The organism is Sorangium aterium, assembly GCF_028368935.1.
In the GTDB taxonomy this organism is placed as follows: Bacteria; Myxococcota_A; Polyangia; order Polyangiales; family Polyangiaceae; genus Sorangium; species Sorangium atrum.
In genome coordinates this window covers 173,015-288,357 of sequence record NZ_JAQNDK010000002.1, presented here as the reverse complement: position 1 = coordinate 288,357, position 115,343 = coordinate 173,015, and the positions used below count along the sequence as shown (strand labels likewise).

The 115,343-nt window shown below is 71.4% G+C and carries 83 protein-coding genes and 1 pseudogene (1 of these 84 cut by a window edge); 48 read left to right on the top strand and 36 right to left on the bottom strand.

Annotated features, from left to right (window positions below; translation table 11 throughout):
* From POL72_RS15975 to POL72_RS15965, 3 genes are all read left to right on the top strand, one after another.
* Nucleotides 1–3,944, top strand: partial view of a hypothetical protein gene (locus POL72_RS15975; protein ID WP_272096200.1) — the 3' portion only. Its footprint begins 1,480 nt before the window's first position; 3,944 of the gene's 5,424 nt are visible here — the last part of the coding sequence; the start codon falls outside the window, past its left edge; the stop codon is at nucleotides 3,942–3,944.
* A gap of 180 nt (nucleotides 3,945–4,124) precedes the next feature.
* Nucleotides 4,125–4,700, top strand: coding sequence for a DUF488 domain-containing protein (locus POL72_RS15970; protein WP_272096199.1), 576 nt, complete (start codon nucleotides 4,125–4,127; stop codon nucleotides 4,698–4,700).
* A 254-nt stretch (nucleotides 4,701–4,954) separates the two neighbouring features.
* Nucleotides 4,955–6,169, top strand: a complete 1,215-nt coding sequence (locus POL72_RS15965) for a hypothetical protein (RefSeq protein ID WP_272096198.1) — start codon at nucleotides 4,955–4,957, stop codon at nucleotides 6,167–6,169.
* Between the two features lie 218 nt (nucleotides 6,170–6,387).
* Here the strand turns inward: POL72_RS15965 and POL72_RS15960 are convergent, their stop codons facing one another.
* A complete protein-coding gene (locus POL72_RS15960; protein ID WP_272096197.1) occupies nucleotides 6,388–7,317 on the bottom strand; it encodes a ketopantoate reductase family protein in 930 nt (309 codons plus the stop codon).
* A 131-nt stretch (nucleotides 7,318–7,448) separates the two neighbouring features.
* Between POL72_RS15960 and POL72_RS15955 the strand changes: the two genes are divergently transcribed.
* From POL72_RS15955 to POL72_RS15935, 5 genes are all read left to right on the top strand, one after another.
* Complete coding sequence (locus POL72_RS15955) at nucleotides 7,449–10,166, top strand: ATP-binding protein (protein ID WP_272096196.1); 2,718 nt, start codon at nucleotides 7,449–7,451, stop codon at nucleotides 10,164–10,166.
* A gap of 353 nt (nucleotides 10,167–10,519) precedes the next feature.
* Nucleotides 10,520–13,060, top strand: coding sequence for a nitrite reductase large subunit NirB (gene nirB / locus POL72_RS15950; RefSeq protein WP_272096195.1), 2,541 nt, complete (start codon nucleotides 10,520–10,522; stop codon nucleotides 13,058–13,060).
* A gap of 37 nt (nucleotides 13,061–13,097) precedes the next feature.
* Nucleotides 13,098–13,496 (top strand): nitrite reductase small subunit NirD, encoded by a 399-nt coding sequence (gene nirD, locus POL72_RS15945; RefSeq protein WP_272096194.1) that lies wholly within the window; start codon nucleotides 13,098–13,100, stop codon nucleotides 13,494–13,496.
* 119 nt (nucleotides 13,497–13,615) lie between these two features.
* Complete coding sequence (locus tag POL72_RS15940) at nucleotides 13,616–15,346, top strand: DmsC/YnfH family molybdoenzyme membrane anchor subunit (protein WP_272096193.1); 1,731 nt, start codon at nucleotides 13,616–13,618, stop codon at nucleotides 15,344–15,346.
* Nucleotides 15,346–17,592: a molybdopterin oxidoreductase family protein gene (locus POL72_RS15935; RefSeq protein WP_272096192.1), complete on the top strand. Its 2,247-nt coding sequence runs from the start codon at nucleotides 15,346–15,348 to the stop codon at nucleotides 17,590–17,592. Before POL72_RS15940 ends, POL72_RS15935 begins: the two co-directional genes overlap by 1 nt.
* A 220-nt stretch (nucleotides 17,593–17,812) precedes the next feature.
* Here POL72_RS15935 and POL72_RS15930 read toward each other — a convergent pair whose 3' ends face one another.
* The 5 genes from POL72_RS15930 to POL72_RS15910 all read right to left on the bottom strand — a co-directional run bounded on the left by POL72_RS15930 (nucleotide 17,813) and on the right by POL72_RS15910 (nucleotide 28,091).
* Nucleotides 17,813–21,841 (bottom strand): non-ribosomal peptide synthetase, encoded by a 4,029-nt coding sequence (locus POL72_RS15930; protein WP_272096191.1) that lies wholly within the window; start codon nucleotides 21,839–21,841, stop codon nucleotides 17,813–17,815.
* 44 nt (nucleotides 21,842–21,885) lie between these two features.
* The gene (locus POL72_RS15925; protein ID WP_272096190.1) at nucleotides 21,886–23,061 is read right to left on the bottom strand and encodes a PAS domain S-box protein; all 1,176 of its coding nucleotides are present in this window, start codon (nucleotides 23,059–23,061) and stop codon (nucleotides 21,886–21,888) included.
* Between the two features lie 694 nt (nucleotides 23,062–23,755).
* On the bottom strand, nucleotides 23,756–23,905 hold the full coding sequence (locus POL72_RS15920; RefSeq protein ID WP_272096189.1) for a hypothetical protein: 150 nt from the start codon (nucleotides 23,903–23,905) through the stop codon (nucleotides 23,756–23,758).
* A gap of 1,442 nt (nucleotides 23,906–25,347) precedes the next feature.
* Nucleotides 25,348–26,994 carry a hypothetical protein gene (locus POL72_RS15915; protein ID WP_272096188.1) on the bottom strand — a complete coding sequence of 549 codons (1,647 nt, stop codon included), beginning with the start codon at nucleotides 26,992–26,994 and terminating at the stop codon, nucleotides 25,348–25,350.
* A gap of 20 nt (nucleotides 26,995–27,014) precedes the next feature.
* Nucleotides 27,015–28,091, bottom strand: a complete 1,077-nt coding sequence (locus POL72_RS15910) for a hypothetical protein (protein WP_272096187.1) — start codon at nucleotides 28,089–28,091, stop codon at nucleotides 27,015–27,017.
* Nucleotides 28,092–28,317: 226 nt separating this feature from the next.
* Between POL72_RS15910 and POL72_RS15905 the strand changes: the two genes are divergently transcribed.
* From POL72_RS15905 to POL72_RS15890, 4 genes are all read left to right on the top strand, one after another.
* Nucleotides 28,318–29,409, top strand: coding sequence for an RNA polymerase sigma factor (locus POL72_RS15905; protein ID WP_307730603.1), 1,092 nt, complete (start codon nucleotides 28,318–28,320; stop codon nucleotides 29,407–29,409).
* A gap of 108 nt (nucleotides 29,410–29,517) precedes the next feature.
* Nucleotides 29,518–30,087: an RNA polymerase sigma factor gene (locus POL72_RS15900; RefSeq protein ID WP_272096186.1), complete on the top strand. Its 570-nt coding sequence runs from the start codon at nucleotides 29,518–29,520 to the stop codon at nucleotides 30,085–30,087.
* A 155-nt stretch (nucleotides 30,088–30,242) separates the two neighbouring features.
* Nucleotides 30,243–30,557: a hypothetical protein gene (locus POL72_RS15895; RefSeq protein WP_272096185.1), complete on the top strand. Its 315-nt coding sequence runs from the start codon at nucleotides 30,243–30,245 to the stop codon at nucleotides 30,555–30,557.
* A gap of 181 nt (nucleotides 30,558–30,738) precedes the next feature.
* Nucleotides 30,739–32,055, top strand: a complete 1,317-nt coding sequence (locus tag POL72_RS15890) for a putative sensor domain DACNV-containing protein (protein WP_272096184.1) — start codon at nucleotides 30,739–30,741, stop codon at nucleotides 32,053–32,055.
* A 380-nt stretch (nucleotides 32,056–32,435) separates the two neighbouring features.
* On the opposite strand, the gene POL72_RS15885 is transcribed toward POL72_RS15890, so the two are convergent.
* Nucleotides 32,436–32,807 (bottom strand): hypothetical protein, encoded by a 372-nt coding sequence (locus POL72_RS15885; protein ID WP_272096182.1) that lies wholly within the window; start codon nucleotides 32,805–32,807, stop codon nucleotides 32,436–32,438.
* Between the two features lie 984 nt (nucleotides 32,808–33,791).
* The gene (locus POL72_RS15880; protein ID WP_272096181.1) at nucleotides 33,792–33,965 is read right to left on the bottom strand and encodes a hypothetical protein; all 174 of its coding nucleotides are present in this window, start codon (nucleotides 33,963–33,965) and stop codon (nucleotides 33,792–33,794) included.
* 100 nt (nucleotides 33,966–34,065) lie between these two features.
* On the opposite strand from POL72_RS15880, the gene POL72_RS15875 reads away from it, so the two are divergent.
* Complete coding sequence (locus POL72_RS15875) at nucleotides 34,066–34,395, top strand: hypothetical protein (RefSeq protein ID WP_272096180.1); 330 nt, start codon at nucleotides 34,066–34,068, stop codon at nucleotides 34,393–34,395.
* Here POL72_RS15875 and POL72_RS15870 read toward each other — a convergent pair.
* The gene (locus POL72_RS15870) at nucleotides 34,379–35,560 is read right to left on the bottom strand and encodes a hydroxymethylglutaryl-CoA lyase-like TIM-barrel protein (protein ID WP_272096179.1); all 1,182 of its coding nucleotides are present in this window, start codon (nucleotides 35,558–35,560) and stop codon (nucleotides 34,379–34,381) included. The genes POL72_RS15875 and POL72_RS15870 overlap by 17 nt on opposite strands.
* A 301-nt stretch (nucleotides 35,561–35,861) precedes the next feature.
* Here POL72_RS15870 and POL72_RS15865 point away from each other — a divergent pair, with 301 nt between their 5' ends.
* Together POL72_RS15865 and POL72_RS15860 are read left to right on the top strand one after the other, a co-directional pair.
* Complete coding sequence (locus POL72_RS15865) at nucleotides 35,862–36,668, top strand: RCC1 domain-containing protein (RefSeq protein WP_272096178.1); 807 nt, start codon at nucleotides 35,862–35,864, stop codon at nucleotides 36,666–36,668.
* Complete coding sequence (locus POL72_RS15860) at nucleotides 36,619–37,038, top strand: RCC1 domain-containing protein (RefSeq protein WP_272096177.1); 420 nt, start codon at nucleotides 36,619–36,621, stop codon at nucleotides 37,036–37,038. Before POL72_RS15865 ends, POL72_RS15860 begins: the two co-directional genes overlap by 50 nt.
* A 32-nt stretch (nucleotides 37,039–37,070) precedes the next feature.
* Here POL72_RS15860 and POL72_RS51720 read toward each other — a convergent pair.
* A pseudogene (locus tag POL72_RS51720) lies at nucleotides 37,071–37,517 on the bottom strand (DUF2169 domain-containing protein); the annotation flags it as partial.
* A 77-nt stretch (nucleotides 37,518–37,594) separates the two neighbouring features.
* On the opposite strand from POL72_RS51720, the gene POL72_RS15855 reads away from it, so the two are divergent.
* Together POL72_RS15855 and POL72_RS15850 are read left to right on the top strand one after the other, a co-directional pair.
* Complete coding sequence (locus tag POL72_RS15855; protein ID WP_272096176.1) at nucleotides 37,595–38,323, top strand: metallophosphoesterase family protein; 729 nt, start codon at nucleotides 37,595–37,597, stop codon at nucleotides 38,321–38,323.
* A 197-nt stretch (nucleotides 38,324–38,520) separates the two neighbouring features.
* Nucleotides 38,521–38,982, top strand: a complete 462-nt coding sequence (locus tag POL72_RS15850; protein WP_272096175.1) for a hypothetical protein — start codon at nucleotides 38,521–38,523, stop codon at nucleotides 38,980–38,982.
* Nucleotides 38,983–39,365: 383 nt separating this feature from the next.
* Here the strand turns inward: POL72_RS15850 and POL72_RS15845 are convergent, their stop codons facing one another.
* Complete coding sequence (locus POL72_RS15845) at nucleotides 39,366–40,007, bottom strand: class I SAM-dependent methyltransferase (RefSeq protein ID WP_272096174.1); 642 nt, start codon at nucleotides 40,005–40,007, stop codon at nucleotides 39,366–39,368.
* Nucleotides 40,008–40,214: 207 nt separating this feature from the next.
* A complete protein-coding gene (locus POL72_RS15840) occupies nucleotides 40,215–42,362 on the bottom strand; it encodes a transketolase (protein WP_272096172.1) in 2,148 nt (715 codons plus the stop codon).
* A gap of 392 nt (nucleotides 42,363–42,754) precedes the next feature.
* Here POL72_RS15840 and POL72_RS15835 point away from each other — a divergent pair, with 392 nt between their 5' ends.
* The 4 genes from POL72_RS15835 to POL72_RS15820 all read left to right on the top strand — a co-directional run bounded on the left by POL72_RS15835 (nucleotide 42,755) and on the right by POL72_RS15820 (nucleotide 46,207).
* Nucleotides 42,755–43,885, top strand: coding sequence for a beta-ketoacyl-ACP synthase III (locus POL72_RS15835; protein ID WP_272096170.1), 1,131 nt, complete (start codon nucleotides 42,755–42,757; stop codon nucleotides 43,883–43,885).
* 28 nt (nucleotides 43,886–43,913) lie between these two features.
* Nucleotides 43,914–44,612, top strand: a complete 699-nt coding sequence (locus POL72_RS15830) for an iron-containing redox enzyme family protein (RefSeq protein ID WP_272096169.1) — start codon at nucleotides 43,914–43,916, stop codon at nucleotides 44,610–44,612.
* A gap of 1 nt (nucleotide 44,613) precedes the next feature.
* Nucleotides 44,614–45,531 (top strand): DUF6999 family protein, encoded by a 918-nt coding sequence (locus tag POL72_RS15825; protein ID WP_272096167.1) that lies wholly within the window; start codon nucleotides 44,614–44,616, stop codon nucleotides 45,529–45,531.
* Between the two features lie 247 nt (nucleotides 45,532–45,778).
* Nucleotides 45,779–46,207 (top strand): CBS domain-containing protein, encoded by a 429-nt coding sequence (locus tag POL72_RS15820; RefSeq protein WP_272096166.1) that lies wholly within the window; start codon nucleotides 45,779–45,781, stop codon nucleotides 46,205–46,207.
* 41 nt (nucleotides 46,208–46,248) lie between these two features.
* Here the strand turns inward: POL72_RS15820 and POL72_RS15815 are convergent, their stop codons facing one another.
* The 5 genes from POL72_RS15815 to POL72_RS15795 all read right to left on the bottom strand — a co-directional run bounded on the left by POL72_RS15815 (nucleotide 46,249) and on the right by POL72_RS15795 (nucleotide 54,641).
* Nucleotides 46,249–47,652, bottom strand: a complete 1,404-nt coding sequence (locus POL72_RS15815; protein ID WP_272096165.1) for a serine/threonine-protein kinase — start codon at nucleotides 47,650–47,652, stop codon at nucleotides 46,249–46,251.
* 301 nt (nucleotides 47,653–47,953) lie between these two features.
* Complete coding sequence (locus tag POL72_RS15810; RefSeq protein ID WP_272096164.1) at nucleotides 47,954–49,846, bottom strand: hypothetical protein; 1,893 nt, start codon at nucleotides 49,844–49,846, stop codon at nucleotides 47,954–47,956.
* Nucleotides 49,847–49,978: 132 nt separating this feature from the next.
* Complete coding sequence (locus POL72_RS15805; RefSeq protein ID WP_272096163.1) at nucleotides 49,979–51,034, bottom strand: alpha/beta hydrolase; 1,056 nt, start codon at nucleotides 51,032–51,034, stop codon at nucleotides 49,979–49,981.
* Nucleotides 51,031–52,695, bottom strand: coding sequence for a M16 family metallopeptidase (locus POL72_RS15800; RefSeq protein ID WP_272096162.1), 1,665 nt, complete (start codon nucleotides 52,693–52,695; stop codon nucleotides 51,031–51,033). The genes POL72_RS15805 and POL72_RS15800 overlap by 4 nt, the downstream gene beginning before the upstream one ends.
* A 35-nt stretch (nucleotides 52,696–52,730) precedes the next feature.
* A complete protein-coding gene (locus POL72_RS15795; protein ID WP_272096161.1) occupies nucleotides 52,731–54,641 on the bottom strand; it encodes a M16 family metallopeptidase in 1,911 nt (636 codons plus the stop codon).
* A gap of 178 nt (nucleotides 54,642–54,819) precedes the next feature.
* On the opposite strand from POL72_RS15795, the gene POL72_RS15790 reads away from it, so the two are divergent.
* The 3 genes from POL72_RS15790 (at nucleotide 54,820) to POL72_RS15780 (ending at nucleotide 56,869) form a co-directional block, all read left to right on the top strand.
* Nucleotides 54,820–55,041 carry a DUF350 domain-containing protein gene (locus tag POL72_RS15790; protein ID WP_272096160.1) on the top strand — a complete coding sequence of 74 codons (222 nt, stop codon included), beginning with the start codon at nucleotides 54,820–54,822 and terminating at the stop codon, nucleotides 55,039–55,041.
* A 16-nt stretch (nucleotides 55,042–55,057) separates the two neighbouring features.
* Nucleotides 55,058–56,230: a hypothetical protein gene (locus POL72_RS15785; RefSeq protein WP_272096159.1), complete on the top strand. Its 1,173-nt coding sequence runs from the start codon at nucleotides 55,058–55,060 to the stop codon at nucleotides 56,228–56,230.
* 228 nt (nucleotides 56,231–56,458) lie between these two features.
* On the top strand, nucleotides 56,459–56,869 hold the full coding sequence (locus tag POL72_RS15780; protein ID WP_272096158.1) for a response regulator: 411 nt from the start codon (nucleotides 56,459–56,461) through the stop codon (nucleotides 56,867–56,869).
* Here POL72_RS15780 and POL72_RS15775 read toward each other — a convergent pair.
* The gene (locus tag POL72_RS15775; RefSeq protein ID WP_272096156.1) at nucleotides 56,866–57,105 is read right to left on the bottom strand and encodes a hypothetical protein; all 240 of its coding nucleotides are present in this window, start codon (nucleotides 57,103–57,105) and stop codon (nucleotides 56,866–56,868) included. The two genes, POL72_RS15780 and POL72_RS15775, sit on opposite strands and share 4 nt — an antisense overlap.
* A gap of 337 nt (nucleotides 57,106–57,442) precedes the next feature.
* Between POL72_RS15775 and POL72_RS15770 the strand changes: the two genes are divergently transcribed.
* Entirely contained in the window at nucleotides 57,443–57,886 is a 444-nt protein-coding gene (locus POL72_RS15770) for a hypothetical protein (protein ID WP_272096155.1), read from the top strand.
* Nucleotides 57,887–57,959: 73 nt separating this feature from the next.
* Here POL72_RS15770 and POL72_RS15765 read toward each other — a convergent pair whose 3' ends face one another.
* Entirely contained in the window at nucleotides 57,960–59,213 is a 1,254-nt protein-coding gene (locus POL72_RS15765) for a DmpA family aminopeptidase (RefSeq protein ID WP_272096154.1), read from the bottom strand.
* Nucleotides 59,214–59,502: 289 nt separating this feature from the next.
* Entirely contained in the window at nucleotides 59,503–60,117 is a 615-nt protein-coding gene (locus tag POL72_RS15760; RefSeq protein ID WP_272096153.1) for an NAD(P)H-dependent oxidoreductase, read from the bottom strand.
* A 68-nt stretch (nucleotides 60,118–60,185) separates the two neighbouring features.
* Here POL72_RS15760 and POL72_RS15755 point away from each other — a divergent pair, with 68 nt between their 5' ends.
* Together POL72_RS15755 and POL72_RS15750 are read left to right on the top strand one after the other, a co-directional pair.
* Entirely contained in the window at nucleotides 60,186–61,121 is a 936-nt protein-coding gene (locus POL72_RS15755) for a LysR family transcriptional regulator (protein WP_272096152.1), read from the top strand.
* Nucleotides 61,122–61,432: 311 nt separating this feature from the next.
* Nucleotides 61,433–62,605: a cobalamin-independent methionine synthase II family protein gene (locus POL72_RS15750; RefSeq protein WP_272096151.1), complete on the top strand. Its 1,173-nt coding sequence runs from the start codon at nucleotides 61,433–61,435 to the stop codon at nucleotides 62,603–62,605.
* Nucleotides 62,606–62,654: 49 nt separating this feature from the next.
* Here the strand turns inward: POL72_RS15750 and POL72_RS15745 are convergent, their stop codons facing one another.
* Nucleotides 62,655–62,795, bottom strand: coding sequence for a hypothetical protein (locus tag POL72_RS15745; protein ID WP_272096150.1), 141 nt, complete (start codon nucleotides 62,793–62,795; stop codon nucleotides 62,655–62,657).
* A 640-nt stretch (nucleotides 62,796–63,435) separates the two neighbouring features.
* Between POL72_RS15745 and POL72_RS15740 the strand changes: the two genes are divergently transcribed.
* The 3 genes from POL72_RS15740 (at nucleotide 63,436) to POL72_RS15730 (ending at nucleotide 68,817) form a co-directional block, all read left to right on the top strand.
* Nucleotides 63,436–65,907, top strand: coding sequence for an FG-GAP-like repeat-containing protein (locus POL72_RS15740; protein ID WP_272096149.1), 2,472 nt, complete (start codon nucleotides 63,436–63,438; stop codon nucleotides 65,905–65,907).
* A gap of 408 nt (nucleotides 65,908–66,315) precedes the next feature.
* Nucleotides 66,316–67,269, top strand: a complete 954-nt coding sequence (locus POL72_RS15735) for a class I SAM-dependent methyltransferase (RefSeq protein WP_272096148.1) — start codon at nucleotides 66,316–66,318, stop codon at nucleotides 67,267–67,269.
* Nucleotides 67,270–67,473: 204 nt separating this feature from the next.
* Nucleotides 67,474–68,817, top strand: a complete 1,344-nt coding sequence (locus POL72_RS15730) for a serpin family protein (RefSeq protein ID WP_272096147.1) — start codon at nucleotides 67,474–67,476, stop codon at nucleotides 68,815–68,817.
* A gap of 42 nt (nucleotides 68,818–68,859) precedes the next feature.
* Here the strand turns inward: POL72_RS15730 and POL72_RS15725 are convergent, their stop codons facing one another.
* Nucleotides 68,860–69,609, bottom strand: coding sequence for an SDR family oxidoreductase (locus tag POL72_RS15725; RefSeq protein ID WP_272096145.1), 750 nt, complete (start codon nucleotides 69,607–69,609; stop codon nucleotides 68,860–68,862).
* A gap of 106 nt (nucleotides 69,610–69,715) precedes the next feature.
* Between POL72_RS15725 and POL72_RS15720 the strand changes: the two genes are divergently transcribed.
* Nucleotides 69,716–70,492, top strand: a complete 777-nt coding sequence (locus POL72_RS15720; protein WP_272096144.1) for a helix-turn-helix domain-containing protein — start codon at nucleotides 69,716–69,718, stop codon at nucleotides 70,490–70,492.
* Between the two features lie 149 nt (nucleotides 70,493–70,641).
* Here POL72_RS15720 and POL72_RS15715 read toward each other — a convergent pair whose 3' ends face one another.
* Together POL72_RS15715 and POL72_RS15710 are read right to left on the bottom strand one after the other, a co-directional pair.
* Nucleotides 70,642–71,574, bottom strand: a complete 933-nt coding sequence (locus tag POL72_RS15715; RefSeq protein WP_272096143.1) for an NmrA family NAD(P)-binding protein — start codon at nucleotides 71,572–71,574, stop codon at nucleotides 70,642–70,644.
* 349 nt (nucleotides 71,575–71,923) lie between these two features.
* Nucleotides 71,924–72,799 carry an alpha/beta fold hydrolase gene (locus tag POL72_RS15710; protein WP_272096142.1) on the bottom strand — a complete coding sequence of 292 codons (876 nt, stop codon included), beginning with the start codon at nucleotides 72,797–72,799 and terminating at the stop codon, nucleotides 71,924–71,926.
* 875 nt (nucleotides 72,800–73,674) lie between these two features.
* On the opposite strand from POL72_RS15710, the gene POL72_RS15705 reads away from it, so the two are divergent.
* From POL72_RS15705 to POL72_RS15690, 4 genes are all read left to right on the top strand, one after another.
* The gene (locus tag POL72_RS15705; RefSeq protein ID WP_272096141.1) at nucleotides 73,675–74,013 is read left to right on the top strand and encodes a helix-turn-helix domain-containing protein; all 339 of its coding nucleotides are present in this window, start codon (nucleotides 73,675–73,677) and stop codon (nucleotides 74,011–74,013) included.
* On the top strand, nucleotides 74,010–74,573 hold the full coding sequence (locus POL72_RS15700; protein WP_272096140.1) for an RNA polymerase sigma factor: 564 nt from the start codon (nucleotides 74,010–74,012) through the stop codon (nucleotides 74,571–74,573). The genes POL72_RS15705 and POL72_RS15700 overlap by 4 nt, the downstream gene beginning before the upstream one ends.
* 384 nt (nucleotides 74,574–74,957) lie before the next feature.
* Nucleotides 74,958–75,761 carry a hypothetical protein gene (locus POL72_RS15695; RefSeq protein WP_272096139.1) on the top strand — a complete coding sequence of 268 codons (804 nt, stop codon included), beginning with the start codon at nucleotides 74,958–74,960 and terminating at the stop codon, nucleotides 75,759–75,761.
* Nucleotides 75,758–76,195, top strand: a complete 438-nt coding sequence (locus tag POL72_RS15690; RefSeq protein WP_272096137.1) for a type II toxin-antitoxin system death-on-curing family toxin — start codon at nucleotides 75,758–75,760, stop codon at nucleotides 76,193–76,195. Before POL72_RS15695 ends, POL72_RS15690 begins: the two co-directional genes overlap by 4 nt.
* Before the next feature lie 72 nt (nucleotides 76,196–76,267).
* On the opposite strand, the gene POL72_RS15685 is transcribed toward POL72_RS15690, so the two are convergent.
* A complete protein-coding gene (locus POL72_RS15685; RefSeq protein WP_272096135.1) occupies nucleotides 76,268–77,398 on the bottom strand; it encodes an IS1 family transposase in 1,131 nt (376 codons plus the stop codon).
* A gap of 230 nt (nucleotides 77,399–77,628) precedes the next feature.
* Entirely contained in the window at nucleotides 77,629–78,027 is a 399-nt protein-coding gene (locus POL72_RS15680) for a hypothetical protein (protein ID WP_272096133.1), read from the bottom strand.
* A gap of 643 nt (nucleotides 78,028–78,670) precedes the next feature.
* On the opposite strand from POL72_RS15680, the gene POL72_RS15675 reads away from it, so the two are divergent.
* The 3 genes from POL72_RS15675 to POL72_RS15665 all read left to right on the top strand — a co-directional run bounded on the left by POL72_RS15675 (nucleotide 78,671) and on the right by POL72_RS15665 (nucleotide 84,666).
* Nucleotides 78,671–80,092, top strand: coding sequence for a carbohydrate-binding protein (locus POL72_RS15675; protein WP_272096131.1), 1,422 nt, complete (start codon nucleotides 78,671–78,673; stop codon nucleotides 80,090–80,092).
* A gap of 202 nt (nucleotides 80,093–80,294) precedes the next feature.
* Nucleotides 80,295–81,767, top strand: coding sequence for a hypothetical protein (locus POL72_RS15670; protein ID WP_272096130.1), 1,473 nt, complete (start codon nucleotides 80,295–80,297; stop codon nucleotides 81,765–81,767).
* Between the two features lie 82 nt (nucleotides 81,768–81,849).
* Nucleotides 81,850–84,666 (top strand): AAA family ATPase, encoded by a 2,817-nt coding sequence (locus POL72_RS15665; RefSeq protein ID WP_272096129.1) that lies wholly within the window; start codon nucleotides 81,850–81,852, stop codon nucleotides 84,664–84,666.
* 9 nt (nucleotides 84,667–84,675) lie between these two features.
* Here the strand turns inward: POL72_RS15665 and POL72_RS15660 are convergent, their stop codons facing one another.
* The 3 genes from POL72_RS15660 to POL72_RS15650 all read right to left on the bottom strand — a co-directional run bounded on the left by POL72_RS15660 (nucleotide 84,676) and on the right by POL72_RS15650 (nucleotide 88,696).
* Nucleotides 84,676–85,059 carry a nuclear transport factor 2 family protein gene (locus POL72_RS15660; RefSeq protein ID WP_272096128.1) on the bottom strand — a complete coding sequence of 128 codons (384 nt, stop codon included), beginning with the start codon at nucleotides 85,057–85,059 and terminating at the stop codon, nucleotides 84,676–84,678.
* Between the two features lie 41 nt (nucleotides 85,060–85,100).
* Complete coding sequence (locus POL72_RS15655) at nucleotides 85,101–85,805, bottom strand: hypothetical protein (protein ID WP_272096127.1); 705 nt, start codon at nucleotides 85,803–85,805, stop codon at nucleotides 85,101–85,103.
* A gap of 80 nt (nucleotides 85,806–85,885) precedes the next feature.
* Entirely contained in the window at nucleotides 85,886–88,696 is a 2,811-nt protein-coding gene (locus POL72_RS15650) for a DUF4388 domain-containing protein (protein WP_272096126.1), read from the bottom strand.
* Between the two features lie 320 nt (nucleotides 88,697–89,016).
* On the opposite strand from POL72_RS15650, the gene POL72_RS15645 reads away from it, so the two are divergent.
* The 7 genes from POL72_RS15645 to POL72_RS15615 all read left to right on the top strand — a co-directional run bounded on the left by POL72_RS15645 (nucleotide 89,017) and on the right by POL72_RS15615 (nucleotide 96,503).
* Nucleotides 89,017–89,214, top strand: a complete 198-nt coding sequence (locus tag POL72_RS15645; protein ID WP_272096125.1) for a hypothetical protein — start codon at nucleotides 89,017–89,019, stop codon at nucleotides 89,212–89,214.
* Between the two features lie 66 nt (nucleotides 89,215–89,280).
* Entirely contained in the window at nucleotides 89,281–89,970 is a 690-nt protein-coding gene (locus POL72_RS15640; RefSeq protein ID WP_272096124.1) for a sterol desaturase family protein, read from the top strand.
* Nucleotides 89,971–90,128: 158 nt separating this feature from the next.
* On the top strand, nucleotides 90,129–91,256 hold the full coding sequence (locus tag POL72_RS15635) for a hypothetical protein (RefSeq protein WP_272096122.1): 1,128 nt from the start codon (nucleotides 90,129–90,131) through the stop codon (nucleotides 91,254–91,256).
* Between the two features lie 255 nt (nucleotides 91,257–91,511).
* On the top strand, nucleotides 91,512–93,200 hold the full coding sequence (locus POL72_RS15630; RefSeq protein WP_272096121.1) for an ATP-binding protein: 1,689 nt from the start codon (nucleotides 91,512–91,514) through the stop codon (nucleotides 93,198–93,200).
* Nucleotides 93,197–94,366, top strand: a complete 1,170-nt coding sequence (locus tag POL72_RS15625) for a response regulator (RefSeq protein WP_272096120.1) — start codon at nucleotides 93,197–93,199, stop codon at nucleotides 94,364–94,366. Before POL72_RS15630 ends, POL72_RS15625 begins: the two co-directional genes overlap by 4 nt.
* 187 nt (nucleotides 94,367–94,553) lie before the next feature.
* Nucleotides 94,554–95,585 (top strand): hypothetical protein, encoded by a 1,032-nt coding sequence (locus POL72_RS15620; RefSeq protein ID WP_272096119.1) that lies wholly within the window; start codon nucleotides 94,554–94,556, stop codon nucleotides 95,583–95,585.
* A 261-nt stretch (nucleotides 95,586–95,846) separates the two neighbouring features.
* Entirely contained in the window at nucleotides 95,847–96,503 is a 657-nt protein-coding gene (locus POL72_RS15615; RefSeq protein ID WP_272096118.1) for a superoxide dismutase family protein, read from the top strand.
* A 119-nt stretch (nucleotides 96,504–96,622) separates the two neighbouring features.
* Here the strand turns inward: POL72_RS15615 and POL72_RS15610 are convergent, their stop codons facing one another.
* The 6 genes from POL72_RS15610 to POL72_RS15585 form a co-directional block, all read right to left on the bottom strand.
* Nucleotides 96,623–98,365: a serine/threonine protein kinase gene (locus POL72_RS15610; protein ID WP_272096117.1), complete on the bottom strand. Its 1,743-nt coding sequence runs from the start codon at nucleotides 98,363–98,365 to the stop codon at nucleotides 96,623–96,625.
* 239 nt (nucleotides 98,366–98,604) lie between these two features.
* Nucleotides 98,605–101,946: a protein kinase domain-containing protein gene (locus tag POL72_RS15605; protein ID WP_272096116.1), complete on the bottom strand. Its 3,342-nt coding sequence runs from the start codon at nucleotides 101,944–101,946 to the stop codon at nucleotides 98,605–98,607.
* A 67-nt stretch (nucleotides 101,947–102,013) separates the two neighbouring features.
* Nucleotides 102,014–105,691, bottom strand: coding sequence for an FIST N-terminal domain-containing protein (locus POL72_RS15600; RefSeq protein ID WP_272096114.1), 3,678 nt, complete (start codon nucleotides 105,689–105,691; stop codon nucleotides 102,014–102,016).
* A 118-nt stretch (nucleotides 105,692–105,809) separates the two neighbouring features.
* Nucleotides 105,810–107,072: a PP2C family protein-serine/threonine phosphatase gene (locus POL72_RS15595; RefSeq protein WP_272096113.1), complete on the bottom strand. Its 1,263-nt coding sequence runs from the start codon at nucleotides 107,070–107,072 to the stop codon at nucleotides 105,810–105,812.
* 57 nt (nucleotides 107,073–107,129) lie between these two features.
* Complete coding sequence (locus POL72_RS15590; RefSeq protein WP_272096112.1) at nucleotides 107,130–108,152, bottom strand: hypothetical protein; 1,023 nt, start codon at nucleotides 108,150–108,152, stop codon at nucleotides 107,130–107,132.
* 242 nt (nucleotides 108,153–108,394) lie between these two features.
* Entirely contained in the window at nucleotides 108,395–109,258 is an 864-nt protein-coding gene (locus tag POL72_RS15585) for a hypothetical protein (protein ID WP_272096111.1), read from the bottom strand.
* A 506-nt stretch (nucleotides 109,259–109,764) separates the two neighbouring features.
* On the opposite strand from POL72_RS15585, the gene POL72_RS15580 reads away from it, so the two are divergent.
* A complete protein-coding gene (locus POL72_RS15580) occupies nucleotides 109,765–111,489 on the top strand; it encodes an ABC transporter substrate-binding protein (RefSeq protein WP_272096110.1) in 1,725 nt (574 codons plus the stop codon).
* A gap of 71 nt (nucleotides 111,490–111,560) precedes the next feature.
* Here POL72_RS15580 and POL72_RS15575 read toward each other — a convergent pair whose 3' ends face one another.
* Complete coding sequence (locus POL72_RS15575; RefSeq protein WP_272096109.1) at nucleotides 111,561–112,655, bottom strand: PEGA domain-containing protein; 1,095 nt, start codon at nucleotides 112,653–112,655, stop codon at nucleotides 111,561–111,563.
* 321 nt (nucleotides 112,656–112,976) lie between these two features.
* Here POL72_RS15575 and POL72_RS15570 point away from each other — a divergent pair, with 321 nt between their 5' ends.
* Both POL72_RS15570 and POL72_RS15565 read left to right on the top strand, forming a co-directional pair.
* Nucleotides 112,977–113,876, top strand: coding sequence for a hypothetical protein (locus POL72_RS15570; protein ID WP_272096108.1), 900 nt, complete (start codon nucleotides 112,977–112,979; stop codon nucleotides 113,874–113,876).
* 451 nt (nucleotides 113,877–114,327) lie between these two features.
* On the top strand, nucleotides 114,328–115,224 hold the full coding sequence (locus POL72_RS15565) for a hypothetical protein (protein WP_272096107.1): 897 nt from the start codon (nucleotides 114,328–114,330) through the stop codon (nucleotides 115,222–115,224).
* Nucleotides 115,225–115,343 lie beyond the last annotated feature (119 nt).

Below are 115,343 nucleotides of genomic sequence, written 5' to 3'. Positions count from 1 at the left end.
CGACCGGCGATCCCGTCGTGCCGCCCTCCCCGGAGCACGCGTTCCGCGACGCCTTCCAGGTGGACGAAGGGCCGCTCGCCGGCCTCCGCGGCGAGCTCGCGGTCTTCGCCGACGCTCGCGAGCCCCCCCGCGGCGCCGAGGTCCGGGTGTTCGTGGAGGGGCGGCACCTCGAGACCGTGGAGCTCGATCCCGCCGCCGCCCCCTTGCCCGTCGAGATCGCGCTCGCGTGGAAGGGGCGCGTGCGGCCGCGGTTCGCGTACGACGGGGTCGAGCGCGACGCGCGCTTCTGGCGCGCCGTCCGCCATGCGCTGAAGGTCGCGCTCGCCGCGGCCGACCGCGAGGCGAGGCGGCTCTTCGGCCCGAGGGACGCTCGGCGAGGCCCGCGCTCGACGACGCCCGCGCCTGCGCCCGAGAGCGAGCTCGCGCGCGTGAGGCCCGCGCTGCGCGCCGCGATCGGCGCGGTGTTCTGCGCGCCGCCGCGCCTCGGCGCCGCGGACGGCAGCCCCGGGCGCGGAGGCGGCGCGGCGCCGGCCCCGGACGACGGCCTCGCGCCCGCGAGCTTCGAAGGCCTCCTGGACGCGCGGATCTGGCCCACGCTCGCGGCCGGGTGGTTCGTGAGCCTGAAGGGACTCTCCGCGCTCTCCCGGCCGACGCGCAGCCTCTGCACGGCGCCGCCCGAGGCGCGGGGGCGCGCGGCCGACCGGAGGACGGTGCTCGCCGCCTCGCAGCGCGAGCTCGACTGGCTCGCCGCCGCGCTCCCGGAGCGCGAGCTCGTCCCCTACGCGCCGGGGCTCTTCACCGAGGACGAGCTCGCGGCGCGGGGGCCGGCGCGGCGGCGCGCGCTCGCGGCGTCGCTGGAGCGGCTCGCGGCGCTCCCCGCCGGCGCGCCGGTCCTCGAGGTCAGCGGCCCCGGCTTCCTCGCGCTCGCCACGCCGAGCGACGCGATGGTGGAGGCGTGGCACCACGCGTCGCGGCCCCTCGCCACCCTGGAGGCCGCGCCGCTGCTCGGCCCCGCCGCCATCGCGATCGACGACGACACGGCGGCGCCGAACAGCGGCTGGGACGGCCTCCTGTCGCCGCGCAACGACGTCGTCGTCCACGCGGTCGAGCGCGCGCTCTGCGAGGCGCTCGTGGCCGCGCTGGAGGGCGACGCCGCGGCGCGCGCGCGGCTCGGCCTGCGGGGCGATCCGCTCCGCGAGCGCGGCAGGCCGGACGCCCGCGTGAGCGCCTACCTGCTCGACAGCGCGCAGGCGCTCGAGGCGCGCGCGCGGGCGCTCGGAAGCGCGCCCCTCAGGGCCGCCCAGAGCGACCTCGCCGCCCGCATCCGGCGCCTGCCGCTGCTCGTGATGCTCGACGCGCGCGGCCAGGAGGTCGCGTGCTCGCTCGAGGCCCTCGACGAGACCCACCCAGCGCCCGCGCCGATCCCGGTGCTCGACGCGGCGCCCGGCTTCGAGACGCTCTCCTGGCACCCCCTCGTCGCCCGCGACCCGCGAGAGCGCGCGGCCCTGATGCGGTGGGCCGGCGGGCGCGCCCTCCTGGCGCAGAGCGGGGTGCCGGCGCGGCGGCAGCGCGCCGCCGCCGCGCAGGAGCGCCGCGCCCTCGCCGGCGGGGCGCAGCAGGAGCATGGCCCGCGCGGCGCCGCGGGCCCGCCGCGCGCGCCGCTCGCGCTGACGGGCGCGCCCTCGCACCCGCTGCTGCGGGTGAGCGCCGCCGCGCTCGGCATGCAGGGGCTCGAAGGCGAGATCGAGATCGTCGAGGGGCCGGTATCGGACGCCCGCTTCGTCGGCCCCGACGGCGCGGAGCGGCGCGTGGAGGTGGAGCTGCCGATCCCGCTCCGCCTCCTCGTGCGCGCCGGCGCCGCGGACCCATCGAGGGACGCCTCGCGCGCGATCCTGACGCGCCTCGCGAAGGCCGCGGGCCGCCACCTGATCTCGCTTGCGCCGCGCTTCGACGAGCTGCCGCCGTTCGCGCGGAGCCACGCGCGCCGCGCGGTCCTGAAGACGCTGGCCCAGGGCAAGCGCGTCGTCGCGGAGGCGGCGCGCGCGCAGCTCTTCCACGACATCGAGGGGAACCTCTTCTCGCTCGACGACCTCCGGCGCGACCCGCGCGCCGAGTGGCTGTGCACCTCGACGCCGCCGCCCTACCCGACGCAGCGCTACGAGCGGCCGGTCCTCGCGCTGAGCAGGCCCGAGCGGCTGCAGCTCGCGACCGCCGTGCTCATCAGGGACATCACCGACGCTGTCACGCGCGATCGCGCGGCCGAGGAGCGCGTCACGGCGCCGCCGCTCGCCGCCGTCGGCCTCGACGCGGCCGCGCGCGCCGCGTGCTTCGCGATCCTGCCCTTCGAGCAGCCGGCCGGAGCGCAGGAGGGCGCGCCGCCCGCGCGCGGCGAGATCGGCCTGCTCGCCCCGGAGCACGCCGGGGCGGCGGGCATCGCGGTGCACGTCGGGCGCCGCCCGCTCTGCGCGCTCGACGCTGGCGATGGGTGGCCGCTGTGCGCGGCCGTCAACGACGACGCGCTCGAGCCGAACCGCGCCTTCGACGGGCTCAAGGCCCGCGGGGACGCGTCGCGGCTCCGGCAGGCGGTGCGCGACGCCGCCGCGCGGTGGCTGCGCGCCCGGCTCGCGCCGCCCGACGACGCGCTCGCGACGCGGTGGATCGACGTCGCCACCACCTGGCCCCGGCCGCTGTTCGTGACCGGCGCGCTCTGGCTGCCCGCGCGGTGGCCGCGTGCGCCCCGGGTGCTGGTTGCCGCGCCCTCCGCGGCGATCCTCGGCGAGGGCCGCGGAGGCGGCGGCGGTGGCGGCGGCGGTGGCGGCGGCGGTGGCGGCGGCGGTGGCGGCGGCGGTGGCGGCGGCGGTGGCGGCGGCGGTGGCGAAGGGAGCGACGGCGGCTTCACCCCCGTCGCGCTGCGCTGCGGGGCGGGCGTGGGGTCCGGGGTGACCGGCGTGGTCGAGCTCGCGCCGGTCGAGGGGAGGCTCCTCGTGTGGCCGCTGCGCGAGGCGCGCTGGGACGCCATCGCGGAGCTTGCCATGGAGGCCGCGGCGTCCATGGCCGCCGAGCTCTCGGACCAGGCGGCCGCGGCGCCGTACCTGTGGAACTTGCACCTGCTCGGCCGCCTCTCCGGCGGCAAGCTCACGGCGCGGACCGCCGCCGGCGAGAGCGTCGGCCCGGCGGCGGTCCGCGCCGAGCTCGCGGCGAGCGGCTGCCTGTGGATCTCCGATCGCCGAGGGAGCGCGGACGGCGATTTCCCGGACGGCACGCCGCCCTTCGTTCTACTCGACGACGGCTCGCCGCTCGTCGAGGTGCTGCGCCACCGCGCCGCCCCCGGCGCGCTGCGCGAGCTCGGCGCCCTCGCGGCGACGCCCGCCCCGGCCGGGGCGACCGCGGTGGAGATCGGGCCTCCCTCCGGGACGGGCCCTCCCGCCGCGGGCGCGGGCCTTCCCGCCGCGGGCGCCCACGGCGCGGAGGCGCACGCGGCCACGCGCGGCGCGGAGGCGCCCGCCGCCGAGGCGCCGCCCGACTCGAGCGGCGCGCGGGCCTGGGCCCTCGCGCTGTGGCGCAGCGTGCTCGGCCTGCTCGGCGGCGAGGCGGCGCCGCTGCCCGGCGCCGCGCCCGAGGGGCAGGAGGCGGCGACCGGGAGCCCGCTCGCGGCCGCGATCCACGAGGCCATCGCCCGGATGAACCTCGAGGGGGCCCCGGTGCGCGCCGTCGTCGAGGGCCGCTCAGGGCGGCCGATCCGTTACGAGGCGAGCCGGAGCCTCATCGTCGTCAACACCGAGCACGAGGCGCTCGCGTGGCTGCGCGCGCGCGGGGCGCCCGACCCGGCGGCCGTCGCGCTGCTGGCGGCGGCCGCCGTCGGCGAGGTCAACCGGGCGCTGAAGTCGGTCACCGACGCGGAGGAGCGCCGGGCGCTCGACCATCTGCTGCGCTCCATCGGGTAGAGCGCGGGTGGTGGTCGACGTTGCCCGAGAAAGACACAGGGAGACGGGGAGACAGGGAGATTCACTAAGCTTTTCTCCCGGCCTCCCGGTCTCCCTGTTCAAATTGACCAGTACCGGAGCGCGCGGGCGTCCCCGCTCCCCACGTTGCCCGCGCGCCGCCGGGGCGCAAAGCTCTTCCCCGTGGACACCCTCTTCACCATCGGCCACGGCACCCGCAGCGTGGAGGAGCTCGTCGAGCTGCTCGGCGAGGGGCCGGCCGACACGCTGGTCGACGTCCGGAGGTTCCCTGGATCGAGCCGCTCCCCTCACCTCGGCCGCGCTGCGCTCGCCGAGGCGCTGCCTCGGCTCGGGGTGACCTACGTCTTCCGCGGCGACGCCCTCGGCGGGCGGCGGACGGGGCGGGCCGACTCGCCGCACGTCGCCTGGGAGAACCCGAGCTTCCGGGCCTACGCCGATCACATGGAGACCGCCGCGTTCCAGCGCGCGCTCTCCGAGCTCGAGGCGGAAGCGCGCGCTGGACGGCGAATGGCCCTCCTGTGCGCCGAGACGCTCTGGTGGCGGTGTCACCGCCGCCTCATCGCCGACGCCCTCGTCGCGCGCGGGCTCACGGTCGTCCACCTGCTCGGCCCCGGCACGCGGACCCCGCACCAGCTGAACCCCGCAGCCCGGCCCGACGGCGCCGGCCACCTGATCTACGACGTCGGCGCGCAGCGCGCGCTGCCGCTCGGAGGCCCTAACCGGAGGGCCGTGCGGTAGGTGTCAAAAATCACGAAGTCCACGTAGTGGTCCAGTCGGGTATCACCTGAAAAATAGACCATCAGTCGTCGCACTGACGTCCTGATGCCGGCCCCCTGGAGCGCCATCCGCGCCCACGGGCCTTCCGCTGAGCTCGACATCGCGCGCTCCCCAGCCCGTCCGGTATGGCGGAGCCGCACCGATTCCGTTACCGTCCCGAAATCACATGAAGGCGCGCCCGATGTGGGCAGGGCCTCCTGGCTCGGGAGACAGTAATGAAAGTGCAACGCATTTCGGCGATCCTGCTCACCTCGGTCGCCTTCTCTGCAGGCTTCATCGGTTGCGGTGACGACGACTCGGGCGAGGGCACGGGCGGCGGCTCTTCCTCTTCGACCACGAGCTCGTCATCGGGGGGAGTCGCCCAGAGCAGCGGCGCGGGCGCGAACACGGCCGAGTTCCTCGGCACCCGCTGCACGGCCGACGCCGACTGCGGGACGGACGGCGTGTGCGTCCTGGAGTCGGATGGGGAGGCCGGTCCTGCGGGCGGGTACTGCACGACGGAGTGCGCCGACGACGGCGACTGTGAAGGCGAGGGCAGCGCCTGCGTCAATGGCATCTGTTACCTGGGCTGCGTCCTCGGAGAGCCCCAGATCTCGGCCCTCGACGATGAGCTCGATCCGCTCAAGTGCCACGGCCGCGACGAGCTGCGCTGTGAGGAGGTGGATGACGGCGTGACGGTCTGCATGCCGAACTGCGGCTCCGACTCCCAGTGCTCCGACTCCGGCCGCAGCTGCGATCCCAGGCAGAACGCGTGCGTCGACACGCCGCACGAGGGTCTGCCGATGGGCGCCGCGTGCGACCGCGACGCCGACGAGGATCCGTGCGCCGGATGGTGCGTGGGCTTCCCCGGCGGCGTCAGCGCATGCACCGAGTTCTGCGGCTTCGGCGGCGATCCGCTCGAGTCCGACTGCGGCGGGTTCGAGAACGGTATCTGCCTCTACCAGTTCGCGGAGGTCGTCGGCGCCGGCGACTTCGGCGCCTGCACCAGGGCGTGCACGGCGCACGACGATTGCCTGTTGCCTAACGCCCGCTGCGAGGACTTCGGCCTCCCGAACAACGGCTTCTGCATCTTCGACAAGCTGCCGTGCGAGGACAACAGCGATTGCAAGGACCCGGACGAGTGCGCCGAGACGCCTGATGGCTTCTTCTGCCTCGACCCGCTGTACCCGCTGAGCAACGAGGGCACGGGCGGCGCGGGCGGCAGCGGCGGCGCGGGCGGCAGCGGCGGCGGCGACGGCGGCGCGGGTGGCAGCGACGGCGCGGGTGGCAGCGGCGGCGCGGCCGCCAGCAGCAGCGCGGCCAGCACCACCGCGGCCAGCACCACCGCGGCCAGCACCAGCAGCGCGGCCAGCACCAGCGGCGCCGGCGGAAGCGGCGGCGCGGGCGGCGCGGGCGGCGCCGGCGGCGCGGGCGGCACCGGCGGCGCCTGATCGCCGAGTCCCAGGACAGGCACTCATCTCATCTCCTCTCGATCCCCAGGAGGTGAGATGAGCGCTTCGCGCTCCACGCCCCTTCCCCGAATTCCCCGAAGCACCCGAGACACCGCCGTGGCGGTCGCGACGACGCGTTTCCCAGGGCGCCCACGCGCCCAGGAAGCGGCGCGCGCCGCCCTCGCCATCGCCGGTCCCGTCGCGAGCGCGAGGTCTATTTATCGGCCCGCAGAGGGCGCGCTCGCCCGCGGCGACAGGCCGCGGACGAGGGTCGCCAGCGTGCGCAGCACCGGGGTGTCGACCCCGGCCTGGCGCCCGCGCTCGACCACCGCGCCCTGGAGGATATCGACCTCCGTCGCGCGGCCGGCCCGCACGTCCTGCAGCATCGAGGGCTCGGTGAGCGGGAACTCCGAGCGCGTGAGGGCGAGCATCGCGTCCGCGGTCGCCTCGGAGATCTCCGCCCCTTCCGCCCGCGCGACCGAGATCACCTCGAGCATCGCCGTGCGGGTGAGGTCCTCCATCCGCTCCGCGACCACGCCGGCGCGCTGGCCGGTCAGCGCGCAGATCGCATTGAAGGGGGCGTTCCAGACCATCTTCTCCCAGAGCATGGCGCGGTGGTCCGCCCCGCGGCGGACCGGGATGCCCGCGCGCTCGAGCAGCGCGGCGGTTGCCTCGACCCGCGCCTCCTGCCCAGGCCGGTAGGGCGCGAGCCCGGCGCGCGTCGGCGCGAGCGTCTCGATCTCGCCAGGCGCGGCCACGCCCGAGGACATGTACGCGATCGCGGCGATCACGCGCGGCGCGCCGACGTCGCGCGCGACCACGTCCTCGGAGTCGAGCCCGTTCAGGAGGGGCGCGGCGAGGCCGTCCGCGGCGAGCAGCCCGGGCAGCTTGGCGCTCACCGCGGCGAGCGACGGCGATTTCACGGCGATGAGCGCGAGATCGAACGGCCCGCGCGCCCCGTCGAGCTCGACGACACGGAGGGGCGGAGTGCGCAGCTCGCCGGACGGCGTGCGGAGGATGAGCCCGCGGGACCGCATCGCCTCGGCGTGCGCGCCCCGCGCGACGAAGGTGACGTCCTCCCCAGCGAGCGTGAGCCGCGCCCCGAAATAGCCGCCCACCGCGCCCGCGCCCACGACGAGGATCCGCATCGGCGGCGACCATAGCACGCTCGAGCCGGGCCGCAGCGGACCGGCGAGTGGCGACCCGCGAGGATTGCAGATATGCCTACGCCGAGATGCGTAGGCCGGAAGCCCCCGCCACGACGCACGAGAGCGGCCTCATGAGCGCAGGCGAGCCGAGCGTGACGATGGAAGCCGAGCAGCTCCAGCGCTTGCTGGACGCCCTCCCGGCGCTCATCTCGTATATCGACAGCGACGAGCGCTACGGCATCGTCAACCGGGCCTACGAGCGCTGGTTCGGCGAAGACAGCGGCTCCGTCGTCGGCCGGCACGTGCGCGAGGTGATCGGCGACGCCGCCTACGCCTCCGTGAAGCCGCACATCGCCGCGGTGCTCGCCGGGCGGCCGCAAGACTTCGAGTCGGCGCTCACCTACCCAAAGGGCGGCCGGCGCCACGTGCGCATCCAGTACATTCCCCACCTCGGGGCGGGCGGCGACGTGCGCGGCTTCTTCGTGCTCGTCTCGGACGTCAGCGAGCAGAAGCGCGCCGAGGACGCGCGGCGCTTCCTGGCCGACGCGTCGGCCGCGCTCGATCCGGCGCAGGGCCGCGACGCGGGCTTCCGGCGCGTCGCGGCCCTCGCGGTCACCTCGGTGGCCGAGCTGTGCGCCGTCCACACGCTCGAACCCGACGGCTCCGTCCACGCGCGCGTCGTCGCGCACGCCGATCCCGCCAAGGCAGAGCTCGCCGCCCGGCTGGCCCGGCGCAGCCGCACCCGGCCGGAGCCCGGGACGCCGCCGTCGCCGCTCCACGAGGTGCTCCACGGCGGCCACGGCCGGCTCCTCCCCGACCTCGCCGGCCACGCGCTGGCCGACGCGGATCACATCGCCGCCCTGCGCGAGCTCGGCTGCCGCTCCGCGATGATCGTGCCCATCCGCGGCGACGGGTGTGTCCTCGCGGCGCTCACGCTCGCGTCCGCGGAGGTGGCGGATCGCACCTCCGGCGCCGCCGATCTCGCCTTCGCCGAGGAGCTCGCGCAGCGCATCGAGGTGGCCTTGCAGCGCGTGCGCCTCTACGACATGGCCCGCGACGCCGAGTCCGAGGCGCGGCGGCGCTTCCTCGCCGAGCAGGAGGCGCGCCGGGCCGCCGAGCGCGCGGCGCAGCGCATGGCCGGCCTCCAGCGGATCACGGCGGCGCTCGCCGACGCGCTCACCAGCGAGGCCGTGGCGCAGGTCGTCGTCGACGTCGGCGTCGCCGCCGCGGGCGCGTACGGCGGGGCCATCGTCGTGACGGCGGGCGACGAGCTCGAGTGCCTCAAGGCGGCCGGCTACGAGGGTGACACCGTCGAGCGCTTCCGGCAGATGCCCCGCGACGCCGCGCTCCCGCTCACCGACGCGCTGCGGACCGGCGCGCCCGTCTGGCTGCGCTCGCGCGAGGAGTGCTCCGCCCGCTACCCGCACATCGTGAGCACCGCGCTGTCCGGCGCGACCCAGTCGCTCTGCTGTCTCCCGCTCGTGGTCCAGGAGCGGCCCATCGGCGTGCTCGGGCTGAGCTTCGCGGAGCCGCGCCCGTTCGACCGGGAAGAGCAGGAGTTCCTCGTCGCGGTGTCGCGCCAGTGCGCGCAGGCCATGGAGCGCGCCCGCCTGCACGAGGAGCGCGCCGCCTTCGTCGAGCGCGAGCGGCGCGTCGCCCTCGAGAACGCCCGGCTCTACCGCGAGGCCCACGAGGCGGACCGGCGCAAGGACGAGTTCATCGCCATGCTGTCGCACGAGCTCCGCAACCCGCTGGCGCCCCTCACCACCGGCCTCGAGCTCTTGCAAATGAGCGCCCAGATGAGCGCCGGCGAGCGCGCGGATCGCGACGATAGGCACATCCTGGCGACCCTCGAGCGGCAGGTGAAGACGATCGTCCGGCTCGTCGACGATCTCCTCGACGTCTCCAGGATCACGCGGGGCAAGATCGACCTGAAGCGGGAGCGGCTCGACGTCGCCTCGGTGATCGAGACCGCCGTCGAGTCGGTCCGCCCGCTGCTCGTCCACCGCGGGCACGATCTCGTCCTGTCGGTGGATCCGGGCGTCTTCGTGCACGGCGACCGCGTGCGGCTCGAGCAGATCGTCGTGAACCTCCTCAACAACGCGATCAAGTACACGAACCCCGGCGGCCGCGTCTCGCTCGCCTGCGCCGCGATCGCCGGCGACGCGCGGATCCAGGTGACCGACACCGGCGTCGGCATCTCCGCCGAGCTGCTCCCGCGCGTCTTCGAGCCGTTCATGCAGGCCCGGCGCACGCTGGACCGCTCCCAGGGCGGCCTCGGGATCGGGCTCACGCTGGTCAAGCGGCTCGCCGAGCTGCACGGCGGCCGCGTCGAAGCGCTGAGCGCGGGCCACGGCGAGGGGACGGCCATCAGCGTCTGGCTCCCGCTCGCGGGCCCGCCGAGCGCGCCGGCCGAAGCCCCCCCTCCGCCAGCGCCTCCGCCGGCGCTCGAGGCCGCCCCTGGGCGCTCCGGGGCGCGCGCCCTCCAGGTCCTCGTCGTCGACGACAACGTCGACGCCGCCGAGGGCCTCCGGCGCATCCTCCAGCTCCACGGCCACGCCGTCTCGGTGGTCCACGACGGCCCGGCGGCGCTCGAGGCCGCGCGCGCGTCGAAGCCCGAGCTCGTCTTGCTCGATATCGGCCTTCCCGGGATGGACGGCTACGAGGTCGTCCGGCGCCTGCGCGCCGAGCCCGAGCTCACGCGCTCCTACATCGCCGCCGTCTCCGGTTACGGTCAAGACCAGGACCGCCGCCGCTCGCGCGAAGCCGGCTTCGACGCGCACCTCACCAAGCCGGTCGCGACGGCGCAGCTCCTGTCCTTGCTCGCCGAAGCCGCCCCACGAGGCTGATCGGCCCGCGCTCCATTTCAGAAGTGCAATGCTTCCGCCCCGGGGCGCGATACGTCACTGAAACAGACTCTTTCAGCTCTGAAGGATGCGCCCATTTCCTTTCATCGACGCTGTCGCGTCCAGGTTCGCTCGGGGCCTTGTTGGGCTCGTCGATGACGGCGAAACATGCATGAAACAGAGGCGATGTCCCGGGCTGAGCGCGCCGTCGGGCCGACAATTTATTCGTGCGAAACAGTTGCGAAACAGAGCCCACAGTACACAGTTTTTGGTCCGGGACTGTGGCTGATGCCTCGTTCGGACGGCAGCGCGGCAGTGACGGTGAGAAGGACTCACCGGGTCCAAAGGTGGGTTTCATGAGCAAGAAGAAGGACCTCCTCGTCATCGGCAACGGCATGGTCGGGCACAAGTTCATCGAGAACATGGTTCTCGGCGGCTTCCTGCGCGAGTGGAACATCACGACCTTCTGCGAGGAGCCGCGGCTCGCCTACGACCGGGTGAACCTGTCTGCCTTCTTCAACGGCAAATCGGCCGAGGATCTGTCGATGGTCAAGCCCGGCCTCTACGAGGAGGCGGGCATTCAGGTCCACCTCAACGACAAGGCCGTCTCGATCGATCGGCGGAAGAAGGCCGTCACGTCGGCGAAGGGGAAGACGGTCTATTACGACAAGCTCATCCTCGCCACCGGCTCGTATCCGTTCGTCCCGCCGATCAAGGGCAAAGACGCGAAGGGCTGCTTCGTCTACCGCACGATCGACGACCTCGAGGCGATGGACGCCTACGCCAAGGTCGCGAAGGTCGGCACGGTCATCGGCGGCGGCCTGCTCGGGCTGGAGGCGGCCAACGCGCTCAAGAACATGGGCCTCCAGGTCCACGTCGTGGAGTTCGCGCCGCGCCTGATGGCCCTCCAGGTCGACGACGCCGGCGGCGCGATCCTCCGGGCCAAGATCGAGTCGCTCGGCGTGAACGTGCACACGAGCAAGTCGACGACGGAGATCGTCGCGGAGCACGGCCGCGTGGCGAGGATGGTCTTCGCCGACCAGAGCGAGCTCTCGACCGACATGATCGTCTTCTCGGCCGGCATCCGCCCGAGGGACGAGCTCGCGAGGGCGTGCGAGCTCGCGCTCGGGAACCGCGGCGGCGTCGCCATCAACGAGCGCTGTCAGACGTCGGATCCGGACATCTACGCGATCGGCGAGTGCGCGAGCTATAACAGCCAGCTCTACGGCCTGGTGGCGCCCGGCTACCACATGGCCAAGGTCGCGGTCGACGCCATCACCGGGGGGAAGGAGACCTTCGGCGGCTTCGACATGAGCACGAAGCTCAAGCTGATGGGCGTGGACGTCGCGAGCTTCGGCGACGCGTTCGCGACCCAGCAGGGCGCGCGCGTGCTCAGCTTCATGAACGCGACGTCGAACGTCTACAAGAAGCTCGTCGTCAGCTCGGACGGCAAGCTCCTCCTCGGCGGCATCCTCGTCGGCGACGCCGCGAACTACGGTCAGCTGCTCCAGCTCGTGCAGAACAAGATCGTCCTCCCGCCGCACCCGGAGGATCTCATCGTCACGGCGCGGGACGGCGCGAAGCCGGCGGGCCTCGGCGTCGACGCGCTGCCCGACACCGCGATGATCTGCTCGTGCCTGAACGTCACGAAGAAGGCCATCTGCTCGGCCATCTGCGACGACAAGCACGTCACGGTCGCCGGCATCAAGGGGCACACCAAGGCCGGCACGGGCTGCGGCTCGTGCACCACGCTGATCTCCGACATCCTGAAGAAGGAGCTCAAGAAGGCCGGCGTCGCGGTCAACAACTACATCTGCGAGCACTTCAACCACTCGCGCCAGGAGCTCTATCACCTCGTCCGGATCCACCAGATCAAGACCTTCGACGACCTGGTCGCCCGCCACGGCCAGGGCAAGGGCTGCGAGATCTGCAAGCCCGCGGTGGCGTCGATCCTCGCGTCGACGTGGAACGAGCACATCCTGAACAAGAAGCACCTCCCGCTGCAGGACACGAACGATCGGTACCTGGCCAACGTCCAGCGGGACGGCACCTACTCGGTGGTCCCGCGCGTGGCGGGCGGCGAGATCACGCCGGATCAGCTCATCGCCCTCGGGGTGGTCGCGAAGAAGTACAACCTGTACTCGAAGATCACCGGCGGCCAGCGCGTGGACCTGTTCGGCGCGCGGCTGGAGCAGCTGCCCGACATCTGGCGCGAGCTCATCGCCGCCGGCTTCGAGTCGGGGCACGCGTACGGCAAGGCGCTGCGCACCGTGAAGTCGTGCGTGGGCAGCACCTGGTGCCGCTACGGCGTGCAGGACTCGGTGGGCTTCGCGGTCGCGGTCGAGAACCGCTACAAGGGGCTGCGCAGCCCCCACAAGCTGAAGTCCGCGGTGTCCGGCTGCGCGCGCGAGTGCGCCGAGGCGCAGGGCAAGGACTTCGGCATCATCGCGACGGAGAAGGGCTATAACCTCTACCTCTGCGGCAACGGCGGGATGAAGCCGCAGCACGCCCAGCTCTTCGCCTCGGATCTCGACGAGGCGACGCTCATCAAGTACCTCGACCGGTTCCTGATGTTCTACATCCGCACGGCGGACCGGCTCCAGCGCACGTCGGTGTGGTTCAACAACCTCGAGGGCGGCATGGATTACCTCCGCCAGGTCATCATCGAGGACTCGCTCGGGATCTGCGATGAGCTGGAGAAGGAGATGGCCCACCTCATCGCCACCTACGAGTGCGAGTGGAAGGCCGCTGTCAACGACCCCGAGAAGCTCAAGCAGTTCCGCCAGTTCGTGAACGTCGGCGAGCGCGACCGGAGCATCGTGTTCGTCAGCGAGCGCGCGCAGCACCGCCCCGCGGCGTGGCAGGAGAAGTCGAACCTCGTCGAGGAGATGATCTGACGGCAGGGCCGAGGGGCCTTGTCTGAGGGAGACCGTCATGAGCGAGCTGCACACTTCGGAAGCGCCTCGGAGCGAGACCATGACCCAGGGGTGGATCGACGTCTGCGGGGTAGAGGACATCATCCCGAACACGGGGGTCTGCGCGCTCGTCGGGAAGCGCCAGATCGCGCTCGTCCGGGTCGGCGAGGGCGAGGAGGTCTACGCCATCAGCAACTTCGACCCGTTCAGCAAGGCGTTCGTCCTCTCCCGCGGCATCGTCGGGGACAAGGGGGGCGTCCCCAAGATCGCCTCGCCGATCTACAAGCAGAGCTTCGATCTGCGGTCGGGTCAGTGCCTCGACGACCCGGGCGTGAGCATCCCCGTGTATCCGATCCGGGTCCGGGCCGGACGCGTCGAGATCCAGGCCGCGGCGGAGCCGCTCGCGGCGGCGAGCTGACGGGATGACCTGGCGAGCCGGCGCCAGGCGCTCCCTTGCGGCGGACGCGCCGCCGTTCGCTGTGTCTCTCTTGGAGTTCTCGGGGCTGGGCTTCCGCGCCGGGTAGACAGGGAATTTCGATGAGCGTTGCAAAGGTCTCGGACACTCATTTTCGCTTACCCATCGTCAACTCGGCGCCGAAGATCCACGACAACAACAAGAGCCTGCTGGAGTCGCTCCTGGCCGACCAGCAGAAGCTCACGGCGGTCGAGAAGTTCTCCAGGATGCACGAGGAGCACGCGCTCCCGGCTCAGTCCAAGTACTACCGCGACCTCATCCCGCTCGAGAAGCCGAAGCCTGGCCAGCAGTACGGCTTCGAGGTCGACCTCGACGCGTGCACGGCCTGCAAGGCGTGCGTCACTGCCTGCCACAGCCTGAACGGCCTCGACGACAACGAGGTGTGGCGCTCGGTCGGGCTCCTCCACGGCGGCACGCCCCAGACGCCGGCGCAGCAGAGCGTGACGACGGCGTGCCACCACTGCCTGGACCCGGCGTGCATGTCGGGGTGCCCGGTCAAGGCCTACGAGAAGGACCCGATCACCGGCATCGTCAAGCACCTCGATGACCAGTGCATCGGCTGCCAGTACTGCATCCTGATGTGCCCCTACGACGCTCCGAAGTTCAACGCGGAGCGGGGGATCGTGCGCAAGTGCGACATGTGCAGCGACCGGCTGGCCAACGACGAGGCCCCGGCGTGCGTGCAGTCGTGCCCGAACGGCGCCATCCGGATCACGATGGTCGACCAGCAGCAGGCCGTGCAAGAGAGCCAGACGAGCCTCTTCCTGCCGGGGGCGGCGGCGCCGGAGATCACGATCCCGACGACGACCTACAAGACGCAGAAGTCGCTGCCGCGCAACATGCTCCCCGCGGACTTCTACCAGGTGAGCCGGGAGCACTCCCACCCTCCGCTCGTCGCGATGCTGGTGCTGACGCAGCTCTCGGTGGGCGCGTTCTGCGTGAACCTGGCGCTCAACGAGCTCCTCGGCGCGCAGGCGACGCGGGATTTCGGCGGCCACAGCGCGACGTTCGCGCTCGTCTTCGGGATCGCCGCGCTGAAGGCGAGCCTCTTTCACCTCGGCCGGCCGCAGTTCGCGTTCCGGGCCTTCCTGGGCCTCAAGACGTCGTGGCTCAGCCGGGAGATCCTGGGCTTCTCGCTCTTCGCGGGCGCCGCGACGCTATACGCAGCGTCCTTCTGGGTGCCTGCCATCCCGGCGCTCTCGATGCTGCCCCCGATCGGGCCCCTGCAGGCGCCGCTCTCCTATGCGGTCGCGCTGAGCGGGATCCTCGGGGTCTTCTGCTCCGTGATGGTGTACGCCGCGACGCAGCGGGAGCACTGGCGCGGGGCCCTGACGGGCTTCAAGTTCGCGACCACGGCGGCCATCCTCGGGAGCTCGACGGTCCTGATGATCGGCCTGCTCCTGAGCGCCGAGCACGCGGCGCTGCTCCTGACCCGGGGCTTCCGCGGGCTGAGCGCGTTCCTGTGCGTGACGACGGCGCTCAAGCTGCTCGTGGAGCTCTCGATGTTCCGGCACCTGCGGAAGCGGAGCCACTCCACGCTCAAGCGGAGCGCGATCCTGATGACGGGAGAGCTGAAGGGCGCGACGGGCTGGCGCTTCGCCTGCGGGGCGCTCGGCGGGATCGTCCTGCCGGCGCTCAGCCTCTTCTCGGCGCCGAACAGCGGCGTGAGCTCTGAAGTTCTGATGGCGATGGCGGTCGTGGCGTTCCTGTTCTGCCTCGCGGGCGAGTTCCTCGAGCGGTACCTCTTCTTCGCAGCGGCGCCCGCCTCCAAGATGCCCGGAGGGCTCTCCTGATGACGACCAGCGATGCGAGCGATGCGAAGAAGACGCCTCCGGCGCCCAAGCAGGCGGACAACCTCCTCTTGCAGCGCAACGGGCCGCTGACGCGCGAGCTGCTCCTCACCCCTGGCGAGTTCGGCCTCGGGAGGGTGCCTGCGCGGCTCAAGCCCGACCAGACGACGACGGTCGTGTGCGGGTTCTGCTCGACCGGGTGCGGGCTGAACGTGCACCTCAAGGACGGCGAGGCGATCAACCTCTCGCCGAACACCGACTATCCCGTGAACCTCGGGATGGCGTGCCCGAAGGGCTGGGAGGCGCTCACGCCGCTCCGCGCGACCGATCGCGCGACGGCGCCGCTCCTCAGGAACGCGCGCGGGAAGCTGGAGCGCGTGGAGTGGGACGTCGCGCTCCGCACGTTCGTCGATCGGTTCAAGGCGATCCAGGACGCGCACGGCAAGGAGTCGGTCGCGTTCATCAGCACCGGGCAGATCGTCACCGAGGAGATGGCCTTCCTCGGGGCGCTCGCGAAGTTCGGGATGGGCATGCTGCACGGGGACGGCAACACCCGGCAATGCATGGCGACGGCGGTGGTCGCGTACAAGGAGGCGTTCGGGTTCGACGCGCCGCCCTACACGTACCGCGATTTCGAGGAGTCCGACGTCGTTGTGCTCGTCGGCTCGAACCTCTGCATCGCCCACCCGATCATGTGGGAGCGGCTCTGCAAGAACAAGAACCGCCCCGAGATCCTCGTCGTGGATCCGCGCAAGACCGAGACGGCGATGGCGGCGACGGCGCATTATGCGCTCAATCCGAAGTCGGATCTGACGCTGTTCTACGGCATCGCCCACATCCTCATCCAGCGCGGGTGGATCGACCAGGGGTACATCGACGCGCACACGGTCGATTTCGAGGCGTTCAAGGCGAACGTCGAGGACTTCACGCCGGCGCGGGTCGCCGAGGCGACGGGGCTCAGCGAGGCGCAGCTCGCGTCGTTCGCGGAGAAGATCCACAGCGGGAAGCGGGTGTCGTTCTGGTGGACCATGGGCGTCAACCAGAGCCACGAGGGCGTGCGGGTCGCGCAGTCGCTCATCAACCTGGCGCTGATGACGGGGAACATCGGCCGTCCCGGCACCGGGGCGAACTCCATCACGGGCCAGTGCAACGCGATGGGCTCGCGGATGTTCAGCAACACGACGGGCCTGTTCGCCGGCCACGACTTCACGAAGGAGGAGCACCGGAAGAAGATCGCCGGGATCCTCGGTATTCCGGAGGAGGTCATCCCGACCCGGAACAGCCTGGCCTACGACCAGATCATCGAAGGCATCTTGAAGGGGAAGATCAAGGGCCTCTGGATCATCGCGACGAACCCGGCCCACTCCTGGATCAACCAGGAAGACCTGCACGAGCTCCTCGGCCGCCTGGAGTTCCTCGTGGTGCAGGACATGTATTCCACGACGGAGACGGCGGAGCGCGCCCACCTCGTCCTGCCGGCCGCCTCGTGGGCCGAAAAAGAGGGCACGTTCATCAACTCGGAGCGGCGCATCGGCCTCGTCAAGAAGGTCGCGCGGGCCCCGGGCCAGGCGCTGGCGGACTTTCACATCTTCCAGCTGGTCGCCCAGTACTGGGGCTGCGGCGAGCTGTTCAAGGAGTGGAAGAGCCCGGAGGCGGTCTTCCAGATCATGAAGCGGCTCTCGAAGGGGCAGCCGTGCGACATCACGGGCATCGAGGGCTACGCGATGCTCGACGAGCGCGGCGGCATCCAGTGGCCCTACCCCGAGGGGGCTGCCTTCGAGACGAACGAGCGGCGGCTGTTCGAGGACGGCCAGTACTACCGCCCGGATCAGAAGGCGAAGTTCACCTTCCAGGCGCCCCGCCAGCTGCCGGAGCCGACCGACGAGCAGTATCCCTTCACGCTGCTCACGGGGCGAGGGAGCTCCAGCCAGTGGCACACGCAGACGCGGACCAAGAAGTCGGCGGTGCTGCAGCGGCTCTATCCGAAGGAGATCTACGTCGAGCTGAGCCCTGTCGACGCGAAGAAGATCGGCATCGAGATGAACGAGTGGGTGGTCATCGCCTCCCGCCGCGCGGAGATCAAGGCGCGGGCGTTCGTCACGAACTCGGTGAAGCCCGGGGAGATATTCGTCCCGATGCACTACGAGATCACGAACAAGCTGACGTTCCCGGCCTTCGACCAGTACTCCCGGCAGCCGTCGTACAAGGCCTGCGCGGTGAAGGTGCGGCGGGAAGAGGATCGCGGGTAGCACGACTGCGGGAGGTCGCCCTGAGAAGCGAACCGCCAAGCCGCCAAAGGCGCCAAGAAACCAGGGGAATAAGAGGGGGAATGCCGGGACGGCCGTCCCCTTCTTCTCTTGGCGGCCTCGGCGCCTTGGCGGTTTTTCTGCTGATCCGGGGCAACTTCCCGCAGTAGAGGTAGCCCGCGCGGCCTCCGCGAGGGGCGCGCTGCGCGCGTGGGAGGCGCGCTCAGCCGTGAGCGCCCCGCCGCGTGCGCGCGACATCTTGCCATCGCAGCGGGCTGCGGGCCCTCGGCGCGGCCAGGCGCACGCCGCTCGCGGCCGGCGCCGGGGCGCTCAGGTGCCCGCTGCGCAGGTAGTAGGCCAGGAGCGTGTCCAGCAGCCGGGCGTCCATCGGGGGACACGCGATCGCCGTGCCGGCCAGCCCATCGATCGTGTTCTGGCAGTCGTAGGCCGGCATCTGCGCGTACAGCTCCCATCGGGTCAGGTCGCCGTGGACCTTCTCGGTCAGCATCGGCAGGAGGGGAAGGAACGGGCTGTCGCCCGATCGCCGTATCCACGCCAGCAGCTGCTCGCACCATTGCGCGTACGGCAAGCGCACGAGCGGATAGCCGCGGGACACGAGCAGGTCGAAGAAGCCGTTCAGATCGAGCCGCTGAGACGAGGGGGGCACCAGGTGGAACGCCTTCCCCAGCGAGCCCGGCCGGCAGGACAGGTGCACGATCGCCCGGCTGACGTAATCGACCGTCACGAATTCCTTGCTCTGCGCGGGGAGGTCGGGGGCACATCCCATCTCGACGCAGCCTTTGATCATCCTGCTCACGAAGTCGGCCACGTTGGCGGCGCCCGTCTGGCTGTGACCCAGGATGAACCCGGGGCGGAAGACGGTGACGGGCACCCCGCGCCCGTGCGCGAGCCACACGAGCTTCTCGGCAACCCACTTGCTCTGGGAATAACCCATGTCCGTGTGGAGGTGGTCCACCCAGCGATCGAGATCATCGCTCTCCCGCACGGTCCGGGCGCCCGTGAAATAGCCGATCTGGCCGGTGATCCCGATCGTCGAGACGTGATGCACGGGCTTCGTCCTGCGCAGGCAAGCGAGCCGCAGGACCTCCTGTGTCCCCAGCACGTTCGCCGCCTTGTGGGACGCGTAGGGCTTGATGTAATTGACCTCGGCGCCGGCGTGGTAGATCGCGTCGATGCGCTGCGCGAGCGCCTCGAAGCAGGCCGGGGTGAGCCCGAGCAGCGGCTCTTTCAGATCGCCAGGCACGGCGACGATCCTCGCGCTCGCCGCGGGATCCCAGAGCGAATAGGCCTCCAGGCTCCGCCGGAGCCTCGCCAGGCCTGCGGCGGCGTCGGGAGCGCGGACCAGGCAATGGACCGTGGCGCGCGTCTGCGTGAGGAGGTCGCGCACGAGAAAGGCGCCCAGGAACCCCGTGGCGCCGGTGAGGAAGACGTGGCGAGGCGGAGCGCTCGTGTCGACGAGCGAGCCGCAAGGGCGGATGTCGGGGGCGAGGGCGGCCTCCGCGCGGAGGTCGATCGCGCCCATCGACCCCCTGGCGCCGCGCGCCTTCCAGCGCAGCGCCTCCTCGACGGCGCGGGCGAGCCCGGCCAGGGTGGGCGACTCGAACAGCCGGCGCGCGGGCACGTCGACATGGAAGACCGTCCGCACCTGGAGGAGCACCTGCGCCGCCAGCAGCGAGTCTCCGCCGAGCTCGAAGAAGTCATCGTCGACCTCCGGGCGGTCGGTATGGAGGACGGACGCCCAGATCTCGGCCACCTGACGCTCGATCGGAGAGCGGGAGCTCTCCGGCTCTCCGGCGTGCAGCCGGCCGACGTCGGGCGGCGGCAGCGTCTTGCGATCGACCTTCCCTGTCGCGGCGAGCGGCAGCTTTGGCACAACGACGAACGCGGCCGGGATCATGTAGTCGGGCAGCTTCTCCTGCAGACACCGGCGCAGGCTCCTCGACAGGTCGCGGGATGCGGGGCCGCAGCTCGCGGGGCCGCTGCTGTCCACGCCGGCCTCCGCTCCCTGCGACCGATCCCCGCACGGCGGGCGCGACGGAGGGCCGCCCGGGCCGAAGTCCGAGACGACGTACGCCACGAGGCGCATGTCGCCGGGCGCGTGCTCATGGAGCACGACAACGGCCTCGCGCACGGAGGGGCACGCGCACAGCGCCGCCTCGATTTCGCCGAGCTCGACGCGGAAGCCGCGGATCTTCACCTGGGCGTCGATCCGCCCCAGGAAATCGAGCGAGCCATCGGCCAGATAGCGGACCTGATCGCCCGTCCTGTACAGGCGCTCTCCCGGCTCCTCGGGCAAGGGGTTCTGGACAAACGCTGCGGCGGTCAGATCGGGTCGGTTCAGGTAGCCTCGGGCGAGCCCGTCGCCGGCGACGTAGAGCTCACCGGGGACCCCCACCGGCACCGGCTGGAGCCGGCGGTCGAGGACATAGGCGCGCGTGTTCGAGATGGGCCTTCCGATCGGCACGCGGGAGGCGCCCTCCGGGACCGCGCGCACGAGGTGAGCCGTGGAGAACGTCGTGTTCTCGGTCGGACCGTAGCCGTTCACGAGGTGCTTCGGGGGGCCTTTCAGGAGCACCTCTCTGGACAGCGTCGGATTGAGCACGTCGCCGCCGACGACGAGGTAGGAGAGCCCCTGAAAGGCGTCCGGGCCCACACGCGCGAGGTGGTGGAAGAGCGCTGTCGTCAGGAACAGGACGGTGATGCCTTCGCGGCGGAGGAGCGCAGGCATCGCTTCCGGCGACAGCAGCGTCTCGTGAGACACGATGACGAGGCATGCGCCGTTGAGCAGCGCGCCCCAGATCTCGAACGTCGACGCGTCGAAGGAGAGGCTGGAGGCGTGGGCCACGCGATCCGAGGGCCCGAACGCCACATAGCCGGTGTCCCGTACGAGGCGGACGACCCCTCGGTGCGGGACGGCAACGCCCTTGGGCCGGCCGGTCGAGCCCGATGTGAACATCACATAAGCGAGATCGGTCGGGGCAGCAGGAATGGCGGGGTTTCTGTCGTCGCCGGGCGCGCCGTGGTCCTCGTCGAGGCACATGACCTCCCCGCGGAAGTCGAGCCGCGTCACCAGCGCTCGCTGCCCGAGCACCAGGCTCACCGCCGCGTCCTCCAGCATGAAGCGCAGCCGCTCGTCTGGATAGCTCGGATCGAGGGGCACGTAGGCGCCGCCTGCCTTGAGGACCCCGAGCAGGGCGACGAGCGCGCTCGACGAACGTTCGACAACGACGGCCACGCGCAGATCGGGGCCGGCGCGGCGCGCGGAGATCCGATGAGCGAGCCGGTTGGCGCGGCGGTTCAGCTCGCGGTAGGTGAGCGCCTCGCCGCCCTCGATGACAGCGATGGCGTCGGGCGTCCGCGCGACGTGCTCCTCGAAGAGCTCATGAACACACGCGTCGCGCGGGTAGGCGGTCCGCGTCGCGTTCCAGACCACGGTCATCCGGCGGCGCTCCTCCGGCGTGAGCAGCGGAATCTCGGCGATCGGCCGCTCTGCGTCCTCCGCGACGCCCGCGAGCAGGAGGCCGAGGTGGTCCAGGAGCCGCTCGATGGTCCCGGGATCGAACACGTCGGTGCTGTACGTCATCGTCGCGGCGAGCCCTCGCTCCGACGCCGTGACGGACAGCGACAGATCGACCGGCGTGGCTGGCCGGGCGCGCGAGCGCCGCGCCGCTGTCGCCGCCTTGAGCGCGGCGCGGCGCGGGACATCCCCGGGTCGCGCGAGCTCGAAGGTGGTCTGGAACATCGGGTGATCGCTCGTGTCGTCCGCCGCCCCGGGCTCCGCGAGCGGCTCGTCCGGAGGCACGTGCCGACGGCCCTCGGCCGAGGCGATCTGCGCGGCGATCTGCGCGAGGAGGTCTCGAAAGCTGAGCTCCTCGTCGATGCGGGCATGCAGGACGAGCGGATGGCGCGGCCCTGGCGCCGCGGGCCAGCCCCGCCGACCGCCGCGGCGAGGCCAGGGCGTCCCGATCAGGATCTCGCTCTGAACGGTATGGCGGTAGAGCAGCGCCGCATAAGCGGAGAGCAGGGTGACGAAGAGCGTCGCGCCCGAGCCCCGGCGCACGCGATCGAGCTCCAGGGCGAGCCGAGGCGGCAGCTCTCGGGACACCGACGCGCGACGTCGCGAAGGCGCGGGCGGGCGTGGGCGATCGGTCGCTAGATCGAGCGCGGGGAGCTCGCGCGGGAGCTCCCCTGGTGCGTGGGACAGACGAGCCTGTGTCGCGTGAGCGCGCATGATCGAACCTCCCCGTTGAACTGCAGAGGACGATGCGTGGGAGCTCAGACGGTCATCGAGCGTGCCTTGCGCTTCAGCGCGTAGGCGATACCACTTTGCAGGGTGCCGCAGGTGACGAGCCCTCTGAGCTCTGTGCCAAGATCGACGAGCGCCTGCGCGACGACGGGACGGACGCCTGACAACACGACGTCGGCGCCGAGCAGCCTCGCCGCCTGCGCGACGCGGACCAGCGCGGCGGCCACCTCTCCGTCCACGGCCTTCACGCCGGTGATATCGAGTATCGCCACGGCCGATTGCTTCTCGCCGAGCGCGTTCAGGAGCGTCTCCAGGATCTGCTGCGCGCGCTCCCGGTCGATCGTTCCGATGAGGGGCATCGCGATCACGCCGTCGGCGATCGGGATGAGCGGCGTGCCGAGCTCGCGGAGCGCCGCCTGCTGCGCCTGGATCACCCGCATCTGGGCGAGCGTCTCCTCCTCGTACCGGAGCTGCTCCGTGATGTCCCTGAAGAACGCCGCCATGCCCGTCGGCTCGCCCGCCGGGCCCACGACCACGAAGGCGGTGGTCTGCCCCATCCACTCGCTCCCGTCGGGGCGCCGGATCTTGAGGACGCCGCGCCATGCGCCGTCCTTCATCAAGGTCGGCAAGACCTCGTCGGAGAGCTGGCGGAAGGTCTCGGGCGCATAGAAGTCGGTCAGCCCGCAGCCGACCGCGCTGTCGCCGAAGCCGCTCATCGCCTTGAAGGCGGTGTTGGCATAGACGACCTGCCCGCTCATGGACGTCAATGTGATGCCATCTAGCGCATTGTCAATCAATGTCTTCGACACGCCTAGCTCTTCGGCCTGGCGGCGCTGCTCGACCTCCATGTCCTTTCGACCCGTGATGTCCTGGACTACACTCATGACCTGGCGCGGCTTGCCGGCGCCGTCGCGCGCGAGGACGATCTCGCGCCTGGTGACCCAGCACCACGACCCGTCCGCCTTGCGCAGCCGATACGCGAGCTCCGCCGAGTCGCTCGCCTGGCCTTCTCCGGCGTGATCGAGCTGCTCGCGAGCCCGGGTCTGGTCGTCGGGGTGCGCGAGCGTCACGAACGCATCGAGGCCCCCGAGGTCCTCGTCGTCCGCCGCATAACCGAGCTCGCGGGCCAGCGAGCGGTTCTCGTAGAGCGCGCGCTGCTCGACCGGATCGTGGACGCAGAGCAGGTACGGAATTGCCTGTAGCACCGCGTTCGTACGGCTGAGCTCGGCACGCAGGTCCCGCTCGATCTGCTCTAGCCTGGACACACGAGCGCGCAGGGCGGCAAGCTCGCCATGATGCGATTGGAGAACCGTCTCGTGAGGTTCCATCGATTTCCCCCAATGCTGACTGCTGGCAAACGTCAGGCGGCGGCGGTGTAGAGCTCGCCTCCACCAGCGACGTTACACCTGATGAGCCGCCTTAGACAGCATCAATCTCAGCAGGAATACGCTCACAGTGGGGACAGCAGGGCCTGTTGCTCGATACTGTCACAGCGAGGACGTTTGCTGCGCTCATCGATTGGCTGTGCGGTCCGGCGTTTGGTCGATTGCTTGGCCGCGCGCGTCTCCGACGGAGCGGACGTGCGCCTGGCGAAGCTCGGTATGACGCATGCCCAGCGTCTCAATGGTGCGCTCGTCGCAGCCATATGGTCAGAAGAAACCTGATTCCGACGGGCCACCAGTGTGGCACTCTCGTTCCGTGTGCGTCATTCTGGGCACGGCACCGCCGTGCTGCGGCGTAGCGACGGTCCGCCGGGCGAGCTCGCGCCGGTTCGCAACGGCGCCTCGCCGTGCTGCCGCGAGGCCAGGCTGGACGGCATTGGCGACGAGGCGTTCGCCCCGGGAATCGGCCGTGGGGCGGAGCCCGGTGCCGGGCCGGCGCCCTCGGAGCGCCGCGCCTCTAATCCTGGAAGCCCGTCGAGACGGCTGCGGAACCGGGCTTGCCCGAGTTCGCGTTCAGATCGCCGGCGCCTCCGCCGTCACCAGGGATGCCGATCTTGATCGGAGAGTCGGGCTCGACGTTCGGGCCCTGGTCGACGGTATGTGCCACCGCGAGTGAATGTCCTCCGTGGCCTCCACCGCCCCGGCCCCCGTTGCCGCCCTTCCCGCCGTCGCCACCACGGCAGCCTGGCTGCGATCCAGCTCTGTTACTCCCGCCAGTGCCCCCGTACCCACCCACGCCGCCGTACTGGCCGTCCCCGCCCCGTCCACCGTTTCCGCCACGGCCCGTGATGATGCTGGTTTTACTTACGCGGACGCTGGCGTGGTAAGACAGAATTCCGATGCTGGATCCGCCTGGACCGCCGCCCTTTCCGGGCTTGCCTCCGCAGCCGCCAGCACCGCCGGAACCGCCAGAAGCGCCGCCCTGTGCGGCTCCTGCGCCGCAGTACGCTGAGCCGCCGCGCGAGCCACCTCCACCGCCGGCTCCGTAACCGTGCTGCCCTGCATGGCCATCCTCGCCTGCGCCACCTTCCAGCCCCGTGTCTGTGACCCGACCCGGCCCCGATGCGCCGTTCCCGTTCGCGCCGTCATCCCCCGCCAGCCCGCCCCTCCCCTCTGTGCACGACAGGATGCCTTGCCCAGCTCCACCCAGACCGTGGCTCATTGGATTGGTGATCGGCAGAGGGGAACCACTTTCGCCGTCGCCACCATCACCATTTGTGCCGATACCGCCCATCCCGCCCGACGAGATGCCATCGTCACACGAGGTTGTGACTCGCGCCCCTCCCGTCACCGTATCGGCAGAGCACGCCATCGCTCCCGGGTTCCCTGGTGCCCCCTCTTGTGCTGGGTCGACGCCGCCGTCCGCGCCAGGAGCTCCATCTGCGCCGTCCCCGGCTACGACCTCGCTCAAGCGCAGCTGTACCGTCACTCCCGGCAGGGCGCGCATGGCGATGGAGGAGCCGCCCGGCACGGTGGCATCTTGTGCGATCATACGGATTCTCGTCAGCGTGGTGATCACGTCGGCCTCGGGTGAGGGCTCCGCCGCCTGATCCACGACGGTGAGCGGAATCCGGTTCGGACCTGGCGCGATCGTGGTGAGCTCGCCGAGTGGATGCAACGGCCAACGACTTGGCAGACCGCGGCAGTCGAGACCTCCCCACACGTCCATTCCTGCCGGCACACGGACTTCGACAGAGAATGTGTCGGCGCATGCGTACACCCGCATGCCACGCTCGCGGGCAAGCTCGAACGCCCGCGCAAACGTTTTTACCGGCAGATTCGACGTGCCAGGCCTACCATCATCGCCTTTGTCTGCCACATACACGCCATCGCAGTCGACCGGACGATCGGCGTTGCCGGGATCCGCGTTGCAGGATTCAACCGGCGCGCATGTGAGGGTCTCCTCGCAACGTTCCCACACCCCCGATTCGCTACCGCATCCAAGCGCCGCGCTCCCGTTGAACAAAGCGACTCCGAACAGCAAAGGCCGAGCACCCAGCGCGCGGAAGCCCGATTCCCATCTCGTCATCTCTTCCCACATTGCGCCCCCTACTGCAGCTCATGAGAGTCTGGGTCGTTCGGATCAATGGCCGCAAACGGCAGGAACTCGGCCGCCACGCCATCGTCGCCCTTGCTCTCCGTGACATTCGGATCGCCGCCGTCCCCCCCCTTCCCAGCAGTTCCAAGGAGAAACGTCGCCTGGACGTTCTCGCGCGTAACCTCCGCGGTCTCCAGGTACGCGATGGCTACCGAATGACCGCCGAGCCCGCCGCCTGCACCACCACCGGGCCCCCCGTTGCCGCCATCGCCTCCGCGGCATCCCGGGAGCGCCCCGGGCACGCCTCCGCCTCCCTCACCGCCGGGAGCTCCGCTTCCTCCTGGCAGTCCCGCCCCTCCCGCGCCGCCCCGACCGCCGCGGCCGGTCTGTAGGGTCGATCCGCGGATGGTGACCTTCGAACCTCTTGTGACGATGCCAGCGCTCACTCCTCCGGCGAAACCGCCTGTTCCCTGCTTGCCGCCACAACCTCCGGAACCGCCCGAGCCGCCGAACGCCCCCCCGACCGGCCCGGCGCCACAGGCGGTCGCGCCGCCGCGCGAACCGCCACCACCGCCGCCGCCCTGACCCGGGCGTCCGAGCGTCCCGTCCTGCCCCTTGCCCAGCGAGCGGACCCACCCAACAACACCAGGAAGCCTTGCCCCCTGACCGTGCACACCCGCGGCACCGTCGAGGCCGCGCTGGCCGTCGGTGCACGCCATGCTTCCTTGCTGACCGACACCCCCGATGCCGGCGCCCGTCGGGTTCGGGTCGGGCAGCGGCTCCCCATAACCTGCGTTGAAGCCCTCATCGGGCAGACCGGGGCCGCCTTGGCCGCTGACCGAGGTTTCGTCGTCACACTCCGTCGTGACCTCTCGGGTTGCAGTCACGTCATCGACCGTGCACGCGTCGGCTCCAACGTGTCCAGGCCGCCCATCGGCCGCCGCTGCGTCCTCCGCCGGAGCTCCGGGCTCACCGTCGGCTGCGTCACCTGCGACGATGCGGCTGTCGATCACCTCGATCTCGCTGCCAGCGGAGAGATAGATCCCGATCGAGTTGCCGCCCGGCATCGCGCCCCGTCCTGTGATGACCTCGCTCGCCACGAGCTTGAGCTTGGCCTCATCGCGCACAGCGACGATTCCGATCGAGCACGCTTCTGTTCGGTCCATCTGGTTACCATCGGGCGCCACGATCCGCAGGTTCGAGAGCGTGACTTCCCGCCCTCCGAACGTCACGACTTCACGCTCGGGCTGATTCGGGGCGATGACGGTCTTCGCATCGGCACCGAGGTGCTGCCAGCCGTTCGTGCAGTCGAACCCGCCCCAGATACTCGTGTCGTAGAACCAGAGACGTTCGTCGAAGGTCTCAGCGCAAGCGTAGACATGGTGGGGGTGACCGCCCTCCTCCACGAGCTCGAGGGCCTTGCGCAGTGTTTTCAGGGGTGCTGCGCGCGTTCCTGGATTCGCGTCGTCGCCGAGACTTGCGCTGACGAACAGGCCGCACCCATCTTGCGGAGGCTTCACCGTGGGGTCGTCGACACAGATGGGATCCTCGTGACCGGAGGAACACCCGTATACGACAGAAGCGACTCCGAACCCGAGCGCGATAGGCACCAAGGTGGCCACAGCCACCCGGCGTCGACCTTTCGATGAGGTATCCATGCTCCGAAGCTCCACGTTCGTCACCACACACCCGCCATCATAAGCCCCATGCGCTGCCCGCTCACCGTGGGCACAACACGCACTCCATCGCTGGACGGTGAGGTTCGGTCCACGAGCAGAGACACGAGCGTCAGCGCACCGATCGCGCCGCCCGACACCAGGGTAACCCAGCCGGCTTTCTTCAGGAGATCGCGCTTCTCTTGCAGGTCGCGCAGCTCCGAGCACGCGCGCGGTGCGTTCGAGCGGGCACATCGGCTCGCGTCCTCGTCTGCGCCACGCAGCGCGGTAGCTCGATCGTGGAGCTCATCCTCGGTGTAGGCACCCCAGATCAGCAACCCGCCGCCGGCTGCCATGGTTGCCCCCGCCACGACCGCGCCGCCGATGCGCAGCGTCGACGCGGTGGTGGACGGCGCCACGGACGACGCCTGCGCTCCTCGCGCGGAGCTCATGGTTGAGGTTCCCTTTGCAGGGATGCCCGGCGCTGCGGCGCGCGGTACCTGCAGCGAGATGGTCGTCGGCTTCCCGGCCTGCGCGTCGAACGACGCGAACGCCTCCTCATGGCCCGCCAACCGGGCCCGCACCATGTGCTGACCAGGCTCCAGGAATAGCCTGTAGGTCCGTGCAGGCACGCTGATGGGCTTGCCGTCGATGAGCACCTCCGCGTCCGGCGGGTCGACAGACAGGTAGAGGGTCGCGACATGCGACGCTGCCTTGCGTTGCCCGGCCTCGAACCGCAGCTGTAGTTCAAGGGGGAGGACGTTGCGCTGCTCGAGACTCCAGGCGAGATGCTCGGCAGCATCACGGTACTTGCGCAGCTCGAGCTCACACAGGCCGAGCTCTCCGGCGATCTCCGCGCGCTCCTTCTCCGTGTTCGACGCCGGGTCTGTCGCATCGAGCGCCGCATTGTAGGCCGCGTGTGCCTGGGTCCACCGACCTGCGTCACGGGCTATCTGCGCACGGCGAACATGGTCCTTCACCGTCGAGCTGCCGCTTCGCTCCAGCGTCGAATAGATGTCCTCGGGGCTGGCGGGGCTCGTGTAGACACCAGCGGCGCCAAGCATCAGGAAGAACAACAATGAAGGCGCAGCGTCACGCATGCGCCGAACGTACTTACGCCCGGCGCGCGGCGTCAACGGCGAGAAATTCGCAGGGAATGAGCGTTTTGCCAGGCAAAGATCGGCCCGACGACGTAAAGGCGCCCGTTGACCCTCCGAGCAGTGGAGCCGCCCAGGTACGCAGATCACCAAGCGCACATTATCCTACCAAAGTTGACCCACCCTGCTCTTTCTTGAACCCTTCCGGCCAGCTCAGGGGTGCTACCAGCTGTGGGCAAGCCAGCACGAACTCCCCCCCACTTCGAGCTTCCGCCGCCTCGTCAGGCGGGTCGGTGTCCCCGCGCGACACGCCGAGGACCTCGCGCAGGAAGCGCTCCTACGGGACTGGGAGGCGAGAGGGCGGCTCGAGCCGGGCGTGGATCCAGCGCCGTACTCCGTCACCATCGCCCTGAACCTCGCCCGCAGCCACCTACGGGACGCGAGCCGTCGGGGTGAGGTCCTGATCCCCTTCGACGAGCACGACTTCCGCGGGGACCAACCGAGCCCGGAAGCCTTGCTCCGGAGGCAGGAGCGGGAAGCCGTCATGCGCGACCTGATCGAGCAGGTCGACCCCAAGTACCACGACCTCTTGGTCAAGCACGAGCTCGAGGAGAAGTCGCTCGCCGAGATCGCCGCCGAGCAGGGACTCAAGCTGGACACCGTGAGGAGCCAGCACCGCAGGGCACGCGAGCAGCTGGACGAGGCGAAGCGGCGCTGGATGGCGCAGCAAGAATTCCGGGGCTGGGACAAGGAGCCCTGCGTCCCGGTGGCGTTCGGCCTGTTCCGTCGCCCGTCGTGGACGACCGCGCTGCACCTGCCGAAGGTCGGGGCGAAGGTCTTCGCGCAGGCGGCGCTCGTCGTGCTGACGGGCGCCGTCGTCGCGACAGCTCCACGCTCGTCAGGCTCGGCCAGCACGGCCCCGTGGTTACGGCCGGCAGCGATCCACGCCGGTGCGGCCACGCCCCCGCAGCAGCACACCGCGCCGCCCCTCGACCAGCCAGACGTACGCCGTGCGGTCGCCACGGCCTCGCGCCCGGTGCAGGGCATCCCAGCACCCGGCGAGCACGCACCGGCCGCGATGAACGGCAAGCCCGCTTCGCCGGCCGCAACAGCTGCGCGTTCCTCGCCGCCCGTCCGCGCCGTACGCCCGGTCGCGAGCGAGCGCGAGAAGGACCTGGTCCTCCAGGCGCACAAGGCGGTCGAAGCCTACAACGCCAGGGCTGACGTCGAGGCGCGACGCCTGCTCGACATGCACGCCATGGAGTTCCCTCGGGGTCAGCTGGCCCGGGAGCGCGAGGCGCTGCTGCTGCAACTTCGCTGAATCGGCGGCGGCCCTGGCGACAGATAGCCAGCGGTGGAGACGGCGGCGTTCTTGAGCGACGTCAGGCCGAGATCCGCCCTGCGCCGGACCAGGAGAATGAGCACGGCCATGACACGCAAGGAAGCCGTGGCCGAGCATAGGCGCACGTCACGTCGAGTCGAGATGGGTGCGCCCCCGGCAGTGCACGTTCCCTTCGAGGCCATCATGCGGCACTCGAGGATGATCCATGCCGTGTTGCGCCAGTTAGGCGTACCCGCTCGTGACCAGCCGGATATCATGCAGGAGATCTTCCTGTCCGCCTGGCGCAGCGTGGAAGGCGGAGGATTTCGGCCCCGTCCGGAGGTGCCGCCGAACAAGGCTCTACAGAGCTGGCTCCTCGCTGTTACTTGGCACCACATCTTCCATTACCGGGAGCGCCTATACCGGTGGTACAGGGAGCTTGCGGCGTTCGCGACTCCAGAGAGAGCGAGGCATGCACCATCGCCCTTCGGCCAGGTGGAGGCTCGGATGGCGCTTCGTTGCCTGGAGCGGCTCGAGCCCGAGCTCCGTGCCGTGCTCGCGGGCACCGCTGTGGGCAATACCGCTGAGGAGATCGCAGCAGAGTTTGGTGCCCATCCAGGCACGACGAACAAGCGGCTGCACCGCGGGCGAAAGCAGTTGGGGAAGATCCTCCGCTGAAAAAGGTGCGGACATAGCTCACCGTCGCCGCGCGCGTTCGAGCTGGTCGAGCAAGGCCTGCTCGCTGGATCGACACGCTGTTCTTTGGCGTCCGCCGCATCTTCGCCGCGGGGGTCGAGCTGCCGGAGCACCCCGCGCTCAACTTCGTCGAGGCGGTGGTCACCGACAGCCCGGCCGAGAACCGGACCGATGTGTTCATCCCGGGGGTATGGCTGGTCGGTCCGGTGGTCACAAACACCTACATAACCCGACCGGGCGAATTCGTGCGAGTCGATGCGCCCGACCCGGTGACGATCCGGCTCCCGCCGACCGCCGGGAACGTCGACGCCGAGGTCGTGATCAAGAAGATCGCCGGGAAGGAGGAGGAAATCGAGTTCCTCGAGAGCACGGGCCAGCAGGTCGCGCGGAACGGATACCCCAACGTGACCATCCGCCTGGTGAGCGACGGCGCGACGTGGATCGTGCTCTGACGGGCCGGCAGCCGGGTGGCCTGGCTGAGGACGCGCCCCACCCGGACGAGAAGGAGCAGCCGCCGGAGCGTCCTTCGGCGCCGCCCGGACATTAGTCGGCAGCGACCGAGCATCGACATCTCTCAACGTTTCTTGCTATCACTGTTGAGGTTCAAGAGCAGAGACGTGGAGCGCAAGACCAATGACGCACGTTGTCACGCCGGAAAAATTCGCAGAACACCTGACTTCTCTGCTACTCAATGGCGACGTCGACCCCGCCCCTAGCACAAAGGAACTACAAGAACTCATCCTAGTTGCCTTCTACGCCAGCATTACCAAAGAAGAGGGACGCGATCTGAAGTTCGCGGTCGCTTTTGTAGATAGAGACACACTACAATCCTCTCAAAGTGGCCTAGACGTATGGTGTCCGTGTATTTTCGCGCAGCCCATCGACTTCAGCGTGGCCGCAGTGGCCAAGCTAGCGCACGCAGCCAACCCGAATTACAGTGTTATTGCCGTCGAAGCCATCAATGAATCTTTGAAGATCGTCGGCGTGGTAAGAACCAGCCGAAACGAACACCGTCATAGCCGTGGAGAACGCTACCCCGTGCGACTCACTCCATGGCAGTGCCTGGTCATAAAAGTGAATGGCCCAGGCCAACTGCGAGTCAACATCGGGAACAGCTACGTTTCGTCTCTCACTGGTGGAACAATCATCGACCACGAAGAATTCAACAAGTCTAAGCCGATTGCCGTATCCAGGCAGCTATCAAACCTCGCCACGAATAGCAAACTAGATGAAGCAGATTACGAACAAGTAGTACGCCATACGCTACTTAGCTTGTTGGATCGCGGCCACGGCGGAATCATCATTATACAAGGTGACACGGAGTGCAGCGACCTGCTCGAGGGCGGCTACCGGATCGACTCTGGAGGCACCAATCTACTGGACGCGGTTCATCAGCTTGGCGGACGTGACCTTGCAACTTCGCGCATCCATATTCCAGCGGTCGTCAAGGCGCTGCATGCCAAGGAGACCGAATCCGAACGGCAAGAACATCTTGAGATCGAGCGCAAGCATCGCGAGATTAAGCGGGAGCTAGAAGCGCTTCGCATGCTCGAAGATGCAACAGACTTTGCTGCCAACCTCGCGTCTGTTGATGGTGCTCTCGTCCTGCGCACAGATCTCACTATCGCGGCATTCGGTGCAAGAATACTTCGTACCACCGACGAATTCCACATAGTAGACGCCCTCCGCGCGGACACAGAGAAAGCAGCTAGTATCCCCACACCTAATCCCATCAAGCATCTCGGAACACGTCACAACTCGGCAGCCACCTTCGCCTTCCGTTCGCCGGAATCGCTTGTGTTCATCGCATCCGAAGACGGCATGCTGAGCGCCATGTTCCGCCCGCAATCAGAAAGCCATGTATATCTCTGGCGTCCTATGTCGCTCACGTGGTCGTTTCGCTTCCAATCTGCACGCGAACAATTTACAACGCAGGCTCCCACGGGGTGAGCCCGATTCGAAATAAGGTCGAGCTCCACGGAAGGGTCTCAGCAGTCAGGGGCGGGATAAAATTCGACGTCTCCATGACGGACGGTATCAGGAGCCGGTCGTAGCGAGGAGCTCCCGGGCATCGCTGACGACCCCGGCGCGGCGGAGCCAGCGGTCCAGCTCCGCCGGGTCGGTGCTCGCGAGGACGCGCTCCCGCGCTGCCGCGGGCCGCGCAGATCTCCAGCCCGAGCGCCCGGGCGAGACGGCGCAGGCGGACGCCCGGCGGTTTGGCGGTCATCTCGTTGCCGAGCGGCGAGGAGCGTGCGAGTTCATGAGTAGACCACCAGGCCACGGGGAACTCGTTGGCGTGACTGACCGAGGGAGGCGAGTAGAGCGCGATCCTAACCCTCTGCCCCACCGTCCGGCTCCGGCGCCGCTCCCGGGACAGGAGCCGGCGGCGTGCTCGCCTCCAGCAGGAGTGCCCATTCGGGGAACACGGTCTCTCCGTGTTCGGGCAACGTCAGCCGCCCCCTCATGGTGTACCACTCGACGTACTTGGAGAGCGCGAAGATGCCGAGGATGACCGCGCCTAGCCCGTCGGTTCCCCACACCGGCGGCAGTTTCCACGGTTTCTCTGGATCCAAGATGTCGATCTGGACTTCCCATCCGTCATCCGACCGTTGTTGAGGTCGGCCGACGTGAAGGGAAATCTCGCGCCCATGCTCCGCTCCGGCCGGCTGAAAGACGATTTTCCGTTCGCCGATGATGTCCATGCTGGCATCATAGCACCCGATCTCCCTCCAGCTCGTCAACCGGGTCGTCAGGGACAACGCGCGTGGCATGCAGCGTTTCCAGAAGCTTTCGCGAGATGGCAGCGAATCTTCCACTTCACTGGAACTTGTGAGCAGAACCTGTCGATGACCTCATAGTAGGCCATACAGGCGTCCTCGCATCTGCCGCGCGGAGCCGCATCCGGTGTTACATCCGTCGCCGCTGGTGTTGCCAAGAACTCGAGGCTTTCCGAGTCATCCAAGTCCTGCTGGCTGGCCCGCACACCGCCGGCCATGGCCGCGATCCAGGCCTCGATGTCGTCGTCCGTCTCCCACGTCGCTCCCGGGCTCAGGGCGCACGATGCAGCACCGAGCGCACACGAGAGGGAGATCAGCATCACTGAGGCGAGATGATGTGTTCGCATGTGCGCCGCCCAAGCGAGCCGCGGGCCACCACGGAACGTTCACCGGGGGAACGAGCTCGGCAGAGTCGTACGGTCATCCGCCGACCGTTACGTCCGCAACGGGTCAATCGACAGGCTGGCCTCATTTACGGGCAGCCCCCGAGGTTCGTCGCGCCGTGTGACCTCCGTCTGCCCCGACTTGAGGGCACGGGGCTCCACGAGAGTGCACTCGGGTATACGAGAGGAATCGAGCCCTCGATGGCCGCTGACACCGTTCCGACGCGTCTGACGCGGTGTCCGCCGCGTCTCTCGCGCATCCGCCCCGCAAGTTCAGCTCCGGGTTCGATTCCCGGCGCCTCCACCACGAAGACACCGCGAGAGCCGTGCTCTTTTTGCTTTTGTGACCTGCGTGTGACCTATTGAATTTTGGCTTCGCTGAACGGCTTCACGAGAGAAACACCTGCTACGGCCTGTCTGAGGAGGGCAGCACTCTAGACCGCTGTGGTGAGGCGAGCGGACTCGCAGGACTCCTTACCTCACATCAGACGCCTCACCCCGTTTTCCTCACGCGACCAGGCGCACCTCAAACCCCGCGCGGGAAGTCGCCCAGCGGCGGGAAGCGCGGGTCCTCCGTCGGATCGGGCGACGGCGGCTCCGGCTGCTCCGGCCCCGGATCCCCCGGGTTCGGCGGCAGCGGGGCATCCTCGTCGTCGCCGGGAACGTCCGTCTTTGCGAGCTCATGCGTGCGGTGGCTCATGACGGCCTTCGACTGCAATTTTCAAACCGGAGCGCCCAGAAGCCCAGGAGCCGCCCCCCTGCTTGACGCCCCCGCCCGGCATCCGTGATCTGCAGCCAGCGTGCTCTCGATCCGCCACGATCCCTTCCCGCTGGAGGCCGCCCGCGACCTGCTCGGCATCGTGCGCGCGCTCTACGCCGAGGCGCGCTCCCGCGGGGCCAGCGTGGCAGATCTCCACGCCATCGCGGCGGTCGGCGACGACCTCCGGCAAGCGATCGCCCTCGCCGAGGCCCATCCGCCCGGCACGCTCGGCTTCTCGTCGGCGTGGGCCCGCGCCGAGCGCGCGGCGGGCCGCGTCGGCGAGCTCGCGGACGCGCTCGCGCCCGCTGCGCCCATCGTCCGCGCCGCCCTGGCGCGCGTCGGCGGGGGCAACCTCACCCCCGGCGGCTGAGCGCCCCCGCGATCGGATGGTCCGGCGCGACGGGCCAGGCGAGCGCACGCGACGCGGCCGCGCAGTACGCTGCCAGGCGCTCGCGCGGCACCGGGGGGCGCGCGCCCAGACGGCCGAGGTTGTCGACGAGCAGCTCGAGGCAGGTGTTGCCCGTCCGCTCCCCGACGCCGAGCGCCGTGGCGTGGACCCGCTCGATGCCGCTCGCCACCGCCCAGAGCGCGGCCGCGAGGCCGAGCCCGCGATCGTTGTGGCCGTGCCAGTCAAGCTCGATCCCGGTCGCCCCCAGCGCGCCCAGCTCGCGCCGGGCGAACGCGACGAGCGCCTCGACCCCCGGCGGGGTGACATGGCCGGTCGTGTCGCAAAGGCAGAGGCGCGCCGCGCCGGCATCGACGGCGGCGCGGAAGAGCGTGCGGAGCATGTCGGGCGGCGAGCGGGTCGCGTCCTCCGCAACGAGGCAGAAGGGCAGGCCGGCCGCCGCGGCCGCCCGCCCGGCCTCGTCGACGCTGCGGGCCAGGAAATCAGGCCCCCACCCCTCGACGAAGTGCCGGATCGGTGAGCTGCCGATGAACGCGTAGACCATGATCGGCGCCCCGGTGCGCTCGGCCACGCGGGCGACCTCCTGGACGTCCACGGCGAGGGTGCGCGCGGCCGCGGTCAGGCCGAGCGGCAGGCGGGACGCGACGATCTCCCGGGCGAGCAGGCACGCGTCGTCGAACTGCCGCGGCCCGGTCGCCGGCATGCCGAGGTTCACGACGTCGACGCCGACGCTCGCCATCGCATGGAGAAGCTCGATCTTGCGCGCGCGCGGCGGGTTCACCGTGGAGACGCCCTGGATGCCGTCGCGCAGCGTCTCGTCGAGCACCTCGACCGGCCGGGCTCCCCGGCCAAAGGGCAGCCACGCCTCCCCGTCGGCGCGCGCGGCGCCCCACGCGTCGGCGGCCAGGCCGCCGGAGGGCGGCTGCTGCCCGCCGGAGGGCGACAGCTGCCCGCCGGAGGGCGGCTGCTGCCCGCCGGAGGGCAACGGCTGCCCGCCGGAGGGCGACGGCTGCCCGCCGGAGGGCGACATCCGCCCTCCGGGGCGCGGCGGGCGCTCCCCCGGCGCGGGCTCGGCGCGGTTCCAGTCGAAGGGGGCCGCGGCGCCGGGATCCCGGCCGTCGGCGCTCATGCGCTGCATCTCATCTCGAATCGAAGGGGCTCTCGGCGTGGCGCGGGCGCGGCGCACCGCGTCGATCCGCGCTGGGGGAAAGGTTACTTCATGTCGGCCGCCGGAGCAGGGCCCAGCAGCGCACGGCGAGCGCCGCGCCCCCACGTGCGCATCGAGCCGGCGCCAGGCGTCCACGCCCGCAGAGCCGGACCACCGCGCCCGCCGGCGGGAGCGGCTTTCCGCGCGGAGAGCGGCAGCGTAAAAAGCTGACCAAGGAGCAACTTGCTGCTCCGGGACACCTGCCGCTTCGGCAGCTTCGATCATGCACAGGCTTCGCCTGTCGATGACCGCGCTGGGATTCCTCACGATCGGCGCGATCGCGCTCTGCGCCGGCTGCTCGCCCTCCGAGCGCAACTTCGCGTCGGCCGGGGGCTGCCAGGGCGGCGGCGCTGGCCACGGCAGCGCCACCGCCGGCGGCGAGGGTGGGGCCAGCGGCCAGGGCGGCGCCGGCGGCCACGGCGTCGCGTGCACCTCGCCGAAGGACTGCCCCGCCGGGGAGAACGCGGCGCCCACGTGCGAGGACGGCGTCTGCGGCCTCGCGTGCGACGCGGGCTTCCTCGACTGCGACGCAGCGGCGCCGGGGTGCGAGGCGAGCGCGCGCGATCCCCAGCACTGCGGCGCCTGCGACCGCCGCTGCGCGATGGAGTGCGTGGACGGGGCCGAGGGGGCCTTCTGCAACGACCCGGTCGAGATCTCGGCCGGGTTCGCCCACACCTGCGTGCTGCGAGGGGACGGCAGCGTCTGGTGCTGGGGGAGGAACACGTTCGGGGAAGCCGGAGCGCCGCTCGATGAGCCGAGCGTGCCCTGGCCCGCGCGGGTGTCGCTGCCCAGCAAGGCGGTCCACGTGGCGGCGGGCGGCGGAGACTCGCGCACGGACAACAGTGCCCCTGCGCACTCCTGCGCGGTGATGGCGGACACGACGGTCGTCTGCTGGGGAAACGGCCGGCGCGGGCAGATCGGCAACGGCTTCAACCCTCGATTCCGTCGGACCGATGCGGCTGACGAGCCTCATCAACGTCGTGCAGATCTCGCTGGGCGCGGCGCACTCGTGCGCCGTGAAGACGGGTGATGAGCTGTACTGCTGGGGATCCGACGAGGAAGGCCAGATCGGCAATGGCGCGGCGGAGCAGTCGGGCTATGCGACGCCGCTCCTCGTCCGGAGCGAACTCCGGCAGGTCGCGGCCGGCCAGGATCACACCTGCGCCATCAAGACCTCCGACGGGGGTGTGCTCTGCTGGGGCAGGAACTTCGATGGACAGCTCGGCAACGGCGGGCAGGAGGCCTCGCCCTCTCCGGTGAACGTCCTCGCGCCGCTCGCGGCAGGCGTCGACGAGGTGGCCGCGGGCGACCGGCACACGCGCGCGCGCGCAAGGGCGCCGAGGTCTACTGTTTCGGCAACGATTACAACGTTGAAGAGCCGCGCCCGCAAGGCCCAGTGAGGCGCGATGGCCCCGAAGCACGCGGGCCGGTGGGGGCTCGCAGGATTGACCAGGTTCGGGCGCGCTCGCCTTGCGCCCATCGCTGGATCCAGCGCGTCGGCACGCGCGCCCTCGCCGGCCTCGGAGACGCCGACCGGGTTCCACGGATGGCTGGGTCCGCCCGCCGCGCGCTCGTGCACGAGCGGCATCCTCTGGAACGGCGTGGGCGCGATGCCGCCGGGCGTGGGGTCCCCGAAGACGTGGATCGTCTTGTCGAGCAGCGGCCGATCGCGGAGGAGCGCGAGCCTCGCCGAGGCCAGAGCGCGCGCACGCGCCGATGTTACCCGCTCGTGGTCCGGGGTGGACAGGGAGACTTCGCGGCTGTGATGCGCATGTCGATCGCCGCCAGCCGTCGCGCTGTCGCATGACCGCGCCGCTTCGCGCCTCGCTCGGCCGCGCGCGAGGGGCTGGAGGCGCCGGCGGACATGGTCTATCGTCACGAGTCCGCCGATCGGACGCCGCGAGGCGCCGAGAGCCGCTCCAACGTCTCGATGGCCGCCGAAGGGGGGGTCCTGCCATGCGGATCGCGCTGATATCCGACATCCACGGCAATGAAGTGGCGCTCAAGGCCGTGCTGGCCAGCATCCAGGCGACGGGCGTCGATCAGGTGATCTGCCTCGGCGACGTCGCGACGCTGGGACCGCGGCCTTCGGCCATCCTGGACATGCTGCAGGAGCTCGGGTGCCCGTGCATCCTCGGGAACCACGACGAGTTCATGCTGGATCCGGAGCTGATCCGCACCTACACCGAGGCCTCCATCGTCGTCGACGCGGTGGACTGGTGCCGTGATCGGCTGTCGAACGACGAGCTCGCCTTCCTGCGCACGTTCCAGGCACGCCTCGAGATCCCGCTCGACGCCCATTCGACGCTCCTCGTGTTCCACGGCTCGCCCCGGTCTCACATGGAGGATCTCCTCGCGAACACCCCGCCGGAGGAGCTCGATCGCCGCCTCGCGGGCCACGCCGCGACGGTGATGGCCGGGGGGCACACGCACCTCCAGATGCTCCGGCAGCACCGCGGCACGCTCCTCGTGAACCCGGGGAGCGTCGGGCTCCCCTTCAAGGAGTACGCGAACGGCGGGCCGCCGACGCTGCTGCACCACGCCGAGTACGCGACCGTGGAGGCGCAGGGCGGCGCGGTCAACGTCAGCCTGCACAGGGTGCCGGTCGACAGGGACGCGCTCCGCGCGGCGGTGAAGGCCTGCGACAACCCCATGCGCGGCGCGCTGCTGCAGCAATACGCCTGAGCGAGCCCGGCCGGTCCTGCCGGCCGCGGCGCGCGCCGAGAGCAGGCAGCGCGAGCGCCGCGCGGTCGCCCGCGACGCCGCGCGCTGCGCCGAAGAATCCCGCGGCGCCGGCGAGGCCGAGGCGCCCGATCCGCGTGCGGCGGGGCGCGGCGATCTGGTAGCCTCGAGGGCGCGCGCCGGAGAGCGATGGAGCCCCGATGACGAAATACGAGCACATCAAGCTGTCCTATGAGGCCTCCAAGGCGGCGATCGGCCAGGTCGCCGAGGAGCTCTTGCAGTGGATATATGAGCTCCGCGACCACATGGCCTGGCCGAGGGACAAGTGGGCGCTCAACCGGATCGCCGGGGACGCCCACGCGAACGGGCTCTTGCAGCGGTTCGTCGTCGAGAATCAGCCCGGCGTCGGCGAGGTCTTGAAGTGCCAGCTGTCCCTCACCGTCGAGGAAGAGCTGCCGTTCACCGTCGACTTCTTCGCGGTGGGCAGGACCGACAGGGGCCTCCTCGTCGTCCTCATCGGCGGAGAGCAGATCACCGTCAGCAAGTCCTCCCCCGACGCCTTCTTCGAGAAGGCCGTGGAGCACATCCGGCAGCAGGCGAGGCGCGTGGCGAAGACGCGCCGCGTCGGAGCCATCGCCGGCACGCCCCACCGCCCCGCCTAGGCGCAGCGCTCGCCTGGCTGCCCAGGCGCAGCGCGCGCATGACGCTCGGGCAGGCGCCACCGCGCGACCGCTCGCGGGAAACGGCCCCCCTGCGCTTCAGCAATGAAATCCACCACACCAGAAACGAAAGCCTCACCCGGACAAGGCCTACGTAAATTCACGGACCTCCATCAGGAGACTCCTGGCCCAGCTCCTGCATAGCCCTGACACCGGAGCGCCTGAGGGACGGTTTCCCCCCCCACACCGTCGGACGGGCGCTCTTTTTTTCTTTTGTGCGCGCCTCCGCCACGGCACCCGCGCGGGTGCCGTGGCGGCTCACCGCGAGACGAAGGGCCCCCTTCTGTCACCGGAGACGAGCTGGCACGCTCTGCCCAGGTGGTGCGTCACGCCAGCTCGGCGAGCAGCACGCGATGGCCCAGGTCCAACGACTCCAGGCGTCGCAGCGCCCCGTACTTGCGATCCCACTCCCCTGACGCAAGGTCCGCCCTCAACCACGCGAGCCCTTTCGCCACATCGCCCTCCTCCGCGAGCGCAAAGTTGGAGATGTTCCGCCGGACCTCGGCATCCAGGTACATCTCCGGCCGCCCCCAGTACGCAGCGAACAGACCGTCGGCGCAATCGCGAGGCAGCTGGAACGGCAGCGATTTCACGGACGGGAGCTCTTCTCTGATCACGCCGACAATGGCGGAGTTCCTTCGTGATGGGTCGAGCGAGGGAAGGTAGTCCTCGGTCAGCCAGCAAGGTTCACCACTCGACGGGTCGCGCATGAAGATGACGATTCGCTTGCGCGCGACCCTGCGAAGCTCGCGCAGGCCTGCCCGCAGGTCGGTCCAGTGATGTAGCGTGTTGACGGCCAAGGCGGCGTCGAAGCTCTGGTCGGGGAGGGGCAGGCGCTCGGCCGTGGCCTGGAGGGCCGGCGCCGCACCGAGCGGCCTTTGCGCGATCATGGCCGCCGAGGGCTCAACCGCGAGCACCTCTCGGTCGGTCGGCTCATACGCGCCGGCGCCCGCGCCCACGTTGACCACCGAGCGCGCATCACCAAGGGCGCCTCTGATCAGCGCCTCGATACGGGGCTCCGTCCTCCGCGTCGCGGAGTAGCCTGCACCGATGCGATCATAGAGAGCGCTCATGTCGGTCCTGTCGCTGGCGTTGTATCACGATCGGCCGACGACCGATCCGCAGCGCGCTTGCGCCCGATCCTTCGCGGCCTGCACGCCCTGCTCGCGCGCGCATCAGGACATGTGGCCCCCGCTCTCGCCCCCGTGGCCCACGCCCGCGGCGCGTGCTTGGTCGGAGAGAAGCCGCTTCGCTGCGCCAACGATGGCGGAAGCATCCAGCCCCGCCGCATGCAGGAGCTCGGCCGGGGTGCCCGAGCCAGGCATCTCCCTCACGGCGAGGTGGACGACGCGCGCGGCGACGGGCTCCTCGCCAGCCAGGGCTTCGAGCACCGCGTCGCCCAGGCCGCCCTCGGCCCAGTGATCCTCCACGATGACGGCGTTTCCAGCCGTGGCCTGCACCGCCGCGCGGATGCCGGCGGCGTCGATCGGCTTGATGCCATACGCGTCGAGGACTCGAGCGGAGAGCCCGCTCGCCTCGAGCTCTGCGTGCGCCTTCAACGCTTCGTGGACGGTGATGCCGGCGGCGATGATCGTCACGCGATCGTGGGGTGTCTCGCGCAGCACCTTGCTCCCGCCGATGGGGAACGCCTCGGTCGCGTCGTACAGGACAGGCGTCTTCTCGCGCGTCGTCCGGAGGTAGACGATGCCCTTCTGGTCGGCCATGGCAGCGACCAACCGCGCGGTCTGATTGGCGCAGCACGGATAGAGCACGGTGCTCCCGTGGATGGCGCGCATCATGGCCAGATCCTCGAGCCCCATCTGCGACGGACCGTCCTCGCCGATGGATACGCCCGCGTGCGAGCCGCAGACGCGGATATTGGCCCTCGACACCGCGGCCATCCGGAGGAAATCGTGGGCGCGCGTGAGAAAGGCCGCGAACGTCGACGCAAAGGGCGACCAGCGCCGGACGCTCAGCCCGACGGCGGCGGCCACCATCTGCTGTTCGCTGATGAACATCTCGAAATAGCGGTCTGGATGGGCCTTCGCGAACTCCTGGGCAAAGGTCGAGTTGTTGACCTCGGCGTCCACGGCGACGATATCCGCGCGCGCAGCGCCGAGCGCCTCGAGCGTGTCGCCGTACGCTTTCCGCGTCGCGACGGCCGTGGAGCGCTCGTAGCTCGGGAGCCTCAGCGGCTCGGCGGTAGGCCGCGGCGCAGGCTCACCCGGCGCAGGCGCCTCTGGCTCGATGACGATGTCGCGCATGCCTCCCAGCTCTTCGATCGCTTGCGCGCACTGCGCCCGGTCGAGCGCCTTTCCGTGCCAGCCGTCCTTGTCCTCGACGAGGGACACGCCCTTTCCCTTCACCGTGCGCGCGACGATCAGCGCGGGCGCGTCCGAGGCGCCGAGGGCTTCGGCATAGGCGCCGGAGATGGCGGCCGGATCGTGGCCGTCGATCTCCAGGGCGCGCCATCCGAACGCGCGGGCGCGCGCCGCATAGGCCGCGGAGTCCCAGCCGAGGGGCGTCTGGCCGCGTTGCCCCAGGCGGTTCATGTCGAGGATGGCAGTGAGGTTGCCGAGCTTCGCGTGGCGCGCGTGGTCGAACGCCTCCCAGATGGAGCCCTCGGACATCTCGCTGTCGCCGAGCAACACCCAGACATGGTAGGGAACCTTCTCGAGGTACTTCCCGGAGAGCGCGATGCCGACGCCGATGGGGAGCCCCTGACCCAGGGAGCCGGTCGCCACGTCGATCCAGGGGAGCGTCGGCACCGGGTGCCCCTGCAGCGGGCTCCCGAGGCGCCGATACGACAGGAGCTCCGCGTCGGAGATGACGCCCGCCGCCTTGAGCATCGCGTAGAGCAGCGGGGAGGCGTGGCCCTTCGAGAAGATCACGTGATCGTTGTTCGCGTTCTCCGGATGGCTCAGATCCCAGCGGAGGTAGTCGCGGAGGAGCACCGCGATGAGATCGGCCGCCGACAGGCTGGAGGTCGGGTGCCCGGAACCGGCCATCGTCGAGCAGCGGAGGCTATCGACGCGAAGCTGCTGAGCAAGCTCACGATGACCGTGAGCCTGCTCGGCGCTGCCCCGGTGTTGCCCCTCGCGCCCGCCGCGCGGTTCGTGCTCACGCCGCGGCGCTCCGTGGGGCGCCTGGGTCGACCGCTCGCCGGGCGGCGCGGGCGAGCGGTCCTTCTCGGCCCTCGGCGCCTGCCCTCGATCGTCCTGCGCAGGAGCTCCCCTGGGACGGCTCGGAGCGACGTCTTTCAGGGGGCTGCGTACGTGCTTTGGCCTTCTTTTCTCGGGTGTCTTGGGGGCCTCTTGCGCCATGGCTGCACCTGACGCTGCCGTCTTGATGCAAGCAGGGCGCCACCGCGCACGAAGCTCGTGTCCGGTCACGACGACGGCAGCCAAGTCGACCCGCATGGATGGTGCCGACCGGCCGTAGGATGCGGATGAACCTGGGCGGCGGCGCCGAGCTCTTCAGCTCATCGACAGACACGCCGTGCTCAATCTGTGCGCGGATGCCCTCGAGCTCGGCGCGGTTCGCCTCTTCGACGGCCCGGAGCACGATCGCGCAGGTTCCGACCAAGACGGGTGCGAGCGAGAGCGCGAGGACGGGACATGGTTACGCCTCGGCCCGGCGAGGGCGATTGAGGTAGTGTTGATGCCGCATGCCGCCGTGACGAGCTCCAAGCCCATGTCTGCCACGGAGAAGGATCATGGATCGTTCCGTCTACATCACCAGCACTGGCGCGTTCTTGCCTGGCAAGCCGGTCCCGAACGAGGAGATGGAGCAGTACATCGGCGAGCTCAACGACAGACGCTCCAGGCTCGGGCGCTTCGTCCTGCGGCAGAACGGCATCAAGACACGTCATTACGCGTTGACGCCGGACGGCGTGCACCTTCACAGCAGCGCAGACATGGCGGCTCGTGCGATACGGGACGCGCTTTCGCGCAGCGAGATCGCCGCGGAGAGGCTCTCCTTCCTGGCGGCGGCCACCACCCAGGGCGACCTCCTCGTCCCCGGTTTTGCCAGCGCGGTCCACGGCGAGCTCGGCCTGCGGCCGATGGAGATCGCGAGCTTTCAGAGCGTCTGCGCCAGCAGCATGATGGCGTTCAAGTCCGTTTACCTCCAGCTGAAGGCGGGCGAGCACGACTGCGGCGTGGCCTGCGCCGCCGAGTTCTCCAGTCGCTTCTTCCGACCTGGCTTCTATGCCGGTCGGGAGCAGGAAGGCGAGGACTCCTCCGCCTTGATGGAGACCGAGTTTCTCCGCTGGACCCTCTCCGACGGGGCCGGCGCCTGGCTCCTGGAGACCAGGCCGAACGAGGGGCGCCGCTCTCTGAGGGTGGAATGGATCGATCTCTGCTCCTATGCCGACCGCTTCGACCCCTGCATGTACGCGGGCACCTCCAGGAACCGGGCGGGTGAGAGGAAGCCCTGGAGTCACTACGACAGCCCTGCGCTCGCGGCGCAGCAGGGCGCCGTCGTCCTCAAGCAGGACTTCGATCTGCTTTACCGCATGTTCCCCGTGTGGGCGAAGCATTACCTCGAGCTCGTGGATCGGCGACGTCTGAGGCCCGGAGCCATCGACCACTTCCTCGCGCACTACTCGTCCCACTCTCTCCGCGGAGAGATGGTCAAGCTGCTCGCGAAGACCGGGGCGATGGTGCCCGAGGCTCGCTGGTTCACGAACCTCTATTCCCAGGGGAACACGGGAGCCGCATCCATTCTCCTCATGCTGCATCAGCTGATCGAGGAGCGGGATCTGCAGCCGGGCCAGCAGGTCCTCGGCTTCATCCCGGAGAGCGGCCGCTGCGTCATCGCCTTCATGCTGCTCACGGTCGTCTGACCCGCCGTCATCACCAGGGAGGTTCGGGATGCTTCCGGAACGTACATCGCCTCGAGACGAAGATTCACCGCAGGCCGTCCTGCGCGGGCTGTCGTCCATCTGGCTGGATTTCGAGTCCCAGGTGCATCACATCCCGATCGTGCGGCGCGTGATCGAGCGTCGCATTCGCCTGGCCGATTACCACGAGCTCCTGCTGAACCACCGGGCGCAGGTCATGAACGGGGCGCTCTGGATCGCGCGCGCCGCCTCCAACATCGGCCACGAGTTCGCCGAGCTGCGCTCGCGCTTCATCCGCCACGCGGCCACGGAGCATCGCGATTACCTGATGCTGGAGGAAGACTACCTGAAGAGCGGCGGCGACCCGGCCGGGCTCGCGCGGCACGAGCTGAACATCGGCAGCGAGGCCCTGTCCGCCTGGATCTTCCATCGCGCCGATCAGCCGAACCCCTTCGATCTCCTCGGCGCCATGTACATCATCGAAGGCCTAGGCAAGCGGGTCGCGGCCCAGTGGGCCGAGCATGTGCAGTCCGCCCTTCGCCTGGAGGCGCAGGCGGTCAGCTTCTATCTCTATCACGCGAAGGCCGACGAAGATCACCTGGGCGAGCTGGAAGAGGCGCTCCGCTGTGGTATCTTGAACCTCCCGCGGATGGCGCCGAGAATCCTCAAGACCGCCCGGGTCACCGCGCGACTCTACCGCCTCCAGCTCGAGGAGATCGGGAGCTACTGACATGGATTTTCAGGACCTTTTCAGGAAGATGAAGCACGACCCCAGGGATCCCGATCCGTGGCTGGCCTTGTACCTGGACCGGTCCTTGCCGATCGACGAGAGGGCCAAAGCCGCCTTTCTGAAGAGCCAGCGCAGCACCACGCGCAGGGTCGTGATGCCGATCATCAGGCCGTTCGCCCGCCTGTCGATCTCCGGCATCAAGCTCATGAAGATTCTTGTCCCGGCGAGCTGGCAATCTCCGTGGTTGTTGCACCGGTCCATTTACTGGGGCCTGAGGCTCTTCGTCGCCCCGGAGGCCAATTACCTCATCCTGCGCCACTTCACCATCGGCACGGAAATCTTGAAGTTCATCGAGGACAACGTCCCGGGCATCCATATCGAGACGACGACGCCGCTGAGGACCAGGAGGCTGGAGGACCTCCTGGACAACACGTTCACGGTCCACGATCTGACCTTCTACAACTTCATCATCGAGCTGAACGAGAAGCTTCGCGCAGAGGGGCGTGAGATCGAGCCCCGGAAAGAGATCGACTTCTCTGCCATCACAGATGACGACGCGAGCATCGGCGACCTCCCGAACACCTGGCTGAACATCGTCGACCTGCAGACCGCCATCGAGATCTACACGCCGCTCTATGCGCTGTTCCTGTCGGACCACCATTTCTGGCGGGCGAGCAATTCGCTGCAGCTGGACGAGATCATCGCGCTCTACGTCGGCAAGATCCTGAACGACCCGCTGCCCGTCGCCCTGGTGCACAACCATCATCCGATGGTGCCCAGCTCGACGCTCGAGGCCGGCTTCCGGTTGACGCTGCATGGCCTCGACTCCGAGACCCTGCACGGACACCTGAGGAAGCTGAAGGCAGAAGCGAAGAGAGCGGCGGCCCCGGGGAGCCCTCGCGCCGTGACGATCTCCTGAATCCTCCTCCTCGAACCGAGGCTTCTCCGGGCGAAATCTGGAGGAGCGTCGAGGCCGCCGGAGGGCAGAAGATCGCGCCTCGTGTCCGCTCGATCGCAGCGAGACGTGTGCCACGTGCGATCCTCTGCGCGCCGCGAGCTCGACACCTGTGCCTCGCCGGCGTGATGGCCCGCCGTTTGCTGGTCTTCGAGACGGGACGATGGGCGTCTCGAACACGATGCTGAGTGCGATTCCAGGAGGAGAGACAATGAATTGCTCCGAGCTCATGAAGACAGACGTGGCCTGCTGCAAGGCGAGCGAGCCCGTCGAGAACATCGCCGAGCTGATGCAGGCGCGGAACATCGGTTTTGTTCCGATCTGCGGCGACGATGGCTCCGTCATCGGGACCCTGACCGATCGAGACCTCGCGATCCGGGTGCTCGGGGAGCACCGTCGCGCCTCGTCGACACGGGCGGAGGACGTCATGACCCGAGAGGTCGTCTGCTGCGGGCCGGACGAGGATCTGAACGTGGCCGCGCGCCTGATGAGCAGCCACAAGAAGTCGAGGATCATCTGTGTCGATGGTCAGAAGCGTCCTGTCGGCGTCATCAGCCTGTCGGACATCGCCGACCGGGACGGCGGGGCAGGGTCGTCAGCGCTGCTGAGCTCGATCTCTCAGCGAGAGGCGCGCTCGTAGCACGGGCTCGTTTTACGTACGCGCTCGTTGGCAACAACCGCTCAGTGACGCGTCCTGAGCAGCTCGCGTTCGGTGGGCACGCTTCGCGCGCCGGTCGCGCGGTCACCGCGGGGGATGCGAGCGCTCCGCGGCGCCAGGCGCGGGTCGACCGGGCGCGCGGCCTGCGCGGCGAGGGGGCGCGGCGCGGCCGCGGGCACAGCGGCCTCGTCGGGCGCGGGCACAGCGGCCTCCACGGCCGCGGCGTCACCCGATCTCGCTGCTGGGCGTGGGCTCGCCTGGGCCGCGATGCGCGCCCGCGCGGCGCGGACCACGGACGCAGCGCGCACGTCGACGCTCGACGCCCGCAGCGCGGCGGGGACCTGCGCCTGCGCCCACAGCGCGCCGGTCGACAGCACGACGCCGAGCGCCACGACGAGGCCGGCCGCGAGGCCCAGCTTGCCCCGGCGCGCGGGCTCGGCCCGCTCGGCGCGCGCCGGCGCAGCCGACGGGCCGACGGCGGCCTTGTAGGCGGCGACCATGGCCTCGATCGAGGGGAACCGCTCCGTCGGGTTCAAGGCGAACGCGCGCGCGAACCAGGCCGAGAGCGCTGGCGGCGCCTCGGGGTACAGCGCCGGCCCTGGCGGTTGCGCTGTGGCCAGGATCGAGGCGAGCACGTCGCTCATGGTGTGGCCCGAGAAGGGCAGCCGGCCCGTGAGCGCCTCGTACGAGACGACCGCGAGCGCCCACATGTCCGAGTGCGGGTTGGTGTCCCCGTCGCAGGCGTGCTCCGGGCTAAGGTACGCCGGCGTGCCCAGCACCACGCCGTCGACGGTTCGGCGGGGAAAGTCGGCTGGCAGCTCCTTTCGGATCCACTTGGCGATGCCGAAATCCGCGACCTTGGCGCGCACGTCACCGTTGCGCTCCTCCTCGAGCAGCACGTTCGTCGGCTTGATGTCGCGGTGCACGATGCCGAGGCCGTGCGCGACGGAGAGGGCCTCTCCCATCTGGCCGAGGAGCGGGGCGAACTCCGCCGGGGATATCGGCCCCCGCCCCTGCATGAGCTGCCTCAGGGACCGACCTCGAACGTAGCCCATGACGAGGTACGGACCCACGGCAGGATCGTTGCCGACGTCGTGCACGGCGACGACGTGGTCCGTCTTCTGCGCCAGCTGCGCCGCGACCTGGGCCTCGAACCGGAAGCGCTCCAGCGCGGTGCCAGCCTGGCTCTCGCGCTGGACCGTGAGGAGCTTGAGCGCGACGTCGATCCGTAGCGCCCTGTCGTGCGCGAGCCACACCTCGCCCATGGCGCCGCGTCCGACCAGCCGCGAGAGCTTGTACCGCCCGGCGACGAGCTGGTTGCGCCGCGGGTCCTGGGCTACGTCGCCCCGCCCGGCTGCAGAAGAAGCGGGACCGGCGTCGCCGGAGCGGTCAGAGCGCGCCGCAACGGCACGCGCGCTGTCCACCATCGGGAGATTGACGTCAGATCGTCCACTGGAAGCCGATGCTTGCCACACGAGCGGTACCCTCCGTGCCGTCGCCGTGTCCAAGCTCGTTGACGCGCTGATGCGACAACGCCCCTGGACACCGAGACCGGGGCATGACGACCACGGTACCACCGAGAGGGCGAAGCTGGAATCAGGAACGACGGAAGCGGCTCGCTCGGGAGTCTCCCGATCCACCATAAGGTGCGCAAGGGTGGTGGATCAGCGCCATGGCGGCGCCCTCGCCCAGGTCAGAACGTGATCTTGATAGCGATCGCCAACCTGTTCACCCGGCCGTGAGGGAAACCATGCGGCGGCGCCGGAGGATCCGATGAAGGGCCGCTGCCCAGGCGGCCATCCATGCCGCCAGAGCGCCCGTCGGGGCGGTTCGGCCTGCCACTCCGCAGGTGCACCCGCCGCCTTCATCGCCTTCTCCACCTGCACTGTTCGATGTGCTGGAGCCGCCGCTGGATGCGGATGATCCGGTGCCGCTACCGGCGCCAACGGCCACGCACCTGCAACCGTTCGGCTGGTCGGGAGGAACGCATCCCGCGGGGCAGCTCCCGGGATCGTCACCGTCGCATTCCTCGGGAGCCTCGATCTTGCCATCGCCGCATTGGCTCGTGGACTCACACGACTGACCCGGGCAGGAGCAGGTCTCGGAGCAGCCCCGGAAGGCGCTCCACATGCACTCACCCATCGCTCGTTCACGATTGCCCCCGTCCTTGTTGCTCCCATCGAGCTCGGGCACCCTCCCCGAGCCGGAGATACACTCTCCGCTCCCGTCAGGACCGTAGTCGGAGCCATACTGGCCCCCGACGGGCGCGCAGGGATCCGGCTGTGTCAAGGCGCCGTGGTCGACCCAGCGATCCGCATACGAGAGGATGACGTCCTTGTTGACCGGCCATGCCGCCGCGAGCGCAGGCATGAGCCGCATGAGGAGCGCCGAGTATTTCGTCGGTTTGGCCGTGTTGTCTTGATACCATCCGCCAGGCTCGAAGCCGCCGTCGATGTACCCATAGGGGTCTCGGATCGTCCGGGTCGATTGATCGGAGAAGTCGGCCCAGTACTCCTCCTCCGAACCGACGGGCTGCCCCCACAGGGCGGCGCCGTTCTTGCCGGCGTAATAGCTGGCCGTCTCGAAGAATCGGTCCGTGTCGACGGCCGAGAGGTCAGCAAGCATCGCCGGGTCGGCGAGCATCGTGGCCGCGAAGGCATAGGCGAAGAGCTTGCCGCCGCCGTTGCCGCCGCCGCCTCGGAACAGGCTGGCGCCCATCTTGTCGACGCCCCAGATGTCGATACCGTGCTGCACGTAGCCGACGAGCACGGGGAATTTGGCGGCGAGATCCTCTTCGGGCGTGCAGGGCGGCGCGCCGCACACATCGGCGAGATGCAGCCATGCGTAGACGTCGGTGTCGCGCGCCCAGATGTCGGTCGACCACGGCCTGCCGTCCGGGAGCGCGTCCTCCGGCGGCATGAGGTCGCACGTGACCGAATGGCTCGTGTAATCGAGGCGGAGGTGACGCGTCCAGGCCAGGGCCGTCTCCAGCGAGGGTGTGTCGGCGCACGCAGCCTGCAGGCGCGACAGAAGCTGCGTCTGCAGCGTGGAGGTCGAGAGCACGGGCTTGTTCGTGCCCACGAAAGGAGGACGAAAGGTCGTGCTCGGGTCAGCGGGCGGCGCGTCGATCACCGTGACCACGGCCGCGAAACGCCCGCATGACTTCTCACCGGCGCCATCGCAATCGCCCGACGGGTTGTCGGACACGTACTTCACGACGGAGCTGCCGGGCGGCGCAGCGTAAGGCAGGCTGATGGGCGGTGCATGGTCGTCGAGCCGGTCGTCCCACCGCTGCGGCCCGTCGGGGGAAGGGTTCACGTCCACGCCGTGGCGGCCGCCGGCCGCCTCGGGGGTGATGGTCGTGATGCTGGCGACGCCGTTCTCGCTGATCACGAAGTACTCGCCCGTCGCATACCGACCGCAGGCATAGGCCTTGTCGAAGCGGAACGTGATGTCGTTGCTCGACCCCGATGGAGCCTCGTAGCGCAGGCAGGGGCCGCTCGAGTCGGACGTGATGGCGCTCGGGGTCCCTGAACAGCCGCAGTCCGCCCTGGCCTGTGCGTCAAGGAGAACAACCGCCGCCGAAGCGGCGAGTGCGACGGTCAACAGGTTGAGCTTCATCCTGTACACGACCTAACATGGGGCGCGCGTCCGAGGGATGCCGACCAACCCGCTTGAGCTGTTTTGTGCGCGGCGCAGCCTCGACGCCGCGCGGCTACCGAGTGACGGACGCGGCGACGCGTCCCGGGGCGGTCACGGCGAGACGCAGGGCACGCTCGGCGCGGCGTCCGGCGAGAGGAGCGGCGGCAGCCAGCGCCGCAGCACCAGGGGCACCATGGCGTCGTGGGGCATCGGCTCCGTCGGGATGAGCGGCTCGAGCTCGCGGAGGACGCCCGGAGCAGCAGGGTGCGCGTCGACGCCGCGCTGGAAGGCGCGGCGGAAGTCGGCGATGGGGCGCTTGACCCAGGTCATCGTCTGCCACGACACGACGACGTGCGTGGTCGGGCGCGAGCGCGCGAGGGGGAGCGCGATGTCGACGTCCATGCACGTGTCGATCACGAGCGCCGCGTGCACGGGGGTCGACGCGCTCAAAGCGGCCGCGATGCCGCCCGCCTTGTTGCAGCCGCCGCCGGAGTGGCCCGCGACGACGACGCGCGCGCGGTCGACGGTCGCGACGCCGCGCAGCCGCGCGGCCGTGGCGTCGAGGAACGCGTCCAGATCGAAGGCGGGCCAGCTCGTCCGCGCGACGGCCACGGCCGCCGGGAGCACGGCGCTCGGCGCCGCGACGAGCATCGGCGGGATCCGGCCCGCCTCCATGAGCTGCGCCGCGATCCGGCGCACGTCGCCCTCCGGGCCGCCGCCCATCCAGCGGTGCTCGATCCGCGCCTCGTTGGTGCCGTGCAGGAACACGAGGATCGGCAGCGGCCGCGCGGGATCGGCGGCCGCCAGGCGGTGCACGAAGGCGCGACCCCGCCAGCGCCGCTCCGGCGGCACCGCGGGCCCGGCATCGTCGGGCTGCGCTGCGCCCTGCTCGGCAGCGCCGCGCGCCGGCGCAGACGGGTGCTCGTAGTCGTACGTCGCGCCGTCGAGCTGCGCGGCCGCCGCCGTCGACGCCGCCGGCGCGGGGGCCGCCGGCGCAGGCTTCGGCTGCGCCCGCACGGCGCCCGGGGAGGACGCGGCCGCGAGCCCTGCCGCGAGCGCGAAGGCGCGCGCCGCGGGCGCGAAGGCGCGCATCGCCGGCGCGAAGGCGCGCATCGCCGGCGCTGGACCACGCGGCGCGCGCGGCGCCCGGCGCCCGGCGGCCGTCACTGCGGCTCCTCTGCCGGCGCCGCGCGGCCAGCGCCGGGCGCCGGCGCCTGCGACGGGGCGGACGACGCGCTCGCGTCCCGCGGGATCGTGCGCTTCCGCTCGAAGGCGCGGGTCGGGTCGACCACCTTCACGTCCCCGAGGCGGCTCAGCATCGGGCCGATCGCCTGGGCGTCGCCCACCACGACGATCGCTGCGTGCGCCGGTCGCACGTTGTCGTGCGCGACCTTGCCGGCGAAGGCCGGCGTGATGTCCCGGAGCTCCTTGCGGTAGCTCTCCTGGTGGTCGTCTGGCAGATCGAGCGCCTGCATGCCGGCGATCTCGTCGGCGAGCCCGGTGGCCGTCCCGAGGCCGAGGCCGAGGCCGGCGGTGAGCCGCCGCGCCGCGGCGTCGACCTCCTCCTGCGAGGGCGCCGCGGCCGCGAGCCGCTCCGCGTGCTCCAGCATCGCCTGCGCGGCGAGGCCCGTGCGCGCCGCAGGGACGCGGACGTGGGCCAGGAGCGGGACGGGCCCGTGCGCGACGTCGAGCGGCGCCGCGGACACCTCGCGCGCCGGCCCGCGCGGCTCGAGGAGCTCCTGCGAGAGGCGCCCGGAGGGGCCGCCGAGGACCTCGCCCGCGACCGCGAGCGCGGGCCACTCCGGGGCGCTGCGCTCGGGGCCGAGCAAGCCGAGGAAGAGCTCGCTCTCCGCGCTCTTCGGGCGATCGACGATCGTGATCTTGAGCGACGCCGGGGCCACCGGATCGGTGAACGAGAGCGACGGGGGCTCCTCGCCGCGGCGGTCGGTGAAGGCCTTCTCCACGGCCGCGCGCGCGGCCTCGGGCGTCGTGTCGCCCGCCACCACCACCACGGTGTTCTTCGGGACGTACCACGCCGCATGGAACGCGCGGCAGTCGGCGGCGGTGATCTGCGGGAGCTCCGCCGCGGTCGCGCCGAACGAGGCGTACGGGTGCAGCTCGGTGGGGAGCGCGTAGAGGTCGCGGAAGAGGACCATCAGCGCTCCCCAGCGGCCGTCCGAGCGCGCGCGCTCCCTCGCCGCCTCGGCGGCCTGGGCCTTCAGCCTGGCGAGCTCCGCGGCGTCGAGGCGCGGCCGCTGCACGACGAGCCCGAGCAGCAGGGCCGCCTCCGCGAGGCGATCGCTGGGGGCGCGCAGGCCGATCACGGTCGCGTCGAGGCCGGTGTCCACCCGCAGCGAGGCGCCGAGCGACTCGACGCGCGCGAGCACCTCGCGGCCGGGGAGGCCGCCCGCGCCCCCGCGCAGGAGGAGCTCGCCCGTGAGCGCGGCGAGCCCCGTGCGCTCGCCGTCGGCCGCGGAGCCGCCGCGGATGACCACCCGGACCTCCACGAGCGGCAGCGCGCGGCTCACCGCCGTGGCGACGCGGAGGCCGCTCGGGAGCTCGGCCCAGGCGATCGGGGGCATGCGCGCGGGCTTCGCGGGGCCGGACGGCGGCGGCTGCTCCCCGCGAGCGACCTCGGCCGGCGGCGCCGCCGGCCCAGACGTCGCCGGCGCGGGCCTCGCCGGTGCTCCCGCCTGCGCGTGCGGCTGCGGCGCCTGCCCAGCAGCGCAGCCGCACGCCACGGCCGCCGCGAGCGCCGTGGTCCAGGAGAGCCAGGGGCGCGCTGTCCGCCGCCCGCGCAGGTCGCGTCGCTCGCTTCGCTCGTTCATCGGGTCACGCCTTCTCCGTCGCCCGCCTCTTCGCGTCACTTCTTCGTGTGTTTCGCCGGCTTCCTCGGCGCCTGATCCGCCGCGGGCCGGCTCGCCGCGCCGCGCGCCTTCGCCGGGCGCTTGCCGGGCGCGGCCTTGTGCGTCGCCTTGCCCGGCGCGGCCTTGCTCGCCCCCTTGCCCGACGCGGCCTTGCCAGACGCCGCCTTCTCCGCGCCCTTGCCCGGCGTCGCCACCTCGGCGTCCTGCCGCGGCGCGCCGGTCGACGCGCGCGGAGGCGGGGCGGCTCCCGGCACTGCAGGGGGATAGGTCTCGACGATCGTCCGGCGCGTCGGGCCGAGGTGCTCGCGCGCGACGCGCTGCACGTCCTCCCGGGTCACCGCGAAGTAGCGCGCGAGCTCCCCGTTCAGGTGGGCGGCGTCCCCGAAGAGGAGCTCGTGCTCGCCGAGCGCCCGCGCCCGCGCGCTCGCGTCCGCGAGGCCCGACACGAACGCCGACTGGAGCAGCCGGCGCGCCCTCGTCAGCTCCGCCTGCGAAGGTCCCGCCGTCGAGAGCGCCCGGATCTCGCCCTCGATCAGCTTCTCGACGTCGCCGACCTGGGCGTCCTCGGCGAGCCGCACGTCGATGGAGAAGAGATCGGGCCCGCGGTGGCCGTCGATCGCGACCTGCACCGACCGCGCGACGGCCCTGTTCCCGACCAGGAGCGCCTGGAGCCGCGAGCTCTCCCCGCGCCCGAGCAGGGAGGCCGCGAGCGCGAGCGCGTGGTGATCCGGGTGCTCGGGCGGCGGCGCGGCCCACCCGTAGAGGATGGACGGCGCGCGGGCGGCGCTGTCCCTCACGACGCCGGTGCGCTGGCTCGTCTGCTCGGGGAACGGCACGTCCTTGAAGGGCGCGGCCGAGACGGCGGGGATGCCGTCGAAGTACTCGTGCACGAGCGCCATCGCCGCGCCCGCCTCGAAGCCGCCGGCGATCACGAGCACCGCCGTGTTCGGGCCGTAATGGGCGACGTGGAAGTCGCGGACCCACGAGAGCTCCGCGCCCGCGAGATCGTTCGCCTCGCCGAGCGCCGGGTGCTCGTGGGGCCAGTACCCCTGGAAGACGAGCTCGCTGAGCCGGATCGCGCCCTGGCCGTGGGCGGCGCCGAGGGTCGCGCCGCGCCGCTCGATCGCGTCCCTGCGCTGCGCCTCGAAGCCCTCCGCGCTCGGCGCGGGCGCCTTCATGCGATCGGCCTCGAGCCACAGCGCCAGCGCGAGCTCGTTCGCGGGCGCCACCGCCGTGTAGGTGGTGCGATCGACGTCCGCCTCGGCGTGGAGCTCGCCGCCGCGCTCGGCGACGAGGCGCTGGGGCTCGCCCGCCGGCAGGCTGCGGCTGCTCCCGGCCATCACGTCCATCACGAGGCGCGCCACGCCGCTCCTGCCGCTCGGCTCGTCGCGCGAGCCCACGTCGTACGTCACGGCCACCGCGACGGTGGGCGAGCTCTCGTCGGGGCTCAGCACCACGCGCAGCCCGTTCTTCAGCGTGACCCGCTCGACGGGCAACGCGAGATCGAGCGGCGCTTCCGCCGGAGCCGCCGCGGCGCTCCTCGGCGTCCCTGCCGCGTGCGCCGCCTTGCCGTTCGGCGCGCCACCGCCGCGCAGCGCCTTGCCGGACTGCGCGTGCGCCGCCTTGCCGGCCGGTACGCCCGCCGCCTTGCCGGACTGCGCGCCCCCGCCGTGCGCGCGCCCACCGGCCGGCTTGCGATGCGCCCCGGCAGCGCCCGCCCGCTGCGCCGAGGCGCGCTGCGGGCGCGCTGCCGCCTGCGGGCGCGGGCCAGCCGGCCGCGCGGCGGCGATCGGCGCCGGCTCGCCGGACGGAGGCGCCGCTGCGGCGAGGTGGGGCGCGCCTGCGCAGAGCAGGCCGAGCGCCGCGAGCGCGGCCGTGAGGGCGCGGCGGGGCAGGGTTCGGCGCACGGTCGTGGACACCGCAGGGCGATAGCACGTCGCCGCCCGGGCGCGCGCGTCGAGGACGCGACGCGGCGCAGCGACCGCGCTTCACCCTGCCGGCCGACTCGCGTAGGCTCACGCCCCTCGAGCTCACGACGTCACGAGCGCGCGCCGCGCGCCGCCCCGCGCCCAGAGAGAACCGCCGATGCCCGACGTTCAAAATTTGATCAAAGCCGTCATCGGAACGCTCGTCTTCGTCGCGGTCGGGCTGCTCGTCTTCCTGCTGGCGTTCGTGCTGATCACCAAGCTCACCCCCTTCTCCATCCGCAAGGAGATCGAGGAGGACCAGAACACGGCGCTCGCGATCGTGATCGGCTCGGTGATCCTGGGCCTCGCCTGGATCATCTCCGCGGCCATCCACGGCTGACGCGCGGGTCTCGGCGTTGGCCTCGGCCGGGCCCGACCTCCTTGGCGCGCTGCCGGCCGGGCCCCGCGGCGCGGCCCGCGGCGGCTTCCTGTGGGGCCGCGGCGTCGACCTCGCGGTGTTCGGCGGCTCCGCGGCGGTCGCCCTCGCCCTCGCCGCGCTCTCGACGGGGGGCGCGCTCCCGGCCTGGGGCTTCCTGCTCTTCGTGGTCGGCGTCGACGTGGCCCACGTGCACACGACGCTCTTCCGCACGTACCTCGACCCGGAGGAGCTCCGCCGCCACCCCGCGCTCTACGCCGGCGTTCCGCTCGCCTGTTACGCCGCCGGCGTCGCGCTCCACCTCGCCTCCGAGCTCGCCTTCTGGCGCGCGCTCGCCTACGTGGCCGTGATCCACTTCGTCCGCCAGCAGGTCGGGTGGGTCGCGATCTACCGCGCGCTCGCGGGCGAGCGCTCGCGCGTCGATCGCCTCCTCGACGACGCGCTCGTCTACGCGGCGACGGGGTGGCCGCTCCTTTACTGGCACGCGCACGCCCACCCCCCGCGCGCGTTCCAGTGGTTCGTGGACGGCGATTTCGTGAGCGCGCCCTGGCTCGCGGCCGCGGTGGGCCCGCTCGGCGCGGTGTACGCCGCGCTCGCCGTCGCGTACGTCGCCCGCGCGATCCAGCGGGCCTGCGTCGACCGCGCGCCGCTCAACCTCGGCAAGCACGTCGTCGTCGCGACGACCGCGGCGACCTGGTACGTCGGCATCGTCGCGACCGACAGCGACTTCCAGTTCACGGTGACCAACGTGATCGTCCACGGGGTCCCGTACATGGCGCTCGTCTTCGCGTACGCCCGGGAGCGGGCCCGCGAGGCGCCGCGCTCGCTGCTCGCGCGGGTCCTCGCCTCCGGGCTCCTCGCCTTCCTCGGGATCGCGCTGGCGCTCGCGTTCGTCGAGGAGATGCTCTGGGACCGGCTCGTCTGGCACGACCGGCCGGAGCTCTTCGGCGGCGCGCGGACAGGGGACGAGCCGCTCCTCGGGCCGCGCGCGCGGGCGCTGCTCGTGCCGCTGCTCGCGCTGCCGCAGGCGACCCATTACCTGCTCGACGCGGTGGTCTGGCGCCGTCGCCACACCGGCCCAGCCCAGGCGCGCGCGCTCGGGTTCCGGCCCGGAACGCCGGAGGGCGAGCGGGGCGAGAGCGGAGAGGCTTGACCCGCGGCGCAACTCCCGTAACCCTCGGCGCTTCGCATGGCTTCGCTCGCGGTGCCCGTGCTCCCCCCACGCCCCTCGCCCGCTGCTCGGCGCGGAGCGGCGCCGCCCCCGCGTAGCCCGGAACCATGTCCGGAGAAGATCCGACGATGCTGAGGGCATGCAATGCGTGCGCGGTGTTCGCCTGCTATCGCTCCTGCATGCTTGCGCAGTCTGGAAGAGGTAACAGCGATGAGTGAACCCTTGCCAACCGACGGGCTCAACGGGCCGCGCGTGACGCCGATTCCCCCGAACCCGCGCGCCCCCGTCCTCCTGGTCGACGACGACGCCGAGCTCCGCGAGATGCTCCGCGAGATGCTCGAGTCGTCGGGCTACGATGTCTACTGCGCCAGCAACGGCAGGGAGGCGCTCGATCTCTTGCACCAGGCGGACCCGCCGCCCGGGCTCATCCTGCTCGACCTCATGATGCCGATCATGACCGGCGAGGAGATGCTCGCCGCGCTGAAGCAGGTGCACGCGCTCGCGGCGATCCCGGTGACCATCGTCTCCGGCCACGACGGCCCGCCCGAGGGCACGGCCTACCTGAAGAAGCCCGTCGACTTCAGCGCGCTGCTCGGCGTGGTCCAGAAGACCTGCGGCTAGCCCCGCCGGCCGAGCGCGGCCGGAGCGTCGACCGGAACGCCGACCAGGGCGCCGACCTGGACCGGCGACGGCGATCGCTGGCTCATCGCCGCGAACGCGAGGAGCGCCACGACGGTCAGCAGGAGCGCGAGCGCGAACGCGGCGGCGAGGAACAGGATGGCGAGCGACGCGCGCTCGCTCCCGGCTTCGCCCGCGCCCTGGTCCGGGTCCTCGTCGCGTCGCTCTGGCTCATCCACGCTCCGCCCTCCGCTCGCCGGCTGTGCTTACCGCCTCGCGCCGGACGGCGCAACGGACGCAGCAACGACCTCCGTGTCCGCCGCGTTCACCGGGCGCGGCGGCGTCCCCGGCGGACGCGCCCGTCCGGACATTGTCTGTCCGGAAGGACCATCGCCGTCCGCCTCCAACGGCTGTAGGTTCGCCTCCTCGGAGGGCGTGAGAATGGCAGAAGGCCGCACCAGCGACGCTGCGGAGAAGAGCGGACAGGCGAGCTCCGATCGCCTGTGGATCCTTGTCAACACAAGTCTTCGTGAGTCTGCGCCAGAGCGCGTAAGTGGCCGCCCCCCGCGGGAAACCATGGTGATACGTGATGGCGATACCCTCCTCGTCAGCGTCGATGTCGGCCGGGGCCGCGGCTCGGCGCTCACCGTGCCATTCAACAGGGTAGAGCTCGGTCGCCTGGAGGCGACGCTGGTGGTGCGGCTCGCGGCGACCTCCGCCCCGTGCGCCGCCTGCGTCGACGAGAGCCTGGCCAGGGCGGCTCAGGAGCCCGGGGGGCTCGACACGGAGCGCGTGTTCTGCGCGGTGCGCGCCGCGATCGCCGGCTGCGCGCAGCGCGCGCACGGCGATCGCGGCGCGACCGACGCCGGCGGGCCTCCGCCGGAGAGCTCGGGGCCGCGGCCTCTCGGCGCGCTCCGGCTAGCGCCGGTCAACGCGCCTCACGTGCCCGCGGGGGGCGCGGCGGGGGCGGGGGGCGCGACGGGAAAGGAGAGCGATCTCGAACTCCTGCTGATCATCTGAGTCGAGACTTCGCTCTTCCCGGGGGGGCGCGCATGTCGGCTCTTGATCCGGCGTGGCGGCGCGCAAATCCGGCTCAGCGTCCCGGCTCACCGAGCCTCCCATACCGTCGCATCGCCTCGCGGAGCCGGTCGAGCGGGATGGCGTGGGCGACGTGGTCGTCCTGTCCGAACGTCGTCGTCGCCATGGTCATCGCGTTGAGGATGGCCTCTTCCACCGCCTCTTCGGCGCCCTGGAACATCGGGTTCAGGCGCGCGTCGTCCACCTCACGGAGATCCCGAGTCAGCCCCTCGGGCTCGACCGGCACCCGGTTGCCCGTCGCGAAGGCCAGGAACAGGTCGCCGCTGCCGTCGCGCGATATCGTCCCTGTGCGCCCCACCGCGAGCGCGATGCGCCGCGCCACCCGCTCGAGCTGCCGCGCGGACAGGGGCGCGTCGGTCGCGACAACGGCGAGCAGCGAGCCTTCGCCGTGGACATCCGGCACGGGCAGGAGATCGCGGATCTCCTGCCCTACCGGCACCCCGTCGACCCGGAGCTCGCCGCGCGCCCCGAAGTTCGCCTGGACGATGGCGCCCACCGTGAACCCGCCCGCGGCTTCCGGCAGGACACGCGATGCCGTCCCGATACCGCACTTGAAATCGTAGCAGATCATCCCGGTCCCGCCGCCGACCGCCCCTTCGTCGACAGGGCCATCCGCGGCGTGCTCCGCCGCCTCGAGGACGTCCTCGGCCGACACGTGCAGCCCGCGGATGTCGTTCAGCGCGCTGTCGTCGCACTCTCCGACGATCGGTGTCACCGTGGGCTCGTCCACGCCGATGCCCGGATAGCGCCGGAGCATGTACTGGATCGCCCCATCGAGCGCGCGGCCCACGGAGAGGGTGTTGGTGAAGACGATGGGCGTCTCGAGGACCCCGAACTCCATCACATAATGGAGGCCGGTCATCTCCCCGTTCCCGTTCAGGACGAAGCTCGCGGCGGGGACCTTGTTGTGCCAGAAGTCATCGGACGTCGGCAGGATGACGGTCACGCCCGTGCGGACCGGCCCCTTGCCCGGGTCGAGCCGGCCGGCGCCGCGGCGATGGGTCACGTGCCCGACGCGCACGCCGTGGACATCGGTGATCGCGTTCAGCTTCCCGGTGGGCAGGCGGCCGATCACGATGCCGAGATCCCGCGCGCGCCGGCGCGCCTCGCCGGCGGGCGCCGCGGACAGCGCACCAGCGCTCGATGCAGGAGGGAGAGGCCGAGCCCGAGGGCCGGCGCACGCGAGGAGCGAGGGCAGCAGGAGCGCCGCGGCGAGCGCGGCGCCGGAGCGGAGGCGTAGACAACGCATCGGCGGGAGGATAGCTGACGGCGGTGCCCTCGAGCCCCGCTCAAGGAGCCGCAGAAGAGTCCTTACGCGTTCTGCCCCTCCTGGATGAGCGAAACTATCTCGACCCATCATCCACGCATGGAAGGTGCCACTTTCAGGCGGTGGGCATTCCCCCACCCTGCCGGAATGATGAAACCGCCAAGGCGCCATAAGACGCCAAGATTTTCTAATTTTAATTTTTCTTGGCGTCTTTTGGCGTCTTGGCGGTTCAAAAGCCCCCACGATCAGCCGAATACCCCACCACCGACCTTCACGCCACAGCCAGCGTGCGGGAGGAGCTGGCGCGGAATTCCCTCGCATCCCGCTCGCCGATGCGCTCCATCTCCCGGAGCCATGCCGCTCGTTGCTCCGGGGTCCGCGTCTTCTGATCGAAGAAGGTGGTCTCGCGGACGGGCCCAAAGCCGACGAAGCGCAATGTCGCGTTGATGAACGAGGTATGGACGGAGCGCCAGTGCCAGAATCGGTACCACCAGCCCGGGCTATCCATCGTGGTCACGACGCGCGCGCTGCGGCCGGCGAGCAGCCCCTCGGGCAGCGCGCTCCGCTTTCGATAGGCGAACGACCATCCTGGCAAGAAGGTCCGATCGATGAAGCCCTTGACCAGCGCGGGCGGCCCTGCCCACCAGGTGGGAAAGAACCAGGCCACGTGGCTCGCGCGCTCGATGGTGGTCTGGGCCTGGCGGAGATCGGGCTCGAGCTCCTGCTGACCGCTGAAGCCAGCGCGCAAGTGCGGATCGAAGGCGAGCGAGCGCAGGGCCAGGAGCTCGACGCGGGCTCCGCCCCGTTCGAGGCCGCTGGCGTAGGCCCGAGCGAGCGCGTCGCTCAGGCTGTCGGGGGCTGGGTGACCTTGGATGACGAGGTGCATGCGTCGATCTTGCCCATGCAGCAGCGTCTGGGTAGACGGTTCTGAGCAGGCGTGCCATGCGTGGATGCATGGCACGCTCTCCCGCGTCTCCGCCCGCAGGCAGGCCGCTCGCCGACCTGGATTGGGCCGATCTGCGCCTCTTCCTGGAGGTGGCGCGCGCCGGCAGCTTCTCGTCCGCCGCCCGCAAGGTCGGCATCGAGCAATCGACGGTGAGCCGGCGCATGGCGACCTTCGAACGAACGCTCCGGGTGGCGGTCTTCGATCGGCTGCCGGGAGGCTCCATGCTCACCCCGCTCGGCGAGCAGCTGCGTCGCCACGTCGAGTCGATGGAGGCCGGCGCCGACCAGTTCGTGCGCGAGGCCAGCGGCCACGAGAGGGAGGCCGAGGGGATGGTCCGACTGGCGCTCACCGAGTCGATCGCCGTGCACGGCGTGATTCCACGCGTGCTCCCGGCGCTCGCCGAGAGGCACCCGCGCGTGTCGCTCCACCTGCTGACCAGCTACGAGGTGGCCGATCTGGGCCATCGTGAGGCCGAGATCGCCGTGCGCTTCTTCCGGCCGAAGAGCGGCGATCTGGTGGCCGCGCGCATCGTCACCCTGCCCACGGTGCCTATCGCCCACCGCCGGCTCTCGAAGAAGGGCCGCGACGAGCTCGACTGGATCGGCGTCGATCTGGGCCGCACCCCCACCGTCGAGGACGACTACCAGAACCGGCATGTAAAAAAGGCCCCGAAGCTCATCGTGAGCAGCTACGTCGCCCAGATCGAGGCCGTGCGCGCGGGGCTCGGCGCCGCGGTGTTGCCGTGCAGCGCGCTCGATCTCGACGACGACCTGGTGGAGCTCGATCTGGGCCTGCCCGCAGGTCCAGTGCTCGAGCTCTGGCTCGTCACGCCGCGCGGCCTGCGCCAGGTGCCGCGCATCGCCGCGGTGTGGAGCGCCCTCGAAGAGCACCTCCAGTTCTTGAACGCGCCGCGACGCGCGCGGGCGCGCTTGCGCTCGCGATGAGCCGCATCGTCGGCGCAGGTGGTCCTCCCTGTCGCTGATGCCTCCCTGTCGCTGATGCCTCCCTGTCGCTGATGCCTCCCTGTCGTTGATGCCTCCCTGTCGTTGATGCCTCCCTGTCGCTGATGCCTCCCTGTCGCTGATGCCTCCCTGTCGCTGATGCCTCCCTGTCGCTGATGATCGAGCGCTGCTCGAGAGCGCACGGCTCCTGAGCGACCAGGCTGTGCAGGCATGGTCGAGGTGTCGGCTCGCTCACGCTTGTCTTGTCGGCTAGCATCCGCGGCGCGCTGCAGGCGCACGCGAACGAGGTTTCCATGATCAAGGCAACGAAGCACACGCCTCTCGCCACGACCATCACCGGCTCTCTGCCGCGGCCGTCATGGTATGTCGCGAACCTCGCGGGCCGCAGGTTCTCGATGGCCATGGCCGATCTCGTGTTCAGGGAGCAGTACACCGACACCCTCGCCGCGCACATCACCGATCAGATCCGGGCAGGCCTCGATATCCTGACCGACGGCGACGCCCGCTTCGATATGGATGTCGGCGGCCGCTCCTGGTTCAGCTACGTGGCCGAGCGCATGGAAGGCCTGGAAGATCCTGGCCTCCGGCCCCAGCCCTGGACGTCGCCGAGGGAGAGGGCCGCAGGCGACATCCTCCACGAGGTGATGGAGGCTCGCCTCCCCTTCTTCGTTCGCGGCCCGGTCGGCCGGGGAGGGCTGGAGTACGCGCGCGTCTGGAAGGCGGCGCAGCGCATGACCCACAGGCCGATGAAGTTCGGCGCCTGCTGCGGCCAGCTCCTGGAGGTCGTCGTCCTCAACCAGCATTACGCGAGCCGCCGCGAGCTGCTCTTCGCGATCGCCGACAGCCTCAACCAGGAGCTGCACGAGGTCGCCGACGCAGGGTGCCCCGTCGTCCAGCTCGAGGAGCCCTTGCTCCATTACATCGCCGGTCATGACCAGGGCGCCGAGCTGGGCACGGAGCTCTACATCGACGCGTTCAACCGCGAGGTCGCCGGGCTGCGCGACAAGACCGAGGTCTGGGTGCACACGTGCTGGGGCAACCCGGCGGCGCAGCGCGTGGAGGTGGCGACGAGCGGTTACGAGGGCGCGCTGGAGCTGCTCGACCGGCTCGACGTGGACGTCATCACCTTCGAGGCCGCGAGCGACGGAGGCGCGGCGCTCCCGGCGATCGGTCAGGCCGTCGGCAAGGACAAGAAGGTCTGCATCGGCGTCGTGCACCACCGCAGCCTGGAGGTGGAGACCCCCGAGCAGGTCGCGGGGCTCATCCGCAAGGCGCTCCGGTTCATCGAGCCGGAGCGGCTGATCCTCAGCAGCGATTGCGGCTTCGGCCGGCAGGGCATGAGCCGGATGCACGCCTTTCACAAGATGGTGTCGCTGGTGCGCGGCGCGAACCTCGTCCGCCGCGAGCTCGGGCTCGACCCGGCCCCGTGCCTCGCGGCCGAGCAGCGTTACTCGATGCTTGCATAGCCCGCGGAGGTCGATCCGGGGAATGGCGCTGGCCTGCCGACGCATCCCCTCAAATTACACCAGTGATTTCGCGGATAAACGCATACTCTTGGAGGATTTCTGCGTATGCGTCCATGAGCACGACAAGTCGCTCCTCCCTCATCTCCGGGATGGCCATGTACCAGTAACAGCCCTGGTTGTAGAGCGACATGGTGCGATGCTTCACCGTGTTTGCCTTCAGGAATCGGTCGCTCCGCGCCCTTGGATTCCGTGCCTCCGCGGAAGCCATCCGTGCGCTGATCTCGCACGCCACCAAGAGTAACCCTGGAGCAGCGTGACCATGCACATCAGCGCCGGCGGATGCGGCGGTTCACCTGCTCCCGTGGTCCGGTACATGCTCTCCAGCTGCTCCTGAAACGTCTCATCGAACAATTCGTGCCGGTGCAGCCTGAGAAAGCCGAATAGGGCTCGCACCCCCCGGTAGAATTGAAATTCAGACCGGAGGCTACCGAGAGCCTCCCGGGAGAATTAAAATTCAGACCAGAGCCTGTCGAGCCCCCCTCCGGAGAATTAAAATGCTCACCGGGGCACTGGCGCAGTTGTAGGGTTGAATGATTCAGATGGCACCGTACGTTCCACACCTGCGCGGCCTGTTCTTGCCCATGCTGCGCAGCCTCGGTCACGCGGCCAGTCCACCTGCCGGCCACTGGCCGGCTGGGCGAGCCTCCTCGTCTCCGCTCTCCGCAGAATCCCGCAGGCTCCTCGCCAATTCCACGTCCATCGCAGCGGCACGCATCATGCTCTTGCATCTCCTCGCCTCGCGACCCCCGGGCTCAAAGGCAGGAGTAGCCATGTCGAAACAGACCGAGTCTCCCTCTTGCTGGCAGCGCGCCGCAGCGCGCAGCGTCCTCCTCGTTGGATTGCTCGGATCGAGCCCGCTCGCCATCGGGTGCTACGCCGCCAAGGACGACGCGCCGGACGACGAATCGGGGGAGGCCGCCGGGGCGCTCACGCTCCCCACAGGGCCCCAGTTTAGGGACCTCTACATGGTCGCCCACGAGGACGACGACCTGCTTTTCATGAGCCCGGACGTGCCCGAGAGCATCCGCGCCGGGCACACCGTACGCACCGTCTATCTCACGGCCGGCGACGCCGGCAAAACCAGCGCCTACTGGAAGGACGGGCGCGAGGCGGGCATCCGCGAGGCCTATGCGCTCATGGCCGGCGTGGTCAACAGCTGGACCGAAAGCGTCGACACGGTACAGGGAAAACCCACCTATCGCTTCACGCTCGACGGCAACCAGCGCGTCTCCGTCGTCTTCCTGCGCTTGCCCAACGGCGGCAGCGGCGACGGCTTCCCCTCCCCCTCGGGCGATACCGACTGTAACCGCCCGGGTAACACGAGCCTGAGGAACCTGTGGAACGACGCCACGGGCGCTTATACGGTCCCGGTGCTCGGCACCTGGGGCAGCTGCGCCGGCACCACCTACACGAAGGGTGAGCTCGGCGCGGTCCTACGCTCGCTCGTGCAGAGCTTCGGCCCGACGCGCATGCACATCCAGGACCTGAGCGACCTGTACGGCGGCGGCCACCCCGATCACATCCACGCGGGGAAGTTCGCGTTCAACGCGCACCACGCCTATGCGGGGGCGCATCAGCTCGTCGTGCACCGCGACTACAACATCGCGAACGAGGAGGAGAACCTCTCGGCGCGGCAGAAGGCGGACAAGACCGACGTCTTCTGCACCTATGCGGAGCACGACGAGAATATCCGCGACTGCTCGACCTACGGCGACGGCGCGCACGGCTCATGGCGGGGCAGCCAGTATTCGAGCGCCCAGGTCACCTATGCCCACGGGTGGCTCGCCGGCCTCTCGGACAAGTGCCTCGACCTCCCGGGCGGCAACGCGACGAACGGCACCACGCTCCAGATCCGCGACTGCGCCGACGTGCCGCATCAGAAATGGACCCTCACGGGCGGTAAGATCCAGCTCGCCGGCGCGAACAAATGCGTCGATCTCCTCGGCGCGGACACCACGAACGGCACGCCCGTCCAGATCTGGGACTGCGCCGACGTGCCCAACCAGAAGTGGACCCTGACCAGCGACGGCATGCTGCGCGGGCTGGACGGCAAGTGCCTCGACGTGAGGGGCGCCGATCCGGCCAACGGCACGGTCGTCCAGGTCTGGGACTGCGTCGCGCAGCCCGCGAGCGGCGGTGGCCTGGAGGTCGTCCCGCAGCAGAGCTGGACCCCGCGCTTCGGCCCGGTGGCCGCCTGGACGAGCGGCGGCCTGCTCAGCGATAGCGACGCGTCCGGCCGCTACGGGCTGTACTCGTTCTACTATGGCTCGGTCCGGCTCGGCGATGTGAACGGCGATCACCTGGCCGACGTCTGTGGCCGCCGCCCCGACGGCGTTTACTGCGCCCTGAACCAAGGGGGCGCCAGCTTCGGCGCTCTCGCGCTCTACACCGAAGAGTTCAGCGACGCGCGCGGCTGGGCCACCGAGATGCACGGCATGACGCTCATGCTCGGGGACGTGAACGGCGACGGCCGCGCCGACGCCTGCGGCCACGGCGGCAACGGGATCTTCTGCGCGACCGCGAACGCGACCGGCACCGCGTTCGTGCCCGACTTCCGCGCCTGGACGTCGTCGTTCTCGAACGCGACCGAGTTCGCGGCCGGCGCGCAGTACTACGGCTCACTGCGCCTCGTGGACGTGGACGGCGACGGCTACGCCGACGTCTGCGGCCGCGGCGCCGGCGGCATCCAGTGCGCGATCAACAACCGGCAACACGCCTTCAAGCCCGCCGCCACGTGGCTCGGCACCGAGTACCTCGATTCGCTCGGCTGGGGCGCGGAGCGGTACGGCATGACCATCGCGTTCGGCGACATCAACGGCGACGGCCGCGCCGACGTGTGCGGCCGCGGCGGCGGCAAGATCTTCTGCGCCACCGGCAAGGCCGGCGGCGGCTTCGAGAACCCGCGCAGGTGGTCGCTGCGGAACGATTTCGCCGACGCCGGGACGCCGACCGGCTGGGGCGCGTCGCGCGCCGATTACGGATCCATCCGCCTCGGCGACGTCAACGGAGATGGTTACGCCGACGTGTGCGGCCGCAGCCCGACAGGCCTGGTCTGCGGCCTGTCGAGCGGCAACGGGCTCGACCACGTCCGCCGGATCCTGCCGCAGGACTACACCGACGTCGCGGGCTGGGGCGTCGACCGCTACGGGATGACGCTGGAGCTCGCCGACCTCGACGGCGACGGCGCGGTCGACGTGTGCGGCCGCGGCGGCGCCGCCATCCTCTGCGCCCACGCCCGGTAGCGTTCCTGAACGTCCACGCCGCCCGGACCCTCGCGGCGTCGAGCCACCTGGCGGCGGTTCATCCCACGCCGCGCGCGCGCCGAACCGCCCGAACAGCCCGGCCACCGCGAGCGCCGCGGCGGCCGCGCTCGCCGCCGGGAGCCACGCCTGCCGCGAAGCCGAAGGCGCCCGCCATCCCGAGCAGCCCGAGTCCAGAAGCTCGGGGTCGAGGCCCGCGCCGCGGAGCACGTCGCGCTCGCCCAGGGTGTCGGTTCGAAAGGTTCGACTCGATGGTCGCTACGTTCATCACGGGGGCGCGGGTATACTCCGCGTAGCTGCCGTTCATCGTCCGGCCCAGCCCGCCCGCGAGGTAGCCTGGCCGGAGGCGAGCTTCCGCGCCGGGAACCAGTGGGAAAAAGGGGCAGAGCCATGCTGGACAGGATCTGGGATCGCCACCGCGCCGCCGGGCTCGACGCAGCCGCGGCCGCCGTCGCCGCGCCGTCGCCGGAGGGCCTTTGTTACCTCGCGATGCTGGCGTTCTCCGACGAGCGCTACGCGGACGCCGCAGCGTTCGCCGCCCGCGCCGCGGCGGCCTCGCCGGGAGACATCCTGTTCCAGGCGGCCGCGGCGCACCTCGCGCGGGTCGCCCGGGAGGGGAAGCGCAATGTCTACGTGTCCGCGGAGGGGTTCGCCGCCTTCATCCGCGGCGGCGGCAATGTGCCGCTCTACCGGGAGACCAGCGCGGCGCTCGCGGGCCAGTACCCGGAGGCGCCGTTCGACCTGCTCGATATCGGCGCGGGCGATGGACTGGCGCTCCTGCCCGCGCTGACGCCGGCGGTGCGGCGGGTCACCGTGGCGGAGCCGGCGGCGCCGCTGCTCGAGCGTTGCTCCGCAGCGCTCTCCGCGCGAGGGGTCGACTTCGAGGCCTTCGGCGGGCGACTCCAGGATCTCGCCGCCGACCCCGGCATGGCGCCGCGGCGCTGGGCGGTGGCGCAGGCGACCTTCTGCCTGCACGCGATCGCTCCGGCCGAGAGGCCGGCGCTTCTCCGCTGGGCGCGCGCGCATTGCGATCTGCTGCTCGTCGCCGAGTTCGACGCGCCGCGCATGGACGAGCCGCTCGCGCCGGACACCGCGCGGCACGTGCTCGCGCGCTACCGTGAAGGGCTCGCCGAGTACGCCGGCGCCGATCTCGACACGGTCGCGCAGGGCTTCCTGATGCCGGTGCTCTTCGGCTATGTGGACCGCGGCGCCACCCGCACCACGTTCGAGCACCCCATCGACGACTGGGCGGCGCTGCTGCGCGAGGCCGGCTTCGGGCGCGTCGACCGCCGGCTGCTCCATCGCTACTGGTGGGCGCCGGCCTGGATGCTGGCGGCGCGCTGAGGCGCCTTGCGGGGCTTCTGGTGAGCGAGCCAGCTCCGGGCTCTGACAGGGCCTCTTGTGCCAGAACGGGCCAGCCGTTCGCCGGATGTCAGGGTTCGGGGGCGCCCGCGCGCGGCGGCCAGGTCGCTCCGCGCGGTTCGCCTCGGAAACACACGAGCCCGCGATCGGGGCCGGCGCGGCACGGCCGATGCTGGGCGGGGCGGCATGCAGCGAACCATCCGAACCTGCGCTCCGCTCCTCGTCCTGTCTCTCGCCGCGATCCTCGGTTGCGAGACGTCCACCGATGCCGGTACGAGCTCGAACCCCGACATCGGGGACGAGGCGTGCAGCGACTCCGACAGGGCCATCTGCGTGATCGCCTCGGACAAGCAGCGCATCTCGAGCCCGGACGTCCCTTCGGAGGACAAGACCGCGCTCGTCTCGGGCAACTCCGCGTTCGCGCTCGACCTCTACCAGCAGCTCCGCCAGGAGCCCGGCAACGTCTTCTACTCGCCCTACAGCATCTCGACGGCGCTCGCGATGACGTGGGCCGGCGCGAAGGGCGAGACCGAGACGGCCATGGCCGACACGCTGCGCTTCGACCTCGGGCAGGACAAGCTCCACCCGGCGTTCAACTGGATCGACCAGGAGCTCGAGAGCCGCGGTCAGGGCGCCCAGGGCGCCGATGGAGAGGGCTTCCGCCTCAACGTCGTGAACGCGCTCTGGGGACAGATCGGCTATTCGTTCGAGGCGCCCTTCCTGGACACGCTCGGGCTGCACTACGGCGCTGGAATGCGCGTCGTGGACTTCGTGGGCCACCGGCAGGAGTCGGTCGATCTCATCAACGGCTGGGTCAGCGACCAGACCGAGGGCAAGATCGAAAAGCTCGTGCCCGTCGAGGCGATCACCGCCGAGACGGTGCTGGTCCTCACGAACGCCATCTACTTCAACGCCGCGTGGCGCACCCCGTTCGAGCCCACCGCGACGGAGGACGGCCCGTTCGAGACGGCCGATGGGACCGAGGTGACGGTGCCCCTGATGCGCGGCAGCCTGGAGATGCCCTACGCCGAGGGCGACGGCTACCAGGCGGTCGCGATGCCCTACGACGGGGACGAGCTGTCGATGGTGATCCTCCTGCCGGCGAAGGGCACGCTCGACGCGTTCGAGGCGTCGCTCGACGCGGCGAAGGTCGACTCCATCACCGGCGCGATGAGCGAGCACCTGGTCGACACCACGATGCCCAGGTTCAAGTTCGAGTACGAGCTGAGCCTGAAGAAGACGCTGGAGACGATGGGGATGGAGATCGCGTTCACGCCGGGGGTCGCGGACTTCACCGGCATCAACTCCGGCGGACAGCCCTACATCCAGGACGTCATCCACAAGGCGTTCGTCGGCGTGAACGAGGCCGGCACCGAGGCGGCGGCCGCGACCGCGGTCATCGTCGGCGACGAGTCGGCGCCCCAGCCGGCGTCGCTCGCGCTCGTGAATCCCTTCCTGTTCCTCATCCGCGACAACGCGACGGGCAGCATCCTGTTCGTCGGCCGCGTCGCCGACCCCAGCGCGAGCTGACCCGCCGAGCCCGGTCCCGCGACGGGCGCCGGGCCACCTCGTTCACCAGGGCAGCGGTCCGTCCTCGTTCGAGAAGGTGCCCGTCGGCCCGTTCGCGTCGAGCAGCGCCAGCCGCACCGGCTCGCGCGCCCCTTGCTCCACGCTGCGCGTCCCCCTGAAATTGTTCAGATCCGTCGCGGTGAACCCCGGGCACGCCGCGTTCACCTTGATCCGCGTCCCCTCCAGCTCGTTCGCGAACGCCACCGTGATCGCATTCAGCGCCGTCTTCGACGGCACGTACGCCGCACTCGGCAGCCGATGCGGGTTCGATGGATCGGACTGCTTCGCCAGCGACCCCACCTCGCTCGACACGTTGACGATCCGCCCCGCCGGCGCCTCGCGGAGCAACGGCAGCATCGCCTGCGTCACCGCGATCACCCCGAACACGTTCGTCTCGAACACCGCCCGCACCTCGGCGACGGGCGCCACGCTCGGTCGGCTCGCCTTCAGCAGCTCCTCGAACGGCGTCCCCGGCTTGCCGGCGTGCGAGATCGCGGCGTTGTTCACGAGCACGTCCAGGCGCCCGAGCTCGCGCCGGATCCACGCCGCAGCCGCCGCGATCGAGGCGTCGCTCGTCACGTCCAGCTGCACCGCGCGCGCCCCGGACCCGAGGCTCTTCGCGGCCGCCTCCCCGAGCTCCAGGCTCCGCGACCCGACGAGCACCGTGAGGCCGCGCCCGGCGAGCTCCTTTGCGATTTGAAGACCGATTCCCTTGTTTGCCCCGGTGACCAGGGCGACCAGCTTGTCATGCATGGCCCCAGTGTGCGGCCGCCCCGAGCGCCCACTAGGCGATTCTTGGCGCGACCTATCCGCCAAGAATGCCCAAGCCCCGCTCCCCCGCCCGCGCTACCGTCCCGACATGACGGACTCCGTCGAGCTTCCCGTTTCGGTGCCTGGCCTCCGCGTCCTCCGCACGACCGCCCAGACCGTCCGCACCGGCGTCAAGCAGTACTACGCCGTCGCCCGCATCGAGCGCGGCGGCTTCGACTGGTGGGGGCGAGGCAACGCGTGGCACAGCCCCCCCGGCTCCATCCTCGTCAAGGAGCCCGGCGACGTCCACCGTGACCTCGCTCTCCACGGGCCCACCGTCTTCACCGCCGTCGTCCTCCCCGCGAACGACGTCGCCCGCGCCCGCGACGCGGGCAAGATCGTCGCCATTCCCCACCTCGAAGCCGGGGACGAACGCGCCGCCCCCTTCCACCGCCTCCACGACGCCATCTGCGCCGGAGCCGATCGCCTCTCCCTCGAGGTCGCCCTCGCCGAGGCCATCGCCACCTTCGGCCGCCTGAGCAGCGCCCGCACCGACCACACACGGCCCGTCCGCCGCGCCATGGAGTACCTCCGCGAGCGCCTCGCCGACCCCATCACCCTCGACGACCTCGCGGCCCACGCGTCCCTCGACAAGTTCCACCTCTGCCGCGCCTTCCGAGCCCAGATCGGCATGCCTCCCCACATGTACCTCACCCACCTCCGTGTGCAGCGCGCCCAACAGCTCCTCACCCAGGGCGTGAGGGCGTCCGAGCTCGCCCCGCGCGTCGGGTTCTATGATCAGAGCCAGCTCACGCGTCACTTCAGGAGGATCGTCGGGGTGACGCCGGCGAGGTACGGGAACGCGAGGGTGAGCGTCGCCGGGTAGGGAACGTGCTTGAGGGCGAAGTGCGCTGCGGCATCGCTCCAGAGGCGGTGAGAGGCACGTCGTCATCGCGGTGTCGCAGCCGTAGATCGCACGATCGTCATCCGGCGCTTCGTCGCCCGCAGGCCGTGGAGTGAACGCGGCCTCCTCGCTCAGATCCGCTCGGTGGCGAGCGCGGGCTGGGCGAACAGGTCGGCGTGCTGGGCCACGAAATCGCGCACGCTCGTCGCCCGCTTTCCCGTGATCGTCTCCACGTCGTGGGTGAGGCGATCGTAACGGTTCTGGGCGTGGAGCCGGGCCATCGTCGAGAGGTGATGCGCGAGGTGCTCGGGCAATCGTCGCGGGAGCAGCACGCGGCTCTGCCACTCTTCGAAGGGAACGTCGACGTAGCGGATCGGTCGGCCCAGGGCGCTCGAGTACTCCGCCGCGACGGCTCGCATGTCCTCGGACCGCGGACCGGTCAGCCCGTAGATTCTGCCGATGTGGGGCGCGGGGTCGGCCAGGATGGTCGCGGCGACCTCGGCCACGTCGCTCGCCGCGACCGGTGACGTGCGACCGGCGCCGAAGGGGAGCCGGATGGTCGCGTCCTCGGCGATGGACTCCGCCGCCCAGGCCAGGAAGAAGGGATTTTCGAGGAAGACCGTGGGGCGCAGGTGAACGACAGGGAGGCCGGACCAGTCGAGCACCTGCTCGGCGAGCCAGTGCTGGCGCTGCTGGGGAGAGTCGGTCATCCGGGTCGCGCTCATCTGCGACACGGTCATCTGCGAGATGTTCAGGAATACTTCGAGATCGCCGCGGTCGCGCGCGAGGGCGGCCGTCGTGACGGAGGCTTCGAGGTACTCGGTGGAGACGCTCAGGCCGAAGTAGACGCGCCGGACCCCTTCGAGGGCACGGAGGACGTCTTCGGCGCGGGTGAGATCGCCCGCGATGACCTCGGCGCCGGTCGCGCGCAGCGCCTCGGCGCGCTCGTCTTCGCGGTGAACGAGGGCGCGAACCTGGAGGCCGCGCCGGCGGAGCAGCTCGACCGTCCTGCGGCCCACGGCACCGACGCGACCCGCGGCCCCGGTAACGAGGATCGAGGACACCCGATGCCTTTAGGCGTGCATGTCGAAGCGTCAAGCCCATCGCCGGCGGCCAGCGACGAGCTGTCCTGCCCGAGCGCGAGCCCGGTCGCCAGCCCGCTTGACGCTGGGTCCGCGCGTCGACTCGGCATCACGTCAAGTGCGCGCTCTTCAGCTTTCAGACGGCGCTGCCGCTGTTGTGCGACGGCGCGTCGATCATGCTCCCGTCGTCCATCGTCGGATCACTACAGGGCTCCGCTCGGCCGTGTGGAGAGGCTCGAGAGGATTGCCGCCGCCGAGTACGGAGAGAATGTGTTGAAAATCCGATCGGCGCAACGAGCGCGCGCAGATCGAGGACTCCGGCGGCGCACCGCTATTCGCCGCCATCCTGCGCGTCCGCAGCGGCGGGGAGGAAGTCGCGGATGGCGCTCGCGATCTCCTCGGCGTGCGTCTCGAGCGCGAAGTGGCCGGTGTCGTAGAGCTTGACCTCGGCGTCGGGGTTGTCGCGCTGGAAGGCCTTGGCGCCCTCGGGCAAGAAGAAGGGGTCGTTCTTTCCCCAGACCGCGAGGAGGGGCGGCCTCCGGGCCGCGAAGTAGGCGTGAAACTGGGGGTACATCGCGACGTTGCTCGCGTAATCGCGGAACAGGTCGAGCTGGAGCTCATCGTTGCCGGGGCGCGCCAAGAGGGCGGAGTCGAGCGTGTAGGACTCCGGGGCGACCAGCGTTGGGTCGGGCACGCCGTGTACGTACTGCCACCTCGTGGTCTCCGGGGTGAGCATTGCGCGGAGCGCTTCCCGGTGGGCGGCGGTCGGCTCCCGCCAGTACCGCTGGATCGGGTCCCAGGCGGTGCTCAGGCCTTCCTCGTACGCATTGCCGTTCTGCGTGATGATCGCCGACACGCGCTCGGGCCGCGCCAGCGCGAGGCGAAAGCCGATCGGCGCGCCGTAGTCGAATACGTAGAGGGCGTAGCGGGTGAGGTCGAGGACGTCGGTGAAGCCCTCGACGACCTTGGCGAGGTGGTCGAACGTACAGGCGAACCGGGCGCGATCCGGCGCGTCCGAGAAGCCGAAGCCGGGGAGATCGGGGGCGACGAGGTGGTAGCGGTCCGCGAGGCGCGGGATCAAGCCGCGGAACATGTGAGACGAGGTCGGGAAGCCGTGCAAGAGCAGCAGAGTCGGACGCGCAGGGTCGCCGGCCTCTCGGTAGAAGACTTGATGACCGGCGACGGCGACCGTTCGGTGATGGATCATGGTGGAACCCCCGGGTGCCAGGGTCTACCACCGCGCGCGCCCGGGTCGACGTGCGATGTGTCCGCGCGCCCTCCGCGCCGTCCGCCGGGGTCTCCACGCGGCTGGTAACCCCCGGCTCACGAAGGGCTTCCGTCCACGCCCTCCGAGGAAAGCGTCCGCTCGGGCTCCTCCCCGCCTGCGCCACCGCCGCTCGCGCCGCCATCGCTCTCCCCACGCCCTCGGCGAGGCGGTCGAGCTCCGGGGCGAGCGCCTCGAGCGCCTTCTTGCCGGCTGCAGGAGAGCAGATGGGCGAGGGATACGTCGTCTCTCCAGCTGACATGGCGGCCGCGGAGCGCTTCTTCGACTTGGTCACAGCAGGCCTATCTCTCCTCCTGAAGTCTCCTCGAAAAGGGAGTCTGTCGGTTGCGTTCGACCCGAGCCGTCGCCTCCCCGCGCGAGCAATGCGAGTGAACGATGGCCCCGTGCCGCCGGGACCGAGCGCGCCGCGCGAAGGGGATCCGTCGCCCGGCGCCCTTCCGCCCCGTCGAGGAGATCAATCGGGAGCGCGACCCCGATCGGGTCACGAAAATCGACCCGAGCCCGTCGTTTTCCTTGTCTCTCCACCCGGCAGGCGGCCCTGCACGTACGGAGGTCCAGCCTCTCGACAGCTTCCAGGCAGAGTTTCAACTCACCCCGGCGGCTCCCGCCAATCTCCGGCCAGAGCTCGAGCTATCCCCGGAGCCTCTCGACAGGTGGTGGTCGCGTTTGACCCCTCTGAGTGATTGAGGTGGTCGCAGTTGGATTTCGGGCCGTAGGCTCCGGCCGAAGTAGTGCTACCCGCGGGTGCTGGTAACACCCCGGGCAGCGTGGCCGAACCCCGAACCACGAGGTCCGACATGCTGACCGTAGTCCGTTCGCCTTCGGGCGAGCAAGAAGGCGAAGGTGCGCCCAAGCGCCGCCGCCTCTGCGTCACCCGTTCCCTCTCCGACGTCGAGCGCATGCGGCTCCGCGCCGCCCTCCGCAACCTGCGCGGCCTGTACGGCACCTGGGCCTGCTTGGCCGAGGTCATGGGCATGCAGCCCCGCACGCTCCGTGCGATCGCCTCGGGCAAGTACGCCGGGTCGCCCGGCACCGCCATGCGCGCCGCACGTGCGGCTGGAACCACCATCGAGCGGCTCTTGGGCCGCCCCGTGGCCGCCGATCGCTGCCCGAACTGCGGCCGAGGTGCCCCATGACCTGGCGGGGCCCGCACGTTGGCCCCGCTCGCGTCCTGAACATCGCCGAGATCGCCGCGCAGGAGCCGTTCATCCGGAGCGTCCTGCGCGGCCTCGGTGTGCCTGCCGTCGACGTTGGCGACGTGCTCCAGGACGTGATGCTCGGTGCATGGGCGAGCTCCCAGGCCGGGCGCTACAGACCGGACCCTGTGCGCGAGCCCCTGGACGCGCTCAAGCGCTGGCTCTTCGGAGTGTGCAGGTTCCACTGCACCCACTACCACGAACGCGCCTTCCGACGCCGGGAGGTGCCGGTCGACGACCCGTGGGCCGCCACGGACGAGGAGCACATCGACCCTGGACACGTCGGCGAACGCATCGACGCTGCCGAGGCGCTCATGGCGATCGCCGCGATGCCGCTCTGGGCCCGCGAAGTGCTCGTCTTGGCCGCGCTCGGCCACGGCGGCACCGAGATCGCGGACATACTGGGCATCCCGCTCGGGACGGCGGGCAGTCGCCTGCGGCTCGCACGGGCCCGCCTCGCTTGCAAGCTCCGAAGGCGCCGAGGAACAAGCCCGCCCTGACCAAAGGGGATCTGACCCACGTCTCGGAGAAGCTGCGCATCTTCGATGCCTACCGCGGTGTGTGCCCGTGGAACCGGGACCGGCTTTGGGCCGCCGCGCTCGACGCCCAGATGAGCGCGAGAACACGAGCCGAACGCGAGGCCGTTGCAGAGCCCCGCGGCGCCTTGCAGATCCTCGACGCCATCAAGCGGCACTTCGTCAGCAAGTAGCTGCCGTCCCCGGGCCTCGACGGCCACGGGAAACCATCCAGGCCACGACGAAGATCCCCGGGCGAAGCATCGCGTAAGATCGCCGCGCAGGCTCAGCAAGAGGACCGCGGGCGCGTCGCTGCGCTCAAAGGCCCCCGGCTTGACGCCGGGTGCCTGCTCGGCCAGCGTGCACCCCATGGGTGTCAAGCTGAAGGTCACCTTCGACGGGGACGAGCCTGGGCTGGCGCAGCACCGCCTGAGCCTCTCGTCCTTCGGGGAGTCCCTCAAGCTCCTGCTGTCCGCGCTTCAGCGGACGGCATCGGGGATCCTTGCGTCCGCGCTGGATGATACGGAATACGGCACCAAAGGGGGCCGGCTAGCCGCCGAGGCCAAGCTGCTGGACCTCGAGCTCGCTTCCATCGAGCAAGGATCCGCCGCGCCGACCTTCGTGTGCGTGGCCAGGCCAGGATCTCAGCTGCACCTACAGAGCTTCGACACGTTCGGCGAGCAGACTGTCCAGCGTCTGGTCCAGGATCTAGACGCCGAGCGCCAGGGTAGGCCGGCCAACGCCTCCGTGCGTCGATACCTTCGGTCGCTGCCGGCAGGCGTACGCGCTCAGCGCTACACGGCCTGGACCAATGGAACGGTGCTCGCTGATGTACAATTCGGTGAGCTATCGTTGTTAGAGGTTCCAGCCCAAGGCGCTCGTCTGGTCAAACTTCTTGGCCGGATCTTGAGCGTAGGGTTCGACCCTGGCGCAAGCTACATTACCCTGAAGACGAGCAGCCGCACTGTGCGGTGCTCGGCGTCGTCGGAGCAGGTAGAGCGCGCACTTCCGCTGCGTCACAAGGACGTGGCTGCCGCTGTACTCGACGGGCAGAAGCCATCTCTGGTCTGGATTCTAGATGCGGCAACCCCACCAACCCGCGTACCGATCGAGAGCACGATAGAGCACCTGCGCACGAATTGGGCGGAGACAATGAGGATCCTTGCCCAATGAACGATGATTTGAATTGGGCCTTCGTGGAGGTCGAAGACGTGCTTCACTTGCACGCGGCCGCTATCCGCCACTATGGCGGGGATCAATCCATTGCACCAAAGGCTGGGTGCGTTGAAGGAAGCATCGGGAGCGCTGTCACCGCTTCGATGTACGTGGCGGAGGACGGAGAGCCCGATCTGCTCGTGGCTGTCGCCTATCTGCTCGTGTACCTCGCCAAGAACCACTGTTTCGTGGACGGGAACAAGCGCGTCGCCTGGAGTGCCCTATTACGTGTCCTAGATGCAAACGGCATCCAGATTATAGCGAAACAGGATGAAGCAGCGGCGTTGGTCAACGACGTGGCAAGCGGCGTCATTGATGCGCATGGTGTTTTGAACTGGCTCTCGTCGCCGAACCGGATTGGAGCCGCCCCTGGATGGGCAGATACCACCTGAATCTCCGTCAGTGGACCATTGCTCTGCTGCTAGAACATCCCGGCAGCGGTTTCCGGCCGAGAAACCGAAACATCACTCGGATTCGCTGAACAACCTCAGCTGTACCATCCTGCGCGGCCCTGGCGCTGGCGGCGGCTCGGACGGCGGCGGTGGCTCCGGCTCCAGATGGGCCGCCGTGCGCGCCGCGGGTGGCGGCTGCGGTGTGGACGGCGTCGACGGGGTACCACCGCCCGAGACGAGCCGGAGCCACCCCTTGCCCCCGGGCAACTGCCGGACGGGCCCGGTCTGCGCCGGCTGCGGGACCGGCGGCGCGGCGGCTGGCTCCGCCAGCGCGGCGCGGACCAGATCCTCGACGGACCAGAGCTCGGCGACGATCCCCGCGGCCATTGCAGGCGACACGCGCAGCGACGCGTGAACCCGCGTCAGGTTGTACGTCGCGACCGACAACGCCACGGCGGCGCTGTGGCTCCGCAGGCTCTTGCTGAACGAGAGAGCCAGCCGGCGCTTGCACCCGTTGATGTGCCGCGCCGTGAGGCGGTACCGCTCGACGCCGGACGTGCTCATCCGCTTCGGATCGGGCGCGCCGAAGACGGCCGTCTTCCGGATGAAGCGCGCATCGCGCGCGGGCTCGTACTTGTGGTCCGGGCTCTTGTTGTAGCCGTACTCCTTGATCACCATGGCGTAGTCCGCACAGCCGCGGAACGACGCGTCGATGGCAGGCACGTACACGGCGAGACCATCGCTCGTGATCTGCGGGACGACGAGTACGCGGGCGCGCAAGTCGGCCAGGAACGCGTCCGTCGTCGCCTGGTCGCGCTTCCCAACGGCGTAGGAGATCACCAGCTTCGATCGCCTCGCGAACGCGGTGAAGGTGAAGACATCGCCGTACTCGGCCGGGTCCTCCGCCGTCACGCGCTTGTCCTTCTTCGCGATGAAGCTCCGCTGCTCATCGAGCTCGATGTCGGGCTCGCACAGTCCCTGCACGAGCCGGTTGTGCAGGCGCGCGCAGCCCTCACCGAGCTCCACGGCGAAGCGCAGGATGGTGCTCTTGGCGACGCCGGTCTGGCGCTCGACAGCACGCACGCTCGTCCCCTCGACCAACGCGGACGCGATGCGCACGCGGGTCTCCATCGGAAGCACGTTCGGCACGGGCCCCTTGCCTCTCCCCAGAAGGGGGGCCCATGATGCGCGTGCGAGGTGCATCGGGCGGGCCACCGTCCGGTGTTCGCAGCCCTGCTTCCGGAGTCCAGCCGGGGGCAGGGCGCTTTGCTAAGTACCCTGCAAGATAGCACTGAATGCCTATGTTTCTCTGCGTTTCTGCGAGGCTAGGACAGCAGCCGTCATAGCCGACGCGCGTGATTGCAGCCTGTTTAACGGCTCTTTCGCGTCATGGCGCGCAAGCGCTGACGGGCTACGCAACGCGCGTAGCGGCGTCAGCACTGGCCCGAGGAGGCTCGGAGATCCACCTCGATCATGGCGTTGTCGCTATCCCGATCCGTGATGCGCATGCGGAGGCAGCTCGCGTTCAGCGCTCGATCGAGCCAAGCGTCGAGACTTTCGCCGTCGAGTTTCTCCTCGTCGTACGGTTCGAGGCTGACCGGGCCGATGTAGACCCACCCCAGGAACCTATTCCCGTGCTCGTCCAGAAGCCAGCGGCCGACGAGCTTTGCTTGGATCGTCGGCACCACGGGAGGGCGTGCCGTCCGGTCGATGCGAACGCTGCTGTTGAGTTGGAGGGGAAACTCCTCGCCTTCTCGCGTCGGCGGTCGGTAGACTTCCGTCTTGAGAGCTTTGTCGAGCAAGTCGGGATCAGGTGCATCGATGGGTTCCATGGCACAGGTCTCCGTCGCAGCGCCACGCCGCAGGGACATGGCGGGTTCAAGCGCTCGCGAGTCAGGTGCGGAAGCGCACCTTCCACCTTAGGTGGACGGCGCAGCCGTGCCCTCCAACATGCGCGTCGCGAACACGGCGCGCGATCGGGTGCCCCGCGGTGCGGGAACCCCGGGCGCGCCGGGCTCTGGGGAATCATGGATCGCCGCGGATGAAGGTCAAGATCGCAGACGACAAAAAGTAAAACAATTTTGAATAGATACGATATACGATCGTAGAGCTCCGGCAATCTCATGCCTGTAAATGCCCTTCGAATGTGCGTGCCGGCACTTCGGGCGCCTGCACGCGCGGGCAACGGTGGTGTGGGCATGGGTGGGTGATTGCGCGCGGGCCATGGATCCGCCGGGCTCCGCGCGCTTCCGGCGAAGTGGTCGCTATTGGAACGGGGTGGTCGCGTTTCAGGCAAACGCGACCACTACCTCTCGACAGCCGCGGGGCAGAGTTTCAACTCACCCGGCGACTCCCGGCACGCTCCGCTCTGAAGCCCACCACCTACCGGTCGGCCACGACGTGCCGCGCTCGCGAGCAGCGCTCTATCCTCGTGCAGGCCGGGGATCGAACCCGAAGCCCCTTCACGAGGACCCGATGAAGAGCTGCACCCTCCTCCGCTTCCTGCTCGCCGCGGCGAGCTTCGCCTCCGCGTGCGCCGCCAGCGACAACGACGCAGCGCACCTCACCGCCGAGCAATGCGCGAGCGCGCCGGCGTGGACCGAACGGGCCGCCTTCTCCGCCGGCGACGTCGTCGAGTTCGGAGGCGCCTACTACCGGTGCGTGCAGGGCCACACCAGCGAGCCCGGCTGGACCCCACCCGCCGTGCCGGCCTTGTGGACCCCCGGCACCTGCAAGGGCGGTGATCCCGATCCCGGCGACAGCGGCGACGGCGGCGGTGGTCCTGGCGGCGGCGACACCGGCAGCGGCGGCGGCGGCAACGGCAGCGGCGGCACCAGCAGCGGCGGCGGCGACGACACCGGCAACGGCGGCGGTGGTGCTGGCGGCGGCGATGGCGGCGGCGGCAACGGGAACGGCGCGCTCCTGTTCGGCCCCTACAAGGACACCGGCGTCAACATGAACTGGAACACCAACGTGATCTCCACGAAGGTGTCGGGGACCCAGACCGTGTTCACCGACGACCTCAAGGCCGCCGGCGGCAACGTCGTCAGCCTGGCCTTCGCCACCGGCGAGTGCGGCAACGAGCGCTGGGGCGACGTGCCCGGCGCGGCGATGGCCGCCGCCAACGTGCCCGTGCTCGAGGCCGCCGGCGTCGACTACATCCTGTCGACCGGCGGCGCGGCGGGCTCGTTCACCTGCGGCTCCGACGCCGGCTTTGCGACCTTCCTCGATCGCTGGGCCGGCCCGCACCTGATCGGCGTCGACCTCGATATCGAGGCCGGCCAGTCGCCGCAGGTGATCGCGGCGCTGGTGCAGCGCCTCGAGGCCGCGCACGCCGCGTACCCGGACCTGCGCTTCAGCCTGACCGTGGCGACCCTCGCCAACAACGAGGGCGCGTCGACGGCGCGCTCCCTCGGCAGCAACATCGGCTCGAGCCTCAACGTCCTCGGCGACACCGCCATGGCCGCGGTGGCCGACGTCTTCGGCTTCGACGGCAGCGCGGAGACCTGGCCCAGCTACGTCACCGTCAACCTGATGACCATGAACTACGGCTCGCCCGGTCCCGGCGTGTGCGTCGTGTCCGGCGGACAGTGCGACATGGGCCAGTCGGCGATCCAGGCCGCGTACAACCTGCACGATCACTTCGGCGTGCCCTACGCCAACATCGAGCTCACCCCGATGATCGGCGGCAACGACGTCCGCGGCGAGCTCTACACGCTGACCGACGTCGACGAGACCGCCGCTTTCGCCAGGTCCCAGGGCCTCGCCGGTGTCCACTACTGGTCCTACGACCGCGACGTCGACTGCCCGATCGGCGCAGCCTCACCGGTGTGCAACTCCCTCGGCAACGCCGGGACCCGCGGCTTCCTCGCCCGGTTCCTCGCCGCGGGGCTGTAACCACAGCGCGACCGCGCGCGGCGGAGTGGCCGGTGTACGGGGTGAAGCGGCCCTGCGCCCCGGACACCGCCCAGCCGCGGAGCCAGAGCGCCCCCCGGGCCCGACCGTGGGGCCAGAGCGCACCCTCCCGGTCCCGAAGAACGGGTGATGGCGGCGACGAGGCGCGGCCACACAGCCTCGACCATTACCTCGGAGGTACCGGATGCGATCTGGGAAATGGCTGGCACTCTTCGCTCTCCCTGCGCTCGCGGCGTGCTCGGCGGCTCCAGACGAGCCGCCCCGCGCGCTCTCGGTGGTGGAACCGCCCGCGGCGTCCGGCGCCGGCGAGGCAGCCGCCTGCGGCGCCCTCGCGCCCGCCGGGCCCGCGCTGAGCCTCGCGCAGCCGGGCACGGACCTGCTCGATCCTCAGTGGGTCCTCGGGGCCAAGGACGCTCCGGTCTATCTCTACACCTCGTCCGCGACCCCGGCCGGGAGTCGGGTTCTCCAGCGCGTCGCCCTGGATCCCTGGTCAGCGCAGCCGCCCGCCTTCAGCGAGCCGGCGCTGGCGCTGGACGCAAAACACAAGACCATCCCGGGCGATGCCTTCGCGGTGGCACAGCTCTATCCGCTCGATGATGACGACAACTTCGAGTCCGTTGTCGTTTACCGAGAGCGCTATACGACCCTCTTCCCGGATCCCCTGCCGCCAGGCAGCTTTTTCAGGACCGCGCGCGCCTGGAGCGAGGGCAGCGAGCCCTTCTCTTCATGGTCGCAGCACATCGGCCAGCACTACGGCGAACGCATCGTGTCGTTTCGTTCCTCAGGGGCGGAACAGCTCGCGATCACCGAGGTTTACGAGCCCGGCCCGCGGTACGCGATGATGGTCGGCACGGTGTGGAATGGGGTGGGCAGCTCGAAGACCGGGATGTACGGCGGGTGCGCAACAACGCCCATCGCCTTCGATGCGGCATGGTGGAAGCGAGTGGATGAAGAGGATACGGGATGGGTGCTGCGCTACTGGCTCTTCGGCGCCGCGCTGGGCGCGCCCACCGATTGGCAGCCCGGGTGGTTTCCGTGCGACGTCAAGTACCCGGGCGTCGGACCGGCGACGACCATCTACCTGGGACGGTACTCCGTGGACGGCATCAGCATCGCCTCCAGCGGCAGCGCGATGTCCTCGAATGAGGCGATCCACGAGGCCGCGCCGGTCGCGCGCCTCCGCATGGCCCCACGCCCCGACGGCGCGTGGCTTGCCTGGACCCTCGCGCCGCTCGAGGGCGCGCCGGGCGCGCTGCGCGTCGCGCGCATGACGCCTTCGGGCGGGATCGCGCTGCCCCCCATCACCGTCCCCTCGTGCTCCACGCCCGTCGCGGAATCGCTGGCCGCCGAGCAGGTGGACGGAGATCTGGTGGTCGCGGTCGTCGAGACGAACACGCGCGGCAAGGACCGGATCGTGCTCCGCCGCCTCGACGCGGATGGCAGGTTGACCTGGATGAGCACCCTTTTCCCGGGAGGGAAGGTCGAAGGCAGCCTGTCGATGCTCGCACAGCGCGATCGCGGGCTCTTGATCGCGTGGGCGGAGCGGCCGTCGAGCTCGTCCGCCTCGCAGCTGCGCGCGGTGCGCCTCGGGTGCGCCGAGGGGTCCTCCGCGGCCGGCACGCCCGTCTGCGAGACCGAGGAGGTGATCCCGCAGTGACGCGGCGCGCGGCGGCCGGCCTCCGAAACTTGGCCCGCCCTCGCCCGGCGTGCGAACCCCGAGCCCGGAGACCTCTGCAAGGATGACCAGCCCTCGCTCCCACGCCGAGCTCGTCACGCTGCGCAAGCTCGCGCAGGACCTCGCCGCCCAGCGCAAGGAGCGCCTGTCGAGCGTGCACCTCCTCGTGGCCATCGCCATGAGCGGCGGCCCCGCCGCCGATCTGCTCCGCGATCGGCGGCTCGACGACGAGGCCCTGCTCAAGGCGACCCGCTCCGTCGACGACGAGGGCCCCGACCCGATCGGCCGGGCGATGGGGGGCGCGCGCGACGTCGCGAAGCGGGCGACCGCGAAGGAGCCCGCGGCGCTCCACCTGCTGCTCGCGCTCCTGTCCGATCGCAGCTCGGCCGCGCACCGCGCGCTCACCCAGTCGGGGGTCGACCTGGCGCGGCTGCGGACCGCGGCGCTCCAGATCGCGCTCGGCGTGGTGCAGGCGCGGCGGACGCCCTCGCGGCTGCTCCAGGACGGCGGCGCGCCGGAGACGCCGCCCGCGTCGGCCGCGACGCCCACGGCGCGACGCTCCCGCGGCGAGGCCGCCGATCCGGCGCGCACGCCGCGTTCGCCACGGACATCCCAGGAGCTGCGGCCCTCCAAGGGCGCCGGCGTCGCCGTCCCGGAGCTGCGGCCCGCCAAGGGCGCCGGCGTCGCCATCCCGGAGCTGCGGCCCTCCAAGGGCGCCGTCGCGCCGGAATCGCGGCCCGCCAAGGGCGCCGGCCCGGGCGTCACCGTGCCGCTGTTCCCGCCGACGCCGCTGTTCCCGCCGGGGCGCCCCCGCCCCGCCGCGGCCCCGATCGGAGCCGACGCGCTGAGCTCTGCCGAGCCGATCGCCCTCACGCCCACCCCCTCTCCGGCGTCCTCGGCCTCCCCCGCCTCCGCTTCCGCCGCTTCCCCCGCCGCGCCCGCGCCGGGGCGGCCGCTCCCGCCGCTCGCGCCGCCGACCGCCACGAGCGCCGCCGCGAGCGCCGCCCTCGCGGCGCGCTTCACCCTCGACCGCGCGCGCTTCCCGGCCCTCGCCTCGCTCGGGCACAACCTCTCCCTCGCGGCGGTGCAGGGGGAGCTCGAGCCGATCGTCGGCCGCGAGCACGAGATCGAGCAGGCGCTCGACGTCCTGGCCAAGCGCCACGCGAACAACCCCTGCCTCCTCGGCCCGGCGGGCGTCGGCAAGACCTCGGTGGCGCGCGGCATCACCCACCGGCTCGCGTTCGACGAGCGGGAGCCGCGCATCGTGGTCGAGCTCGTGCCGTCGGAGCTCCTCGCGGGCACCGGCGCGCGCGGCGCGCTGAGCGAGCGCCTGTCCGCGCTCCGGTCCGAGCTCCGCGAGGCGGGCGGGCGGGTCATCCTGTTCATCGACGGCCTGTCGGAGCTCTTCGGCAGCGGCGCGCTCGACGAGGCGATGGCCGAGCTCAAGCTCGCGCTCGCCCGCGGCGAGCTCACGCTGATCGGCACCGCGACGCCCGAGGAGTACCGCAAGAGCATCGAGGTCGACCCGGCGCTCGCGCGGCGCTTCACGATCGTCGAGATCGACGAGCCCGAGGAGGACGAGGCGTTCCTGCTCCTCCAGAGCGTCGCGGTCGGGCTCGGCGCGCACCACGGGCTCGCGTTCACCGACGAGGCGCTGGCCTCGGCCGTCGCCTGGTCCGTGCGCTACCTGCCCGGGCGCGCGCTGCCCGACAAGGCGCTCTCGATCCTCGACCTCGCGGGCGCGCGCACGCGGCGGCGCGCGTCGTCGACGTCACGCGCGTCGCGCGCGGCGCTCCGCGAACCTGCGCAGCCGGCGCGGCAGGTGGGGCCCGCCGAGGTCGCCGAGGTGGTCGCCGAGCTCGCCGATCTGCCGGTCGAGCGGCTCCTCGAGACCGACCGCGAGCGGATGCTCTCGCTGGAGACGCTCCTCGCCGAGAACGTCGTCGGCCACGGCGAGGCGCTGGCGCGCATCGCGCGGGTGCTCCGCCGGAACGCGGCCGGCCTGCGCGCGCGCCGCCCGATCGGGTCGTTCCTTCTGCTGGGGCCGACCGGCGTGGGCAAGACGGAGACGGCGAAGGCCATCGCCGAGGCGCTGTTCCACTCGCCCGACGCGATGACGCGGCTGGACTTCTCCGAGTACGCGGAGTCGCACGCGGTCGCGCGCCTCGTCGGCGCGCCGCCCGGCTACGTCGGCCACGAGGCGGGCGGCCAGCTCACCGAGGCGGTGCGGCGGAGGCCGTACCAGGTGGTGCTGCTCGACGAGATCGAGAAGGCGCACCGCGACGTGCTCGAGGCGTTCCTCCAGGTCTTCGACGAGGGCCGCCTGACCGACGGCCGCGGACGGCGGGTGGACTTCACGAACACGGTCCTCGTGATGACCTCGAACCTCGGCGCGGCGGAGGCCGGCGCGCTCCGGTCCGAGCGCTCCGTCGGCTTCGCCCGCACCTCCGCGGCCGTGTCGCCCGAGCGCCTCGGCGAGGCGATGCTCTCCGCGGCCCGCGCCACGCTCCCGCCCGAGCTCTACAACCGCATCGACGAGGTCCTCTGCTTCGCGCCGCTCACGCGGGCGGACGTCGCCGAGATCACGCGGCGGCTGCTGGGCGGCCTCGAGCGCGAGCTCGAGGCGCGCGGCGTGGAGCTCGAGGTCGAGCCCGAGGCGATCGACGCGCTGCTCGACGCCGGAGGGTTCGACCCGGAGCTCGGCGCCCGGCCGATGAAGCGCACGATCGCGCGCCTCGTCGAGGCGCCGCTCGCGGAGCTCATCCTGCGCGGCCAGCTCGAGGAGGGGTCGGCGGCGCTCGTGGGCGTCGAGCAGGGCGAGGTCGTGGTGGACGCGATCGCGCGGGCCAGCACGCGGCGCTACGCCGCGTGCTCCAGCTGAAGCGCGGCGCTACGCCGCGTGCTCCAGCTGAAGCCCGAGGGCTCTCGGATCGAAGTACGCCTTGAACCTCCTGATGGCGCCGGCCGGATGCTCGATGACGCTCACGCCGTCGTACGAAAACTCCCCTCCGTGAGATAGCTTTCCACGGCTCGTCCACTCGAGGATCGCGGCCTCGTCCGACTCGACGACGCACCGGAACTCCGACCGCACCTCGCCGAAGGTGTGCCGGTAGCTGCGCCAGAAGTTGCGGGCGCCGTCGGGGCCGTGGAGCGGCCTCGAGACCGTCGGGTTGCTGAGCTCGGCGTCGGGCGCGAACAGCCGCGCCATGGGCTCGACGTCGCCGCTCTCCTCGATCCGATGCAGGGCTTCGATGAACTCGCTCGCCTTGGACATGGTGCCTCCTGCAGTGCGGGCGCCTGCAAGGGGCGGACCTCTCAGTGCGCGACGGAGCGCTCGTGCCGCCGCGTGACGACCGCGATCGCGACGGCGAGCAGCGCGGCCAGCAGGAACCCCCCGCCGAACGCGAGGCCGATGATCCAGGGCTGGATCGCCCTCCCCAGGCCGTCCGCGAAGCCCGTTGCGGCGGCGCGGCTCGCGCGCTCGATCGCGACGCTCGAGCAGCCCGGGTCGCCGGCGGGACACCCGGCGAGCTGCTCCATGAGCTCTTCCGTCCCCTCGCGCGCCGCGGCCCTCGCCGCGGCGCCCGTGCCCTGCTCGACGAGGGTGACGAGCGCCCGGTCGTGCTGGAGGGCCCCCTCGATCACGGCGCTGCTCACAGCCTCGCTCGTCTGCGCGATGACCGGCTCCAGGCCCTCGGCCTGCCGCCCGATCTCCGCCGCGCCGGCCCGGACCGCATCGTGGACGATGGCCCCCACGAGCGGCCGCTCGCGCTCGTGCGCGCCCTCGGCCGGCCTCTTGGCCGATCCTCCTGCGGGCCCGGCCCGGTCCTGCGCGCCGCGCTCGAGCGCCTCGAGCGTGCCGTGGGTCGCCTCCTTCGCCGCCTCGCGGACGCACCCCGGGGCGAGCGCGAGGGCGGCGATCAGCGCCGCCGCGGCCGATCGACCGGAGCGCGTCGGCTCGCCCGCGCGCGGCGCCGTCGACGCCGCCGGTCCGGGTCCGGGAGAGAGCGAGCATTGCACAGCCGCGCCGGCCTTCATCAACCGTGCCCGCGGCGCGTCCTGCAGCGTGCGCGGAGCCGCCTCCCCGCGCCCGCGGCCGCTTACGGCGGCCCCGCCTCGATCGCCCGCCGGTACCGCTCGCGCCGGTGCGGCTCGCGCAGGATCTCGTAGGCCTCGTCGAGCACCTCGATGACGAGCCGCACGTCGTCGAGCAGGTCCACGGTCGCGGCGGTGAGCAGGGTGGAGGGCTCGAAGGCCTTCCTCAGCGCGAGGTACGCGCGGCGGATCTCGTAGTTCGTCGCGTCGCGCGGGATGCCGAGGATCGAGAAATAGTCCCCGTCCTCCACCAGCGCGAGCCGCGCCCGGACGCGCTGCCGGATCGCCTCCTCGTCGAGCGGATCCTCCACCGGCGGGGGCGGCGCCTCGGTGATCGACGGCGGGATGAGGACGTCGAGCACCTCCAGGCAGACGAGCGCGTAGAGCACGCTCGCGTTCTCGGGCTCCGCCACGCTCACGAGCTCGCCGACGCTGCGGCCGCGCGCGGTGCGCACGAGCTCCTCCTCCTCGCGCCGCAGCGCGCACTCGCCGAGCAGGTTGCGCCGGACGCCGTCGTCGAGGCGCGCCCCCGGGCCGCCGAGGCGGCGCAGGGCGACCTCGGGGGCGATCACGCGGCGGATCGTCTCGACGAAGACCTCGGCGCCGGTGGCGCCGCCGAAGACGTTCGGCTCCGCCTTGAGGCGGCCCGGCGGCTCGGGCTCGAGGTCGCACGTGCCCGCCTCGACGAGCACGACGTGGCCGATGACCCACTCGGCGTGCGCGCGCAGCACCGGCCAGAGGTCGTCCTGGCCGAGGTGGCCGTGCGCGATGAGCGCCGCGCCTGCGTGCCGGCCCGAGGCGGGGAGCTTGCCCGCGAGCCGCGCCGCGACCTCGCGCTCGAGGTCGCCCCGCCCGACAAGGAAGGCGAGCAGCGTCTCCTCGGGGATGCTCGAGCCGGCGGTGACGAGATCGCCCTCGTGCAGGACGATGCGCCGCGCGCCCTCCTCGGTCGTGATCGCGAGGGCGCCGGAGGAGCGGCTGCCCACCGCGCGGGCGAGCGCGCGCGGCGCGTCGCCCGGGCCGAGCACCGTGGCCGAGGAGGCCCCGCCGGAGCTCGGCGCCTCGTCGACCGGCTCAGGCGCCATGGCGCGGCCGAGCACGGCCGCGCTGACCGTGGCCGGCGCGGGCGGCACGAGCGGCAGCGGAGGCGGCGCGGGCCCGCGCAGGGCCGCGCCGGAGATGGCCATGGACGGCGGAGCTTGCAGGGGCCCGCGGCCGAGCGAGACCGGGCTCGGAGCGGCAGGCGGGCTGGGCGCCAGGAGGCCGCGCCCGAGCGAGCCGGCGCCCGCGCTCGCCGGGACGGGCACGCCAGGAGGCGCAGGGGCGCGCCCCGCCGGGGCGGAGCGGGCCTGGGACGGCACAGACGGCAGCGGCTCGGGCTCGGCCCTGCCGACCGACGGCAACAGCGCGGTCCGCACCTCGACCGAGGGAGGCGACACGAACGCGACGCCCGGAGGGGGCGGCGGCGGAAAGCCGGGCGCGCGCGCTTCCCGGCCCTCGCGCGACCGGGGCGGCGGCGGCTCCGTGATGCGCTGGCGCACGCTCGGCTCGAGGCGACCCGACGGAGCGCGCGCCCAGTCGACGTCCTCGCCGCCGCGCGCGGGGCCAGGCAGGGCGCGGTCCCACGCGGGCTCCTCTCGCGGCGCGGGGGATGGCGAGGGCGACCGATCCCACGCGGGCTCGGGGCGCGGCGGCGGCGACGCGAAGGCGTGGGGCCGGCCCGCGTCGCGCGGGGTCGGCGGCGCGGCGTCGCGGCCGCCGCTCCGGCGCGCGGGACCGCCGTGATCGCGCTCCTCCCTGCCGAGCAGGTGCGCCTCCCTGTCGAGCGAGAGCGCCGCGAGCTCGGGGCCGGCGCGCTTCGTCGCGTGCGCCCCGTCGAGCGCGGGCTCGGCGTCGAGGTCGTCCTCGTGCTCGTCGCCCGGCTCGGCGAGCTCGACGAGGGAGTCGCCGGGCCCCGTGTGCTCGGCGCGGGTGGCCGCCGGCTGCGGAGCGGGCGCGACGCCGTACGGGCCTTCGCTCGTCCTCGGCTGCGAGGGCGACCCGGTGGGCACCGGGGCGACGGCCGCGCTCGCGCCGGTCCGCGGCTCGTCCTCGTCCGGATCCAGCGGCTCGTCGAGGGCCGAGAGCAGCTCCGGCGACAGCATCAGGTCGACCTCCTCCTCGGCCGCCGGGATGCTCGACGGGTGCGCCTTCGCCGTGACCCGCTGCTCGGCGGCGACGAGGATCTCCTCGAGCTCCGGGCTGATGCGCGCCGGCAGGAGCCGCGGGCCGACCTCGTCGCCGTCCTCCTCCGGGGGTGGCAGCACCGAGCCGACGTCGAGCGGGTCGAGATCGCTCGAGAAGTCGGGGTTCGACGGGACGTCATTGTCGAGCGGGAGGCCCGCCGCGAGGCGCGCCTCGACGGCGTGCTCCCCGCGGAACCGCCCGGGCTCCGCGACAGCGCTCACGTGCGCGGCGAGCTCGGCGGTGTCGACCGGGCGCTCGAAGACCTGCCCGAACAGCTGGGGATCGAGCTCCGCCGAGCGGACCGGATCCCCCACGAGGAGCACGGACGCGGCGACGCCGCCCGGCCGCAGGTAGAGGCGCTCGAGCGCCTCGATCGCGCCGGGCTCGTCGATGTCCACGATCACGACCCGCGGCGCGTCGCTCGCGAGGCGCGCGTCGAGCTCGGCGATGGACGCCGCGATCACCTCGAAGCCCCGGCCGCGCAGCGCCGCGCCGATCGCCTCCCCGTCGGCCGACGCGTCGGCCAGCAGGACGGCGCCTTCGCGCGGGCGCGCGTGCACTGCTTCGTAGTCGTCGCGGAGCTCGGACACGGCGGTCATCTCGTGGCGGCGGCCCGGCGGAGCAGCGCCCAGGGGCCCGCATCGACTGGACTCTCGACGGTCGTCGGCGGGCTGTCAAACGCGATCGCGGCCCGCTCGCGTTCCCGCTCGTGTTCCCGCCGCGCAGCGCAGCTCCCTCCACAACGGCCCCGCCGGCGCGGCGAGGTCTCCACCCCTGCTGCGCTGGGAGCGCCCGGCCGACATCACCTCCGCGACGCGAGCGCGAGGTCGACGTCGCCGCGCATCGACGCACGCCCGCACGCGCGCGGCGGCGCCCCCCGCTGCGGGCGCCGCGTGGTAGACGTCGACGCATGGTGCTCGGCGCTTCCCACAACGAGATCGCCCTGACGGCCTTCCTGCTCATCGTCGTGCTGCTCGCCGCGAAGATCGGCCGCATCGGTGAGGCCATCGGCGGGCTGTTCGAGCGGGGAGCGCCCGCGACGGACGGCGGCGCGCCCGAGGACGGCGCGGAACAGGCGGACCCGAAGGAAGAGCGCCAGGAAAGCTGAGCGCGCCCCCTCGCTCGTGGCCTCGCCCGCGCTTGCGTTCTGTTTTTTTAGAATTCATAGTCTCCGATGGTCGTGAACGAGCCGGCCTCGCCGCGGTCGCGGCGGCGCGCGGAGATCGCGGCGCGGATCCCGCGCGGGTACCGCCCGGCGCTCCACCTCGCGGCGCCCACGCTGCTCGGCGCGCTCGTGCTCGCGGCGGCGGTGCGCCTGCTCGACGCCGTCGATGCCGTCGAGCTCCTCGCTGTACCGGCGACGCTGCTGCTCGCCTTCGCCTTCGAGTGGTGGGCGCACAGGTCGGTGCTGCACCGGCGGGCGCCGCTGCTCGGCGCGCTCTGCGAGCGGCACGAGCGCGAGCACCACCTCGCCTTCACCGCCGACGACATGGCGCTGCGGAGCTCCCGCGAGCTCTGGCTGGTGCTGACGCCGCCCACCTCGGCGCTCCTGGTCCTCGCCTCGCTGCTGCCGCTCGCCGCGGCGGCGGGCGCCCTGTTCTCGCGGGACGCGGCGCTGCTCGGGCTCGCGACGGCGATGGCGTTCTTCGTCAGCTACGAGTGGCTGCACCTCGCGTATCACCTGCCAGTGGGCAGCCCGGTGTACCGGATCCCGGGGCTCGCGCGGCTCCGCGAGCACCACCGCCGGCACCATGACCCCCGGCTCATGAAGCGCTGGAACTTCAACGTGACCGTGCCCGTGTTCGATCTCGTCCGCGGGACGCGCTGGTCGCCGCCGCCGCGCCGGCCTACGCCGCGCGCGTAGCCGCCGCGCCGGCCTGCACCGCGCGCGCAGCCGCAACGCAAGGGCGCGCAGCGCCACGCAGGGGCGCGCCCTGCGCAGCGCCCTCCGCCCCGCCGGGGCGCGCGAGGTGCGCGCGCGCGCCGGGGCGTCCGCCGCGGCCGTGTGCTAACGGGTCGCGGGTGCAGCCGCGGACCAGAGACGGCCTCGTCCTCCTGCTCGTCGGGGTCCTGCTCGGCGGCGGCGTCGCCTGGCTCCTCGGCCGCCGGCGGGAGAGCCCGCCCGCCGCGCCGCGCGCGCTCGACGCCGTGCCCGCGGGCGCGATGCTCGTCGCGACGCTCGATCTCCCGGCCCTGCGCGCCTCTCCCGCGTTCGCCTCGTTCCTGCGCGAGGAGCGCGAGATCCCGGGGCTCGGCAAGGTGCGCGACGTGTGCGGCTTCGACCCGGTGGCCGCGTTGACCGAGGTCGCGATCGCCATCCCGGCGGCGGGCGAGGGCGGCGACTTCGGGCTGGTCACGGCCGGCGCGGTGCAGGACGAGGCGCTGCTCGCGTGCGCCTCCAAGGTCATCGAGGCCCGCGGCGGGCGGCCGGTCGTCGCCGGGATCGGCAACTTCCGCGCGGTGCGGGACTCGAGCGCCGAGGGCCACGGCGAGATCGCCGTGCGCCCCGGGGGGCCGATCCTGCTCGGCGGGGGCGCGTACCTGCGCGCCATGATCGACGCCGCCGAAGGCCGCGCCGGCAACGTCGGCGCGAGCGGCGCGCACGACGCCATCGCCCGCGCCGTGGGCGAGGGGGCGGCGCGCGTCACGGTGGTGCTCACGCCCGAGCAGCGCGCCGAGATCGGGCGCGAGCTCGCGCTGAGCGGCTCCAGCCGATCGCCCGCGGCGTCCCTGCTCTCCGGCGGCGCCAGCGTCGCGCTCGGCCCCGAGATCGCCGTCCACGCCGCCGTCCTCTGCGACGCGGAGGCCCCCTGCGCCGCGCTCGGCGCGGAGCTGCGCGCGGCCCGCGACGCGCGCGCGGCCGACTTCGCGACGCGGCTCGTCGGCTTCGGGTCCGTGCTCGAGCGCATCGCGATCGCGGCCGAGGGCAAGGCGCTCCACGCCCGCGTCAAGCTGTCGGCCGAGGAGGCCGGCGTCCTCGTCGATCGGCTCGCCTCGCTTCGCGGCCTCCGTCAGCCCGCGCCGGCGCCCAGGCCGCCGCCCGCGCAGGGAGACAGCGACGCGCCGCCGTACGCAGACGCCGGCCCGCCGCCGCCCGACGCGGTCGTCACACCCCGCCCGCGGGCGACGCCGGACGGCGGCGCGCGGTAGCGCATGGGCCCGCGCCGCAAAGAACCGAGCGCCGCGCTGCGGCGGAGGGCTCCATGGGTTCGCCCCTTCCCCTCTGGCATTGGCCATCCCTGGTTCGATGGTTCCGTGGTCCGCCTGACGAGCGCGCCGCTCCGCCGCCAAAAGCCGCGCGGCACGGCCGATCGGGCCCCCACGGGCTGCCCCGAAGTCCTGTAACCTGATCGTTGCCTTCCGACGGGATCGGCGCTCCGGTCCTTCCCGCCGCGCAGGAGGCGGGTGGGGGCACATCGCATGCAGGTCGTCGGGATCTCCGCCTTCGTGGTCGTCGGGACCCTTTTTCTGGTCGCCCTCTGGGCGCTCCGCCGGCGGCTCCACGCCCGCGAGCGCGAGCTCGAGCGGAAGGCGCAGGAGCTCGCGGTGAGCCGCGCCGCCGAGCAGCGGCTTGTGGAGGAGCTCGCCGAGGCGCGGCGGGCCGAGGAGGAGGCGCGCAGGGCGAGGGAGGAGGCCATGAACGCGAGCCGGTCGAAGAGCGCGTTCCTCGCCAACATGAGCCACGAGCTCAGGACCCCGCTCAACTCGATCCTCGGCTTCGCGCAGCTCGTGGAGCGCGACCCCTCGCTCGCCGACCGGCACCGCGAGAACCTCGCGGTCATCTGCAAGAGCGGCGAGCACCTGCTCGGCCTCGTCAACGACATCCTCGAGATGGCGAAGATCGAGGCCGGCCGCATGACGCTCGTCGACGCCGAGTTCGACCTCCACGACACGCTCTCGGGGCTCTCGGAGATGTTCGCTGTCGAGGCCCAGAAGCGGGGCCTCACGCTCACGGTGGAGCGGGCGCAGGACGTGCCGCGGCACGTCCACGGCGACGAGGGGAAGCTGCGGCAAGTGCTGATCAACCTGCTCGGCAACGCGCTGAAGTTCACGCCCCGCGGGTCGGTCACGCTGCGCGCCTCGGCGCGGCGCTCTACCGGCGTACGTGAGGGCGGCGCGCACGACGGCGCGGCGGGGCGGGTGCGGGTGTCGTTCGAGGTGGCGGACACCGGCCGGGGCATGGCCAAGGCGGAGCTCGCGGAGCTCTTCGAGGCGTTCGCGCAGACCGCGACCGGGCGGCAGTCGCGCGAGGGCACGGGCCTCGGCCTGCACATCAGCCGGCGCATCGTGCGGATGATGGGGGGCGACATCCGGGTGGAGAGCCAGGCAGGCCGCGGGACGACGCTCCGCTTCGACGTGCGCCTGTCGCTGGTCGACGCGCCCGACGCGCGCGCCGGCGGCGCCGCGCGCCATCCGGCGGCGCTCCGGGCCGTGGGGCTGTCGCCGGGCCAGCCGAGGTACCGCGTGCTCGTCGTCGACGACCGGTGGGACGTGCGCCACTGCCTGCTCAAGCTGCTCGACGCGGTGGGCATCGAGGCGCGCAGCGCGACCAACGGGCTCGGCGCTGTGGCGCAGTGGGAGACGTGGGCGCCGCACCTCGTCCTGCTCGATCTCCGCATGCCGCTGCTCGACGGCTACGAGACGGCGAGCCGCATCAAGTCGAGCCCGCGGGGGCACGAGACGGTCGTCGTGGCGATGACCGCGAGCGCGTTCGAGCAGAACCGGGCGCTCGCGGCGGAGGCGGGGTGCGACGACTTCGTGAGCAAGCCGTTCCGCGACGCGGACATCCTCGGCCTCCTGACGAAGCACCTCGGGGCCCGCTTCGAGTACGAGGAGCGCGCCGCCGAGCCCGGCGCGGCCCAGGGGGCGCCGGCCGTCGACCTCGCCCGGGCGGCGGCCGGGCTGCCCGCCGCGCTCCGCAAGGACCTCCGGCGGGCGGCGACGCGGCTCGACGCGAAGGCCGTCCAGGCGACGATCGATCGGTTCCGGCCGGAGGACGCGGAGCTCGCGGGGGCGGTGGCCGAGCTCGCACGGGGGTATCGCTTCGACAGCATCTTGGCGCTATCGAGCGCCGACGAGGAGGAGCCGTCATGACGGACACCGACGCAAAGCCAGCCCCCCGCGGGGCGGCCCCGGGCGCGCGGCCGGAGCGCCCAAGGGAAGAGCCCCCGAGCATCCTGATCGTCGACGACATGCCGGCGAACCTTTCGCTCCTGACCTCGATGCTGACGGCGCAGGGCTACGAGGTGCGGGCGGCGATCAGCGGCGCGATGGCGCTGATGTCGGCGGCGGCGGCGCCTCCGGACCTCATCCTGCTCGACGTGAGCATGCCCCACATGGACGGCTACGAGGTGTGCCGCCGGCTCAAGGGCGATCCCGGGACGGCGGACATCCCGGTCATCTTCCTGAGCGCGATGACGGGCATCGGCGACAAGGTGATGGCGTTCGACGCGGGCGGCGTCGATTACGTCACGAAGCCGTTCGAGCTGCGCGAGGTGCTCGCCCGGGTGGGGACGCAGCTGCTCTTGCACCGGCAGCGCCGGGAGCTCGAGCGGCAGCGGAGGGAGCTCGAGGAGCGCTACGCGCAGATGCGCCAGATGCAGGCGGCGCTGCGCGGCTATCTCTCCGACCGGGCGTGGGAGAGCATCGAGGAGAGCGTTTCGTCGAACAGGCCGAGCCCGCCGGCGCGCGAGGTGCTGACGGTGCTGGTCAGCGACATCGAGGAGTTCGTGCGGCTCTCGGAGAGCGAGGAGCCCGGGCCGCTGATCGCGGATCTCAGCCTCTACATGGCCACGGTGGCGCAGATCGTCTACGACCACGCGGGCGAGGTCGACAAGTACGTTGGCGACGGCATGCTCGCGTTCTTCCGGAGCGCGAGTGACGCGCTCGAGGCGGCGCTGCGCATCCAGCGGAGCATCGCGGCCTTCAACGAACACCAGCGCTCGCAGGGCCGGCCCGCCTTCCCGACGCGGCTCGGGCTCTCGACAGGGCCGGTCCTCCTGGCGAGCATCGGGTCGAGCGGCAGGCGGGAGTTCACCATCATCGGCGATCGTGTGAACACCGCGTTTCGGATTCAGGCACAGGCGAGGGCCGGTGGCCTTCTGATGGATGAGGCGACGTTCACCGCGGCCGGGAGCCCGGGAGAAGCGATGCCCGCGCTGGTGCGGATCCGGGGAAAGCAGGGAGAGGAGAGGCTCTATGCGATCTCGCCGGAGGCAATGGTGGAAGGCGGCGGGCGCGGCGGGGCGGAGGGCGGTTGAACGTTCACACTCGCACCCGGCCCGAGAGGCTCGCTGTTCAAGGCTGCTCCCGCGCCTGATCGTGTCGCCCCACACCGCCGGCGCCATTCGAGTTCGAGCGCCTGGATCGTGCGATCTGCCGAAAACGTTCGTTCTTGAACGACGCGATGGCCTCGTGCAATAGTCGCCGCGGAGGATGGAAACGAACATGAAGCTTCGAATTAGCGTTACTTTGCTTGGCCTGCTCGCGACCTTCGCGGCGGGCGCGACTGCGTGCTCGGATGACGATGGTGGCACGACGTCGACGTCGTCCTCGACCAGCGGCACGGGCGGCGGCGCCACCAGCGGTGGCGCCACCGGCGGCGGCGGCGCCGGTGAGGGCGGCGGCGCCACGACCAGCGGCGGCGCCACCGGCGGCGGCGGCGCCGGCGAGGGCGGCGGGACCGGCGGCGGCTCGGCCTGTGAGGCGCTGCTCTGCGACGACTTCGAGTCGTACGAGGGCCAGGGCGAGAACGGCGAGAAGCTGGGCAAGTGGACGGTCTACACGGCCATGACGGGCTCCACCGTGTCGGTCGACACGTCGAAGCATTACAGCGGCACCAAGTCCATCAAGGTGACCACGCCCGCGAGCTCGGGAGACAACAACTACAAGTCGGCCATGATCAAGTTCACGGGCACCGACGCCCTGCCCACCGACGAGAACGTCATCCATGGACGCATGATGTTCTTCCTCGAGGCTGCGCCGACGGGGGATGTGCACTGGACCATCATCGACGGTTCAGGGACGATTCCTGGCAGCGATTTCGAGGGGATGCCCTACGCGGCACAGTATCGCTACGGCGGGCAGCACCCGGTCGCGGGCGGCAGCCAGCTCATGGCGAACTACGATACGCCCGGATACTGGAGCGACCCGAAGACCGGACCGCAGTCGGACTGCTGGCACCACGCGGAGGAGACGACGGTGGTCCCGACCGGCGCATGGACCTGCGTCGAGTTCAGCTTCGACGGGCCGAAGAACGAGATGCGCTTCTGGCTCAATGGCGAGGAGCTCTCCGATCTCAAGGTGTCCGGGACCGGCCAGGGCTGCGCCAACAACGTGGAGAACTACACGTGGAAAGCGCCGGCGTTCGACAGCATCGGCCTCGGCTGGGAGTCCTATCAGGCGGATTCCGCCCGCTCGATGTGGATCGATGACGTCGTGATCGGCACCGGGCCCATCGGCTGCCCGCCCGCGCAGTGAGCGCGCGTCGCTGAGCTCGGCGAGGCGCCGAGGAGAACTCCGCGCCTCGCTCGTCTCTGTCCCCGGGGTCGGGCGCGCGCTGCCCGCGGCCCCGCCTTCAGGCGCGCCGGCGCGCGCGGCGCAGGCCGCGGCGACGCGGCAGCGCGCGCCTGGAGCCGGCGCGCCTGACGAATGTCGGGTTCGCCGATTGATCGCTCGCCAGGACCGCTCTACGAGACGGCGGAGGTCCAACGCCTCACGAACCTGGAGGTCTCCGCTGTGATGAAACCGGCCTATCGTCTCTCGCTGCTCGCCTCGTTCGTCCTGGGCGCCACCGCTTGTGGCGGCGCGCCCGAGCCGGCCCCCGCGGTCCCCGACGTCCCCGCCCAGCCCGCGCAGCCTGCGCCGGAGGCGCCCGCGGCGCCCACGGCCGCGGCGCCCGAGGCCGCCCCGCCGGCCGCGGCGCCGGAGGCCGCGCCGCCTGCGCCGCCGGTGAGCATCTCGGTGCCCATCGAGGCGCGGACCAAGTCGAAGCTCAAGGGCACCGCGACCTTCACCGAGGTCGAGGGCGGCGTGAAGGTCGCCGTCCAGATCTCGGGCGCTCCCAAGGGCAAGGTCGCCGTCCACGTGCACGAGACCGGCGATTGCAGCGCGCCGGACGCGAAGAGCGCGGGCGCGCATTACAACCCCGAGAACCACCCGCACGGCATCCCCGACGGCGCGCCTCACCACCTCGGCGATCTCGGCAACATCGAGGTCAAGGCCGATGGGACCGGCGCCCATGAGATCATCGCCAAGGGCGCGAATCTCAAGGAGGGCGCCCCGAACACCTTCCTCGGCCGCGCCATCATCGTCCACGAGAAGGCGGATGACGGCAGCCAGCCCGCCGGAAACGCCGGTGGCCGCATCGGTTGCGGCGTCATCTCGCAGGGCAAGTGAGAGCCGCGCGCGGCGCGGTCCGCCGCTCCACGCTCAGGACACGTTGACTCCACCTCGCCGCCCGTCCTGAGGGGGCCTCTCCCCGAGCGCCCGCAGGGCGGGAGTCTCGCTCTCCGTTGTCACCGGGGCGGAACGCTGACCGGATCGCCCTTTACCCCCGACGGCCCGGAAGCGCTGGAGCCCGACGGCCGCTCCTCGGGCCGCGTTCCGCTGGCCAGCAGCGCGACGACGATCGCCGCCGCCACCGCCGCCAGGACGAAGCCCGCCCTGAAGGGCGAGCGCAGCCGCCGGAGCGTGTCGGCGATCGTCGTCTCGTCGGAGTCCTCCTCGACGCGCGCCCTCGCCGGAGCTGGGCCGGCCGCGCCCAGCGCGGCGCGGCCGGCCTCGGCCCGGGTCTGCGGCCGGCCCGAGCCGGTCCCCGCCTCGCTCCGCTCCGCAGGACCGGCCTCCGCCCGGGCGCGCGCGTGGTCCGGGATCGTCGCCGCCTTGCTCCGCTCCGCCGGATCCACCTCCGCGTGGGCGCGAGGGCGGCCCGAGCCGGTCGCCGCCTCGCTCCGCTCCGCAGGACCGGCCTCGGCCCGGGCGCGAGGGCGCTCCGAGACCGTGACGGCCTCGCTCGGCTCCGCCGTATCCGCCTCCGCCTGGGCGCGAGGGCGGTCCGAGACCGTCGCCGCCTCGCTCCGCTCCACCACGTCGGCCTCCGCCGCACGGGCGCGCGAGCGGTCCGGGACCGTGGCCACCTCGCTCCGCTCGGCGGGATCGTCGTCCGCAGGAGTCGCAGAGAACACGGGAGGCGGCAGCTCCGGGCGCAGCTCGGTCGCCATGCCGCCGGTGGATGGGCCGGAGCCCATGGTGGTGGGGATCGAGCCGCGCTCCCCCGCGTCGCTGCCGTCCACGCCGGGGCGCGCCCCGGCCAGCGAGTCGCGCAGGCCCCCGCGGAGGATGCGCTGGATGCGGTCGACGAGCGGCTGGGCAGCGGGCGGCGCGAACGGGCGGAGCGCCAGCGTGAGCTCCGCCAGGTCGGGCCAGCGCTTGTCGCGGTCCCGCTCGAGGCACCGCATGATGATCGGATCGATCTCCGGCGAGAGCCCGCGGCAGACCTTCGACGGCAGCTGCGGCACGAACTTGCCCCCGAGCACGAGCGAGACCGTCTGGACGGAGCGCGCGTGCATGGGATACCGGCCGGTGAGCAGCACGTAGAGGAGCGACCCGACCGCCCAGATGTCCGCGCGCGCGTCGACGTCGCGCTGCCCGCGCATCTGCTCGGGCGGCATGTAGTGGGGCGTGCCCAGCATCTGGCCCGTGCTGGTCCGCATCTCGGCGACGCCGAGGAGCGCCGCCTGCGACACCTTGGAGACGCCGAAGTCGAGCACCTTGATGCACGGCGTCCCCTCGCGGGTGTGCGTCAAGAAGAGGTTGGCCGGCTTCACGTCGCGGTGCACGAGCCCGAGCGCGTGCGCCTCCGCGAGCGCGTCGCACGCCTGGATGACGTAGAGCGTCGCCTCCTCCACCGGCAGCGGGCCCCGCTGCTTGCGGATGACCCGGAGATCGCGGCCATCGAGGAACTCCATCACCATGTACGGCAGCCCGTTCTCGAGCCGCCCGACGTCGTGCACCTTGACCGCGTGCTCGCTCCTGAGCCGCGACGCGATCCGCGCCTCCTGCAGGAAGCGCCCGCACATCTCCGGATCGGCCGCGGTCGCCGGCAGGAGCACCTTGATCGCCCGGAGCTCGTCGAGATCGACGTGGGTCGCGGCGACGACGGCGCCCATCGCGCCCTTGTCGAGCAGCCGGTCCACGCGGTACTTGCCGGCGATCAGGGTTCCGACCTCCAGCCCTTCGATCTCTTCCAGGCCGCGCATGTTCGAAACCTCCGACCGAGAGCGCCGCGCCGCGGCAGCCAGCATAGCGCAGCCGATCGTCGGCCGGACAGCCGATGCCGAGGCGCCGCGCATCTGGCCCTCTGCGCCCTCTGCTGGCCGGTGCGACGTTCGCGCATCGGCGCGGCGCGATGTCGCGGACACTCTCACCGACGCCGAGCGCCGCCGCGCTCCAAGGAGCGCACTACCCGGCGCGGCCCGCCGGCGCGGCCCGCCCCGGCTCAGCCCCCTTCCCGCGCCGCGCTCGGCCTCTTGATCGCGACCGTCCGCCGCGCGCCGCCCGACTCGAGCGTGAGCTCGAGGGTGGCCCCCTCCTGCGCGCTCGGCAGCGCATGACGCATCGCTTCAAAGCTGACGACCGGCCGGCCGTTGATCGCGACCACCGCGTCGCCGACGCGGACGCCCGCGGCCGCGGCGGGGCCGCGGTCTTCCACGGCGACAACGACGGCGTCTCCGCTCGTCTTCAGCTCGCCTTCGAGCAGGGGGAAGAGGGGCGCCGCGGTCAGCCCGAGCGCGCTGACCGTCCTCCGGTAGCTCTGCACGGCCGCGTCGAAGCTCTCCTTGCGCATGCGGTAGCGCGCGACGGCCGCCACCGCGCCGTCGCGCTCCTGGAAGCGCGCGTCGACGCGCTCGGGCGTGGCGAACGCGCCGACCTGCTTCAGGTAGCGGCTCGCCTCGGCCTCCGCCATGCCGGCGCGCCGCGCGCCGCCGCCGTGCGCCTGGATGAAGCCGTACGCCTGCGACCCCGCGAGCGCCGGCACGACGTTGCTCGCGAGCCGGGAGATCGCGTCGGCGCGCGCGACCGCGAGCGCCGCCTCTCGGCTGGCGCCCGAGCCCTCGCCGACAACGAAGATCGCGTCGCCCTCGGCGGTGAACGGCCTGTCCATCCACGGAGGGCCCTCCTCGACCGGCGGCGCCGCGCGCCACCCCGAGCTCGGCGCGGGCGGCGGGGCCGCCCCGGCGGCGGGGCGCGAGCGTCCCCGGGCCTGGTAGGCGAAGGCCACGGCGAGGACGAGCAGCGCTCCCGCCGCGAACGCCGCGAGCACCCCGCGCGATTTGGAGCCTCCGGCCGCCGAGACGGCCGCGGCCGACGGAGACGCCCCCGCCGGCGCCGCTGCCGGCGCCGCGGCGCCCGCCGATGCCGCTGCGCCTGCCGACGCTGCTGCGCCAACGGGCGCCCCGGCCCCCGCCCCCGTCACATGCCCCCCGGCGGCAGACCGCTTCGTCGCCGGCTCATGCGCCCCGGCGAGCGTGGGCGCCGGCTCCGGCGCGGCGCCGAGGCGCTTCAGCGCCGGCCGGAGCCACGGGAACGCGAGCGGCGCGTTGCACCGCTTGCACGGCACGTACGGCTCCCGATCGTCGCGGGCGGCCTGCGCGGCCTCCTTCACGTCGAGCAGCGTCTGCCGGGGCGCGTTGCACCGCTCGCAGGTGCCGTCGACGATCGCCGAGACCACCTCCGCGCGCAGCGGGGGGCTCTCCGCGGCGAGGTGCTCGAGCAGCACCACCGGACAGCCCTCGATCTGGATCGACGTCACCTCGCCGCCCAGCGCGCGGAGCGACAGCGCGAGCGCCCTCGCGCCCTCGGACGTCACCCCCGCCGCGCCCGCGAGATCGAGGACCAGCGGCCCCTCGATCCCGTCGAGCGCGCGCTTCCACCGGACGTGCGCGTCGAGCTTGCAGCGCACGCGGATGCGGGTCCCGCGCTCGTCGACCGTCTTCTCGATCGCCTCGTGGGTCCCCGCGTCGAGCCGCGCGAGCTCGTCGAGCGCGGCCCGCACGTCCGCCGGCAGATCGATCCCCGCCTGGCTCGCCGCGAACGCGAAGTAGCTCTCGGCGTCGTCGTCGAACACCGCCGCCGCGCCGCAGCGCGGGCAGGGGCTCGCGGGCGGCTCGTGCGTCCTGACGAGGTGCGCGTCCCTGTCGCAGTCGAACAGCCGGTCGAAGGCGGCGCCGCAGCGCTCGCACCGGTACGGGCCGTAGAACGACACGACGCGCCCGTCCCCGAAGAAGCGGCGGATCATGCTGATCTGGTTCACGATCGGCTCGGTGCAGCGGCCGATGTAGATCTCGGACGCGCTCCGCGACACCTCGGCCAGCATCGCCATCCACTCGCGCACGCCGAACGACGTGACCCGCTGCACCCCGCCCAGATCGAAGAGCACGCGGCCGGAGATGCCGCGCGCGACCGCGAGGCCCTGGAGCTCCTCGGTCATCCGCCCCGACAGCGAGACGATGAGCAGGCTGCCCAGCCTCCGCTTGGTCACCGTGAGGGCCCGCGGGCCGTGCCCGTGCGCCCCCTCGGGCTCCGCGCCCTCCACGCCGGCGCCGGCGTCCGCGAGCGACAGCGCGGGGAGCCTCCTGGAGCGCGGTGGCGTGTCCGGATCCCCCGCTGCGTCGGGCCGCGACGCCGCGAAGAGCGGCGCGGAGAGCTTCGTGGCGACCCCGCCGGGGCGGCCGGTCTCGACGGCCTGCGGCGCCTCGGCCACGGCGTCGAGCGCGCCCGCGAAGGAGTCCTCGTTCTGTATCGGCTCCTGCTTCTCGACGATGTGCGATTCGAGGTCCTCCCCCGAGGCGAGCGCGCCCCGCCACACCTCCACGCGCTGGCCGAACAGCTCCGACATGAACGACGACAGGGCGAGCGCCGAGGTGGCGAGCCGCTCCTCCCGGGCGAACGCCTCGAGGTCGATCTGGAGATCCCTCGCGGTCGCGTACCGCTTCTCCCGATCCCGCTCCAGGCACTTGAGCAGGATGCGCTCCAGCCCCGGCGGGTAGTCGGCGCAGACCTCGCTCGGCGGCAGCACGGGGTCCTCCACGATCGCCCGCATCAGCTCGAACTCGGTTGCGCCGCGCCGGAACATCCGGCTCCCCGTCGACATCTCGTAGAGCAGCAGGCCGACCGAGTAGATGTCGCTCCGGCGATCGAGGTGCTCGCTCGTGCACTGCTCGGGCGACATGTACGGGACCTTGCCCTTGAGCGCGCCGTCGCGCGTCTCGTTGACGCGGTTCGCCGCCTTCGCGATCCCGAAGTCGAGGATCTTCACGGCCCCGTCGTAGGTGACGATCACGTTGTGCGGGGACACGTCGCGGTGGACGATGTCGAGCGGCTTGCCGTCGAAGCCGACCTTCTCGTGCGCGTAGTGGAGCCCGGCCGCGACGCCCGCCGCGATGGTGATCGCGTGCTCGATCGGCATCCGCCGGTTCGCCGACCGGAGCGACTTCCTGACGGTCCTGAGATCCTCGCCGTGGAGGTACTCCATCGCGATGACCGGCACGCCGTCGACGTCCTCGACGTCGTACATCTGGACGAGGTTGGGGTGGTCCAGGGTGGCGGCGATGCGCGCCTCGTCGAGGAACATCCGCACGAACTCGGGGCTGTCGACGAGGTGCGGGAGGATGCGCTTGACCACGCAGATCTTCCGCACGCCCGACATGCCCGCGACCGAGGCCACCCAGATCTCGGCCATGCCGCCCATGCCGATCTTCTTGATCAGCCGGTACCTGCCGAGCGTGGAGGGGTGGCGCGAGCCGACGCTCATGGGGCCGGCGGCGTAGCGCTCGGTCATTCGACCGCCTCCATCGCGCGGGCCGGCGGCGTCACTTCTCCAGGAGCGCGGCGGGCGGACATGGTGCTCATCGAGGGCCTTCGGCCTGGGATTTCGCGAAGCTCACGCTGCGGCGCTCACCGCGCGACTCGATCTGGAGCGTCATCGTACCACCGGCCGGCGTGCGCGCCCACGCGTCCGCCGCGGCCTTCCCGAAGATCTCGACGGACTGGACGGGGCGATCGTTGACCGACAGTACGATGTCCCCCGCGACGACCCCTGGATCCGCGCCGCGCTGCGAGCGCTCCGCCGCGACGACGACGAGCTCGCCGGAGGTGCGTACCCTCGCCTCGAGCTGCGGGAAGAAGCGCGCCACGGTGAGCCCCTGGAACGTGGCCGTCTGGCGGTAGAGCTCCGCGGCCGCGTCGAAGCTCTCCCGGGGCAGCCTGTAGCGCGCAAAGGCGAGCACGCCGTCGCCTTCCCGCCGCACGACGGCGTCGACGCGCTCGGGCGTCGCGAACGCGCCGACCTGCGCAAGGAAGCGCCCGGCGATGCGCTCGACGATCTCCGCGCGCTGCGCCGGCCCGGCGTCGGCCGGCGGCTGCGCGACGACCAGCTCGGCCGCGGGGGAGCCCGCGAGCTCGGCGGCGAGGCCGGACGTGAGGCGCTCGAGCGCGCCGTTGCGCGCCGCCGCGAGCGCGCCCGACTCGCTGGCCGCGGGGCCGCCGCGGCCGACGACGAGCACGCTCTCGCCCTCGATGACGAACGGCCGCTCGACCCACGCGGGCGGGAGGTCGTCCATGACCGACCAGCCCGCCGTGCCGGGGCCGCTCGCGGGCGGCGCCGGCGCGCGCGCCTGGCCCGCGGGCGCCGCCGAGGCCGCAGGCGCCGCCGAGGCCGCAGGCGCCGCCGAGGCCGCAGGCGCTGCCGAGGCCACGGGCGCTGCCGAGGCCGCGGGCGCTGCTGCGTGGCCGACGCCGCCGCGCCACGCCGCGAAGCCGACGGCCGCGAGCGCCACCCCGCCGAGCAGCGCGAGGAACGCCGCGTTGCCGCCCGCGCCGCGCTGCTGCGGCGCGGCGGCGCTCGTGTGCTGCTGCGCCTCGGGCGCCGCGGCCGGCTGCTGCTGCGAGCTCGCTGGAGGCAGGGCGGGCGGCAGCGGGGCCGAGGGGGCGCGCGCCGCGTGGGCGCCGAGGAGGTAGAGCAGCGAGCGGGAGCCGTCGAAGGCGAGCGGCGTGTTGCAGCGCTTGCAGGTGACGCCCGGGTCCTGGCCGCCGTGGAGCAGGGGCGCGCGCCGATCGACCTCGACGAGCACCGTCCGGATCGCGCTGCACGACGCGCAGCGGCCCTCGACGACCGCGGACGCGATCCTCGCGCGCTCGGGCCACGAGGGGCCCGCCGTGCGCTCGGCGAGAAGCCGGGGACAGCCCTCGATGCGGATCGCCTCGACGGCGCCGTCGATCTTGCAGAGCGCCGACTCGAAGCGCGCCGCGCCGTCGGCGGTGACCGCGGGGACGTTGCTCAGGTCGAAGACGACCTGGCCCTCGAGGCCGTCGATGATGCGGCTCCAGCGGAGCGTGGCGGTCAGCTTGCTGCCCACCTTGAGGCGCGTGACGCGCCCCTCGACGGACTTCTCCACCACGTCGCCGACGGCCGGCTCGTCGGACCGCTCGAGCTCGAGGAGGATCTCGCGCACCTCCGGCGGGATCGCGCCGGCGCCGTGCTGGGCGACGAACCCGAAATACGTCTCCGCGTCGTCGTCGAAGGCGCCCGCGCCTTCGCAGCGGGGGCACACCGCGTCGGGCGCCTTGCCCTCGGCGAGCGAGGCCGCGTCGTGGGCGCAGTCGACGAGGCGCTCGAACTGGGCGCCGCACGACTCGCAGCAGTACGGCGCGTAGAACGAGACGACCCGCCCGTTGCCGGCGAACCGCCGGATCATGCTGAGCTGGTTGATGACCGGCTCGGAGCAGCGCGCGAGGTAGAGGGCGCGGAGGCGCGGCTGGGCCGCGTGGATCATCTGGAGCCACTCGCGGACGCCGAACGACGTGATCCGCTCGACGCCGGCCAGATCGAGCAGGACCTTGCCCTCGAGCTCCCGCGCGAGCGCCGCCCCCTTGAACGCCTCGGTCATGCGCCCGGCGAGCCGGACGACGAGGACGTCGCCGATCGTGCGCCGATCGAACGCGAGGCTGTCGAGGCGGCCGGCGGCGCCGGCGGGCGGCACGCTCCGCGTCGGCGCGGCGCGGTGCGCCCAGGCGGCCGGCGGCGGCCGGTCCACGGTGGTCGGGCTGTGCCCCGACGAGACCGGCCCCGAGGCAGGCTCGGCGCTGTGCGGGCGCGACGCCCTGCGGCCGTTCGGCGGCGGCACCCGGACGGTCGGCCGCGGCTCCTCGCCCTCGCGCGCCGGGGACAGCGGCGACGGCCCGGGCGCCGCGCTCGACGCCGACGCCGGCGCGTCGAAGGCGGTCTCGGACGTGAAGGTCGAGTCCGACGCGATCTCGAGCTCCTCGAACTCCGCCATCCCGCCGGCCGGCTGCGCGACCACGCGCGCCGCCACGGCCGGCGCGCGCTTCGCGGCGCGCGGCCTCCGCTCCCTCGGGCCTTCGCTCCTGACGAGCGGCGTGAGCGCCTCGGAGAGCACGGTGAGGGTCATGGTCTGGTTGTGCAGGTCGCAGTGGCCGGTCGCGTACGGCGAGATCTCCCCGTACGAGTAGAACCCCGTCACCTGCGTGCCCTTCGGCAGCACGTCCAGCACCGCCTCGACCTCTTCCTCGGTCCGGTCGCCCAGCACGATCCGGCGCCCCACGCAGCTGATCGCGATCGCCAGCGCATTGTCCCCGCCCGCCTTGCCCGCCTCGCTCGCCGCCCTCGCCGCCTGCTCCGCGCCCCCGATCAGCCGCTCGAAGTCCGCCTTCATCAGCTGCACGAGGTGCCCTCTCGGCACGTCCCCCGCGAACGTCAGCGACTGCGCGTCGTGGTCCACCGCCAGCACTGTCCGCACCAGCGCCTTCTCGTCCTGCGCCGTCGCGCGCAACGCCAGCGGGAACAGGAGCGCCGACGCCGGCAGCTCCGCCGCCTTGTCCCCGAGGTACTCCTTGTACAGCGCCAGCGCCGGGCGGCCGTCGACCTCGTAGAGCACGTTGCCCTCCGAGCGCGTCACCACGCGCTCCGGCCCGAACTTGTCCCAGCCGCCCTTCGACCCGTGCTGGATCACCACGTGCTCGCCGTACAGCCCCACGGCCGCCACGAGCCCGCTGCGCACCACGTCCCCCGCGCACACCCACGTCCGCTTGAACTGCGTCCCGTCCCCGGACAGGCCCCCGGTCACCACCACCGACTCCGGCAGCACCGCGTTCAGCCCGCGCACCAGCTGGCTGCCGTTCACCCCGAGCCCCTCCGACAGCACGAGCACCCCGCGCAGCCCCGGCCGCTCCAGCTTGCGCGCCAGCGCCTGCCCCGCGGCGAACGACTCCGACGCGCTCGCCACCTCCACCTGCGCCGTCGCCAGCGCCGTCCGCTCGAACCGCGCCACCGCCACCGTCAGCGTCCCGTCGCGCACCGACGTGCCCGCGATCTCCCCCGCGCTCGAGCACCCCACCACGTGCGACCGCGGGTACGCGCGCCGCAGCTCCCGGATCGCCCCGGGGTCGTCGAGGAGCTCCGGCGCCCCGAACGCCAGCACCAGCGTCCGCTCGCTGTCGAGCACCGGCAGCACCCGCACGGACCACTTCTTGGTGTCCCGATCGTAGTGGAAGGTCTCGAGGATCATGGAGCTCCGCGCTCTCAGGCTACCGCACGCGGGCGGCGACCGGCGTCATGTCGTGACGGGACGGGCGCCATGACGCGGCGGTCGAGCTCGCTCGCACGCCCGTCGTCCTCGTGGCGCCCTACGACACGCGGGCCACGACGAGCGTCACGTCGTCGTCGAGGGCGCGCTCGCCGCGGAACCTGGACACCGCCTCGACGATCGCGTCCCTCGCCTCCTCGGGCGCGCCGGCGGCCACGCTCTGGAAGAGCGATCGCAGCCGCTTCTCCGTGAACTGCTCGCTCGACTCGTTCTCGCACTCGGTCACGCCGTCGGTGAACCAGAGCAGGGCGTCGCCGCCCTCCAGGGCGATGGTGCTCGACGTGTACTCGGCCGAGCTCGCCGCCCCGAGCGGCTCGCCCTGCGCGGCGAGCTGCCGGATCGCGCTGTTCCTGACCAGGTAGGGGAACGGGTGCCCGGCGTTCGCGAGGGTCAGCGAGCCGGCTGCGGGGTCGAAGATGCACGCCGCGCACGTCATCAGGAACTTCTGCTGCCCCGCCTCGAAGATCGAGCAGTTCATGACCCGGAGCAGCTGCGCCGGGCTGAGCTGCTCGCGCGCGAACGTGCGCACGACGTCGCAGGCGGCCTTCGCCGCCCCCGTGATGATCGCGGACGAGATGCCGTGCCCGGTCACGTCGCCGACGACGGTGAGCAGCCTGCCGTCCGGCAGATCGTGGAACGTCCACCAGTCGCCGCCGCACTCCGCCGCGGGCTGGAAGTGGCTGGCGAGCCGCAGGGACGGCCGCTCGATGACGTCCTCGCTCGGAACGAGCATCTGCTGGACGGCGCGCGCGACCTCGAGCTGCTTCTTCAGCGACGCCTTCTCCGCCGTGTCGTAGAGCAGCTGCACCAGACGATCCCCGAGCGCGACGAGCTGGACGCGGACCTCGTTGATGGCCTCGTCCGAGCCGCTCGCGCCTGCGGCGTCCTGGGTCGCGCTGCCAGGCGCGGCCTGCGCGGCGCCGCTCAGGGAGAAGAGCTCGCCGAGCTTCGACGCGAAGCGCCGCTTGGCCGTGGAGATCGTCGAGCCGACCTCGATCGGCCGCGACGGCTCGACCTGCGAGCTCGCGGCGTCGTGGAAGATGGTCAGCGCGTCCCCGATGGCCACGACGACGCTGCGCAGGCGGTCCCGCTCGGCCAGGAGCTGGCGGTGCAGCGCGCCCATCTCGTTCGTGGAGAGGTCGAGCGAGCGGGTGAGCAGGCTCCGGTCGTCGGCGACGTGGCGGTAGTGCTCGCTGATGCGCGCGACCACCTTGTGCCAGGTCTCCTTGTCGGGCGGCTCGCCGAGGTCCTCGAGCCCGAGGCGCCTGAGCTGCCGCGCGAGGAGCGGATCGATCTCAGCCATGGCGCCCGCCTCGGCCGGCTCGCCGTCCTCTCGCGCCGCGCGCGGCGAGCGCGGGCGTCACCACCCGGTCCGCTCCAGCGTCTCCATCGCCGGCGTGGAGCGCTCGAAGAAGTGGAGGGACGCCGGGAGCGAGCGGAACTCGCGCGGGTTGACGTCGAGGTCCCAGAAGGAGGTGACCATCGTCGAGGCCATGGGCGACACGTCGACGACCAGCACGGCGCCGGCCGCGTAGATCTTGAGCATGCCGAGGCCGGCGCCGCCGCGCGAGGTGTCGAGCACGGGGGAGCTGGCCGCGTCGGCGCCGCGGGCGCTCAGGCCGCGGGTGATGCCCTCGAAGACGTGGTGTCGCCGGAGGCCGCCGAACGGATCGTGGGCCTGGAGGGCGAGGTACGCGCCGTCGGTGCCGAGGCGCAGGGTGGGGATCTCGTTCTCCTCGAGCACGACGTCGCGCCGCCTGTCGTGCGCGTAGCGGGGGCGGCCGCGGCGGTCGACGGGCGCGTCGTACATCGCGTTCATGAGCAGCTCGTGCGCGAGGGCGGCGAGCCGCTCGGCGACGCGCGCGGGGGCGCCGGAGCGCTCGGCCCAGTGCGCGACCTCGGTGACGGTGCGGTCGCGGTCGTCGCTCGTGCGGGGGCGCCATTTCACGATGGTGGCGCCCCAGGAGAGCAGGTCGGAGAGGCGAGGCGGCAGGGCGAGCGGCTTGAGGATGCGGCGGACGGCGAGGGCGATCTCCCAGGGCCGCGGCATGGAGGCGAAGCTCGGCCAGCCGACGATGCTGGAGAGGCGGGGCTCCTTGAGGGCGGCGTGGAGGATCGCGTCGGTGCTGCCCGAGGTCCACACGAGCAGGTGCATGCTGGGGTATCGCTCGGCCGCCCACTCGAGCGCGAGGTCGAGATCGGCGGCGTCGCAGCCGAGCAGGAGGGGTCGCTCGGACAGCCGGGCGCGCAGCTCGGCGGGATCGCTGGCGACGGGCACGTCCTGCAGGCCGGAGGCCGCCGCCATCACGCGGGCGATGCGCTGGCCGACGACGCGGTTCCGCTCGAGGACGGCGATGGTCGCTTTGGGAGGAGAGGCGCTCAAGGGCTCACCGCGGGTTATCCCCCTGGCACCGGCTGCCCCGGGGGTGGACACGGCCCATTACATCACAGCGCGCGTCCGAGAGGCGCCGTGAAGACGCCGAGCCGCCGCGTGGGCGTGGAGGCGCGGGGGGGCGCTCGCCCCCGCAGACGACCGCACATGCAGAGGCGGCGTCGCCGCCGAGCGCCGGATCCGGGCCCTGCACGGCATCGCTCCGTCGAGCCGCCGTCAAGCCGCCGCGCCGGTCACCGGACGCACTGAGACCAGGCCGTCTTGTTGTTGACGGTGTGCTGCTCCCAGTCGAGCGTTGTTGGATTGTACTCGAGCCAGACGCCATCGGTCCAGGTGTTCGACGTGAAGGGCCCGCCCAGCCCTGTCATGCCGCACGCCACCCCGCCGACCGAATTGCTCGCCAGAGGATCGATGCGGTGGTTGTTGCCGGCGAGCCACTGCCAGGCACCGTAGTTCTGCGGCACATCCACGCAGATGGCCTTCACCGTGGCCGTCACCGGGGTATCCACGCCCGTGGTGCTGACGCCCTCGAGGAACCATTCGCCCGAGGCGTCTTTTCGCACCCTCGCGTAGTCCGTGATCCAGTTGTTGAACCTGAATGCGCCGTTGCTGATCACCTGCGTGAGGAAGCACCGCCGTGACGACGTGCCGAACCCCATGCTCGTCGGCAGGCCATCCCCCGGTCCCCAGGTCCAGGTGTATTGACCCGTCCTGTTCTCCGCCGTGTTGACGCACACGGCGTTGGCGCCCAGGTTCTGGCCGCTGGCGGCGTCGACGTCGAGTATCCAGTCGCCGCCCGATCGCTGCACGCGCACCGAGGCCTGAGAGCTGGCCCCGAGCTTGCCCCAGACGCCTGCGAGGAAGCACGTCCGGTCGACGTCCGTCCCCAGGTTGAGCTCGCAGCTCCCCCCGCATCCCCAGCTGTACCCCGACCAGCCGACCGCCGCCTGGGCCTCCCCGACGGCCTCGTCCAGGGCCCCTTCGTCCTCATGGCCCACCTCGCCCACGCAGCCGAGCGCCAGGGGAGCGACGAGCAGCGCCAACGCCGAGCCGAGATGAGCGCTCCAGGGCTTGTTCACCAGCGTCTTCGATCTCATGGGAGGAGCTCCTTGGCAGAGGGGAAGTGAGTCGATTTCAAGTTCAGGACAACACTCCGACCTCTATCGTTTTCAACGATGGTTTGTCAACATGGTTAACTTTCGAGCAGCGCATTCTCTGCGACATGAAGCATGAAGGAGGAGGTCCGGAATCAACGAGCACCACGCGTGGGTGAGCCCCGTGCTCGCCTGTCGGGGCGCACGGGCACGCGGGCGCACGACCCGCTCGGCCAGGCTTCAAGTCTCCAGCTCTCGCCATCCCTCGCCGTCCCTCGCCCTCCCTCGCCGGACGGCGGCGACGGAGCGCGCGGCGACTGCCACGTTTGCGCGTTGACACCCACATGACTTAACCGGTAAAGTCGTCCATGCCATGCCGACCACGGCGTGGCGTGGAGGACCTCGCGCGGTCGTCCGTCGGCCCTTGTCTGCCGGGCGACGGCGCCGCGCGCTGTCACGGGGATGGAGCGTCGCGGGGACCGGACGTCGCCCGCGCGGAGAGGCTTGTCATGAAGACTGGACTTATGCCGCGTCGCATCTTCTTTCTATCGGCGCTGATGCTTTCCGCCGGCGCCGCCGCCGGTTGCTCTTCCAAGGAGAAAGCCGAGGCGGCGCGTGGCGCTCCGGAGGGGTCGGCGGCGTCCGCGCCGACGCCTGCGGCGAAGGGCGCCTCGATGGTCACGATATCGAGGGAGCAGCAGGCCTCCTGGGTGCGGAGCTTCAACCCCCTGCTCGCCGAGGGGAGCGTGCGATTCCCGACGCTCGCCGGCATCTACGAGCCGATGCTCATCTTCAACACGATGAAGGGCGAGTACACGCCGTGGCTCGCCACGAAATACGCGTGGAGCGATGGGAACAAGAGGCTCACCTTCACGACGCGCTCCGGCGTCCAGTGGTCGGATGGACAGGCGTTCTCGGCGAAGGACGTGGCTTTCACGTTCGAGCTCCTGAAGAAGCACCCCGCGCTCGACCTCTCGGGGGTGTGGAAGTTCGTCGAGTCCGTGAAGGCGACGGACGACACGACGGTCGAGTTCGCGTTGAAGCGGCCGTACGTCCCGGGGCTCAGCTACATCGGCCACCAGCCGATCGTGCCGGAGCACAAGTGGAAGGACGTCGCCGATCCGGTCACGTACGCGAACGAGACCCCCGTGGCGACAGGGCCGTTCACCGAGATCAAGACCTTTCAGAACCAGGTGTACGAGCTCGGCAAGAACCCGAACTACTGGCAGAAGGGGAAGCCCGCCGTCGATGGGCTGCGCTTCCCGGCGTACCCGGGCAACGACCAGGTCAATATGGCGATCATCAACGGCGAGGTCGACTGGGCGGGCGCGTTCGTCCCCGAGATCGAGAAGGTCTATGTCGCCAAGGACCCGGCGAACCACCATTACTGGTTCCCGCTCGTCGGCGGCATGGCCACGCTCTACCCGAACAGCACGAAGAAGCCGTTCGACGACGTGCGCGTGCGCAAGGCGATCAGCATGGGCATCGATCGGGCGCAGATCGTGAAGATCGCGTCCAACGACTACACCCAGCCGGCGGACGCGACAGGGCTCGACGACTCCTACGAGCGCTGGCGCAACCCGAAGGCCGTGGCGGCGGGCGACTGGGTGAAGCTCGACGTGGCGAGGGCGAAGCAGCTCCTCGACGAGGCCGGGTACACGCCGGGCCCGGACGGGATCCGGGTGAAGGACGGCGAGCCGATGCGCTTCGAGATCAACGTCGTCACCGGCTGGTCCGACTGGGTCCGCGCGGTCCAGATCATGACGCAGAACCTCAAGCAGCTCGGCATCGACGCCTCGCTCAAGGCGTACGATTTCAGCGCGTTCTTCGAGGCGCTCCAGAAGGGCACGTTCGACATGTCGATGGGGTGGACCACCGTCGAGCCGACGCCCTACAACTACTACCGGGATCTCATGTCGGCGGAGCTCGTGAAGCCCGTCGGCGAGGCGAGCGCGCGCAACTGGCACCGCTACGGCGACAAGGAGGCCGACAAGCTGTTCCAGCAGTTCGAGGCAGCGACGGAGTCAGCCGAGCAGAAGCGCATCCTCGACGAGGTGCAGCTGCTCTACGCGCAGAACGCGCCGGTGATCCCGCTCTTCAAGAACCCGTCCTGGGGCGAGTACAGCACGAAGCGCTTCACCGGCTTTCCCACCAAGGAGAACCCGTACGCCAAGCTGTCGCCGAACAACCCGCCGGAGTACCTGCTCGTCCTCACCGAGCTCAGGCCGAGATGACGCGCCGCGGGCCTTCGCGGCGGACACCGCGAAGGCCGCGTCGGCGGTGATCCCCTTCATCGGTGGCGGGCTCACCACGCTCCGAGCGCCACAACGCCGATCTGGTGCGCCGTCGTCACTGGCAAGACACGGAGCGCGGTCGTCCCCGGCTTCGATCGGTCGAATGAGATGTGGGGGACGAAGGACGCCACGGTGGCTGCGCCGACGACTGCCCCCGTCGCGACGAGCGCGGCCCCGAGGACGCCGGACCTGTCGCGCTGCACGCGCAAGCGGTGGAGCTCGGGGCACGCGGAGGGCTGCTGCGCCTTGGAGCACGCGTCCGAGGTCCACGCTGGATCGCGGCTGAGGCCTTCGATCCGCTCGTCGATGTCCCCGTCGAGCGCGCTCGCCCGCAGCATGAAGACGGCCCCCGACGAGACGGCGGCCGTCGTGACGGCGATCCCCGCGATCCGCAGCGCCCCCGGCCACGACGCCCAGGGCCCCGGCGCCGGGGGCGCGGCCGGCCCGACCGGTGCGCTCTTCTTCGCGCTCGGCTCGGGGGCGGGCGGGGGCGGCGGGGCCACGCGCGAGAGCGTCAGCGTCGCGCCGACCGTCGCCCCAGCGGCGATCTCGACCCGCTGCGAGAGCTCCTCGTACCCCGACAAGCGGGCCAGCAGCGTGTGCATCCCCGGATCGACGAACAGCTCGAGGACCGTGGCCCCTGTGCCCATCGGCTCCCCGTCCAGGAGGACCTCGGCGTCGGGCGGGGCAGCAGCCACGTAGATCCTTCCGACGTGCTCCAGCGCCTTGTTGAACCCGCTCTTGAACCGGCGGACGAGCGGCTCTTTCAGGACGGCGTCGTGATCGAGGCTCTCCCCCAGGTGCTCGGCGGCCTCGCGGTGCTTGCCCTGCTCCAGCTCGGAGAGCCCGAGATACCCGAGGACCTCGGCCTGCTGCACCTCGGTCATCCCGGCGGCGTCGGGCGCCGCCAGGGCGGCCTCGAAGCGCGCCTCGGCGTCCGCCCACCGCCGCCCGAAGAAGGCGATCCGCGCCTGCTGGCGCAGCGCCGCGGCCGCCGGCGGCGAGCCCCCGGGCGGGGGCGCCGCGCGCGAGGGCGCCGTGGCGCCGAGCAACGCACCGAGAAGGCAGCACCGCACCAGGACCGACCGCAAGCGCAAGCGCGTCATGTACAGCCCACCTTATCAACGACGTCGCCAGCCCGGCAACGGCGCACACTCGCGTGGCATCGGGCTCTTACACGACAGGTTTGACGTCGTCTCAGGAACGCAACCGACCGAGGACCTGAGTCCGCTCGTCCACCCGAGAGCCCCACGCGCAGCCCCGTAGGGGCACACGCGATTCACGCGATTCACATGGCGTGATGAACCCGAGGAGCTGCCCGGAATTTCTCGGTGGGAGGTGACTGCTCGGCCCGTGCGGAATCCACCGCATGAGCCTGGTACGTCACGCAAATCCAGCATGACTGCAACCACTTGTGAGACGATCCGATGCCCTCAGTGACCCATGAAGCCCTCGTGGAGCTGTTCAAGAACCGGCCGACGCTCGCCGCCGAGATGCTGCACGACGCGCTCGGCCATCCGGTCCCGACCTTCACGGAGGCGCGCGTCGAGTCCTCCGATTTTACCGAGATCGTGCCCTCCGACCGCCGCGCCGATGTCGTCGTCGTGCTGCTGGCCGGCGAGCAGCAGCGGCGCGCGATGGCGATCGTCGTCGAGGTCCAGCTCGGGGTGGACCCGGACAAGCCCTACGTCTGGCCGGTGTACGTCAGCCAGACGCGCGCCCGGCACCGCTGCCCGACCCGGCTGCTGGTCGTAACCATCAACGCGGCGATGGCGCGGTGGAGCGCGCGGCCGATCGATACGGGCCACCCCGGATGGACGCTGACGCCGCTGGTGCTCGGGCCCCAGGGCGTCCCGGTCGTCACCGATGCCGAGCAAGCGAGGGCGGCGCCCGAGGTGGCCGTGCTCTCCGCGATGGCGCACGGACAGAGCGAGGCCGCCGAAGCCATCGGCGTGGCCTTTTTTTCGGGGGCGGCGGACGAGCTCGATCAGGAGCGCCGGGCCGTCTACGGGGACCTGGTGCTATCCTCGATGAACGCAGCGGCGAGGCGGAAGTTGGAGGCGATGATGAAGAGCGGTTACCAGTTTCAGAGCGAATTCGCGCGCAGCTACGTGGCGAAGGGGCGAGAGGAAGGGATGCGGGAGGGCACCCTGAAGACGAAGGCGCACGACGTGCTCGCCGTCCTCGAAGCCCGTGGGCTCGAGGTCCCCGCCGAGGTGAGGGAACGCGTCCTCGCGAGCACCGACCTCGACGAGCTGGACCGCTGGATCCGCCGCGCCGCCGTGATCAGCGACGCCCGCGAGCTCCTCGCCACGACCGGCTTCTGAACCGACCCACCATCGCTGGCGGTGACGGCGCGCCGGCGGCCCCGGACGCGGCCGATACCCCGGCGTCCGGTACGACAGGATCGGAATCGCCTCGTCCCTCAAGACGACAATTCACGGCGCTCGCCGCGTCTTCTGAGTGAGACGCCAGGAATCGGCCCCTGAGCTGAATCGGAGGGCCAGCTGCGCAAGAGCCACAGCGGACGCCATGTCCGAGGCCTCGGTACGGTGTCGACGACCACGAGGGCCTGAGTCCGGTCGTGTCTCCGAGAGCCCCACGCGCAGCGCCGCACCCTGACTGTCGGGGCCCCTCGGGTCACATGGCGTGATGACCCCGAGGAGATGCCCGGAATTCATGAGTGAGAGGACGCTGCTCGGCCCATGCGGGACCACCGCATGAGCCTGGCGCGCCACGCAAATCCAGCATGATTGCAACCACTCGTGAGACCACTCCATGCCCTCAGTGACCCATGAAGCCCTGGTGGAGCTGTTCAAGAACCGGCCCACGCTCGCCGCCGAGATGCTGCACGACGCGCTCGGCCATCCGGTCCCGACCTTCACGGAGGCGCGCGTCGAGTCCTCCGATTTCCCCGAGATCGTGTTCTCCGACCGCCGCGCGGATGTCGTCGTCGTGCTGCTGGTCGGCGAGCAGCAGCAGCCCGCGATGGCGATCGTCGTCGAGGTCCAGCTCGGGGTGGACCCGGACAAGCCCTACGTCTGGCCGGTGTACGTCACCCAGACACGCGCCCGGCACCGCTGCCCGACCCGGCTGCTCGTCGTGACCATCAACGCGGCGATGGCGCGGTGGAGCGCGCGGCCGATCGATACGGGTCATCCCGGATGGACGCTGACGCCGCTGGTGCTCGGGCCCCAGGGCGTCCCGGTCGTCACCGACGCCGAGCAGGCGAAGGCGGCGCCCGAGGTGGCCGTGCTCTCCGCGATGGCGCACGGACAGAGCGAGGCGGCAGAGGCGATCGGCGTGGCGTTTTTCGAGGCGGCGGACGGGCTCGATGAGGAGCGCCGGGCCGTCTACGGGGACCTGGTGCTATCCTCGCTGAACGCAGCGGCGAGGCGGAAGTTGGAGGCGATGATGAAGAGCGGTTACCAGTTTCAGAGCGAATTCGCGCGCAGCTACGTGGCGAAGGGGCGAGAAGAAGGGATGCGCGAGGGCACCCTGAAGACGAAGGCGCAGGCGGTGCTCGTCTTCCTCGAGGCCCGCGGGCTCGAGATCCCCGCCGAGGTGCGAGAACGCGTTCTCGCGAGCACCGACCTCGACGAGCTGGACCGCTGGATCCGACGCGCCGCCGTGATCAGCGACGCCCGCGAGCTCCTCGCCACGACCGGCTCCTGAACCGACCCACCATCGCTGGCGGTGACGGCGCGCCGGCGGTCGCGGCCCGGAGCGGGCCCTTCGCACGGGATGGGCGCGGCGGACCGAGCCAGCCAGCAACGTCGTGGCCCCCTGCCCCG

Bases quoted from the DNA above. Each gene is read 5' to 3' on its own strand.
- POL72_RS15965 (WP_272096198.1), top strand. From the start codon at position 4,955: ATGAAAGTGCAACGCATTTCGGCGATCCTGCTCACCTCGGTCGCCTTC.
- POL72_RS15960 (WP_272096197.1), bottom strand. From the start codon at position 7,317: ATGCGGATCCTCGTCGTGGGCGCGGGCGCGGTGGGCGGCTATTTCGGG.
- POL72_RS15955 (WP_272096196.1), top strand. From the start codon at position 7,449: ATGAGCGCAGGCGAGCCGAGCGTGACGATGGAAGCCGAGCAGCTCCAG.
- nirB (WP_272096195.1), top strand. From the start codon at position 10,520: ATGAGCAAGAAGAAGGACCTCCTCGTCATCGGCAACGGCATGGTCGGG.
- nirD (WP_272096194.1), top strand. From the start codon at position 13,098: ATGAGCGAGCTGCACACTTCGGAAGCGCCTCGGAGCGAGACCATGACC.
- POL72_RS15940 (WP_272096193.1), top strand. From the start codon at position 13,616: ATGAGCGTTGCAAAGGTCTCGGACACTCATTTTCGCTTACCCATCGTC.
- POL72_RS15935 (WP_272096192.1), top strand. From the start codon at position 15,346: ATGACGACCAGCGATGCGAGCGATGCGAAGAAGACGCCTCCGGCGCCC.
- POL72_RS15930 (WP_272096191.1), bottom strand. From the start codon at position 21,841: ATGCGCGCTCACGCGACACAGGCTCGTCTGTCCCACGCACCAGGGGAG.
- POL72_RS15915 (WP_272096188.1), bottom strand. From the start codon at position 26,994: ATGGATACCTCATCGAAAGGTCGACGCCGGGTGGCTGTGGCCACCTTG.
- POL72_RS15910 (WP_272096187.1), bottom strand. From the start codon at position 28,091: ATGCGTGACGCTGCGCCTTCATTGTTGTTCTTCCTGATGCTTGGCGCC.
- POL72_RS15900 (WP_272096186.1), top strand. From the start codon at position 29,518: ATGACACGCAAGGAAGCCGTGGCCGAGCATAGGCGCACGTCACGTCGA.
- POL72_RS15890 (WP_272096184.1), top strand. From the start codon at position 30,739: ATGACGCACGTTGTCACGCCGGAAAAATTCGCAGAACACCTGACTTCT.
- POL72_RS15885 (WP_272096182.1), bottom strand. From the start codon at position 32,807: ATGGACATCATCGGCGAACGGAAAATCGTCTTTCAGCCGGCCGGAGCG.
- POL72_RS15880 (WP_272096181.1), bottom strand. From the start codon at position 33,965: ATGAGCCACCGCACGCATGAGCTCGCAAAGACGGACGTTCCCGGCGAC.
- POL72_RS15870 (WP_272096179.1), bottom strand. From the start codon at position 35,560: ATGAGCGCCGACGGCCGGGATCCCGGCGCCGCGGCCCCCTTCGACTGG.
- POL72_RS15865 (WP_272096178.1), top strand. From the start codon at position 35,862: ATGCACAGGCTTCGCCTGTCGATGACCGCGCTGGGATTCCTCACGATC.
- POL72_RS15855 (WP_272096176.1), top strand. From the start codon at position 37,595: ATGCGGATCGCGCTGATATCCGACATCCACGGCAATGAAGTGGCGCTC.
- POL72_RS15850 (WP_272096175.1), top strand. From the start codon at position 38,521: ATGACGAAATACGAGCACATCAAGCTGTCCTATGAGGCCTCCAAGGCG.
- POL72_RS15840 (WP_272096172.1), bottom strand. From the start codon at position 42,362: ATGGCGCAAGAGGCCCCCAAGACACCCGAGAAAAGAAGGCCAAAGCAC.
- POL72_RS15835 (WP_272096170.1), top strand. From the start codon at position 42,755: ATGGATCGTTCCGTCTACATCACCAGCACTGGCGCGTTCTTGCCTGGC.
- POL72_RS15830 (WP_272096169.1), top strand. From the start codon at position 43,914: ATGCTTCCGGAACGTACATCGCCTCGAGACGAAGATTCACCGCAGGCC.
- POL72_RS15825 (WP_272096167.1), top strand. From the start codon at position 44,614: ATGGATTTTCAGGACCTTTTCAGGAAGATGAAGCACGACCCCAGGGAT.
- POL72_RS15820 (WP_272096166.1), top strand. From the start codon at position 45,779: ATGAATTGCTCCGAGCTCATGAAGACAGACGTGGCCTGCTGCAAGGCG.
- POL72_RS15815 (WP_272096165.1), bottom strand. From the start codon at position 47,652: ATGGTGGACAGCGCGCGTGCCGTTGCGGCGCGCTCTGACCGCTCCGGC.
- POL72_RS15810 (WP_272096164.1), bottom strand. From the start codon at position 49,846: ATGAAGCTCAACCTGTTGACCGTCGCACTCGCCGCTTCGGCGGCGGTT.
- POL72_RS15800 (WP_272096162.1), bottom strand. From the start codon at position 52,695: ATGAACGAGCGAAGCGAGCGACGCGACCTGCGCGGGCGGCGGACAGCG.
- POL72_RS15790 (WP_272096160.1), top strand. From the start codon at position 54,820: ATGCCCGACGTTCAAAATTTGATCAAAGCCGTCATCGGAACGCTCGTC.
- POL72_RS15780 (WP_272096158.1), top strand. From the start codon at position 56,459: ATGAGTGAACCCTTGCCAACCGACGGGCTCAACGGGCCGCGCGTGACG.
- POL72_RS15770 (WP_272096155.1), top strand. From the start codon at position 57,443: ATGGTGATACGTGATGGCGATACCCTCCTCGTCAGCGTCGATGTCGGC.
- POL72_RS15765 (WP_272096154.1), bottom strand. From the start codon at position 59,213: ATGCGTTGTCTACGCCTCCGCTCCGGCGCCGCGCTCGCCGCGGCGCTC.
- POL72_RS15760 (WP_272096153.1), bottom strand. From the start codon at position 60,117: ATGCACCTCGTCATCCAAGGTCACCCAGCCCCCGACAGCCTGAGCGAC.
- POL72_RS15755 (WP_272096152.1), top strand. From the start codon at position 60,186: ATGGCACGCTCTCCCGCGTCTCCGCCCGCAGGCAGGCCGCTCGCCGAC.
- POL72_RS15750 (WP_272096151.1), top strand. From the start codon at position 61,433: ATGATCAAGGCAACGAAGCACACGCCTCTCGCCACGACCATCACCGGC.
- POL72_RS15745 (WP_272096150.1), bottom strand. From the start codon at position 62,795: ATGTCGCTCTACAACCAGGGCTGTTACTGGTACATGGCCATCCCGGAG.
- POL72_RS15740 (WP_272096149.1), top strand. From the start codon at position 63,436: ATGTCGAAACAGACCGAGTCTCCCTCTTGCTGGCAGCGCGCCGCAGCG.
- POL72_RS15735 (WP_272096148.1), top strand. From the start codon at position 66,316: ATGCTGGACAGGATCTGGGATCGCCACCGCGCCGCCGGGCTCGACGCA.
- POL72_RS15730 (WP_272096147.1), top strand. From the start codon at position 67,474: ATGCAGCGAACCATCCGAACCTGCGCTCCGCTCCTCGTCCTGTCTCTC.
- POL72_RS15725 (WP_272096145.1), bottom strand. From the start codon at position 69,609: ATGCATGACAAGCTGGTCGCCCTGGTCACCGGGGCAAACAAGGGAATC.
- POL72_RS15720 (WP_272096144.1), top strand. From the start codon at position 69,716: ATGACGGACTCCGTCGAGCTTCCCGTTTCGGTGCCTGGCCTCCGCGTC.
- POL72_RS15710 (WP_272096142.1), bottom strand. From the start codon at position 72,799: ATGATCCATCACCGAACGGTCGCCGTCGCCGGTCATCAAGTCTTCTAC.
- POL72_RS15705 (WP_272096141.1), top strand. From the start codon at position 73,675: ATGCTGACCGTAGTCCGTTCGCCTTCGGGCGAGCAAGAAGGCGAAGGT.
- POL72_RS15700 (WP_272096140.1), top strand. From the start codon at position 74,010: ATGACCTGGCGGGGCCCGCACGTTGGCCCCGCTCGCGTCCTGAACATC.
- POL72_RS15695 (WP_272096139.1), top strand. From the start codon at position 74,958: ATGGGTGTCAAGCTGAAGGTCACCTTCGACGGGGACGAGCCTGGGCTG.
- POL72_RS15690 (WP_272096137.1), top strand. From the start codon at position 75,758: ATGAACGATGATTTGAATTGGGCCTTCGTGGAGGTCGAAGACGTGCTT.
- POL72_RS15685 (WP_272096135.1), bottom strand. From the start codon at position 77,398: ATGCACCTCGCACGCGCATCATGGGCCCCCCTTCTGGGGAGAGGCAAG.
- POL72_RS15680 (WP_272096133.1), bottom strand. From the start codon at position 78,027: ATGGAACCCATCGATGCACCTGATCCCGACTTGCTCGACAAAGCTCTC.
- POL72_RS15675 (WP_272096131.1), top strand. From the start codon at position 78,671: ATGAAGAGCTGCACCCTCCTCCGCTTCCTGCTCGCCGCGGCGAGCTTC.
- POL72_RS15670 (WP_272096130.1), top strand. From the start codon at position 80,295: ATGCGATCTGGGAAATGGCTGGCACTCTTCGCTCTCCCTGCGCTCGCG.
- POL72_RS15665 (WP_272096129.1), top strand. From the start codon at position 81,850: ATGACCAGCCCTCGCTCCCACGCCGAGCTCGTCACGCTGCGCAAGCTC.
- POL72_RS15660 (WP_272096128.1), bottom strand. From the start codon at position 85,059: ATGTCCAAGGCGAGCGAGTTCATCGAAGCCCTGCATCGGATCGAGGAG.
- POL72_RS15645 (WP_272096125.1), top strand. From the start codon at position 89,017: ATGGTGCTCGGCGCTTCCCACAACGAGATCGCCCTGACGGCCTTCCTG.
- POL72_RS15640 (WP_272096124.1), top strand. From the start codon at position 89,281: ATGGTCGTGAACGAGCCGGCCTCGCCGCGGTCGCGGCGGCGCGCGGAG.
- POL72_RS15625 (WP_272096120.1), top strand. From the start codon at position 93,197: ATGACGGACACCGACGCAAAGCCAGCCCCCCGCGGGGCGGCCCCGGGC.
- POL72_RS15620 (WP_272096119.1), top strand. From the start codon at position 94,554: ATGAAGCTTCGAATTAGCGTTACTTTGCTTGGCCTGCTCGCGACCTTC.
- POL72_RS15615 (WP_272096118.1), top strand. From the start codon at position 95,847: ATGAAACCGGCCTATCGTCTCTCGCTGCTCGCCTCGTTCGTCCTGGGC.
- POL72_RS15610 (WP_272096117.1), bottom strand. From the start codon at position 98,365: ATGCGCGGCCTGGAAGAGATCGAAGGGCTGGAGGTCGGAACCCTGATC.
- POL72_RS15605 (WP_272096116.1), bottom strand. From the start codon at position 101,946: ATGACCGAGCGCTACGCCGCCGGCCCCATGAGCGTCGGCTCGCGCCAC.
- POL72_RS15600 (WP_272096114.1), bottom strand. From the start codon at position 105,691: ATGATCCTCGAGACCTTCCACTACGATCGGGACACCAAGAAGTGGTCC.
- POL72_RS15595 (WP_272096113.1), bottom strand. From the start codon at position 107,072: ATGGCTGAGATCGATCCGCTCCTCGCGCGGCAGCTCAGGCGCCTCGGG.
- POL72_RS15585 (WP_272096111.1), bottom strand. From the start codon at position 109,258: ATGAGATCGAAGACGCTGGTGAACAAGCCCTGGAGCGCTCATCTCGGC.
- POL72_RS15580 (WP_272096110.1), top strand. From the start codon at position 109,765: ATGAAGACTGGACTTATGCCGCGTCGCATCTTCTTTCTATCGGCGCTG.
- POL72_RS15575 (WP_272096109.1), bottom strand. From the start codon at position 112,655: ATGACGCGCTTGCGCTTGCGGTCGGTCCTGGTGCGGTGCTGCCTTCTC.
- POL72_RS15570 (WP_272096108.1), top strand. From the start codon at position 112,977: ATGCCCTCAGTGACCCATGAAGCCCTCGTGGAGCTGTTCAAGAACCGG.
- POL72_RS15565 (WP_272096107.1), top strand. From the start codon at position 114,328: ATGCCCTCAGTGACCCATGAAGCCCTGGTGGAGCTGTTCAAGAACCGG.